Here is a 114,317-nt window from a genome sequence, read left to right as displayed (position 1 = left end):
CGCCGGCATCGGCATGACCACCCGGGCCGGGCACGAAGTATCCGTCACCGCGCACCGAGTCCTGCGGACGCTGGTGGAGCGGAAGGGCTTCCGGGCGCTGGCCCTGCTGGACGACGAGACGGTGGTCGCGGCTCTCGACGCCTACACCCGCACCGGCCAGGGCGATCCCCGGGAACTACTCGGTGACGCGTGGGTTCCCTGGCGGAATACCGAGACCCTCGCCGTACTGCGGTGGTTACGCGAGTTCAACCGCGCGCATCCGGACGATCCGGTGCGGCTGTTCGGATTGACGCCCGAAGCGGCCAAGCCTGCGCACTACGCGCAGGTCTGCGACTTCGTCGCCGCCGTGGCACCGGAGCGGCTCGACGACCTGCGCGCGCATTACGACCCGATAATCTCCGCGCACCGAGTGGGTGAGCATCTCCAGCGAGCCGGGGGCACCCATCCCGGCCGACCGTTCGTCGACCACGCCCGGGACGCGTTGGCGCTGGTCGAATCGCTACCAGAGGCCGCCGACGGACCCGCGGCGCTCGACGCGGCGCGGCTCATCGTGCGATACCACCAATTCAGCACCGCGTCCGGGCGCCGCGACTTCGCCGCCGAGGCCGCGGACGCCGCCGACCGAATCGCCGCCTGGCACGAGCGCACCGGACAGCGGATCGCGTACTGGGAGGGGATCTCGAACACCGCGGTCGCCCCGCGGCTGACGATCGCGGCGATGTCCCAGGAGTTCCCGACCACCGGATTCCTGTTGCGCAAGCGCTTCGGCGCCGGCTATCTGTCCCTGGCGATCGCGTTTCACACCGGCGAGTTGCGCGCGAATCTGACGGTTCCGGCTCCGTCGGCCGAGTTCGCCGACAGCGCGCTGGATGATCCCGACCACGCCGGTTATCTACTCGACCTGCGCACAGCGCCGCCCGGCCCGGTCCGGCGATGGCTGCACCAACCGACCCGAGTGCGCCTGATCATCGGCACCTACCGCCCGGACCGAGACGCGGAGCATCACATCGCCGGCGCCGGAGTGGGCGACTGGTTCGACATCCTGCTTCGGATCCGCACCGTCACGCCCACGCACCGCCTCGCCTAGCCGTGCCTTTACGCCGCTGAGGCATAGTTTGCTGGAGGGTTCCCAATAGGTATATCCATCTGTTACATTACCGATGCGGAGCCTATATATACGCGTGCAGCTCCTCGTCCGAACGACAACGACGTCACCGGACATCCGCCCCGACAACGACGTCGGCAGGCCGACAATGCCGTCGGCCGTGCAATGGATTCACCCGCCGGACACCGCTGCAGCCCGTCCCGCCTCGGTCGAGTCGGGCTGTGCGGCATGAAGACGGCCGGAACAGAACACGTGCGATTCGCACGCCCGATCGGACATTCAGCAAGAGGAACTCATCGACATGCCGATCAACTTCTTGAGCGGACTCGATTTGATCGCCGCGCTCGACGCGCGCAATGTCGAAGCCCATCTCGCCGGTGCCGTCGAGGGCTGCACGGCATGCGCCACCACGTCCAGGCCGGGCCCCGGCTGCCCGGCAGGCCTCGCCGCCCGGATCCGCGACGGCGCCGCGACCTCTTCCTTGACGGCGATCGAGATCATCGACGAACTGCGCAACCTGCACCGTTCACCGGAGCCCGAAAACTCCGGCACGTAATACGCCCCCCTGCTCCCCCGGTGGCCACACCATTGCTTCGGTTATGCACGGGTGATGGTCCTCGCGCCGGCGCCGCGGCATGGGCGGGCACGGCGAAGGTGATGGGTGGCGTCGTCGCCGCTTTCGAGGCGGGATCCCTCAGTTCGGCGATCGACCGCGCCGACACCGCGGCGGTCGTCGATCATGGTCGACAAGCCGATAATCGGACGCGCCCAGCGCATCCGGCGCATATCGGCAATGTCCCCGAGACCGACCACCGTGAGGAAGATTCATGACCGGCCCACTGCTACAAGACAAGACCGCCGTGATCACCGGCGCCGCACAGGGAATCGGTTACGCGATCGCCGAGCGATTCGTCGCCGAGGGCGCCCGCGTCGTCGTCGGTGACATCGACGGGACCGCCGCCGCGCAGGCGGCCGAACGTCTCGGCGGCGCGGCCGTCGCGCGCGGTGTACGTTGCGATGTCACCGTCGCCGAGGAGGTGCAGGCTCTGCTCGACGCGGCCGCGGAGTCGTTCTCCCCGGTCGACGTGATGGTCAACAATGCCGGGATCACCCGCGACGCCACCATGCGCACGATGACCGAGGACCAGTTCGACCAGGTGATCTCGGTGCACCTCAAAGGCACCTGGAACGGCACCCGGCTGGCCGGCGCGATCATGCGCGAGCGTGGCAGCGGAACCATCGTCAACATGTCGTCGCTGTCGGGCAAGATCGGGCTGGCGGGCCAGACCAACTATTCCGCCGCCAAGGCGGGCATCGTCGGCCTGTCCAAGGCCGCCGCGAAGGAACTCGCGCACCTGGGCGTGCGCGTCAACGCGATCCAGCCCGGCTTAATCCGCACCGCGATGACCGAGGCGATGCCGCAGAAGGTGTGGGATCAGAAGATGGCCGAGATTCCGCTCGGGCGGGCGGGTGAGGTGAGCGAGATCGCCTCCGTCGCACTGTTCCTGGCTTCGGATCTGTCGTCGTATATGACCGGGACCGTGCTCGAGGTCACCGGTGGGCGGTTCATGTGACCGCCCTCGGCACCGACGGTCGTCCACGCCGCGACGACGGCCCGACGACCAAAGCTACCGCCGCGGAACGCGGCGCGGCGCACACCGGCCCCGTACCGAGGCGACGCCCGGGTCGCGGCTGAGCGGCGCAGCCGCGATCGGAACGGGGCCGGGCGAGGTCAACTCGAGGTCGTCGTCTGGGTTCGGGGGAATCGGTGGCCCATGACATCCGCCCACCACGCGTTCGAAGCGCTGGACTCGGGCCAGATGATCCGGTCTCGGTCGTCGTCGTCGGTGCTGGGCATGTTCATGTCCTCGATCACGATGCAATCCTTCGCGCCGTTCATCCTCCGGAAGAGGGCATCTCGTCTCGTGCGGCGCGAAGTATTCGTGACAAACGTCGAACCGGCCGGTCGTCGAGCTGCGGGGATGCCCCGATCGCGTACCGGCACGACCGCGCTGTCGAACCGATACGTGCAGCGGATACCACCCTCGACCACAAACAAACCGTTCTTTCGGTATCACTTCGCGGATCCGTCGCGAGGTGCGCGGAAGCCGGCGGTGTCCTACGCCTCTTCCGGGGACCCGGGCTGCTCGCGTACCCACGCGTCGGTCTGGGTGAGCCAGAACAAGTAGGCCAGCGCGGGTAGCACCGTGACGGCGGCGAGGGCGACGACGGCGAGCAGTGCGAGCAGGGTGGCCCTGGCGCCCGCGGCATCCGCGATGAGCATCTGGTCGACGAGGATCCACGGCGTCTGCGCGACCGCCCATCCGATGACGATCGCGGCGACCGCGGCCGCCGCGGGCACCCGTGCCCACCCGAAGCGACGCCGGTACAGCAGCACCAGGGTGGCCACGCCCGCGGCGGCCGAGAGTGCGATCAGCGGCAGGGCGCGTCCGAGCAGCTCGGCACCGAGGGTCGGTGCGTCATGCCGGATCGGGAGGATCGCCGCGATCGCGACCGCCCCGGTCGCCCCGCCGACGATCAGCGTGCGGGAACGTAGATAGCCGGCGAGGGCGCCATCATCCGAACGTGCGGCGTCGGCGGTCAGGAAGACTCCGGCCAGGAAGGCGGACGTTCCGACGGCCAGGGTGCCGCCCAGGATCGAGGTCGGATTCAGCCACGAACGCACCGGGTCGCCGTAACCCTCGGCGGGCACCCGGCCGGAGGCGATCGCTCCGACGGCGGTGCCGAAGAAGAACGGCGTGATCAGTGACGCACCGGCGAACAAGGCGCCGAACAGGCGCGCCTGGCCCAGGGTCGCGGAGTACTTGCGGAAGGCGAAGTTCGCCCCGCGCAGCACGATTCCGAGCAGCGCCAGGCACATCGGGATGAACAAGGTGGTCATGATGGCGGCGAACGCCGCGGGGTAGGCGGTCCAGAGGAACACCAGGATGTAGATCAGCCAGACGTGGTTGGCCTCCCACACCGGTCCGATGCTGTGGTCGATGAGCACCCGCAGGCGGCTTCCGCGCCGGGGGCCGCCCGCGGTCAGGTCCCAGAATCCGGAGCCGAAGTCCGCGCCACCGAACAGTGCGTAGAGCACCACCCCGATGAACATCGCCGTCGCGACCACGTCGGAGAGATCCATCGGTCAGGACTTTCCGACGCTGCGAGTGCGCTGCGCCTGGTCGACCGGCGATGCTCCCGGCCCGTACGGAGCGGTGATGGTCGCGGTGCCGGTGCGCCAGCGGCGGGCCATGGAGCGCAGGACGATGATCGCGCCCACCGTCATCCCGATATATACCAGCAACACGCTGACGTAGCTCCACCACAGATCGGTGCTCATGCTGGCGGCGTCGGTGGTACGCAGCACTTGCCACACCGTCCACGGCTGGCGGCCCACTTCGGTGGCGATCCACCCGCATTCGAGCGCGAGAACCGCCAGAGGCCCCGCGACCACCGCCGCCCAGAGGAACCAGCGCCGGGCCAGCAGGTCGCGGCGCCGCCAGCGCAGCAACCAGAACACGATCACCATGAGCGCGAGCAGGGTGCCGATGGCGACCATGGTCTGGAAGCCGAGGTGGGTGATGTTGACCGGTGGCCGATCCTCGACGGGGACCGAGTCCAGGCCGGGGACGGGTGCGGTCAGGGAGTTGCGAGCGATGATCGAACCCAGCCGAGGGATCTCGAGCGCTCCCCTGACCTCACCGTCGACGAGCACGCCGCCCAATCGCAACGGGGCGGGGCCCTCGGTGGTGGCGGCCAGTTCGAACGCGGCCAGCTTCGCCGGTTGCGTATCGTGCACCCGCATCCCCAACACGTGCCCGATGAGAGGTTGCGCGACCGCGGCGACGGTCGCGAAGACGAACGGGACCGTGAACCCCAGCCGATGGTGCTGGTCGCGGTGGCCCCGCAGCAGACCTGCCGCGTAGACACCCGACACGAGGAATCCGACCACCATGAAGGCCCCGACCCACATGTGCGCGAACTGCAGATAGACGCCGTCGTTGAACATCGCGCGCCACGGATCGACGTCGGTCACCTCGCCGTCGACGAGCCGGAAGCCGGTCGGATTGTTCATCCACGCGTTGACGCTGACCACGCAAAATGTGCCGACCACCCCAGCGACGCCCATCGGGATGAGCATCGCGAGGTGCCTGCGCGGCGGCATGCGGCCCCATCCGTAGAGGTAGATGCCCAGGAAGATCGCTTCGATGAAGAACGAGAGCCCTTCGAAGGCGAACGGCAAGCCGAGCACGTCGCCGTAGCGACCCATCAGCCCCGGCCACAACAAGCCCATCTCGAAGCTGAGGACCGTTCCGGAGACCGCGCCGATGGCGAACAGGATCGCCGACACCGTCGCCCACCGCTTGGCCAATCCCGAGGCGACGGGGTCGGCACGGACGATTCCCCGGCGATGCACGACGTAGATCATGGCGGGAAACGCCACCCCGAAACAGGCCAGCACGATATGCCAGCCCAGCGAGAAGGCCATCTGCTGGCGCGCGGGCAGCAGACCGGGCGGCTCCGGCGCGGACGCCTGGTACAGCGCGGCGAGCGTGCTCGACACCATCCCGGCCCCTTCCTGCGGTCGCGGGGCCGCATGCCCGTGCTCGCATCCGGCCCTTTCGCGGGTTATCCCCCTTTTGCCTCGCCCCAACCAGCGAGGTCATGGCGTGTCGGTCCGGTCACCAGGTCAGAACGGGTTTGACGACCTTGCCGTCGCGCTGCTCCGCGAGCGCGGCATTGATGTCGGTATGCGGGTACGTCGTCACGAGACGGTCGATGGGGAAGCGTCCGGCAGCGTGCAGGTCCAGCAGGTGCGGAATGAAGGTCGCGGGCACCGCGTCGCCTTCGAGGCAACCGCGAATCCCTTTGCCACCCAGCACGATATCCCGCAAGTCGATCTCCGGGACGCCGGTACCCAGGCCGACCGCGACCACGGTGCCGCCCAGCGCGGCCCCGGCGGCCGCCGTGGCGAGCACACGCGACGATCCCGTGGTGTCGAGTGCGTGGGTCGCCCCGCCGTGGGTCAGCTTCCGCATCTCGGGCACGATGTCGTCGGCCGCCGGATCCAGGGCCGCGGTGGCACCGAGTTCCAGCGCCAGCGCCCGCCGCCACTGCGACGGCTCCACCACGACCAGTTCGGCGACCTCGCTCGCCAAGGCCGCCAGCACGCCCGCCATCCCGACCGCACCCGCGCCGTAGACCGCGACGCGGGCGTCCCGGCCCGGTCGCAGTACATTGAGCACCGCTCCGGCGCCGGTCAGGAACCCGCAGCCCAGTGGAGCCAGGATCGCCGGATCGACCTGTGTGTCGACGACCACCGTGTTGTCGGCGGTGGTCAACGCGTACGCGGCGAAGCTCGATTGACCGAAGAACCCGTCCAGCACCGCGGTTCCCTCGATGGTGACCCGGGAAGAGCGGTCCGCCCGGGCGCCGAACTGGTTCAGCTTCGCCGCCCGCACGCAATACGCCGGCCGTCCGGCCCGGCAGTTCCGGCACGTTCCGCAGTGCCGGAACGTCAACACGACGCGGTCACCGGGCCGCACACCGGTCACCGACGCGCCGACGGCCTCCACCACTCCGGCGCCTTCGTGCCCGAGCAGCACCGGACGGTCGGCCGCGCCCGCCGCACGGGTGATCAGGTCGGTGTGGCAGATCCCGGTGGCCTGGACCCGGACCAGGATCTCGTCGTCGCGCGGTTCATCGATCTCGACGGCTTCGACGGTGAACGGCGCGGCCGGGTCGCGCGAGAGCACCGCGGTGGTGGTCACCATCGCTCAGACCCGCTCGAGCAGGAAGTAGAAGTACTCGCCGTGGGCCAGCACCACATCGGGCCTGCCGTTCATGATGCCCATCAGCGTGTTCTCGTCGAGCCATTTGAAGTGGTCGAGGACCGGGCGGCTGTCGTAGACCATGGTGGCGGTCACCTCGCCGCGGAACTCGATATTCCACAGCGTCGCCTCCCCGCCGCCGCCGAGTTCGACGTTGGAGAACAGCGACCCGTCCTCGGCGCGGCAGATCAACGGCTTCGCGTCCAGCACGCTGTGGAATGTCTTGCCGTACCAGCGACTGACCGAGAGCGCTTTGCGCAGCGGATGCTCGGTCGGAAACGCCGCCCCCTTCCATTCGCCCAGGATGTCCTCGGCGCGCGCGGCGGGTAGATCGGCCCACAGCGCATCCAACTCGGCCGCGGTCACCCCGGTCTCCCGCGCGGCGAGATCTCGCCAGTCGGTCCTTGTAGAGCCCATAACCATCCTCGTTCCCAGGTGCGGTTTCCAGAACCTTTTGGTTCGGAAACTCTATATCCGAACCAAAGGGTTCGGCAAGATAGGATTCGCCCATGCGCGCAGCAGGTCAGGCCACCCGGGAGCGGATCCTCGTCGCGGCCAAAGCGGAGTTCGCCCAGTACGGCATCGCGGGCGCGCGCATCAATCGCATCGCCGAGGCGGCCAAGGCGAGCAAGGACCGGCTCTACGCGTACTTCGCGGGCAAGGACGAGTTGTACGCCGCGGTCACCGAGGAATGGGTCACCCAGACCACCGACGAAACCGCCCTCGACGCCGCGGACCTGCCCGGTTACGTCGGCCGGCTCTTCGACCACTACGTCACCCACCCCGACAACGCCCGCCTGCAGGCGTGGGCCGAGATCGAACAGACCCACATCCCCGCCGCCGAAGACGCCATCCGCCGGATCATCGCGGGAAAGCTCACCGAGATCCGGCGCGGGCAAGACCAAGGGCTGATCACGGCGGAATTCCAGCCCATCACCCTGATCGTCATGCTGACCGATCTGGCCCGTACCGCGGCCATGCACGCCACCCGCACCGACCATCACAACCGCACCGCACGCCGCGCCGCCACGGTCCTGGCCGCCCGGCGGCTGGTCAGCCCGGACGCGCCCCCTGCCGAAGACCCTCGTTAGTTGCCGAGGGCTTGCCGAGCCGACCCGCGAGATGGTGGGCTGGTGTGAGCGTCACATGACTCCGGCCGGACGGTAAGCGCCGAGACGACGATGGAGAAACGCATGGACGAGATCGAACGCACACCGCGGCTCACGGCGTTCCCGCGCATCGACGACTACGGGTTCATCTCCGATTGCGAGGTCACCGCCCTGATCTCCCCCAGTGGAGCCATCGAGTGGATGTGTCTGCCCCGCATGGACTCTCCGAGCGTGTTCGCGGCGATCCTCGATCGATCCGCGGGCTCGTTCCGCTTCGCTCCCGCCGATTTCGTGGTGCCCACCGACCGTCGCTACATCCCGGGCACGATGGTCATGGAGACGAGCTGGCGCAGCGGCGATGGGTGGGCGACAGTGCGCGACGTGCTGCTGGTGGGGCCGTGGCGCCACCAGACACCGGGCCGGAGTGCGCATCGGCGCACCCCCACCGATTACGACGCCGAGCACATCCTGCTGCGCACGGTGCACTGCGAGACCGGCCAGATCCAGTTCGGGCTCGATTGCCAACCGGCCTTCGACTACGGCAGGTATCGCGCCCGATGGGACTATCTCGGCAGTTATCACCTCGCCCAGGCCAGCGCCGAGGGGACCGATCTGCAACTGACGTTGAGCACCGACATGCGCTTGGGATTGGAAGGCACGCACGCGGTCGCCCGCACCCTACTGAAGACGGGCGACACCCGGTTCTGCGCTCTGGCCTGGGGTAGTCGCGACGCCCCCTGCGATGCCGAGGAGGCCGAAGAGCGGCTGCTGCGGACGATCCACCATTGGCGGCACTGGCTCGCAGGCGGGCGCTTCCCGGATCACCCGTGGACCGCGGAACTCACCCGCAGCGCGCTGACCCTCAAGGGATTGACCTTCGCCCCGACCGGCGCCGTCGCTGCCGCTGCCACCACCTCACTGCCCGAAACCCCTGGTGGAGGGCGCAACTGGGACTACCGCTATTCCTGGATCCGCGACTCCGCCTTCGCCCTGTGGGGCCTGTACACACTGGGCTTCAGCTGGGAGGCGAACGATTTCTTCTCCTACATCCTCGACCTGACCGAGGACGCCCAGGACATGCAGATCGTCTACGGCATCGGCGGCGAAACCGATCTCACCGAACAGACCCTGCCCCACCTGCGTGGCTACGACAACGCCACGCCGGTGCGCATCGGCAACGAGGCATACCGGCAACGCCAGCACGACGTGTGGGGCGCGGCGCTGGACGCGGTCTACCTCTACGCCCGTCACCAAGATCAAATCGACGCCCGGGCCTGGCCGCTGCTCGGCCGTGCGGTCAAGAGCGCCCTCACCTACTGGCGCGAGCCCGACCATGGCATCTGGGAGGTTCGCGGGCAACCCCAGCACTTCACCTCCAGCAAGGTCATGTGCTGGGTCGCCGCCGATCGCGGCGCCCGGCTGGCCCGCATCCACCAGGATTCGGACCGGGCGCAGCGCTGGCAAAAGGCCGCCGACGAGATCCATGCCGACATCTGCGCACATGCCGTCGACTCCCGCCGGGTGTTCACCCAGTATTACGGCAGCACGGCGCTGGACGCGTCGACCCTGCTCATCCCGCTGGTTCGTTTCCTGCCGCCCGATGACGAACGGGTACGCAACACCGTGCTGGCCGTCGCCGACGAACTGACCGAAGACGGCCTGGTCCTGCGATACCGCGTCGGTGAGACCGACGACGGATGCGCGGGCGAGGAGGGCGCTTTCACGATCTGCTCGTTCTGGCTGGTCTCGGCGCTGTCGGAGATCGGCGAGAAGCAACGGGCCAGACAACTGTGCGAGAAACTCCTCGGCTACGCGAGCCCGCTGGGTTTGTACGCCGAGGAGATCGACCCCCGGACCGGCCGCCACTGGGGCAATTACCCGCAGGCGTTCACCCACCTCGCCTTGATCAACGCCGTCATGCACGTCATCCAGGACGAACAGGCGATTCTGCGGCAGGCGCTCGGCGGTGAATCGATCGCCCCTCGCCTCGACGACGCCCCGCTCACCAGGGGATATATCCACCGCTGACCGGCGATCCACTCCAGCGAATCCCCTGCTACCCAGTACTGGGTGTTTGGCGTGCCACGGCCCGGGACGGGTCAGTACTATCACGTGGAACTGTTACCAGCACTAAGGATTTCATTGAACGGCTCGACGATAGCGATGCTCGGCATCGCTGCGACCGCGGCGCTCGGCATGACCGCCGCACCCGCGACCGCTGATCAAATGGCAGACAAATCTCGCGTCGTGGGGACCGAGGACGGCTGGGAGTTGCGGATCAGCAAAACCGCGGAAGACGTGCAGCGCGTACCCAATCTCGCCGCGACGCCGTTCAGCAGGGAAGGGTTCGTCACCTTGTCGGCGGCCGCCGATATCGGCGGCGACGGCCGGGAAGCGGTGAACTCCGGGACGTTGCAGCTGGGATATCAGATCGGATGCCAGGCCGACGTGTCCAACGGCCTCACCGTCGGCCTGTCCGCGGCCATCGGCCCGAACGCCATGGTGACCGTGGCCCCCTCCCCCGGTCTCGCGGTCGGCGGCAGCGCGCTTGCCCTGCCGAACATGTCGACCACGATCAAGCCCGGCACCATCAACAGCATCACGCTCGGCACCAAACCGCTTGCGGGAGCGCATGGTTCGATTTCGGTCGACCAGATCCAGATCAAGATCGATGCGTGCGCGGGCGCGGTGAGCCTGCGCTCGTTCGCGATCGTGTCGATTTCCACGGCCACAGCCGACAATTCGGTCGCCGTCTACGGTGACCCGATATGGCTGTGATCCCCATGCGCCATTGGATGGCTCCGGTCGGCGTGTCGGTCTCGTTGATCATCGCCGCGGCCGGCGCCTCCGCCGAGCCGATCGTTCCGGCCGGTTCAGGAGCCACCTGCGGCGAAGCAAACAGCGCTCCCTCGTGCGGCGACGACAAGCCCGCCCCCGGCAGCCGAGGACCCGCGGCGCAGGCACCGGCACTCCCACTGCAAATACTGGCGCCGCCACCTGGCCGGTCGGCACCGAGTACGAATACACCGGCCGGCGCGCTGGTTCCTCCTGCGCCGGGACCGGCCGGGGCCACTCCGATCGTGCCCTCCAGGTAGCCAGGGAAGGGGCTGGTCGTCGACCGGGATGATCAGCCCTATCGCAGTGCGGCAGGCAGGTCGGCCGTCGGCGTGCGCCGTCAGGCCGTGCGGCGACACACAGGTCAGCTTCGCACCTCTGTACTCGACGCTGACACGGTCGGTCGATCATTCTTGCGCGCCGCCACGATGACGAGTACCCCGGCGATCATCCCGACGAAGAACGGGGACGGCACCAGAAGGACGCCCCCTAGCGCACACCATGCCACGAGGCCCCAGCCGATCCCGGCGGGCACGGGCACCCCGCGCCCGGCGAGATGCCGGATCAGCAGACCCAACAGGATCAGAGGGACGGCGAAGCAGCCCGGACCGGCCCAGAATGTGACCTTGTTCTGTAGCGACTCCGTCGTCTGTACCGCATCTCCGTCCGCGAGCGTGAGCGGGACGGCCGCCCATATCCCCCGATCGATCCAGCCGGTGATGTCCGCCCAGGCAGTGAGCGCCAGCAAGAACATGTGCCCGGTACCCAGCACGAGCATGATCACGGCGGCCCAACGGAGCAACCGTTTGTTGGTGTTCATCGTGACCTTCCGGTGGCTGCTCGGCATCTTTTGTACGGTGCCGTATAGATGATTTGTACGGTAACGTATAAGATCAGCGCGATCAATGGAGGTGTCCGGATTCCCGCCGTGCCCCGCACCACACGAGCCCGCTGGGTCGAGGCGGGCCTCGAGGCCCTTGCCCGCGGAGGTCCCGAAGCCGTCCGCGTCGAGACGCTCGCCGCCGAACTCGGCGTCACGAAAGGCGGGTTCTACGGGTACTTCGACGGCCGTCCCGCGTTGCTCACGGCGATGCTCGACGAGTGGGAACGCCGGTGCACGACAGCGGTCATCGCCCAGACCGAGGCAGAGGGCGGCGATGCCGCCGAGCGGATCCGCCGCGCGGGACAACTGACCTTCGCGGAGGACCTGCACCGCATCGATATCGCGGTGCGGGCTTGGGCGCGCCACGACGAGTCCGTCGCGGCGCGCCTGCGGCGTATCGACAACGAGCGAATGGACTTCCTGCGCACGATGTTCGGAGCTTTCGTCACCGACCCCGACGAGATCGAAGCACGAAGCACCCTGACGTTCGCCCTCGCAATCGGCCGCCACTTCATCGTCGCCGACCACCCCGGGTACAGCAAACGCGAAGCCGTCCAGCTCGCCGGGGAATACCTTCTGCGTCCACCGCGGTGAACTGCCGAAAGGCCGCGTTCGATGAAGGCGGTTGCTGCCGGTAACCAAATCCGGTGCGCGGTCTCGGCCGTCCCCCGCGGCGGACCCCAGCGCTGACGCACGCGACCGCTTCCCGGGAGCGGATGACGCAGGCCAACTCCGATGCGGCGGCGTCGGCGCTGCGACGTGAACAGTTCCAGACGCGCCGGGGCCGGTGGCGAACGCATTCACCCGGCGGCGCGCCCGAACTCGCACAGAGTCGCGACGGCGTCCTCCAGCGTGCGGACGTAGGACACCTCGGGCGGCAGCCGGACCGCGGACCAGCCCGGTCCGGCGACCAGCACCCGTGCCGCGGTCCGGCGCACGGCACAGATCGTTTCCGGTGTGGCGGTGGCGGACACCTGTGACCAGAGCGTGAGCACGCACGGGCGGTCGTGGTGCGACAGGGCGTCGGTCAGCGCCGAGTCGGGCACCGCCGCGCCCAGCAACAACGCCACGACACCCCGCTCGGCCAGCGCGGCCCGCAGCACCTCCAGGGGCAGCACGTGGTACTCGCCCGCGGTACACGAGAGCAGAATCGGCGGTTGAGAGCGCGGGCGCCGCACCGGCGGGAACATGCGGTGCAGGCCGGCGATCACCGCCCAGGACAGCAGATGCTCGACCTCGATCAGACCTCGCCCGCCGGCCTGCCCGGTGACGATCGTCGCTAATGCCGGACGGCACAGCCGATTCCAGGTCGCGACGACACCGTCGTGGTCCAAACCGGCCATGACCTCGGTAAGCGCGAGATCGGGTTCGAGCTGTTCGGCCGCCGCCAAGAGGGCGCTGCGACCCGCCGGTCCTTCCGGAGCTTCGGCACGTGCTTGTCGTGCCGCACTGGCCGGTGTGACGCCGGCTCCGACGAGTTCGATCATGCGCCGCAGGGCCGCGATATCGGATTCGGAATAGCGACGGTGTGCGCCCGGCCGGTGGCTCGGCGGGCCGATCGCGTAGCGCTGGTTCCAGCTGCGCAGGGTGGCGATCGGAATGCCGAGCCTGGCCGCCACCGCGCCCACCGTGTAGCGAGTGGATTGTTCGTCAACCATCGCCGCACCGCGTGGGCTGGTCACGGTTCGGAGTGCCGGGTGAGCTGTCAGGCCACGCGCCCATGACGCCGCGGGCCGAGCGGCTATCCGGCGGCCTCCGCATCAGCACGTCCTCCGTTCCTTTCGAAACAATCGTCCGATGCATCGATTTTGCATCATTAGGAGCGTAGTGTGAAGCCCTGTAAGCCAATGCTCCCGAAGGAGAACACCATGAACCGACTTACCCTCACGCGCTCGATCGGGTTGACGGCCGGTGTGGGCGCGGCATCACTGGGCCTGCTGTTCGCCGCACCCGCCGCTACCGCCGCCCCGGCGGGGTGCCCCGCTCCGGGCCTCACGGCGACCCAGAACTCCGACAGTGGCGCCTCGTGCTCGGCGACCAGTGGCGCGGGCGGCGCCGCGGCCGCATACGGCTTCGATGGAAAGGCCAGCGCGGATGCCGCGCCGACCAGCCTCTCCCTGGCTATAGCACAGAACGGCGGCGTCGCCACCTCGAACTCGGCGGCGCTGTCCGGCCCCGCCGCGATCGCGCTCGGCCCCGGCGCGACGGTCACCACGACCGGCGTACGCCCGGGGTTGTCGATCGGAATCGCAGGCCCCGGCGCGACGGTCTCGGTCACCGGCGTCTCGACCCCGACATGTAGCGGCGGTTTCGGCTTCGCGGGCGACTTTCAGACCTGGCAGGGCTGCTTCTCGCCTCGATAGTGCATCATTATGAGTAGCATCGCTGAAGTACAAGTAGGCGCCCGAGGCGTACGAAGGGGATCGGGAATGAGCGTCGTGTCGTCCGAGGCTGCGACCGATTCGGTCACGGGGTTTCCGGTGTTCGGCGCCGCGCCCTCTTTCTCGCTGTGGCGGGACGCGGTGCGCCGGGAGGTACTCGACGAGATCAGTGCTTTTCTCGTGCGGGCGTGCCCTGCCGCCCTCACTCGCCTGGGCGCGCAGGACGTTCTGCGCCAATACGCCTTGGGCGGCAAGTGCGTACGGTCGACGTTCATGTACCTCGGCTGGCTGTGCGGGGCGCCGGATAACCCGGCAGCCCTGCGCGCGGCGGCCGGTCTGGAACTGCTGCACGCGTTCGCGCTGTTGCAGGACGATGTCATGGACCAGTCCGCGACGCGTCGCGGCGGCCCGTCGGCGCACGTCCGGTTCGCCGCGGCGCACCGCGGCACCGGTGCGCCCGGCTCCTCCGTCCGATACGGCGAATCCGCCGCGACACTGCTCGGGGATATGTGCCTGGTGTGGGCCGAGCAGATGCTCCGGGAAAGCGGGCTCTCCGAGTCCGCGCTCGCGCGGGTATGGCCGCGCTACGACGGCATGCGGGTGGAGCTGGCGACCGGCCAGTTCGCGGATCTGCTCAATGACGCGCGCCTGGAGCCGGCGCTGGACTCCGTCCTGGCGATCGCACGAGCCAAATCCGGCAACTACACCGTGCGACGCCCGTTGGAGATGGGCGCCGCGATGGCCGGCTGCGGCGCGACCGTAGTGGACGCCCTGGGCCGGTACGGCGCCGCGATCGGCGAGGCGTTCCAGTTGCGCGACGACGTTCTGGGCATCTTCGGGTCGCAGGCCGTGACCGGCAAACCCGCCGACAGCGACCTCGCCGAACGGACGGCGACCAGCGTTGTGGTCCTTGCGCGCGAACTGGCGACCTCGGCGGCGCGGGCCGAACTGTCGGATCTGCTGCATCGGCCCCGGCTCGGCGCCGCCGAGATCGCCCGCGCCCGAACGCTGATCGCCGAATCCGGCGCCCCGGCCAGGATCGAGACGATGATCGCCGAGCTGGTCGACAGCGCACACGGCGCGCTGGACGCCGCGGACTTTCCCACACCGATGCGGGCCGCCCTCGCGCACATGGCAGCCGCCTGCACCGAACGCGTCGCCTGACTGGAGGTTGAACCGATGCGCACCGTCGAAGGCGCCACCGACCGAATCGTGATCGTCGGGGCCGGCTTGGCAGGGTTGTCCGCAGCCCTGCACCTGGCAGGCCGAGCGCGCGAAGTGATCGTGGTGGAACGCGACTCAGTACCGGGCGGACGAGCCGGGCACGCGGAGGTCGGGGGCTACCGGTTCGACACCGGCCCGACGGTCCTCACCATGCCGGACGTCGTCGAGAGCGTCTTCGCCGCCGCCGGAGCGCGGGCCGCCGACCACGTGCGGCTGATACCCGTGGAACCGGCGTACCGGGCGCATTTCGCCGAGGGCCGGACGCTGGAGGTGCACACCGACGCCGAGCGGATGCAGGAAGAGATCCGCCGGTTCGCCGGCGCCCGCGAGGCCGACGGTTATCGCCGTCTGCGGCACTGGCTGACGCGTTTGTATCGCGCGGAGATGGACCGGTTCATCTCGGCGAATTTCGATTCGCCGCTGTCGATGGCGACTCCCGCGCTGGCCCGGCTGCTCGCCGCGGGCGGTTTCGGGCGGTGGGATGCCGCTGTCCGGCGTTACATCCGCGACCCGGAGCTGCGCCGTGTCTTCACCTTTCAATCGCTGTACGCGGGCGTCGCGCCCAGCCGGGCGTTGGCGGCCTACGCGGTGATCGCCTACATGGACACCGTCGGCGGGGTGTTCTTCCCGCGCGGCGGCATGCGTGCGCTTCCGGATGCGCTGGCGAGCGCGGCGGCAAATGCCGGTGTTCGCTTCCGCTACGACACCTCGGTCACCGCCCTGGACCGCGCGGGCTCACGGATCACCGGCGTGCGCACCCAGGACGGCGACCGAATCCCGTGCGACGCAGTGGTGTTGACGACCGAACTGCACGAGGCGTACCGCCTCGTCGCGCGGGCGCCGCGGCGCCCGGTTCCGCTGACCTCCGCGCCGTCGGCGTTGATCGCCCACCTCGCGTGCGCGCCCGCGGCCGGAATCGCGCATCACAGCCTGCTGTTCGGGGCCGCCTGGGAGGAATCGTTCGACGACATCATCGAGCGCGGACAGGTGATGCGCGATCCTTCGCTGCTGGTCACCCGCCCCACCGCTACCGATCCCGCTACGGCTCCCCCAGGACGGGACCTGCTGTCGGTCCTCGCGCCGGTGCCGAACCTCGAACGCCGCCGCATCGATTGGCAGCGAGCGGGCACCGGCTACGCGGACCAGATCCTGACGATCGCTCAGCAACGACTCGGCGCGCGACTCGGCGATATCGAGATCCTGCGCATCGACACACCCGCCGACTGGGCGCGGCGCGGCATGCGCGCGGGAAGCCCGTTCGCGCTCGCGCACACGTTCGCCCAAACCGGTCCGTTCCGGCCGGCCAACATGATCCGCGGTATCGACAACGTCGTCTTGGCCGGGGGCTCGACCGTCCCGGGAGTGGGGATTCCGCCGGTGCTGATCTCCGGGCGGCTCGCCGCGGATCGCGTCACCGGCCTCGAGCCGCAAGGGCGCCGGCGCACCCTACCCGTGCGAGCCGCGCTCAGCACCAGCCGAATTGATCGATGACAGTGATCGGAGCCGAGATGACCCGCACCGCCCCCGAAACCGGAATCAGCGGCCCGGCTTTGCACCGGTCCTACCGGTACTGTCGACAGCTCAACGCACGCCACGGAAAGACCTTTTTCCTGGCGACCCGATTGCTCGCGCCCGATCAACGGCCGGCAGTGCACGCCCTGTACGGATTCGCGCGCCGAGCCGACGACATCCTCGATGAGATCGACGTGCGTCGCGAACCCGCCGAAAGGGCCCGGCAACTGGACGCACTCGCCGTGCACTTCCGCGATCGTGACGCCGACGCCGACGCCGTGCTTCCCGCGATTCTCGACACCGCCGATCGCTATCGCATTCCAGCGGCCCTGTTCGACGCCTTCCTCGCCTCGATGCGGATGGATCTGACGGTGACCGACTATCCCGACCGCGCCGCACTCGACACCTATATCTACGGTTCGGCCGAAGTCATCGGTTTGCAGTTGCTCCCGGTCTTGGGCGCCACCTGCGCCGACGAGGCCGCACCCCATGCCGCCGCGCTCGGTAAGGCGTTCCAACTGACCAACTTCCTGCGCGACGTCGCCGAAGACCTGATGCGTGGCCGGGTCTACCTGCCCACCGACGAACTGGCCGCGTTCGGCGTCGACCGAGATCTCCTGCGCTGGTGCCTGACACGCCGGCGCACCGAGCCGCGTGTCCGCGAAGCCTTGGCAGCGCAGCACGCGATCACCCGCGATATCTACCGTTTCGCGCGCGCCGGAATCGCTCTGCTGCACCCTCGTTCCCGCCCGTGCGTCACCACGGCCACCACGCTGTACGCGGAGATCCTCGACCGCATCGAGGACAGCGATTTCGCGGTGTTCGACCGCCGCGCCACCGTGCCGAACCGGAGGCGCGCGCAGGTCGGCGCGACCGGCCTGGTCAAGGCCTGGTGGGCACGCCGCGTCGAGCGGTGATCGTTCCGGCGGCAGGTGGCCGGGTCCTGCGATAGCGTGCCGCGACCAATCCGGACAGCCGTGAGCAGCCGGGGTTTTCGTCATCGCGGGCGCGGCGGCGCCGCATCAGTATCCTGATGGCGTGATTACGCTCAGAAAAGAAGACGGTGCCGCGGACCTCGCGGGGATCACGAAGTTGAGTGTGGGGGTGAGCTGGGATCCGTCCTCCGGCACGAGCGGCGGCGCACTCGGCTGGGCGCGCCGCAAACGCGGTGTCGACCTGGATCTGGTCGCCGTTCTCATGCAGGGCAGCGAACCGGTGCGCTTCGCGGGACTCGATTCGCTCGACCCACTGGGCAACGGCTCGGTCGCGCACACCGGCGACGAGCAGACCGGCGCCGCCTCCGGCGACGACGAGACCATCCACGTCACCTTCGCCGACGTCCCCACCGCGATCGACGCCATCATCTTCGTCGCCGCCGCCTTCAAGAAGGGCAGTTCCTTCGACAAGGCCAACAACATCTCTTTCAAGGTCTACGACGCCACCGGCGGCAACAGCCAGCAGGTCGCCGACATCTGGCCCTCACTGCTCGGCACCGACAACGCCAATGCGGTGGCCCGCGCCTTCCGCAACGGCGACCAATGGCAGCTCGAAGTCCTCAACCGCCAAGGCAAGATCAAACAAGGTGACATGCAGGCACTTTTGCGCTTCGCCATGCAGTAGCGACGGCAAACCAGGGGCCGGGATCGTCCGCGTCTTCGAATCGCGCTGATACGCGGATTCCGCCACTCGGTGGACTGCCCCAGTTACTCTGGGCCAATGCGATCTCGGTTCCGTCGGTACGTCCTGGCCGCGCTCGCCGGCGCGGCATCCACGCTGCTGCTCGCCACGCAATCGCCGGCCACCCCGCCCGTACAGCCGGTGGCCGGCCTACCGGCACTGGGCGGGAATTTCCTCTGGGGCGTATCGACTTCTGGTTTCCAGTCCGAAGGCCATGCGCCCGACAGCAATTGGACGCGGTACATCGGGGCCACCCCCGGATACGACCGCCTGGGCGATTCGGTCGACTTCTACGGCCGATACGCGTCGGACGTCCAACTCGCCGCGGACCTCGGTGCGCGGGTGTTCCGGATCGGAATCGAGTGGGCCCGACTGCAACCCGCGCCGGGAGTCTGGGACGAGGCCGCATTCCGCTTCTACGACTCCGTCATCGGCGCCGTCGAGCAGGCCGGGATGCGACCCATGATCACGCTCGATCACTGGGTGTATCCCGGCTGGGCCGCCGACCGAGGTGGCTGGCGCAACCCGCGCATGGTCGACGACTGGCTGGCCAACATGCGCGCCGTCGTCGACCGCTACGCCTCCCGCAACCCGTTGTGGGTGACGGTGAACGAGCCCGTGGCCTACATCGTGCACGAGGTCCGCAGGGGCGCCGCAGACTCCGGCGAGATGCTGGAGCGGGTCGCACAGGTACACAACGCCGCCTACGACTACATCCATCAGAGGCAGCCGGGTGCGCAGGTGACCAGCAATGTGGGCTACGTCGCCGGCTCGGAGGCGCAGGTCAACGGCCCGCTGATCGATCGCATCGCCGATCGCCTCGACTACGTCGGCGTCGACTACTACTTCGCCTACGACCCGGCGCAGTCGCTGATCGAGTCCATCGCGCGGGCCAGCGGTTCGGCCATGCCCGACCTGCCCGGACCGCAGATCTGGGACCTGCCGTTGCGCACGGAGGGCATCTACTATGCGCTGCAATACTATTCGCGCCGGTTGCCGGGTAAACCGCTCTACATCGTCGAGAACGGGATGCCCACCGAGAACGGCCGCCCCCGCGCCGACGGTTACACCCGCAGCGATCACCTCCGCGACACCGTCTACTGGATCCAGCGCGCCGCGGCCGACGGCATGAACATCATGGGATACAACTACTGGAGTCTCACCGACAACTACGAATGGGGCAGCTACACACCACGATTCGGGCTCTACACCGTGGACGTGCGCACCGACCCCGGCCTCACCCGCCGCCCCACCGACGCCGTCGGCACCTACACGCAGGTGATCGCCGGGGGCGGAGTCCCCGGCGACTACCGACCCACCCGCGGCCCGGCCATCTGCGTGTTCGTCGATCCACCCGCCAGCTGCCTGTCCCCGGTAGCCGAGCGGTAGCGGTCCCGGCGCTACCGACCCGCCATCAGACGCCGGGTACCGGTGGCCGATCCGCATCCGTACACGCTCGACGACCTGCATAACTCAGCGCGCTGCCCCGCAGCGGCGAGGAATAGCCGGATCAGCGGTCATGGCGTGCGCCACTTCTCGTCGGTCAGCAGGCTGCTCGCCTGTGGGCCCATCAAAAGCATGCCGCCGTCCACGACGTAGGACGCGCCGGTGACATAGCTTGCCTCCGGTCCGGCCAGAAACGCCACGACTGCGGCGACCTCTTTGGCGTGACCGGTTCGCCCCAGTGGTACGCCGGGGCGGGACTGCTCACGCGGGTCGACGTCTTCCTGACCGGTCATCGGTGTCGAGATCTCGCCCGGCGCGACCGAATTCACGGTGATGTCGTATTCGGCGAGTTCCTGCGCCAGGACTTTCGTCAGCGCTCCCAGACCCGCTTTGGCCGCGCAGTACGGCGCGGCGCCGACGCGCGGCGCGTGCTCGTGCACGCTGGTGATGTTGATGATCCGGCCACCGCTGCCCGCGGCGATCATGTGCTCGGCGGCGCGCTGGGCGCACAGGAACGCGCCGTCGAGATCGACCGACAGGACGTGCCGCCAGGTGTCGAAGTCCATCTCCATCACCTTCTGAGCCGACCCGGTACCTGCGCAGTTCACCAGCACATCGAGGCCACCGAGTTCGTCGGCGAGTTCATCGACGACCGACGCGGCGGACGGCAGGTTCGCCAGGTCGAGGCGGCGCACGGCGGCGGTCCTCCCCTGTTCGCGCACTTGCGCCGCGGTGTCCTCCGCGCCGCGCCGGTCGCTGTGGAAGGTCAGACCGACGTCCGTCCCGCCCGCGGCGAGCGCGACCGCGATCGCCGCACCGATCCCGGAGTCTCCCCCGGTCACCACGGCTCGCCGCGGAGCGCCTGCTCGATCTTCCGGAAGTGGAGCTGTAGTAGCCATGCTCCGCGACTACCCGGCCGGGCACCGACCACACCCGCGGTCGCGGCCACCCCTGCCCGCCCGCGGAACACGCGACGTTACGGCTTTCGATTCCGGGTACCCGACCTGCAGCGAACCGAGAGGAGGGCGTGACGATGGCTGCGGATGCCCCCTGGTGGCGCGACGCCGTGATCTACGAGATCTACATCCGAAGCTTCTGCGACGGTAACGGCGACGGCGTCGGCGATATCGCCGGTATCCGGTCTCGGCTGCCCTATCTCCGCGACCTCGGGGTGGACGCGATATGGGTAACTCCCTGGTACCCGTCGCCGATGGCGGACGGAGGCTATGACGTCGCGGACTACCGCGACATCGATCCGCGCTTCGGCACGCTGGCGGACGCGCAAGCGTTGATCGAAGAAGCGCACGCGCACGGCCTGCGCGTCATCGTTGACCTGGTCCCCAATCACACCTCGGATCGGCACCCCTGGTTCGGGGAGGCGCTCGCGGCCGGGCCGGGTTCGCCGGAGCGAGCCCGCTACCTGTTCCGGGACGGCGCGCCATCCGGCGGTCCGCCCAACAACTGGCGAAGCGTGTTCGGCGGCCCGGCGTGGACTCGGGTGACGGACGGGCAGTGGTATCTGCACCTGTTCGACGTCCACCAGCCGGACCTGGATTGGGCGCATCCGGATGTCCGTGCCGAGTTCGAGTCGATCCTGCGTTTCTGGCTGGATCGAGGCGTGGACGGCTTCCGCGTCGACGTGGCCCACGGGCTGGTCAAACATGCCGATCTGCCGGATATCGAGACCGATCACGAGGACATGATGGAACCGCCGGATCGCACCGGACACCCGCACTGGGACCGGCCGGAAGTGCACGAAATCTACCGCGGCTGGCGCGAGATCGCGGATTCCTACGGGCCGGATCGCGTCTTCGTCGCCGAAGCGTGGGTGGCCAAACCCGAGCGCCTCGCCTGCTACGTGCGTCCGGACGAACTGCACACGGCGTTCAACTTCGACTTCCTGCGGTGCTCCTGGAATGCCGCTGCGCTGCGGGCGGTGGTCGATTGCACGACCGAAGCGCTGGAGGCGGTCGGGGCCCCACCGACCTGGGTGCTGTCCAATCACGACATCACCAGGCATGTGACCCGCTACGGGCGGGCGTCCACCCGCGGTGGCGGTTCGCACCACGAACCGCACGGCCCTGTCGACGTGGCGCGGGGGCGGCGGCGCGCCAGGGCGGCGTTGCTCCTGATGCTCGCGCTCCCCGGCAGCGCGTACCTCTATCAGGGGGAGGAACTCGGCTTGGAGGAGGTCGAGGATCTTCCCGTGCAGGTGCTCGAGGACCCGACCTGGGAGCGCTCGGGCCACACGGTGCGCGGCCGCGACGGGTGCCGCGTCCCGCTGCCGTGGAGCGGGTTCCGGCCCCCCTTCGGGTTCGGTCCGGACGGCACGCCACCCTGGCTGCCACAGCCCCAGCGCTGGGTGTCATCGACAGCCGAACTCCAGATGCGGGAACAGGATTCGATACTGGACCTCTACCACAGGGCGCTGCGTCTGCGCCGCGACCATCCCGCGCTCGGGGAAGGCGCCTGGTCGTGGTTGCCCAGCGCTCCAGGGGTGCTGGTCCTCCATCGCTCCCCCGGCCTGGTCTGTGTGGTGAACATTTCGAGCGCGCCGGTCGCGCTGCCCCGGCACGAGCGGGTCTTGCTGTCCAGCGAGCCTCGGACATCCGACGCCCTGCCCGCCGACAGCGCGGCCTGGCTCGAGGTCACCGACCACCAAGACGCCCCGGCGATGGTCCGGAACGGGTTCGAGCGGCGCCGCGTATGAAGGTGGTCGTCACCGGCGCCAGCGGCAACGTGGGGACGGCGTTGCTGCGAGCGTTGCGGGCCGATGGTTGCGAGATCGTCGGAATCGCTCGCCGCATCCCCGACCGGGCGCGCGAACCGTATTCGTCGGCGCGGTGGGTGTCCTGCGATATCGGGCTCGCCGCCTCGGTCGAGACCCTGCGTGCCGCCTGCGCCGGTGCCGATGTCCTGGTTCACCTGGCATGGGCGATCCATCCGCGTCGTGGTGATCCGCCGATGCGGCGGACCAACTCGATCGGCACCGACAACGTGCTGCGCGCCGTGGCGGAGGCGGCAGTGCCGCAGCTCATCGCCGCGTCCTCCTGCGCCGCCTACACCCCGGCCGAACGCTGGCGGCGGGTATCGGAAGGATGGCGGCTGTCGGGGGTGCCCGGCAGTGCCTACAGCGTGTCCAAGGCGGAGTTGGAGGCGAAGCTGGACCGCTTCGAGGCGAGCCACCCCGAAATCCGCACAGCGCGTATTCGCCCGTGTGGCATAGCTCAGGCCGAGTCCGCCGCCGAACTGGCGGACTGGATTCTGCCGCCGTGGCTGCCGCGGTGGCTGCTCGGCCGACGTCTGTTGCCCGTGCCGCTGTGGCGCGATTTCCGGCTGCAGCTGGTGCACAGCTCGGACGTGGCTTCGGCGATCCGGCGCATCGCGCACCATCGGGCGGCGGGGGCGTTCAACCTCGCCGCCGAACCGTGCCTGGGCGCGGACGCGCTCGCGGCGGCATTCGGGGGTTTCCGCCTGCCCGCGCCCCGGCGGGCACTCGACGCCGCCGCCTGGACGGGATGGCGCACCGGCCTCCTGCCCCTGCACCCGGCGTGGCTGACCCTCGCCGACCGCGCCTGCTTGATCGACTCCTCGGCGGCGCGACGGGAACTCGGCTGGGCGCCTCGCTTCGGCGCGCACGAGATCTGCGCGGAACTCGTATCCGCGATGCGTGCCGGGCGGACCGGTCACAGCGCACCGCTCGCGCCCTCCCGGCGGATGCGGATCGGACGCCCGTCTCATCAAAGTCAGCGGCCACGCGGCCGCTAGCGGCGTCACCGCCCATGACCGAAAGCGACGGAGTGTGATCCCCTTTCCGCCGCTCGTGTCGTTGCGATCGACCGGGTACCGGAGCCCGTATCGTCGCCAGCGAACACGTAACGCATCTTTGCTCGTCCTGCGCTGGGTTAGGCACTGAAGCCAATTCGAACAGCCGACCGTACTGGTAAGGAGAGCGATGTTCACACACAACAAGGATTTGCAATTCGAAGTTCGCGTGGACCGACCCGATCCGCGTTTCGCGACTCTGCTGCAAGAGCAGTTCGGCGGCGCCAACGGCGAATTGAAGGCCGCCATGCAGTATTTCAATCAGGCGTTCCTGCTGCGCGGTAAGCATCCGAAAACCTACGACCTGTTCATGGATATCGCCACCGAGGAACTCAGTCACCTCGAGATCGTCGGCGCCATGATCACCATGCTGCTCGACGGGCTCAACGACGATCTGAAGCAAGCCAACGAGCGGTGCGACTGGATGCCGATGGTGTCCACGTCCGGCGGACGTGACCAGGTGATCCATCAGGCCGCGGTCAATCCGTTGTACTTCGCGCTGAGCGGCGGCGGGCCCGTGGTCACGAACGCCGCGGGCGTGCCGTGGTCGGGTTCCTACGTCGACGCCAACGGGGAGCCCTCGGTCGACCTGCGCAGCAATCTCGCGGCGGAGTCTCGCGCCAAGATCGTCTACGAGTATCTCAAGCAATTCACCGACGATCCCGGTGTGCAGGACACGCTTTCGTTCCTGATGACCCGCGAGATCGCGCACTTCCAGCAGTTCACCGCGGCGCTGAACGAATTGCCGGTCAACTTCCCGCCGGGAGCACTGCCCGGCGACGACCGGTTCCAGAATGTCGCGTTCAACATGTCCAACGGCGCCGCGAGCGCCCGCGGCCCCTGGAACGAAGGACAAGGACCGTGGCCCGCGGGCACGGAGTGGCGCTACATCGATAATCCGGTCACCGAATGGCTCGACTCCGACGAGCGAGTCAATCACGGCGCCGAGACCAACCCGGAAGGCGAGCCCGCGGTCCAAGGCACCAAACCGTTCACCCACGAACTGCACATCCCGGACTGACCTGCGACATGCCCGACGGGCAGTCGGGCGTCCGACGACGCGGCGCGCGGCACCTCGGGGCCGCGCGCCGCGGGCATTCACGTCGGGATCAGTGCCTCGGCCTGCTGATCATGTCTTTGGCTCGGTCCATCATCGCGGCGAACGGACCGACCAGCACGTTCGCGGTGGCCGATTCCACGCCGGGATGCGGGCGGGTCGGCGCCATCGTCTCGGCGAGTTCGACCGTCTTACGCAATCGCCGCAGGGCTTCGTCGTCGAGTTCTTCGCGCAGCCGAGCGAATTCCTCACGTTCTTCGTGGTCGGCATGCGCCAGCACCGCTTCACGCAGCTTCGCCAGCCGCACCTGGAATTCCATCGAGCTGATGTCGAGCGATTCCATCTCGGCGAGCTGCTTTTTCGCCTTGTTCTCCTCTTCCAGCCGTGCGTCGACGATGTACGCGCCATCACCGATCTCCCGCCGGGCGCGCGGGTGGATGATCTCTTCTTCGGCGGTCTCGTGCACGGCGAGCAGGCGCCGCAATTCGAAGAACTTGCTCTCCCGCTCCACGGGGTCGGAGGTCTCGGCGGTCTCGATGAACAGTTGCTTGATCCGGCCGTGCTGATGGACGAGGAAATCGATAGCGTCGGTGGTGGAGTCGATCGTGGTTGCCATAGTTGATCTCCCCTCGGGCTCTCGAGTCGGGCTGACGAACTACGTCCGTCGCGGCGGTACCCGGCAGCGAGCACGCGAAACCGCGGGACCGGCCGGTCAGTTGCTGGTGGTGCCCGTGATGGGAGCGGGATAGACCGAGGTCGGCACGCTATGGCGCCACGGGCGATGGATCTCCGAACCCGGCAGCGATGCCAGTTCCGGTATCCAGCGCCGCACATAGTTACCGTGCGGGTCGTAGCGTTCGGCCGTGCCGAGGGCTCCCCGGTACAGACGCCCCGCCTGCTGCCAGGTGCAGCGGTCGCTCGCTGCGTCGGCATCGAGCAGCCACCGCCGGAAATGGTCGGCGCCGACTCGCCAGTCCACCCGCAGGGTCGTGGTGAGGAAACTGGCGGCGATTACCCGGGCGCGTTCCGGCATCCATCCCTGCGCGGCCAATTGCCGCATGCCCGCGTCGACGATCGGGTATCCGGTACGGCCGTCGCACCAGGCACGGGCCGCGACCGGATCGTGCGTCTGCCGATCACGTGGGCGGTCACCGGACCGCGCGATGCCGGCGCGGGCGGCGAGGAACTGGAGCCGGAAATCGCGCCGGGCGAGCAGACGGACGAAGGCGCGTCCGTCTGCCGTCGCCATGTCGGTGCGATACACCATCTCGGCCGCGGACAGGCAACCGAAATGCAGGTAGGGCGACAGGCGGGAACATCCCTCCCGGGTGAGGTCGCCGCTGGAGGGGTCGCGTGGTTGTTTCCGGTCGGCGGTGCAGCCCCGCCACAGTGCGCGACCCGTGATCTCGCCGCCGACGGCCAGTTGCGGTGAGACAGCGGCGTCGCCGAGTTCGTCGAACTTCGGTACGGGATCACTGTCGACACGCGGGACGATCAACTCGGTGGGCGTGTCGAGCGGACGCCGCTTGGGAACCTCCAGCCACCGGCGAAAGTAGGTGGCGAAGTCCGGAACCGGGTCGTTCGGTCCGCGCGCGGCGCAATCGAACGGATCGACGGCGGTGAGGGTGGCGGAATGGGTGTGCAGCAGGCAGCTGCGTCGCGCCAGCCGTTCGCGCAGCGCTCGTGCCCGGCACCGGCCGTACCAGGTGGCGTCGTCGGCGATGTGGACGCTGTCGGCGTGCACCTGTGCCGCCACCCGATCCACCGCGTCGACGTAGTCACCGTGCCGGATCACCAGTTGCCCTCCGGCGCAGCGCAGTTCGGCATCCAGTTCGGCCAGCGCGGCGGAGAGGAAGCGCAGCTGGTTCCCGGCCGGGTGGGCACTGCCGACGATCCGGTCGTCGACGACGAAGAGCGGAACCACCCCGGCACCCTCGCGCACCGCGGCCAGTAGGGCTGGGTTGTCGTGCACGCGCAGGTCACGCGTGAAAAGTGCGATTGTTACGGCCATTCGATGGTCATTTTCGACGACAGGCATCCGTCGCGATCGACGACGGCGGTATCGGACATTCGGCTGCGGTGCCACGCGGATGCGGGCAGGTATCGGAGTAAAATTCTTTACGCCAATGCTGAGGGACGGCGACTGCCGTGTCAAGCCGGCGACGCGATCGCCTCAGCGTTCGCGGAAGAGATCGGTGAGCCAGGGTTCCAGGTCGGCGCTGAGCGCGGGCAGATCCGGTGCGTCCGACTCGTCGAGCGCGTCGGCGGTGAGTTGGCGAACGGCGTAGACCACGCCCATATAAGCCGTGACGGACAGCAATGGTTGCCGATCGCCGGTCGCGGCCTGCACCAGACCGCGAATGAACTCGGCGAACAGCCGGATCGAGCGCCGTCTGCGTCGCCGCACCGCGGGCCCGAGCGCGTCGATCTCCACCTGGTAGGCACGAGCGACGACCAGGTCGTTCTGCAGGGAGCGAAGATACCGGCCGAGCGCGTCGGCGACGATGGACCGGCGGTCTCGGCCCCTGATGTCGGCACCGGTCAACTGGGTCAGCAGCACCTGGATGAAGCGGTCGTATCCCGCGAAGACACATTCGTCCTTGTTGGCGAACGCGTCGTAGAAGGCCGCCAGCGAGACGCCGGCCCGCTTGGCGACGTCGGTGGGCCCGAATCCGGCATAACCGCGAGCGGCGAGCAATTCGGTGACCGCGGCCAGCAGCCGTTCCCGCTGGGCCGCCATCACCTGCTCGCGCCCCAGATTGTGCCGACCGCGCGGCAATGCCGCCGGAAGCGTGAAGAACACTCCGTCTCGCACCGGAACGATCGGTGCGTCGGCGTCGGCAGGCGCGGCGGACACCTCTGCAGACTACCGAGCCGGGCGCGGCGACGCGTCCGGGCCGCTGCGGCCGATGCCCGTCGCGTCCGACTCCGGCTCCCGGCGGTGCTGCGCTCGATCGCTCGACCGCCGATGGCACGGAACGCCCCGGCCGTCACCTCGGACGTGGCCCGGAACCGATGGCTGCCCCGGGCCACGCGCAGCGGTCAGCCGAGCGGCAACTCCAGGCAGGAGGGAGCGCCATCCGGGGAACTGATGGTGATCCGTGCGCCGACACTGTTGGCGCTGGAATACAAGGGATCAAAGCCGTCGATGACCAGCATCAACCGGTGACCGTCCGGCACGTCGTAGGCGGCCGCCTGCAACTCCCACGAGACGGTCGCGGGCAGGTCCGACTCGATGGTCTTCGGCTCGTGCGTGACGATCGTCGCCGAGCCGTCCTCGTCGGCATCGAGCAGGTAGGCCACCAGGGTCGCCGATTCGTCGGTGCTGTCCACGGTCACCTGCAGCCGGGGGATCCCGCGAATCTGCCGCGCTACACCATCGCGCGCCGCGAGTAGCGGCCCCGTCGACCAGACCAGGGCGTGGGTGCGGTCGATCTCGGCGGTCCGGTAGATCTTCGGGTTGCCCGCCCACTCCTCCTGGCCGGTCACCATGAGCTTGTCCATGGCGACGACCTCGGGCTGCTCGCCCACGATGAAACTGCGTTCCCATCCGGAAGAGGCGTCGGGGCTCAGCGCGCCGTCCCCGCCCTCGCGCTCATCGGTCAGTGCCAGTGCTTCGCCGTCGGTCGTGACGTCGGCCCACGACGCCTTCTCCTCGCGGCGCGCCGGCTCGATGATCACGTTCTGATCGTTCCCGGAGGCCGGCGTGGTCACGTAGGTGAACATGACCTGATTGCTGATCTCCGGCCACTCCTCGACACCGTTCTGCTCGTCCTTGAGGTAGTGATCGAGCCAGGCGTACGCCTCGAGCATCGGCACGTTCGGCCCGGCGCCGGCCGCGGGCGGAGCGATCAAGCCGGGGCCTTCCGGCGCGGCATGGTCACCGATCCACATGTTCAACCGTTTCCGGCCCGGGATTTTCTCGAAGGTCTCCAGAACCTGGTTGACGGGGAAAAGCCCCTCGTGCCAGGTGTTCGAGAAGAAGGTCGGAACCTTGAGGGAACCGACGTAACTTTCCGGAGCGCGTTCGGTGCCCCAATCGACCACCGGGTCCATGTCGTCGCCCTCGGCGAATTTCGCCAGGATTTCCAGCGCCTCTTCGTCGAACTTGTCCTCTTTGGCTCCGCCGGTCAACCCGATCAGCGCTTCGACCGCCCTGAGGTGGCGGGTGCCGTTGTCGTACATGCTCGTGGCGAGGTTGCCCCAGGTACTCAGGGCGACGACGACGTTCACTCGTGGGTCGTGCGCGGCCACGATCTGGCTGATGCCCGAGCCGTACGACTCGCCCATGAAGGCGACGCGGCTGGGGGCCAGCTCATCGATCGCGTATGTCAGCACCGTGGAGCCGTCCACCCGGTCCCGCGGACCGGCCACGTCGACCATGCCTTCGGACGTGCCGAACCACGGTATGTTCGTCCCCGGCAGGGCCGACAAGCCGATGCCGCGTGGGGTGTACGCCAGCACGTGATAACCCTTGGACGCCAGCACGAGGTAGGCGTACTCGAACAACGGCCACCCGAACGGCGTCCATCCGGCGGGAACGACCACCAGCGGGCACGGCCGGGTGGTGGTCTGCCGCAGCATGTGCGCAGAGAGCCCGATCCCATCCGACGCCTCGATGCGTGGAAACGACGGCACGGCAACGTTCAGCGCCCGGCTCACCAGGTCCGACACGTCGTCGGGCACCAGCCCCTCGCCACTGCGGTTGCGGACCGCGGTCACCAGGTTCGATGCGAACTGCACTGCTTCCGGGCGCACCTGCCCCCGAGCGTCCCAAGCTCCCTCGGCGGCGATCCGCGAGAGCTGTTCGGACGTGGTCCCGACGATCGGATCTCCTTGCGACATAGACGTCATCGATCCTTCCGTGCCAGTTTGCTGCGAATTTGCGGACCGCAGCAGCGTGACATGGCATGTGATCGGTTGTCCCGGGAATCGCCGATGCGTTCCTCGTTCGCAACAGGCCGATGACCTGCGGAAACGTTGCAAGATTCGACTACCCGGCCGCAAGTGTGCCTGCTTCGCCCCGCCACCGTGCGCTACCGGTCGCGGCTACTCGGCGAACCCGCAGCGCCGAATCCGTCGCGGGCCGCGCCGCACACTGCTAGCTTCCGGGCCGTGGATGACTTCTCACGCTCCTGGACAGCGTTGCGCACGGCGGTCGCCGACCTTTCGGACGAGGATTTCGCGCAGCCGTCCGGCTGCACCGGCTGGCTCGTGCGAGACCTGGTGTGCCATCTGATCCTCGACGCCCAGGACATCCTGATCACCCTCGTGACCCCTGCCGAAGCCGAACCGACGCGCGACGCGGTGACCTACTGGGAGGTGGCCGATACGGCGCCGACCGGCGACGACCCGCTCGACGCGCTGATCGTGCGGCTGGCCGCGGCGTACCGGGAGCCGCGGTTGCTGAAAATTCACTTCGAGGATGTCGGCGCGGCCGCCGGGCGCGCGGCCCGCCTCGCCGACCCCGACCAGCGGGTCGGCACCCGCGATGAGGTCCTCACCGCGGGCGACTACCTGTGCGCGTATGTCTTGGAGAGCACCTTGCACCACCTCGACCTGATCGCGCAGCTCCCTGGCGCGACCGAGCCGCCCGCGGAGGGTCTCGGCCGGTCACGCGAGATGCTGGAGAAGATCGCCGGGGCCGCGTTCCCCCTCTCGTTCTCCGACACCGACGCGCTGCTGATCGGCAGCGGTCGACGGGCGCCGACCGAGACGGAGAAGACCGAACTGGACGAGCTGGCCGCGCGGCTCCCTTTCGTCCTCGGGTGAGCGCTACCGCGCTCCGCCACCCAATTTGACCGGCACCGACAGCGGACCGATGGTGAAGAAGGACGGCGAGTACGGGATGTCGGCGGGATCGATGGCGAGCTCGAGGTCCGGCAGCCTCCGGTAGAGCGAGGCGAGCGCGAGCCTGCCTTCCAGACGGGCCAGGCCCGCGCCGATGCAGTAACGCGGCCCGTGGCCGAACCCGAGATGTCCGCCCCGCTGCTCGCGGGTGATGTCGAATTCGTTCGCGGTTTCGCCGTATTCGGCGGGATCGATCCCACAGGCCTGGTAGGCGACGCCGACCGCCTTGCCCTTGGGAATGGCCACGCCGGCCACCGTGACGTCGGTCAACGTGAACCGCCAGCTGGTCATCATCACCGAATGCCGGTATCGCACCGTCTCTTCGACCACGTCGGCCCAGCGATTCTCGGCCTTGGCCAGCACGAGCTGATCTGGGTGCCGCGACAGCGCCAGGATGGCGTATCCGAGCATGTGCACGGTGGTTTCGTGGCCCGCGACCAGCATGATCCACAGGACGGCGACCAGTTCCTCCGCGGTCAGCTTGTCGCCCTCGTCGCGGGCTTGCACCAGGCCCGTGGTCAGGTCGTCGCCCGGCTGCTGCTGCTTGCGATCGGCCAATTCGTACAGGTACAGCATGAGCGCGTTCTGCGTCGCGAACGCCTCTTCGGGCGGAGTGGTGTGCGCCAGCAGAGTCGCGGTCCAGCGCCGCAGTCGATCCCGCTCGTGCTCGGGCACGCCGAACAGTTCGCAGATCACCGCCATCGGCAGCGCTTCGGTGAAGGTGGGCACCAGGTCGACGCCGTCACCGGCGGCCACCACCTCGTCCAGCAACCGGTCGATGATCTCTTGGACCCGCGGCTCCAGCGCCTGCACTCGGCCAGGGGTGAAGGCCTTGCTGATCAGACCGCGAAGCCGCCGATGGTCGTCACCGTCCTTGGTGGACAGGTGATCACCCTGCACGATGGCGCGCAGGGGCCAGTCCTCCGGAATGGAACCGTCGTACAGGGCCGGCCAGTGTTTGGGATCCCGGGCGAACGTCTTGTTGTCCCCGGCGAGGATCTCGCGCACCGCGTCGTGCGTCAGCGCCAGGTAGGCGGGCACGCCGCCGGGAAACTCCACCTCGACCACCGGCGCGATCTCCCGGAGCCGGAGGCAGGTGTCCAGCAGATCCTCGTTCGGGGCGGGGAATGCGGGCAGGCTGGTTGTCATGGGGAATTCCCTTCTGCGCGTGAACCCTTCAGCCGTCGTAGGGACGGTCGTGCACGAGTATCTCGGCGCGTTCGGCCGCGCAGCCGAGCAACGGACGGATCCTGCCTCCAACCCGAACTCGAGCGTCGGAAAACGAAATTCCGGACCTGTCGAACAGCGCGTGCCGGTCGGCAGGGGCGAGGGCACGTCGACCGAACGGCCGCCCCGCCGGCACGGCCGAGAACCGGTGTGGCGGTTAGAGTGGCGTGTTCGGATTTGTCCGCGGGACCGGCCGGGAGGAAATTGTGGAACCGAAGACGGCGCTGGGACGCACCGTGGGAGCGCTGAACGCCGGGGTGGCTTCCCTCCTCGACCTGCCGCTGCTCGGGCGGCTGCTGGGCAAGGGATTCGTGGTGATCACCTACGTGGGGCGGCGATCAGGGCGGACGTTCAGCACGCCGGTCAACTACCGGCGCAAGGGAGACGAACTCGTCATCGGGGTCGCCATGCCGGACAAGAAGTCTTGGTGGCGGAACTTCCTGGACGATGGCGGCCCGATCACCCTGCGGCTCGACGGCGCTCAGCGGCACGGGCACGCGGTAGCGCAGCGCGACGATCGCGGGCGGGTGCTCGTGAAGGTGCGGCTGAACGACGCGACCTGATCGCCGCATCTCCCCCGCCTGCATCGGAAGCGCGTGTGACGCGGCCGCGCCCCAGGGGTGTTGCCACCCGGCGGCGCTAGACGCTTGCGGACGGCTTCAGCTGGGCGATGATCGCGGCGCCCATCCAGCGTCGTAGATACCGCCGCAGCTCCTCCTCGCCCCGGGGCGGATTGCCGGGGGAGATGAAGAACGACTGCATCGTCCGCAGGACGTATTCGACGAGCTCGTGCAGCGACTCGTCGTCGTAGCCGTACCGCTCCCAATCGACGTCGAAGCGTTTGATCATCGTCATTCCGAAGGCTTGCGCCTCTTCGGAGGTCAGGCTTTCGGGGTGGACGTTCGAGTAGGTACTCGACAGCAGAATGCCGAGATGAGGTGTGCGACGCACCTCGGCCAGGGTATACACCACTCCCTCGGTCATCGCTTCCACCGCGTCCTCGATACCGCTTACGTGCCGTGCCAGCCGATCGAGGAAACCGTCGACCGACGCGATCGCCGCAGCCGTCATCAGCGCGTCGGCACTGGGAAAGTATCGGTAGACCGTCTGACGGATGACGCCCAGTGACTCCGCGACGTCGGCGATGCTGATCTCCGACCCCGTCCGGCCGATCAGGTCGACGGCGGCGGCGACTATGCGACGAGACGCCTCCTCGTCGTCTTTCGGCGGGCTCCCGCCCCACCCGCGCCTTCCTGCCACTGCCCGCTTCCTCGAGTCGACGCCTGTCGCTTGCGAACCCGCTGATCAGAAGCCTGCCGACACCCCTGACCAAGGGCTCGACGGTATCACAAGGCGGTGGCGTCGACCCGCCCGCGATTCGAGGCATCGATTCTGATCATACACAAATGCTGTTGTGTGTATGATCACGTCCAACGCGGCTCGGCGGCACCGGAAGACGCCGCCGGACCTGTTCGATCCCGAAAGACGAGGTACAGCCCAGTGACCGATCTACAAGTCCGGAAGATGCGCTTCGCGTTCGCGGACTACGACGTGCCCTTCTTGTGGAACGAGGAGAACCCGGCGTTCTCCTCGATGGCCAATGCGGTGTCCTTCCTGGCGATCGGCTTCGAGAAGATGATCGTCAACATGATTCGGGAGGCCATGCCCCTGATCACGGATCCCGAGGTCGCGGAGGAAGCCGACGCGTTCGTGCGGCAGGAAGGCCAGCACTCCACCGCGCACCGCCAGCATGCCAACGCCCTGATCCGGCGATACCCGGGCTTGCAGGAGACGCTCAACGAAGTGATCGCGGAATTCGACCGCCTCACCGTGAACACGTCGGTCGAATACCGGCTCGCCTACACCGCCGATCTGGAGGCGACCTTCACCCCGGTGTTCAAACTGATGCTCGACAACGACGCGACCCTCTTCCGGCCGGGAGACGACCGGGTCGCGTCCCTGTTCATCTGGCACTTCGTCGAAGAAGTCGAACATCGCAGTTCGGCGCTGATCATCTTCGACTCCGTCGTCGGCAGCGACGTGTATCGGATGCGCATGGCGCCGTCGATCTTCCGTCACGTGCTGAAGGTGATCAGGGTGGCCTGCGCGGGCTTCAACCGGCACGTTCCGCTGGAGGAGCGGAAGGTCGACGCGTTGTCGATGTTCGCGTCCTATCGTCGCAAGCAGAAACTACGCACGTGGTTGCCGTTCCTCCGGTCGGAGGACCACGGTCCGATGCCGCGGGCGTTCGACCATCTCCCGCTGCGTGAGCAACTCGTCGCGCTCGTGGGCGTCGTACGCAGCCAGCTGCCCAAGCACAACCCGGACCACGAGAAGCTGCCCGCGCTCGCCGACGTGTGGTTCCAGCGCTACGACGACGGTTACGACGTCTCGCACTGGTACACCGCCGGCACGGTCGCCCCCTAGGAGCCGGACCGATGGCTGATCATTGCGCACCCACCTTCGACCGGCTCGCCACGGCGCTCGGCTTCTCGTGTGAGGAGGCAGGCGGACCGGTCGAGGTGCGAAACCCCTTCGCGCTGGAGAACTGGACGCTGCCCGTTCTCGAGGTCACGATCGTCCTGGGCGCGGTACTCGCGCTGGTCTACGCGATCGTTCGATTGCGCCGCCACGGAGATCCCACCAATCTGGTGCTCTGGTTCGGCGCGACCGCGTACCTGTTCATCATCGAACCCCCGCTGTACTTCCCGGCGGCCTTCGGCATCGACGAACACGTCGACACGATGTTCGCGCACAACTTGTTCACCGTGGAATTCCTGTGGGGCCGATTACCCCTCTACATCGTCGCGATCTACCCGTTCATGGCCACCCTGGCCTTCGAGATCGTCCGGATACTCGGAGTCTTCCGGCAGCACGGGGTGCTCATCGGGTCCGCTTGCGTGGGCTTCGTCCACCATGCCTTCTATGAGATCTTCGACCATCTCGGCCCGCAGCTGCGCTGGTGGGAATGGTCGATCGACAATCCGATCAATCAGCCGATGTTCGATTCGGTGCCGCTGCCGAGTGTGGTCGTCTTCGCCGCCCTGTGGCCGATGTCGCTGGCGTTCTGTGTCCAATGGTTCGTCGGCCGCCACATCGATCATGGGCAGACGTTCTCCGGGGTGCAATTGGTCTGGCGTACGGTCGTCATCGGCGTGCTGGCATCGTTGGGCACAGGCGTGTTGCCGATACCCGCAACGGTATTCGGCACGGGGAGTACCACCGTGCGCGGAGTGCTCTACGCCGCCGAACTGGTCGTCGTCACCGTCGTCGCCGTCCTGATTCTCACCCGCCGATGGCTCCGGCTGCGGCGCGACGGCGCGGACAGCGCGCCCTACTCGAACGACTTCGTTCGTATCTACAGCGTGGTGTACCTGTGCGTGATGGCGGTGCTCTGGGTGACCGTGCTGCCCGATTTCTTCGGCGCCGTCGACGGCAGGACGAGCGAGGGAGACCCGATCGGAAATCTCTGGTACACACTCGCCTGCTTCGTGGTCGCGATTCTCTGCGTGATCGCCGTGTTCACGGTGCCGCGGCGGAAGACCGCGGAAACCGCCGTCGCCACCGCTCCGGAAACAGCCGCGAGTCCCGCGGCGTAGCAGGCGGCGAGGAACCGGAGCCGCCGGTAGCGCCGAGGTGGGGCAGCCCTGCCATGCGGTCGGCCCTGCCGTGGTGTGACGCCCGGCTCGCCCGGGATTTTCCGGGCCTGCGCCCGGGTTGTACGTGGGGCCGATATGAGGAGGTCATGTGGCACGGGAGTACAACCGGAATCCCGCGGCGGTCGCCGCCCTGTCCCCTGAGCAGTACCACGTCACTCAGGAGAACGGGACCGAGCGGGCGTTCACGGGCGAGTACTGGGACAACCACGAGCCGGGCATCTATGTGGATGTGGTCTCCGGTGAGCCGTTGTTCGCCTCGGTCGACAAGTTCGACAGCGGATCGGGATGGCCGAGTTTCACCAAGCCGATCGACGCCGGGAACGTGGTGCGGAAGCGGGACCTCAGTCATCTGATGGTCCGCACCGAGGTGCGTTCGGCGCACGGAGACAGCCATCTCGGGCATGTGTTCACCGACGGCCCCCGCGAGGCGGGCGGCTTGCGGTACTGCATCAACTCGAAAGCGCTGCGGTTCATCCACCTCGACGACCTCGAGGCGGAGGGCTACGGGCAGTACAGGACTCTCTTCGCGAAGGAGGAGGCGTGAGCGACACGCGGAAGGCTACCCTGGCCGGTGGATGCTTCTGGGGCATGGAGGACTTGATCCGCAAGCAGCCCGGGGTGGTGTCGACACGCGTCGGCTACACCGGTGGGCGCAACGACCATCCGACGTACCGGAACCACCCGGGCCATGCGGAGGCCGTGGAGATCGTCTACGACCCGGCCAGGACGGACTACCGGGAACTGCTGGAGTTCTTCTTCCAGATCCACGATCCCTCGACGAAGGACCGCCAGGGTAACGACATCGGGACCAGCTATCGGTCGGCGATCTTCTACCTCGATGAGGACCAGAAGCGCGTCGCCCTGGACACCATCGCCGACGTGGATGCCTCCGGGCTGTGGCCCGGCAAGGTGGTCACCGAGGTCACCCCGGCGAGCGAGTTCTGGGAGGCCGAGCCGGAGCATCAGGACTATCTGTTGCGCTACCCGGACGGGTACACCTGCCACTTCCCCCGCCCGGGCTGGAAGCTGCCGAAGCGGCAAACCACCGCGCAGTAGGACGCGCGGGCTCGGCGGCGCCGCGCCCCGGTGACCGCCGAGACGTCCGAGCCGAAAGTATGCGACTGCGCCACCCTCCCGGGTGGCGCAGTCGCCGCGTTCCGGCCGTGCCGCAAAACCACCGCGGCGGCGTGCACGCGAGATCGACTTTTCGCCCGACGGACGGAAAGACTTGCGGTAGAGGGTTTTCGACCGGCACCGGCTCCCCCGCCATGGGGAGAAGACGCATGCGGACGCCGATATGATCGTCGGCGCCTGGATGTCCGGACCTTCATGCCAGTCGACCCGAGGTAGGCAGATGACGCGCAGCGGCGCAAGGTTTCTCGATGTGGTGGGTAGTCGCCGGATGGCGGTGGCGACACTGGCCACGATCACCGGCTTCTACTATCTGTTCGTCGCGTTCACCAACTGCGTGGACACCGACACCAATCGCAACGGGGTCGCCGCCGTGCTGTCGATGAAGGCGACGATCCACAATCCGGGAACCGACTGGCGCGCGATCACCAACGGCAACGTCGCGCTCGTCGCCTATATTCTGGTCGTGATTTGGGAGTTCCTGATCGCCTTCGTGCTGCTGGCCGCGGGAGCCGCGTGGGTCCGGGTGCTGGCCGGACGGCCGCGCCGGCTTCGAGCCGGTCTCGATGCGGCCGTGCGGCTGTCCAGCCTGGGCTGGACCATGGCGGTGCTGCTGTTCCTCGGCGGGTTCCTGACCGTCGGCGGCGAATGGTTCCGCATGTGGGCCAACGATGATGTGAACGCCTCCTCGGCCGCGCTGCAGAACTTCCTCATCGCGGGCATCGGCCTGATCCTCGTTCACCTACCCGACGCTCAGCCCGGCCCCGAACCCGAAAGCGTCTCGACGGCAACGCAATCGGACCAGGTTCTGCCGCGATAAGCGGTCACCTACGCCCGCGTCAGCGACCGTTGCGGTCGAGTTCGTTCAGCTGCTTCTGCAGTTGTTCGAGGGCAGCGCGGATCTCATCGATCTGCCTGTTCAGGTCGGCGATCTTCGCTTGATCCACCGGCGGCGGCCCTTGCGCCTGCGGTTGCCCCGGCGGCGCCGCCGGCTGCTGGCCCGGTGGCAGTGGAGCGCCGGGGCCGCCTCCGGGTGGTGTGGCGAGCCGGCCGGTGCCGGGCCCGAACACCTGGTCGAGCGCCTCGGCGAGAGTCGGCGCGTACCCCACGAGGACGCCGCCGGTGCCGGGTTCGCGATAACTGACCAGAACCCGCGCCAGCTGCGGGAAGGTCGAGGCGTTCGGCGCCGTCGAGATCCGTTCGGTGAACAGTGGCTCGGCGTAGAGCACGCCGCCGTCGGCGATCGGCAAGGTGAGCAGATTGCCGTATTGGATCCGGTTCGAGCGCTCGAGCAGGGTGCGCTCGGATGCCACTCTGGTGTCGGAGATCATCGAGTTCTGGATCTGCTGTGGCCCCTGGGTGAGGGTGTCGGTGGGCAGCTGCAGGACGGTGATCTTGCCGTAGTTCTCGGGATCGGAGCGGGCGGAGACATAGGCGGAGAGGAATTCCCGGTTGTAGCCGACCATCGCGCCGGCCAGCCGGAACGACGGCTCCGCGCTGCCTTGGCCACCGAGTAGGACGTAGAACGGCGGTTGGTGCGGGTTGGTCTCCACGGTGGGATCACTGGGCACCGACCAGAAAGCGTTGGTGGTGAAGAACTCCCGCGGTTCGTCGACGTGATATTTGGCGAGCATCTCGCGCTGGATCGCGAACAAGTCCTCCGGATACCGGAAGTGGGCGCGCAGTTGCGGGGTGATCGATTCCTCGGGTTCGACCGTGCCGGGGAAGACCTTCATCCAGGCCGCCAGGACCGGGTCTTGCCGGTCGATCTGGTAGAGCCGCACTGTGCCGTCGTAGGCGTCGACGGTGGCCTTGATGGAGTTGCGCACGTAGGAGACCTGCCGAGGCGATTCCCGGTCGGTATCGTCACCCGGTTCGAGCGCTTCGAGCGAGCTGCGTTTGGCGTAGGGGTAGCCGTCGATCGAGGTGTAAGCGTCGACGATCCAGACGATACGGCCGTCCACCACCGCAGGATAGGGATTGTTGTCGGTGGTCAGCCACGGTGCGACGAGTTCGACGCGGTGGCGCGGATCGCGATTGAAGATGATCTTCGACCCGGGACCGATCGCTTTGGAGAAGACGATGTTGCGCTCGGTGTAGGTCGCGGCGAAGGCGAGGCGATCGAGCCAGTTCCCGATCGGGACGCCACCGGCTCCGGTGTAGGTATACGTGGTGGTGTCGGTGTCGTACTCGCGTGGCTCCGTGCCGCCGCCCACGATGGCATAGTCCGGGCTCGCATGGGCGATCACTTCGCCGAAGTAGACACGGGGCTGATCCACTCGGATCACCTGATGCCCGGCGGCTTGGGAGGCGATGTCGCCCACCGCGTAGATCGGGTATCCGCTGTTGCTGCTGGCGGCATCGCCCGCGGCCTCGCGGACCGCCGCGTTGACCCGGTTGGCCGGTGCGGCGACGAACCCGTTGCCGTGCGTGTAGACGGTGTGCCGGTTGACCCAATGGCGCTGGTTACCGCTCAGCGCGCTCGGCGTCAGCTCCCGCGCCGCGACCACGTAGTCGCGCAGTTGTCCACCGATGCGGTAACGGTCCAGGTCCAGATGCGGTGGGAAGCTGTAGAAGTTCTTCAGTTGTTGCTGCTGGGTGAACGTCCGGGACAGCACGTTCGGGTCTAGGAGACGCACGTCGGCGAGCGTCGTGACATCCGAGGGAACCTCCGACGGCGGCTTGGTTCCGACGCCGGAATACGGCTGGTACTCGACTCGGTCGCCGCCGATCCCGTAGGCCTGCCGGGTAGCGGCGATATTGCGTTCGATGTAGACGCGCTCCATGTCGGCGGCGTTCGGGCGGACGGAGAACTGCTCGACGGCCAACGGCCAGACGGCTCCGACCAAGATCGACGACAACAGCAGCAGCGCGGCGGCCATCGCCGGGATCCGTAGATCCCGCACCACGATCGCGGCGAAGACCGCCGCCGCGCAGATGAGCGCGATCGCGAAGAGAATCAGGCGAGCGGGGAGCACCGCGTTGATGTCGGTGTAGCCCGCGCCCGCGAAGGTGGGTTCCTTGCTGCTACTGGAGAGCAGCGAATACCGGTCGAGCCAATAGGCGACCGCCTTCAACACGATGAAGCTGCCTGCGAGTACCGCGAGCTGGACTCGGGCCGCGTGGGTGAGGCCGCCCGCCTTTCCGGACAGCCGCAGCCCCCCGAGCAGGTAGTGCGTCGCGAGCCCGGCGACGAAGGCCAGCAGGACGGCGACGAACAACCAGTTGACGACGAATCGGTAGAAAGGCAGGTCGAAGACGAAGAACCCGACATCATGCCCGAATTGCGGGTCCGACAGACCGAACGACCCGCCGTGGACGAACAGCTGGACGGTCATCCAGCTCGACTGCGCGGCGAGGCCGCAGATGAGTCCCACCGTGACAGCGACACCCAGACCGAACCGCCGCGGACGCCGGATCACCATCGCTCGAAACGGCCGGAGGCTGTCCTCTTCCCCGGACTGCGGCAGGAAGAGCGGGCGGAACCGGAACGCGAGCCACATCGCCACGAACAGGACGCCGCCGATGATGAGCGCGATGACGAAGAACAGCGACAACCGCGTTAGCAGCACGGTGAGCCAGACGCCGCGGAAGCCGACTTCACCGAACCACAGCCAGCTGACATAGCCCCTGATCAACCGGGGCACGATCAACAACGACACGACGAACACCGTGGCGGCGATCACCAGCACCCGGGTGCTGCGATGCCACCGCCGCAGGCTGGGGCCGTCGCGTGCGCTCATTTCCCACTCCCGTGGCTGTCGCCCGGCCGATGCGGTACGGCCGACGCGAAACCGCTGAGTCCGATACTACCGGGGTGGGGAAAACCGTTCGGGCCGGTCGGCCGGGCGCTCGATCAGCTCCCACAGGTACGCCACGTGGTCGGCCATGTCCACGTCCGGGTCGTACAACCATTGCGTTTGCAGGCCGTCGAGGAGGGCCATGGCGATGACGGCGAAGCGCCCGGGGTCGAGATCGGCGGGAAGGCGGCCGGATTCACGAAGGTCGGCGACGGCGCGGGTGAGGGCGTCCCGCGCGGTGCGGTAGCGGTCGCGGAAGTACGCGTGGGCGGGATGGCCCGTCCGGGTGGCCTCTGCGGAGAAGCGAGTGTAGAGCTCGACCCATACTGTTTTCGGTAACGGTCTCGACCCGAGGAGCCTCGATGACGAGCAAGCCCGACCTCGCCGATCTGGCGCCGGAGCAGCGCGCCGCGCTCGGCAGCGGCGCGGACTTCTGGACCACCAAGGCGATCGGTCCCGTCGCCTCGGTGACCATGACCGACGGCCCGCACGGTGTGCGCAGGCAGGCGGGGGCGACCGATCACCTCGGGCTGGCCGAGAGTCTGCCCGCCACCTGCTTCCCGCCCGCGGTGGGGCTAGCGCAGAGCTGGGACACCGAACTGGTGCGCCGGGTGGGCGCGGCGCTGGGCCGGGAGGCCCGCGCCCTGGACGTGGACGTGCTGCTCGGGCCGGGCGTCAATATCAAGCGGGATCCGCGCGGCGGCCGCAATTTCGAGTACTACTCGGAGGATCCGGTGCTCACCGGCCTGCTCGGCGCGGCGTGGGTCACGGGGCTGCAGAGCACGGGAGTGGGCGCCTCCCTCAAGCATTTCGCCGCCAACAACGCCGAGCACGACCGGATGCGGTCGAGTTCCGACGTCGACCCGCGCCCGCTGCGCGAGATCTACCTGCGCGGGTTCGCCCACATCGTGCGCACGGCCCGGCCGTGGACGGTGATGTGCTCCTACAACCGGATCAACGGTGTACCCGCCGCGCAGAATCGCTGGCTGCTCACCGACGTCCTGCGCGGTGAATGGGGATTCGACGGTGCGGTGGTCTCCGACTGGGGCGCGGTGGCCGACCGGCCCGCCGCCGTGACGGCCGGACTGGATCTGGATATGCCGGGCGGCAGCGGCGTCTCCGACGCCCAGGTGATGGCGGCGATGGCCGCGGGCACCCTCGACCCGGCGGACGTCGATCGTGCCGCGCGGAACGTGGCGACGCTGGCCGCGCGAGTGATTGCCGGTCGCGCGACCGCCCACACCGTCGACACCACCGATGACCACCATCGCCTGGCCCGAGAGGTCGCCGCACGCTGCGTCGTCCTGTTGCGGAACGACCGTGGCCTGCTGCCACTGACACCGGGGCGCTCGCTGGCCATGATCGGCGAATTCGCGACGGAACCTCGATATCAGGGGGGCGGCAGCTCACACGTCAACCCGACCCGGCTCGATGTGCCGCTAAACGAGATCCGCGCGCTCGCGGGCTCCGCAACGGTCTCCTACTGCCGGGGTTTCGCCACGGACGCCACGGACGCGGACAACGAGGCATTGCGCGCGGAAGCCGTCGCCGCCGCGGCGAACGCGGACGTCGCAGTGCTGTTCCTGGGCCTGGCGGCCACGCAGGAATCCGAGGGCTTCGACCGTGAGCATCTGGAGCTGCCCGCCGAGCAGCTGGATCTGCTGGACGCGGTGGTGCGGGTACGACCGGACACGGTGGTGGTGCTCGCGCACGGCGGCGTGGTGCGGCTGGGCCCGGTGGCCGCCTCGGCGCCCGCCGTCCTGGACGGCGGGCTGCTCGGCCAGGCCGGGGGCGGCGCACTCGCCGACGTGCTGTTCGGTGTGGTGAATCCGTCGGGGCGACTCGCCGAGACGGTGCCGGTCCGCTTGCAGGACACCCCGGCCTATCTGAATTTCCCGGGCGAGAATTCGCACGTGCGCTACGGCGAGGGCCTGTTTGTGGGCTACCGCTGGTACGACAGCCGGGAGATGGACGTGTGCTACCCGTTCGGGCACGGCCTGTCCTACACCACGTTCGATTACTCCGATCTGACACTCACCGCGAACGAAGCGGGCATCACGGTGCGCGTCGGCGTCACCAACACCGGTTCCCGCAGAGGCCGCGAGGTGGTGCAGGTGTACACCGCGCTGCCCGGCTCCTCCGTCACGCGTCCGGCCCGCGAGCTGAAGGGTGTCGCGGTGACCGCCGAACTGGAACCGGGTGCGCGCGAGGAGATCTCGATGCTGCTACGCCGCGATGATCTGGCCTATTGGGAGACTCGCGTCGACCGCTGGATCGTGGAGGGCGGCGCCTACCGGGTCTGGGCAGGCGCTTCCAGCCGAGACCTGCGCGTCAGCGGGCTGGTCGACGTCGCCGGAGACGAACTGCGGATCCCGATCACGGCGGAGTCGACCCTCGGGGAGGCCTTGGCCGATCCGAGGGCGGCGGCCGCGCTGGCCGACGTGTTCGGCGGCATGTCCGAGAGTATGAGCGACGCCTCGGCACTCGGGGTGGACATGATGCGGATGATCGCCTCCATTCCGCTGAATCGCCTCACCGGCTTCGGCGTCGACCCGCAGAAGCTCGACGCGCTCCTGGCCGCCACCGGCGACTGATCGCCCGGACCCGTTCATCCGGCGACGGCGGGCGCGCCCACGGCAGGGGCACTGCCGAGCGGCGCTCTCGCGCGGTGCAGTCCACGGCGGTCGTAGGCGTACGTGGCCGTGACACCGAGGACAAGTCCTATTCCGAGGCCGAGCAGCGTCATCCACAGCCCGTGGCCCAAACCGGCTCCGGCGTGGGCGTCGAAGAACATGATGGCGCGCACGGCCAGGTAGATCTGGTGCATCGGCTCGAAGGCGGCCAGCTTCGCGATATAGGCCGGCGTCGCCTCCAGCGGGACCGTGGCGGCCGACGACGGCAGGCCCAGGACGACGAACAAGATCAGGTTGACCAGTAGTCCGGCGGTGCCGAAGGTGGCCAGGACGGCCAGCGCGGTCACGCCGACGGCGACGATGGCGAGTATTCCGTAGAGCCACAACAGCAGGGGGCTGCCCAGCGGAACACCCAACGCGGCGGCCACGGCGAGGAATATCCCGGACAGGATCGGCGCCGCGGTGAGGACGACCGCCCATTTCAGCAGCAGTGTCCGGAATCGGGAGATCCCGGTGGCCGGCTGGTGGACGAACCACGGACCGTACTCGGTTGGCGTGAAACCGAGTACCGAGTCGACGAGCGTGTGGATGATCATGGCGCCGGTGAAGCCCGCCAGCAGCAGGATCAAGGTGTAGAAGAAGGCGACGAGGCCTTGGCCCGCACCGTCGTCCATGGGGCGGAACGGCGCGGTGACGATCTGCACCGGGTCGGCGAGCATCAACCTGGCGGCGCCGGTGAGCTCGACCGGCGCTCCCGGACCCGCCGCCAGGGCGGCGTTCACTTGGCCGGTCAGGTTCTTGCCGACGGCCTCGTCCACCTGGTTCAACGCGCGATCGGCGACGCGCTGCATGATGCCGGTGGTATACGGACCGATGCGCGGGTTGGTATGGACCGTGATCACCGGCCGCTCGATCTCCCCGGGGACCACGGCGGCCGCGCCGAGAATGGCCAGACGCTTGGTGAAGTCGGACGGGATGACGATGGCGCCGTACACCTCGCCGTCCTGCAACTGTTCGCGCGCCTGGGCGATGCCGAGGACGCGCAGGTCGATCTTCTCCGCCGGGATCCCGGCGACCAGCGCGTCGGTGACCTGGGCGCCGATGTTGGTGGGTTTGCCGTCCAGCGTGTCACCCACGTCCTGATCGACCAGGGCGATCGGGAAGTCGTGCAAGTTCTTCTCGGTATTGCCCGCGTAACCGAGGTACATGGTGGCGAGCAGCGCCGCGAACACCGTCAGCACCGCGATCGGGGCGGTGAAGGTCCGAACCGTCATGCGAATAAATGTAGTCACCGCCAACAAAGTAGGCAATGCCTACATTTTGTTATCCTGCAAACACCATGCCGATCACTCGAAGCCGGTCCTACCACCACGGCGACCTGCGCGCCGAACTGCTGCAACGGGCCGAGGCGACGCTGCGCGAGTCCGGCGTCGACGGCCTTTCGCTGCGCGGGCTGGCCCGTGACGTCGGAGTCAGTCATGCCGCTCCGACCCGGCATTTCAAGGACAAGCAGGCATTGCTCGACGCCATCGCGGTGTCGGGGTTCCAGCGTCTGGCCGCCGCCTTGGAACAGACCGCGGCCGGGAGCGCGATCGAGGGGCGCTTCCGCGCCCTGACCCGGACCTATCTCCGGTTCGCCACCGAGAATTCCGCGCTCGTGGCGCTCATGTTCGCCCGCAGGCACAGCCCAGCCGCGGGCGATGTGATGTCCCGAGCCGTGGACGCGGCGTTCGCGACGCCGGTCGCGCTCATCGCCGAAGCGCAGCAGCGGGGTGAGGTGATCGCCGGCGACCCGCGGCGCATCGCGCTGTCCGCGGTCGCCGCACTGCAGGGCCTGGCCACCTTCGTCGGCTCGGGCGTGATCGCCGTGGAAGCCGCCGACGAACTGCTGGACGAGACCACGACGCACATGATCGAGGGTCTACGTCCGAGGCCGTGATGCTCCGGGCACGCCCGGAGCTCTCGGTCAGTACGCGATGAACAGGATCTCGTCGCGTGAGTAGTCGTGTCCGGGGTGCTTCTCCGCCAGGTGCGCTTGCGTCTTCGCCACGAGATCGTCCTCGTCGGTTCCGACGATCGATTCTCCGCAGGGGCAGTTCAGATTTCGCTTCATCAACGTTCCTTCCTCCTCGAATCGCCAGTCTAAGTCCTCGCCGCGTGACCGCCCCGCCGGGTCAGCCACGAGACCATTCGTGGCCCCAGTAACTGTCCGCGGTGATCTCCTCGGCGCTGTAGGTGGATTCGTCGACCAGCACGCCCTCGGTGCCGTATTCGAGATCCCAGCCACCGGGTGTGCGGACGTAGAAGGAGATCATCTTGTCATTGGTGTGGCGGCCCAGGGTCGACGACAACGGATAGCCGGCCCGCATGACCCGGTCCAGCGCACGGCCGACGGCGTCGAGCTCGTCGACCTCGACCATGACGTGCACCAGGCCCGGACCGTCGGAGCGGGTGCCGGGGATCAGGGCGAGGCTGTGGTGACGCCGGTTGACGCCGAGGAATCGCACGCGAATCGGGCCTACCTCGGGCGGGGCGGGCACCCGGAACGAGCCGCGGGGCAGGAATCCGAGCACCTCACAGTAGAAGCGGTTCGCCTCCTCGAGGTCGGGCACCGGCAGCACGACATGGCCGAGCCCCGATCCGGCCGTCACGAAACGGTTGCCGTGCGCGGTCACGACCGGGCTGTGGTCGAGCACCGGGCCGTGGAAGACCTCGACGGTGAACCCGGCGGGATCGGTGAAGGTGAACGCCTCTTCCACCCGCAGAGCGTCGACCTGATCCCGGGCGAGCGGTGCGACAGCCACGCCCGCCCGCTCCAGCGTGTGCCGCACCCGGGCCAGGGCGCGGTAGTCGCGCACCTCCCAGCCGACGGCGAGCACGCGGTCCTGTTGCGCGGGAACGAGTTCGAAGCGGTAGGCGTGCTCGTCCATCCGCAGGTACAGACTGTCCGGATTCGGGCCGGTGCCCTGCGCGAAGCCCAGAACGTCGAACGCGAAGGCCCGCCAGGCCGCCACATCGGCGACGGCGATCCGGACATAGCCGAGCGAGGCGATATCAGCCATTGATTCGTCGTACTCCTCAGGAATAGGTGACTTGCACCGTGTCGGTGATCGGGACCGCCTGGCAGGCCAGCACGTACCCCTCGGCCAGATCGGCCTCGTCGAGAACTTCGTTGTGCCGCATCTCCACCCGCCCCGAAACGATCCGGCAGGTGCACGCGCTGCAAGCGCCCTCGCGGCAGGAGTAGGGCGCTTCCAGCCCGTTGGCCAGCAGGACGTCGAGTAGCACCTGCCGACGCGGCCACGGAAGTTCGCGTGTCTCGCCGTCGAGATCGACCGCCACGGTGGCGCAATCGCCGTCGTCGACGACTTCAGGTGTGCCGCTGTCGAACGGATTGCCGTTGAGCGACACGAACTTCTCGACATGCACGCGCTCGCGGCGCGCCCCCAGCCCGATCAGTGCGGCGGAGACGGCGTCCATGAACGGACCGGGACCGCAGACGAACGCCTCGCGATCCGACCACGGTCCGGCCAGCGCCGCGAGCTGCGCGCGGCTCGGTAGCCCTTGCACGCTCTCCAGCCAGTGCACCACGACCAGGCGGCCGGGATGCCGGGCGGAGAGGTCGGCGAGCTCGGCGGCGAAGATCACCGAGCGCTCGTCGCGGTTGGCGTAGATCAGCGCGCAGTGCCCGGACCCGGCCGCCAGCACCGATTTCAGAATCGACAGCACCGGGGTGATGCCACTGCCCGCCGCGAACAACAGCAGGTCGTCGTCGAGCGACGCGGGGGTGAAGACGCCCGCGGGCGGCAGCGCGTCGAGAACCATGCCCGCTGTCACGTTGTCGCACAACCAGTTCGATGCGTATCCGCTGGGAGTTCGCTTGACGGTGACCTTCAGCGGACCCTGCTCGTGCGGCGCGCTCGACAAGGAGTAGCAGCGGCTCACCGAGCCGGTCAGCTCGCTCGGTATCCGCAGCGTCAGGAACTGACCCGGGCGGTATGTGATCGACGGCCGCTCCATGACGACATCCAGCTCCAGCGATACCGCATCGTCGGTTTCCCTGATCACCTGCGCCACGCGCAGGGGCAGAACCGCTCCGGGGCGGCTCGCGCTGTCGCCGGGGATTCCGGTCGGCGCCGGCGCCACCGCGGTCGCCCGAGCCCTGTCCACTGTCATTTCCCCTCTTCGGTCGTCCACGGCGTTCGCCGCGCTCACGGCACGTCCGCGTCACGGGTGCCGACTTCGATGCGACCGCCCGCGACCGCGGTATCAATGCTGTCGCGCAGCGCGGCGCAGGTCCGCATTCGCGCGCTGTCGGCCCCGGTGAACTCGGCGCACGCCGCCACCGCGCTCGCGGTCCACTGCACGCTGGTGTGCTGCGGGCTGAATTTCTCGACCAGCACGCACGTCGCGCAGGTACGGCAGGTAACCGGTTGCATCGCAGTCCGCTCAGGCCTCGGCGCCGGCGCGCTGCTCGGCGAGATTCTCGGCGACCTCCGCCTCCCACGCGGTGACCGCACGGGTGGTGTCGACCTCGAACTCGAAGCGGGCGGTCATCTTCGGGTCGATCTCGGCCACGTCGGTGTAGAACTGCTCGTACCAGCGGCGCAACTGGTAGACGGGTCCGTCCTCCTCGCACAGCAGCGGATTGTCGATGCGGGTCTTGCGCTGCCAGATCGCGGCGTCCTGTTCGAAGCCGCGGCCGAGACCACCGGCGAACTTCGCCGCGATGTCCTCGGCCTGTTCCGGCGACACGCCGTGCGGCTTCTTCACGATGGCGCCGTATTGCAGCACGAACTCGGTGGGAGACACCGGGTAGTGACAGTTGATCAGGATGCCCTCGACCGTCAGGCCCGCGCTTTCGCTGCGCAGGTGATCGATCATGTAGGAAGGGCCGTAGTAGGAGGCGTCGGAGTGCAGGACGTTCTTGCCGCCCAATGCCTTCGCGGTCTCCCCCAGCATGTCCTCGCGTGACACCGAGGTCATGTACTGACTGGCGATGTGACCTTCGAAGACGTTCTTGAAGTAGGTCGGGAACCCGAAGTGCACGTAGAAGAAGTGCGCCATGTCCACCACGTTGTCGATGACCTCGCGGCAGTTCGCGCCGTCGATCGTCATGGTGTTCCAGGTCCAGTCGGTCCACTCGTCGCTGAACGCGCCCTCGATGCGGGGGATGGCGACGTGTTCCGGCGGCGGATTGCCCTCCGGGTCGTTCCAGACGAACAGTTGCTTGTTCTGCTCCAGCGTCGGCCACGACCGGGTCCGCGCGCGGGGTGGCACCCGGCGGCCGTAGGGGATGCCGGTGCAACGGCCGTTGCCGCCCCAGCGCCAGTCGTGGAACGGGCAGGCGATCGAGTCCCCCTTGATCCGGCCGTCACCCAGGTTCCCGCCCATGTGCCTGCAGTAGGCGTCCAGGACGTTGAGCTCGCCGCCCGCTCCGGCGAAGACCACCAGTTCGGTGCCGAAGATCTCGACGGTATGCGGTTTCCCGTCCCGGAAGTCCCGCGCCAGCCCCAGGCAGTGCCAGCCGCGCGCGTACCGGGCGGGCGGAGCGCCCGCGTCGATCACTCGAACCTCGGTGTCGGTAGTCATCGGTTCCTCCACAATTCACGCACGTTTGTCACCTCGATATTTCGGTTCGGCACGCGGGGCGGAAATGCGCAGTCCCACTGGCCGGGAGGCGCTCAGGCCGGGTCGAACCGTCCGAACGCGGAGCGGTAGAACAGCAGCGGCGGCGCCTCGCGATGCTCCGACAGCGCCGTGACGCGCGCGATGACGATCGTGTGGTCACCGCCGTCGACCTCCCGCTCGAGCTCGCAATCGAGCCAGGCCACGGCGCCGGCCAGCCGCGGCGAGCCGTTCGGCGACGGCTCCCAGTCGACTCCCGCGAACTTGTCCGTGCCGCTGCGCGCGAGCTGCCTGCAGATCTCCCGCTGGTCGTGGGCCAGGATGTTCACGCAGAACCGGCCGACCTCGCGGATGCGCGGCCACGACCTAGACGTGCGCGCCGGGCAGAAGCAGACCGCGGGCGGCTCCAGCGACAGTGCCGAGAACGACTGGCAGGTGAATCCGGCAGGCCCGGCCGCCGACCGCGCGGTGATCACCGTGACGCCGGTGCAGAAGCGCCCCAGCACGGCTTTGAAGTCGCGCACGTCCAGTGGCGATCCGTCCATCTCGAGCACCGGTTCCATCGGGCCTCCTATTTCGATCAGGCATATACCTGATAGCTATGACAGCAGCCGCCGCCGGAGGGAGGTCAAGATCGGAGTCCGGTCACCGAGACGGAGATCCGTGGAAGCTACGTAGTTCTCCCGATTCCTCTCGGTCGCGAACCCGTCAGTGTGATGGGAGACACAAACGATCGGGCACGTCGTGCCTGGTCGACGTAGACCGAATGCGACCGACGGAGGTTCGAATGACCGTCACCCTGCTACCCGATGCCGAGCCGCACACCGCCCGGCTCCCGCACCGCGGCCGGCCCGACGGGGCCGACCCCGGCTCCGCCGACGTGCCGGTATCGATGATCGAGCGGATGACCCTCATCCTGGACGCGTTCGACGCCGCGACCCCGACGCTGACGCTGCTGGGCCTGGTGGAGCGCACCGGCCTGCCGCGCTCGACAGTCCATCGGATCCTCGATCAGATGATCCGGCTGCGCTGGCTGGCCCACACCTCCGGCGGGTACCGGCTCGGCATGCGCACCCTGGAACTGGGCGGCCTCACCGCCGATCACAACGAGATCCGCGACGCCGTCAGCCCGCTGCTGCACGAGCTGTGTCAGCGCACCGGCATGGTCGGCCATCTGGCGGTGCTCGACGGACGCGAGGTCGTCTACCTGGACAAGGCCGGTGGCCGCTTGGCCGCGCTGCTGCCCACCCGCCTCGGCGGCCGCATGCCCGCGCACTGCACCGCGCTCGGCAAGGCGATGCTGGCGGCGCTGGAACCGAGCATCGCCGAAGCGGCGTTCCATACCCGGCTGCCGCGCCTGACCGCGCACACCATCACCGAGCCCGGCGCGCTGCATCGCGGCTTGGCCCAGATCCGGCTGCGCCAGGGCGTCGCGCTGGACCGGGAGGAATCGATGGACGGAATCGCTTGCGTCGCGGCGCCGTTGCGTTGCCGCGGCACGGCGCCCGCGGCGCTGTCGCTGTCCGGGCGGGCCGAGGCGATGAGTTTCGACAAGCTGGCACGGGTGCTGCTCGAGATCTCCCACGAGGCGGGCCGGACGTTGTTCCCCCGCCGGGCGCGCTGGCGATAGCCCGAGTCGGAATATGCCTGAGCGGTACAGTCCGACCATGACCGATGGCGGCACACCCGCGGTGCCCGACCTGCCTACCACCGCGTGGGCCGTGCTCGGAATGCTCTCGCACGCCGACGAACTCTCCGGCTACGACTTGAAGAAATGGGCCGACTGGAGTCTTCAGTTCTTCTACTGGAGCCCGTCGTTCAGCCAGATCTACGCCGAACTCAAGCGTCTGGAGAAGCACGGCTACGCCAGTTCCCGCACGGTGGTGCACGAGGACGGCGTGCGCGGCAAGCGGATGTACGCCATCACACCGGAAGGCCGTGCCGCCGCCGCGAACTGGGTCAATCACGCGCCGGTCGAGGCGCCGGTACTCAAACACAGCGTGATGCTGCGGGCGTGGCTGGGCAACCTCGCCGAGCCGGAACGGATGCGCGAAATCCTCAGCGAGCACATCACATACGCCGAGAAGATGCGTAAACGCGCCGAGGCCGACGCGAAGGGCGCCGAGGCGAATCCGGACTGGGCCTATCCGGAACTGGTGCTGCGCTGGTGCGTGCGCCACTACGAGGCCGAGCGCGATTTCGCGCGAGAGTTGCTGGCGGATATCGATCGCCTCACTGAGTGAGACGCCGCCTGGCTGTTCCGGCCCCGTCATATTTCTATCAGGCATATGGAGGTGGCGGATGATGACCGGTGAACTGGACTCGGTGCCTGCCGCGGTGGCGGCGATCGCGAGCGGCGGCATGGCGCTGGTGGTGGACGACGAGGACCGCGAGAACGAAGGCGATCTGGTGCTGGCCGCCGAGCAGGCGACCGCGGAGAATATCGGTTTCCTGGTGCGGCACACCAGCGGCGTGCTGTGCGTGCCCATGACAGGCAGCGATCTGGACCGGCTGGAGCTGCCGCCGATGACGGCGGTCAACCAGGATCCGAAGGGCACCGCCTACGCGGTCTCGGTGGACGCGGCGACGGGGATCGACACCGGCATCTCGGCCGCCGACCGCGCCCACACCATGCGCCTGCTCGCCGATCCCGCCGCCACACCCCGGGATCTCACCCGTCCCGGGCACGTATTCCCCTTGCGGGCGCACCCGCGCGGCGTCCTCGGTCGGCGAGGGCATACCGAGGCCGCCGTCGATCTGGTACGGATGGCGGGACTACGCCCCGCCGGAGTCATCGCCGAGGTGGTGCGCGACGACGGGTCGATGGCCCGGCTCCCCGAGCTGCTGACCATGGCCCGGGTGCACCGAATCCCGATCATCTCCATCGCCGACCTGGTCGACCACCGCCGCGGGCTCGAGCCGGGCGTGCAGCGCGTCGTCGAGACCCGGCTGCCGACCCGTTTCGGCGCGTTCCGGCTGGTCGGCTATCGCGATGAGACGAACCACGCCGAACATCTCGCGCTGGTGCTCGGCACACCGGGCGAGCGCGACGTGCTGACCCGGGTGCACTCGGAATGCCTCACCGGCGACGCGTTCGGCTCGCTGCGCTGCGACTGCGGCGAGCAGCTCGACGCCGCCATGCAGGCCGTGGCCGCCGAAGGCCGCGGCGTCGTGGTGTACCTGCGCGGGCACGAGGGACGCGGCGTCGGACTGCTCAACAAACTGCGCGCCTACCAGCTCCAAGACGCCGGCGCCGACACGGTCGACGCGAACCTGCGGCTCGGGCTGCCCGTCGACGCCCGCCACTACGGCGCCGCGGCGCAGATCCTCGCCGACCTGGGCGTACGGTCGGTCCGGCTGCTCAGCAACAATCCGGCCAAACAGGCGGGTCTGACCGCCTACGGCATCGCCGTCGAACGGCGAATTCCGTTGCAGGCCGATACGACCGAGCACAACGTGCACTATCTGCGCGCCAAGCGTGACCGGATGCGCCACCAGTTGACCGAGGTCGACGACGCCGCTGTCGCCGTCCGATGAGCCGGAGCGGTTCGGTTCCACCGCCCCGGTGCCCGCGGGCCACGCCTGCACGTCCACCGGAGTCGATTTTGTCCAGAATGCTCCTGCGCGCCACGCGCGGTACCTAGGGTTGACACCCATGGCGCGGCGTCCCATCGGCAACCTCCCTGCCGAGGTCACCAGCTTCGTCGGGCGCCGGGAGGAACTCGCCGCCGCGAAGCGGCTGCTGCCCACGACGCGGGTGCTGACGCTGCTCGGCCCGGGCGGTGTCGGCAAGACCCGGTTGTCCCGCCAGGTCGGCGCGGTGGTCGCGCGTGCGTTCCCGGACGGAGTGTGGTCGGTCGAGCTGGCCGATGTACACGACCCCGACCTGGTGACGGTGACCGTCGCGGAGGCCCTGGCGCTGCGCGACGACACGGCGGCGCCCTTGCGGCGGCTGACCGAGTTCCTCGCGGACAAACGGTTGCTGCTGATTCTCGACAACTGCGAGCACCTGATCGACGCGTGCGCGCGGCTGGTCGGCAGGATCGTGGCCACCACCCCGGAGGTACGGGTGCTGGCGACCAGCCGGGAGGTGCTGGGGGTTCAGGGCGAACAGGTCATGCCCGTGGCACCCCTGCCGCTCGCAGAGGGCGAGAGCGCGGACAGCGATGCGATGCGGCTACTCGCCGAACGGGCGGGCGCCGCCAATCCCGGCTTCGTGGCCACCTCGGCGAACCGGGGTGCGCTGGCCGCGATCTGCCGCAGGCTGGACGGCATTCCGCTCGCGCTGGAACTGGCCGCGTTGCGGTTTCGGATGTTCACTCCGGAGCAGATCCTCGCCCGGCTCGACGACACCATGGGCCTGCTCAGCGCGGGACCGCGACTCGCGCCGGAGCGACAGCAGACCATCGAGGGTGCGATCCGCTGGAGTTATGACCTGTGTACGCCCGCCGAACAGCGGTTGTGGGAGCAGCTGTCGGTTTTCGCGGGCGGCTTCGACATCGACGCCGCCGAGGCCGTGTGCCTGCCCGCCACCGGGGCGCGGACACTGTTCGACGCGCTGACCGGCCTGGTCGACAAATCGGTGCTGAGCCTGCGCTACGACGGCGAAATCGGCCGGTACTCGATGCTGGAGCCGATCCGGCAGTTCGCCCACGACCGGCTGGCCGAACGGGGCGACGAGCCCGCGGTGCGCGCGCGTCACCGCGACCACTACCGGCGGCTGGCGTTGCGCGGCCGGACCGCGTATTGGAGTTCCGACGACGTCACGTGGTTCCGCGCACTGAACCGCGAGCACGCGAATCTGCGCGCGGCTCTGCAATCCGGCCTCGTCGACACACCGGAGTCGGCCCTGGAGATGGCCGCGGTGCTGCGGCCGTTCTGGGAGCACAACCGCTTCCTGACCGAAGGGTATCGCTGGCTGACCGATGCGCTGGCGAAGTCCAGCGAACCGACCGAGCTTCGCGCACGCGGGCTGTCCGCGGCCGCCTCGCTGGCGGCGCTGCTGTCCGACCGCGGGTCCGCTCGCCAATTGGTGGACGAATGCGTAACCCTGGCACGCAAACTCAATGCCCCCGATATTCTCGCCGAGGCGATGCTCGATTCGGCACTGCTGGCCTTCAACGACGGGGATACCGCCCGCGCGCTCGAATTGGCCGAAACCGCGACGCATCTGGCGGCCGAATGCGGCCATCACGCCATGGAGATGGACAGTCTCGCTTTCGCGTTCGTGTGCGCGCTGGTGCTCGCCGACGCGCGCTCGACCGTTTTCGCCGAGCGGCTGCTCGCGGTCGCCACCGAGCGGGGGCCGTCTCTGCTCGGCGGGCTGGCACAGTGGTCGATGGGCCTGGACCATTGGCGACGCGGCGATCAGGCCGCCGCGACCGACTATCTCGCCCGGTCCGTCGAAATGTTCAGCCTGTTCGAGCGATGCGTCTGGCTCGCCTCCGGGTTCGAGGGGCTGGCGTGGACGGCGGTGGACCGAGCGGACTTCGAGCGAGCCGCGCGCCTGCTCGGCGCCGCGGAGATCCTCGCGCGCAGCACGGTGCGCCTCGCACACGCCATCACCGGCGTGCTGGGTGACAAGATGCGTGGTCGCGTCCGAGAAGCGCTGGGGGAACGCAGGTTCCAGGAGGTCTTCGACAGCGGTGCGGCGCTGTCGCTGGGCGAGGCGATCGACTACGCGCTGGGTCGCACGCCCGCCGCGGCGCGTCCGCCCCGGCCCGCTTCGGTCGGCTCCGAGGCGGCCGACGTCCTCACCCGGCGGGAGAAGGACGTCGCCCGGCTGGTCGCGGCCGGGCACAGCAACAAACGCATCGCCGCGGACCTGGTGATCTCGGTGCGCACCGCCGAGACCCACGTCGAGCACATCCTCACCAAGCTCGGCTTCACCTCGCGCACCCAGGTCGCGGGATGGGTCCGCGATCACGGGCTCTGACCGACGTGGGCGGCGGCGATCAGAGCCCGGCGGTGAGGAAATCGACGACGGCGCGTTCGAACGCCGACTTGCGCTCGATCTGCACCCAATGACCACAGCGGGCGAAAACGCGCAGATCGGCGTCGGGGATCTGCCGTGCGGGCAGCAGCGACGCCTCCACCGGTGTCACTCGATCGTCGCGCCCCCACAGGATCAGTGTCTGCGAGCGTAGTCCGCGCAGCCGGGCCCACAGCGGAACCGGTTCGGCGAGAACGGGATCGGTGAATGTCGCGTAGGCGTCGCGCAGCGCGGCGACGGCGGCCGGATCCGAGGCTGCGGCCAGCCTGGCTTCGATCAGGTCCTCGGTCAGGGTCCCCGGATTCGACACCATGGCGCGCAGCCAGGGCATTAGGCGCTCGCGGGTGGGGTCGGCGCTGAACTCCAGCAACCGCGTGATGCCTTCGGACGGTTCCGGTCCCAGGACGTTCACCCCGACGCCGCCGGGCGCCATCAGCACCAGCCGATCGATCCGGTCGGGATGTTCCAGCGCCAGCAACGTCGCGACGGCGCCGCCCATCGAATTACCCAGCAGGTGGACGCGGTCCAGGCGGAGGTCGTCGAGCAGCCCGAGCACCGCGTCGGCGGAGATGCGCAGGTAGTTGCGCTCGTACGCCGCCGGGCGGCCGCTGGCGCCGAAGCCGGGCTGGTCGACGATCAGACAGCGGAAACGCTCCGCCAGCTCCGGCAGGTTCGCGCCGAAGTTGGCCCAGCCCGAGACTCCCGGCCCGGAACCGTGCAGCAGCACCAGGGGCGCACCAGTCCCCGCCTCGTGGTAGCGCAGTTCGTACCCGCCCGTCGTGCTCCAGCGCGTGGTGTTCTCGGCGGTGAACGTCATCAGATCATCCGATCCGTGACCGGCAGCCCGAACGCGTTGCGGCCGTAGAGGACCAGCGCGCGCTCGACATCGTTGATGACGTGCACGCTTCCGGCGTGCGCGTCGCGCCAGTGCCGCTCGATCGGATTGGGTTTGCGGATGGCGTGGCCGCCGGAATTGTCGAACAGCAGGTCGATGGCCTCGATGGCGCGTTCGGTGCCGCGCACCTGATCGCGGCGGCTGCGCACCCGCAGTTCGAAGGGGATCTCCTCCCCCGCTTCGGCATAGCGCAGTTGCTCGCCGATGTTGCGCTCCATCTGCAGGACGGCCGCGTCGATCTCCGAGGCCGCCCGCGCGACCCGGACGTGCGCGAACGGGTCCTCGGCGGCCTTCTGCCCGCCGTAGGAGATCCGCACCCGCTCGCGCATCCGCTCGATGTGCGCTTCGTAGGCGCCTTGGGCGGCGCCGATGATGGGTGCGGTGATGGTGTTGGAGAACACCGCGCCGAACGAGATCCGGTAGAGCGGGGCGGTATTCACCTCTTGACCGGGTCCGCGGAGCTCCGCCTGCTCACTCGCGCGGTAGGTCCGGTGGGCGGGCACGAACGCGTTCTCGATGACGATGTCGTTGCTGCCGGTGCCGGACAGCCCGGACACATGCCATACGTCCTCGATGCGGTAGTCGGTGCGCGGCACCAGGACGGTCAGGTACTCCGCTCCCCCTTCGTCGTTCGGCACGACCGCCCCGAGGAAAGCCCAGCGGGCGTGATCGCATCCGGAGGAGAAGCTCCAGCGACCGCTGATCTCGAAGCCGCCCTCGGCGGGCGTCAGCTTGCCGGTGGGCGCGTACGACGAGGAGACCAGCGTGTCCGGATCGGCGCCCCACACGTCCTCCTGCGCCCGCAGCGGGAACAAGGCGAGCTGCCACGGGTGCGCGCCCAGCACCGACGACACCCACGCCGTGGACGGGCATGCGGTGGCGATGGCCCGGATCACCTCGTAGAACGCGACCGGGGACGATTCGTCGCCACCGAAGCGAGACGGCTGCAGCATGCGGAACACCCCCGCGTCGGTCAGCTCTCGAATGCTCTGCTCGGGCACTCTGCGCTGCCGGTCGGCGTCGGCGGCTCGCTCTCGGATCGCGGGCAGCAGATCCCGTACCCGATCGAGCACCTTGTTGGTCATATGCGGTAGTCCTCCTCGTAGTGCCGTCTTTCGACGCTAGGCCGGTGCGGCGCCGTCGGCCCCGATCCATCCCGATGACCGGAACCCACCGGCGGGATCAGTCGGTGCGAGCCGCGGCGGCGCCCGCGCGGCGGCCGAAGAAGGTGCCGTCGCCGAGCGAAGTGCCGCTGATGTAACCCTCCCCGTGCAGGTTGCTGGCGGCCCGGCCCGCGGCGAACAGCCCGGGGATCGGGGCGCCGTCGATGTCGAGCACGGCGCCGTCGAGCGAGGTGTGCAGACCGCCGAGGGTGAAGACGGATGCGCCGGTCCCGCGGCGATCACCGGACTCCGACGGTGGCCGCACCCCCGCCCGCACGTCGATCGCGGCGAGCGGTGGCGCGAGGGGCCGAAGCCAGCGCGGCGCTTTCCCGAATTCGGGATCCACGCCGCGGGAGGCGAAGCTGTTGTATCGGCGGACGGTGTCGGCCAACGCGGCCGCCGGTAGGTCCATCAGATCGGCGAGTTCCTCGGCGGTCTCCGCCACGTGGGTCGGCCGCACACCCCACCGCTGGGGTTCCGGTACTTCGTCGAAGGCCCGTTCGTCGAGCACGACCCAGGTCCGCATGTCCTGCCGGAACAGCGCCGCCTGGCCGATCCGGCCGGGATAGGTGTCCTCGTTGATGAACCGCTGCCCGTTCCCGTTCACCACCATGCCGCGCGCGGCGAGGCCGGGAACGAGTGAGATGCCGACCTGGCCGGTGGCCATGTGCCGCACGGCCGCGCCGAGCGCCTGTGCCATCCGGATCCCGCTTCCGTCGTCGGTGCCCGCGCTGACCTTGGTGTGTCCCAGCAGTTTCGGCGCGTGCGCGGCCAGCATGGCGTCGTTGTCGACGAATCCGCCGGTGGTCAGCACGACGCCGCGGCGGGCACGGACGGTCAGCTCCGTGCCGTACCGCCGTGCCACCACGCCGACGACCGTGCCGTCGGCCGCGACGATCAGGCAGGTCGCCCTGGTGTCGGAGAGCATCGTGGCACCGGCGGATCGAGCGGCCCCGGCAAGGCGGTCCATGAGCAGCTTGCCGCCGAAGTCCGCGGCGGCCGGGCGATGGCCACGGGGCGCGGGCGCGGCGAGTTCGGCGAACGGCCCGCTGTTCTCCCCCAGCCACATGAGCCCGTCATCCGTGGGCGGTACCCAGGCCGGCGCGTCCCACAGCGTGGGGTTGAACGGCACACCGCGGTCGGCGAGCCAGTGGAAATGCGCGACGCTGTCCTCGCAGTAGCGAGTGATCTTGTCCGGGTCGGCGCCCGGCCCGAGCGCGGCCGACAGGAACGCGGCCATCGCCGCCGGGTCGTCGTCGAACCCGCAGGCCCGCTGGATCGGTGTGCCGCCGCCGAGATAGATCTCGCCGCCGGAGAGGGCGGATGCGCCGCCGGGACCGCTCATCCGATCAAGCACCAGTACCTGCGCGCCGCCCGCCGCCGCCTCGAATGCCGCAGCGGACCCGGCACATCCGTAGCCGACCACCAGCACATCGGTCTCGATGTCGTAGGCGCGCACGTCGGCGGCCGCGCGGGGCGCGACCGAATTCCGATCACTCATGGAGTCGACCTTCCCGCTCCGCGCTCGGTGGCCGCAGGACCGTCTTGGTGAGCGACCCTCCGGTCCCGGTCATCGGGACTGTGCACCAGCACGGCGGCGCCGGGTGGCGATGGTGTGTGAACGGCGTCACGTCTGCGTGGGCGCCAGCGAGGAGGAAGAATTCATGCGGGTCCTGGTCACCGGAGTTTCCGATCCGACCGGTCGCGCGGTGGCGCGCATGCTGCTGGCCGCGGGCCACGACGTGGTCGGGCTGGATCGCGAGCGCCACCGGTACGTCGATCCTCGGGTCGAGGTGATCACCGGTGACCCGGAGGGGCCGGCGATCTGCGCGCAGGCCGTCGCCGACTGTGCGGCGGTGGTACACCTGGGCGGTTCGCTCACCGCGATCGCCCGAGCGGCCCGAGCGGCGGGTGCGCGAATCGTGGTCCCCGTAGAGGCGGGATCGGATGCGGTCACCGAGGATGCGGTGCGGTCCAGCGGGGCGCGAGCGCTGATCGTGCGCACCGCGCCGGTCGCGGGCAGGCGCGTCGAAGGCGCGAGCGGGCGAAACCTGCTGCGGCTGCTGGGTTCCCGTCCGGCGGGCGGATTCCAGGTGCTGCACACCGACGACTTCGAACGCTTCCTGGTACTGGCCGTGGGATCGGGACGTACCGGCGTCGTGGAGCTGGCCGCGCCCAGCGTGGTTTCCGCCGAGGACGCGCGCCGCATCCGTGCGGCGACGGGAACACGGCGGTTGCGGCGGAAGTCGCGCACTCGGCCAGTACCGCAGGTGGATTCGACGGCGGCGCGCGACGAGTGGGGATTCCGTTGCGGGTGGACCGCGTCGGAAGTGGCGGCGGATATCGTTCGCGGACTGGGCGGCCGCAAGGTCGACGGCGGCGAACTCGTCGCTCGCACCGGCGCGATCCCGCTGCCCGGTTATCTGGTGCCTACCCGCGCGGCCACGTCGGACGGCCACACCCTGGTGTCGGTCGCGCCGGAAGGTCTCGAAGGCGAATTCGACGATCGCGTCGACCCGGCCTATCCGGTGCACACCGCGACGAATACCTCCGAGGCGCTGCCCGGCCCGCTCACGCCGCTGACCGTTGATCTGCAGGCGGGCGCGATCCGGCTGGCCAACGCGGCGATGGGCCGGATGATCGCGCTGGAGGGCATCGCGCTGGAGCACTGGACCAGCCGGGTCACCACCGTGCTCGGGCACCACATCTACATCAACGCCTCCATCGGGGTGCTGGCCGCGGAGAACATGCCGGGCTGGGACGAGCAGAGCATCCGCCGCGACGTCTACGGCAACATCCCGGCCGAGATCTCGCTGACCCCGCACGGCAAACCACCCACCCCGACCGGTTTCGCCAGTACCCGCGCCACCTGGCGCGCCGCGGGCCGGGTGCTGCGCACGGCGCTGCGGTATCGGGAGACCACCGACGGTATCAACGCCGCCGCGCACCAGGAGACGTTGAGCGCCGCAGCGATCGGCGAGCTCACCGACGAGGAACTGCACGCTCGGGCCCTGCTGTGGCGGGACCGGCTGAACCACTCGTGGGCGGCGGCGTCCATCGGCGTGATGATGACCGGCGCTGCGACGGCCATCCACTCCCGTGGCAAGGAATCGGCGGATGTGCCCATCGACCTCGAGCGGTTGGAGTCGGCCAGGACCATGCTCGCCGTGGAACGGCTCGCCGTGCTGTGCAGGGCCGACACCGCGTTGCAGGACGCCGCGCACTCGGGCGATGTCGCCGCGGCGCGGGCGATCTCCCCGGCGTTCTCCGCCGCGCTGGACGAAGAACTGCACCGGATCGGGCATCGCGGACCGGGCGAGTGCGAGCTGATCAACCCGACTTTCGGTGACCGTCCCGAACTGCTGGTCACCGCCGCGGCCCGAGCGGCCGCGATGCCCGCACCCGAGCGGGAACCGGTCGACTCGTCCCCGAGCCGCACCGCGCGGATGGCGGCGGGAGCGACGATGGCGCGCGAACGCGTCCGCGACGCCGTCGTCCGGTACACCCACTGCTTGCGCCTCGCCGTGCGCGAGCGGGCGGGCCGGCTGATCCGGGAAGGGCGGCTACAGCAGGCCGAGGACGCCTGCTTCCTCACCCTCGACGAAATCCTCTGGGCGCCCGCCGATCTGACCGAGCGCGTAGCACGTCGGCGGGCGGAACTCACCCGGCTACATGGCATCCGGATGCCGGACGTGATCGCGGGCGATTGGGAACCGCTCTCGGATGCGGACGCTTTGGCGCCCGGGGAAAGCCTGACCGGCATCGGAGTGTCCTCCGGCGTCGTGGAGGGCACCGTGAAACGCGTGCTGTCCCTCGACGACGACATCGAACCGGGCGACATCCTGGTCGCGTCGGTCACCGACACCGGGCACACCGCGATGTTCGCCTACGCGGCCGCGGTGGTCACCGACATCGGCGGATCCGCTTCGCACGCCGCCATCGTGGCCCGGGAATTCGGCATCCCCTGCGTCGTCGACACCAAGACCGCCAGCGCGGCCCTCGCCGACGGGCAGCGGGTGCGCGTGGACGGGTCGGCCGGCACGGTCACCCTGCTCCCCGACGCATGAGCCGGGGCCGGGGGCGCGCACCCCGGCCCCTTGCCGGTTCGGCGCCGCCGGGCCGCGACCCTATGGAAGGAATGATCCAGTGACGATTTCGCGTGCTGTTCGCGGGGCGATGACCGGTGTCGCCGCCGCACTGATCGCCGTATTCCCGTCCACCACCACCGCGTTCGCGGGCCCCGCGCTCGTGCACACCGTGCACGACCGTTCCATGCAGCTATCGGCGGCGCCGAATGCCAGGGACATCGGCGACTATCCCACCCAGGGCAACGGCAAACTGCGGACGGGCGTCGTCTTCCGCACCGATGCCCTGGACAAGCCCACCGCCGCCGATCAGCAGAAGCTGGTGGCCGCGGGCATCACCGCGGTGATCGATTTCCGCAGCCCGGCCGAGTCGGGGGCCGATCCCGACAAGCTTCCCGCGTCGATTCCCGCCCTCGCGCGTCCGGTGTACGACCCGGGCAACGACTTCTACCTGATGGTGGGCAAGGCGGTACAGGGCGGCCCGGTCGTGCAGCAACAGATGTTCGGCGACGGCAAGGCCGCGGGCATCATGCGCGACTACTACCGCTGGCTGGTCAGCGACGCCACGGCGCGCGGTCAGTTCGGCGCCGCAATCCGGGATGTCGCGAACGCCACCGGGCCGGTGCTGTTCCACTGCACCGCGGGCAAGGACCGTACCGGCTGGATGACCGCGATCCTGATGACGGCGCTCGGCGTCCCGAAGGGGCAGGTGTACAAGGATTATCTGGAGTCGAACGACAACCTGGCCACGGGTAACAAGGCGCTGATGGACGGGCTGGTCGCCAAGGGGCTGGTCACCGATCCCGCGCTGTTCGATCCGATCCTCGGCGTGCAGCGCGACTTCCTCGATGCCGCGTTCGACCAGGCCGGCGCGTCCTTCGGTTCGTTCGACCGGTTCGTCTCCGAGGGGCTCGGCGTGGACGGTCCGACGCTGGAGGCGCTGAAATCCAAGCTGCTGTCGCGGTAGTCACGGTCGTCGGCGGGTCGGGTGGACCGTGGGTCCCCCGGCCCGCTCGGTGGTTCCGGGACACGGCCGCGGTCACCGGCCGCACCGATGCTCGCGACTCGAACCGCCGACGGCACGCGAGTGCCGTTGCTTCCGCCGAAGCGCGAGAGATGCGGTCGTCGTGTGGGCCGCCGCCGCCCGACACACCGAACGAGTCGCGTCCCTCACCGCGGTGTGCTCGTCCACCCAACGGCCTTCGACCGGGTGCTCGCCGAAGACCAGGGGCAGCGCCAGAAGTCCGGCTGCGTTGATTTCCTTCGCAAGTGCGGCGCCGAAGATGCGTCGACCGCCGAGGGCGGGGCGAGTTCGCGGCTCGGTTTCGGCGACGCTGTCGCCACCGAGCCGGTGGACCGCCATATCACCCGGCTGCTCCAGCCGGGCGCGATGACGGCCGCTCTCCGACCCCACGCCCCTATTCCGGCGCGATCAGCACCTCACGCAGTCGCGCCAACTCCACGGCGGTCAACCCGCTGGTCAGCAACCATTCGGCGGCGCCGCCGTGGTCGGCGGACAGGTTGGCAAGGAACCGTCGCATCACCTCGCCCTCGACGCCGAGAATGCCGGTGCTGACCGGTGGCAGTCCCGCGTAGGACGGGAGCGCGTCGAGCCGGTCGCGGACCCGGTGCATGCGTTCACCGGTCAGCGCGTAGTCCGCCGCGATCGCCTCCGGCGGCACGCCGACCGCGTCCAGGAGCACCGCCGCGAGCAGGCCGGTGCGGTCCTTGCCCGCGGCGCAATGGAACAGCACCGAGTGACGGCCCGCGTCGACGACCAGCCGCACGGCCGCGACGATGGAGCCGGCGCTGCCCGCCAGCAGCTTGCCGTACAGGTCCACCAGATCGACCCGGCCGGAGTCCGGCACCAGATCCCGTGCCGCCAGCGAGGATTGCGGCGACTTGCGCACCGGCAGGCAGACCCTTCGCAGGTCGGCGGTGGCCAGCAGTCCGTAGCCCTCGCGCTCGACTTCGTCGGGCAGCCGCAGATCGATCAGCGTGCGCAGACCGATCGGGCCGAGCAGTTTCGCCATATCGGCTTCGGTGAGGTTCTGCGGCGTGCTGGAACGGTAGACCACCCCGAAACGGGTGGTTCCGCCGCCTTGCACGGGTAGCCCGCCCAGGTCGCGCACGTTGTCGATCTGGGCGAACTCCACCCACCGGTCAGCGGGCACAGTGGATTCGCCCGCGCGGTCAGTGGGCACGGCCGGCCGCCGCCTCGTCGGCGCGGCTCAGGCCGCACAGCCCGATCAGGTCCTCGTGCAGCTCGAACCACACGGTGTGGTAGCTGTCCAGCACGGGCCGGGCGACCCAGGAGTGATCGCCGGCCGCGATCCGCTCGATCGCGTGCGCGAACCGGCCGGAATACCGTGCCAGCCGCGGTGCGACATCGCCGATCCGCCGCAGTAGCGGTTGCACGCCGCGGTGCAGTTCGGTCAGCCGGGTCAGGACAGCGCCGTCGTACTCGGCGTCGGCGTGGTCGTTGACGGTGGCCGGATCCTTCATCTGCCAGGCGGTCACGATCTCTTTCAGAGTGCCGTTGAAAGCACAGAATTCGGCGTAGACCGAGGCGATCGCGGCGCGGTCCACCGCCCGTCGTTCCGTCGCCAGCAAACCGTCGAGGTGCTGTCTGCCCTCGGAAGTGAGACGCACACCGATCGGCGTCGCGGCGCACCAACCCGCGGCCACCAGCTCCTCGCATCGGGCGGCGACGGCCTCGGCCGACGCGCCTGTGCCTGCGGCGAGCGCGTCGTGGGCCGCCCGGCCTTTGATCCCGATCAGCCGCAGCAGATCGAGGTCGGCGACCTGCGTCACCGTCGGCGGGAGCGCCACGGTCACCTCTGCCGAGGCGTCGGCCGCGCGCGCGTCCAACCACGCCGCGAACCCGTCGATGTCGGTGCCCGCCCAGCCTGCCAACCGGCCGACGTCCGCGAGGGTTCTCCCGTCGACGGGTTTGCCTTCGACTCGACCCGGCCACACCGTGCCCGCGCCGCCGTCCACGGTCACCACCCGGCCGGTCAGCGCCGCGACGACGCCGGGACCGCAGCCGACCACACACGGCCTGCCGATCTCGCGGCCGACCAGCGCGGCGTGCGAGGTGACACCGCCCAGTTCGGTGACGATCGCCCGGGCGGCGATCATGCCGTGCAGGTCGTCGGGGCTGGTGGTCGGGCGCACCAGAATCACGTCCTCGCCTGCCTCCGCGCGGCGCTCCGCCTCGTGCGGATCGCTGACGACGACACCCGCCGCCAATCCGGGACAGGCCGATTCGCCGCGCGCCAGCGGCGTCCCCGTGTACTCGCCGCTCGCCGGGCGCAGCACGGCACGCACCTGATCGGCGGTGACCCTGGCCAGCGCCTCCTGCGCGCCGATCAGGCCCTCGTCTGTCATGGCCACCGCGGCCCGCACGGCCGCGCGCGCCGAGCGCTTGGCGGGGCGGGACTGCAACAGCCACAGGGCGCCGGATTCGACGGTGAATTCGATGTCCTGGATATCGCGGCCATCGCGTTCCAGCAGGTCGGCCGCCGCGACGAGCCGGCTGTGCACCTGCGGCAACAGGGTGGCCAGCTCGTCGAGCGGTCGCGGTGTGGTCCGGCCGGACACCACGTCCTCGCCTTGCCCGCCGACGAGCCATTCGCCGAACATCGCGCGCTCACCCGTGTTCGGGTTGCGGCTGAACAACACACCGGTGCCGGATTTCTCGTCGAGATTGCCGAAGACCATGGCCTGCACCGTCACCGCGGTGCCCAGGGTTCCGGATACGCCGCGGTTGCGCCGATACGTCTGCGCGCGAGGCGAATCCCAGGACCGGAACACCGCGCTGATGGCCGCTCGCAGCTGCTCCCAGGGATCCTCGGGCACCGCACCGGCCGGGTCGCCCAGCACGGTTTCGCGATACTGGGCGCGAAATCTTTCCCGGGTGTCGACCGCGTAGTCCGGGTTCCCGGTCTCCGCCGCCAGCGCTGCCGCGACCGCCTCGTTCATGCCGAGGTTCAGCACCGTGTCCATCATGCCCGGCATGCTCACCGCGGCGCCCGAACGGACCGACACCAGCAGCGGCCGGGTGCCGGACCCGAAGACCCGTCCGGTGCCGCGCTCCAAGGTGGCGATTCCGGCCCGAACCGCCCGCCAGATGTCCTCGCCGATCACCCCGCGCGCCGAGAAGTCGGCCCAGCCCTCGATGGTGATCACGAAGGCGGGCGGCACCGGAAGACCCAGCGCCCGCATGCGGTTGACGCTCCACGCTTTCCCGCCGATGCTTTCCCGCGACAGCGCGCAGGCGCCGTCGAGTTCGACGACCGGCGCCGCGCCCGCTGCCTCGTCGTTTCGCTCCGCTAGCTCTGCTCCGGCGGTCATATCACTCCTTTGCGATCACTGCGCATTCCGCGCCTCGGTGCGATTCGGACCTCGTGCACCCGACCGGGCGCGAACCGCGGCGCGCACACCTGTAGCTCTGTTCGAGCTTGCCGTGCCGCCCGTCGTCGGCCGTACCCGTGGTCCCGCTGAGCAGGATCGAGACGTCGGAAACCGGCGTCCGTGGCGGGTGCGGGCGCTGCGCGGAAGGACGTTCCCGGTCAGCGGGATACGTGGCGGCGATCGGACCGGATGAAGCGGCCGGTGCGGCACCATCGCGGCATGGATCGACGGCGTGCGGCGACCGGTGAACTCGCGACGGTTCCCGCGGTGCTGGCCGACCGGGCACGACGCGACGGCGCGCGGGTAGCGGTGGTGGGGACGGAGGGCCCGCTCACTTACGCCGAACTCGCCACGGCCGCACGGCGCGTCACGCGGGCGGCGATGTCGCGATCGCTGGCACCCGGGGATCGAGTGGCGATATGGGCACCCAATACCGCGCGATGGGTCATCGCGGCGCTCGGCGTGCTCGGTGCGGGCGCGACCCTCGTTCCGATCAGCACGCGGCTACGCGGGCCCGAAGCGGCCGACATCCTCGCGCGCAGCCGGTGCCGCATGCTGCTCACCGTTGGCGATTTCCTCGGCAACGACTACGCGGGGATGCTGCGGGAAGCGGGGCGTACGCTCCCGGAGCTGCGGACCACCGTGAAGCTCGACGACACCGCTGAGGCCGATGATCTCTCGTGGGCTCGGTTCCTCGCCCTCGGCGGCGAAGTGCCCGTCGCCGCGGCCGATGCGCGGAGTTCGTCCGTGGACCCGGAATCGGTCTCCGACATCCTGTTCACGTCCGGCACCACGGGCGTGCCGAAAGGTGTGCCGGTCACCCATCGGCAGACGATCGACACGTTCACCCGCTGGACCGATACCGTCACTCTCTCCGGCGACGACAGATATTTACTGGTCAACCCGTTCTCCCACACCTTCGGCTTCAAGGCGGGGATCATCGCGTGCCTCTTGCGGGGCGCCACCATGGTGCCGGTGGATCGATTCGATCCGGAACAGGTGCTCAGCGTCATCGAGCGCGAGCGGATCACCGTGCTGACGGGACCTCCGACCCTCTTCCACGACCTGCTCGCCCACAACCGGCGCGGGGTCCATGAGCTGAGCTCACTGCGTCTGGCGGGGACCGGTGGTTCGAGTGTGCCGACCGGATTGGTGGAGCGCATCCGCCGTGACCTGAGTGCCGACAAGGTCTTCACCGGATACGGACTGACCGAATCGACCGGCGTCGCCACGATCTGCTCACCCGACGCACCCATGCATGTCATCGCCGCCACCGTAGGAAAAGAACTGCCGGGTACGTGGATTCGTGTCGTGGACAGTTCCGGGCGGAACGTGCTGGTCGGCGAGCCCGGCGAAATCGTGGTTCGCGGGCCCCAACGTGATGCACGGTTACCTCGACAACCCGCAAGCCACAGCGGCCGCGATCGATTCCGCAGGCTGGCTGCACACCGGCGACATCGGCACCATGGACGCCGACGGCTACCTGCGCGTCACCGACCGCCACGCGGACATGTTCATCGTGGGCGGATTCAACGTCTATCCCGCCGAAATCGAGCAGATCCTCCGCACGCATCCCCGCATACAAGACGCCGCCGTAGTCGGCGTTCCCGACTCCAGGCTCGGTGAGGTCGGCTTGGCCTTCGTCGTCCCGGCCGCACCCGCCGACATCGAGACCACGGAGATCATCACGTGGACCCGGACCCGAATGGCCGGGTACAAGGTCCCATGTCACTTCGAGTTCGTAGCGGAACTACCCCGAAACGCCGACGGCAAGGTGCTCAAGCGCGTTCTGCGCTCACATCGGGCACAACCCTGAGCGGTGCTCGAGATGCGCCACATGAGGATCGACCCGCATACCAGCCGGATGCGGCAACTGATCGAGGCGTCGCCCGAGAAATACCGAGACCAGCCGAACTCCCCGGCGCCGCAGGCGAAACACGCAGTGGGGCCGTTTCGCGCCGCCTGACACCAGCGTAGAGGCGCTCGGCCGGGAGGTGGCCGGAGGCGTAGCACGGGCCTACCGCCCGAACGAACTCTCCGGCCACCCGCCGGACGTACTGTCAGGCGACTTCGTTCTTCATCTGAGCGGTGAGGATCTTCTGGTAGCCCGCGCCGAAAATCCGGGGCAGCCAGTCGATCACGTGGGCGTCCGTGCCGATCAAGACCTTCGCCTTGTTCTTGCGGATGCCGTTGACGATGACGCGGGCGGCGTGCTCGGGGGTCGTCTTCGCCAGGCGGTCGAAGTTGGCGGCCAGGGCATCGCGGTCGCGATCGCCGCCCGCGCGGGCTTTCCAGGCGATCTCGGTCTTGATCATGCCGGGGTGCACGCTGCTGACGCCCACCGCGTGACCGGCGATGTTCATCTCCTGCCGCAGCGCGTCGGTGAAGGCGCGTATGGCGAATTTCGTTGCGCTGTAAGCGCCCTGGCTGGGGCACGCGGCCAGGCCGAACATGCTCGACACGTTCGCGATGTGCCCGTCACCGGAGGCGATGACGTGGGGCAGGAACGCCTTGGTGCCGTAGGCGACGCCCCAGAAGTTGATGCCGACGATCCATTCGAAGTCCGCCCAGCAGAGTTCTTCCACGTTGGCGGTGAGCGAGACTCCGGCGTTGTTGACGACCAGATTGATCCGGCCGAAGTCCTCGGCCACCTCGTCGGCGTGGCGATAGACCGCATCCCGGTCGGTCACATCCAGCTTGTAGGCGCGGGCTTGCGCACCCTCCTTGCCGCACAGCGCAGCGGTCTCGGCGACGTTCTCCACGTTGCGGCCCGACAGTGCCAGATGGGCGCCGCGGCGGGCGAGTTCGATCGCCAGTGCCCGGCCGATGCCGGCGCCCGCGCCGGTGATCACGGCGGTCCTGCCCTCGAAGTTCTTCACGGTTGATTTCCTTGTCTCGCTGGGCGGCGGTCGGTCCGCCGGGTTGCCCTGCCGGACGTCGTCACAGGGACGTGTAGCCGCCGTCGGCGACGAATTCCGAGCCGGTGCTGAAGCTCGACTCGTCACTGATCAGGAACAGCACCAGGTTCGCCAGTTCCTCCGGGCGCCCGGCCCTGCGCATCGGCTGATTGCCCGACATGCCCTGCGAGCGTGCGGAATCGGCGGTCATCTCCGTAGCCACCACACCGGGATGCACCGAGTTGACCCGGATGTCGTCGGCGGCGAACTCCTGCGCGGCGGTCTTGGTCATGCCGCGCACGGCCCATTTGGACGCGGTGTAACCGAGGATGTCGGAGAAGGCGATGATGCCGCCGATCGAGGAGATGTTCACGATGGAGCCGCCGCCTGCCCGGCGCATCGACCCCAGCACCGCCTTCATGCCGAGGAACACCCCGACCTGGTTGACGTCGATCACCTTGCGGAAGTCGGCTTCCGACAACTTCTCGATCGGATCGACGTGCACGATGCCCGCGTTGTTGACCAGACCGGAGACCGGCCCGAAAACCCGCTCGGTGTAGGCGATCACATCGTTCCACGCCGACTCGTCGGTGACATCCAGCGGCAGGAAGGTCGCGGCGTCACCCAGCTCGGCGGCCAGCGTCACGCCTTCGTCCACCAGGACATCGGTGATCACCACCGTCGCGCCCTCGGCGACCAGCCGCCGCGCGAAGGCCGCGCCCATCCCCCGTGCGCCGCCGGTGACGATGACGTTCTTACCGTCGATCCGTCCCATCAACGCTCTCCTTCCATTGCGTCCCGCGCGGTCGCGCCGGGCTGGTTGTCGGCGAGGTGACCGGCCGCGATGTAGCCGAACACCATGGCGGGACCGATGGTCGCGCCCGCACCCGCGTAGTCGTTGCCCATCACCGAGGCGGAGTTGTTCCCCGCCGCGTACAGGCCCGGGATCGGCCGGTCGCCGGAATCGAGGACGCGAGCGTGCTCGTCGGTGACCAGACCGCCCTTGGTGCCGAGATCGCCCGGCACCATCTCCACCGCGTAGAAGGGGCCCTGCTCGATCGGGGCCAGACACGGATTCGGCCGCACGGTCGGGTCGCCGTAGTAGCGGTCGTACGCCGAATCGCCGCGCCGGAAGTCCTCGTCGCGACCGGCGCGGGCGAAGCGGTTGAAACGCTCCACCGTCGCGGTCAGCGCCGCGGGCGGCACACCGATCTTCGCCGCCAGTTCGGCCAAGGTCTCGGCCTGGTCGATGATCCCGGCATCCGCGTACTTCTGCGGGAGCGGACGTTTGGGGAAGTTCCCCAGGAACAGGTACCGGTCGCGGAAGCGCTGATCCATGATGAAGTACGCCGGAATGTGCCCGACGCCCGCCGCTTCCTGCTCGTACATCTTGTGCACCACGTTCACATACGGGGCCGATTCGTTGACGAACCGTTCGCCCGCGTGGTTGATCATGATGCCGCCGGGCTGGGAGCGCTCGGCCAGGCAGAAGAACGGCGGCCCATCGGGATTGCGCACGGACGGGCCCCACCAGGCGTCGCCCATGAGATCCACCGCGCCACCGGCCTTCTGACCAGCGACGATGCCTTCACCCACGTTCTCGGTGGCGCCCACCGTCCACTCGGTGGACTGTGGCCCACTCATGTACTGCTCGCGCATCCGCAGGTTGTGCTCGAAACCGCCCGCCGCCAGCACCACACCGCGGCGGGCCTTGATCACCACCGGCGTGCCGTCGTGCTCGGCGCGCACACCGACCACCGCTTCCGCCTCCGTGATCAGGTCGGTCAGCGGCGTGTTCAGCCACACCGGCACCCCGGCGTCACGCAGCGACAGCCACAGCCGGGCCGCGAGCGCCTTGCCCAGGCTCAGCGGCAGCCGGCCGCGTAGCTTGTTGCCCACCGCCTGCATACCGACCCTGATCGCGGTGCGCTTCCCGGCCCAGGTGCGGGCGATCATGTTCAGATCGTGGAAGTCGCTGACGGTGAACGCGATTCCCTTGGGGCCCGACATGGTCGGCTGATTGATCTTGTGCAGATCGCCGCCGAGCAAGCGTCCGTCCAGCGGCGCGGGTTCGATGCTGCGCCCCTGGGCCAGACCACCGGGGAACTCCGGGTGATAGTCGGAATAGCCGCGGTCGTAGACGAACTCCCAGTATTCGCTGCGAGCGCCGAGGTAACGCATCATCTCGGGGCCGCGTTCGAGGAAGGCCCGCTGTTTGGCCTCCGGAACCCGATCGCCCACCACCGCTTTCAGATAGGTGCGGGCCAGTTCCGGGCTGTCGGGTACGCCTTCGCGCTGCAACACCGGGTTGTTGGGGATCCAGATACCACCGCCCGACCGTGCCGTGGACCCGCCGAAGGATCTGCTCTTCTCGATCAGCGTCACCGACAGTCCGCGGTAGGCGGCCGTCAGAGCGGCCGTCATGCCCGCGGCGCCGGAGCCGACGACCACCACATCGAATTCGAATTCCTGAGTCATCGCGTCGCTTCCGTCAGTAACCGCAACCGGTCAGCATGCCGCCGTCGACGACGAATTCGCCTCCGGTGCAGTAACTGGCCGCGTCCGAGGCCAGGAACACCGCCACGTGGGAGACCTCGACGGGCTGCCCCCAGCGCGGGATCGGCAGGCTCGCGAAGAAACCGTCGCCGTCGACGCCGGAGGCTCCGGACACCGCCGCGGTCATGGGGGTGGCGATGCCACCGGGGTGCAGCGAGTTGACCCGGATACCCAGGTGCCCCAGCTCGCGAGCGGCCGACTTGGTGATGCCGCGGATGGCGAACTTGCTCGCGCTGTAGGCGGACAGACCGGCCGCGCCGACGAACCCTTCCACCGAGGAGACGTTCACGACCGATCCGCCTCCGGTTTCGGCGAGCGCGGGCGCGGCGGTCTTGATACCGAGCCAGGCGCCGGTCACGTTGACGTTCATGATCGTGGTGAAGTCCGCCAAGGCCATCTCGGCGATCGGGACGAACCGCAGGATGCCCGCGTTGTTGACCACCGCGTCGAGCCGCCCGTAGTGGGTGACCGCCTCGGACACCGCCGCGGACCAATCCGCTTCACTGGTCACGTCGTGGTGCACGTATCGCACCGCGGAACCCAGTTCCGCGGCCAGCGCCGTTCCCTCGTGGTCGAGCAGGTCACCGAACACCACGCGCGCGCCCTCGGCCACGAACCGCCGCACGTGCTCGGCGCCCATCCCCCGCGCTCCGCCGGTGACCAGCGCCACCTTGCCGTCGAGTTGTCCCACCGAATTCCGTCCTCTCACCGTCGCTTGCCCACCGACGCTAGGTCGCCCATCGAGGCGCGGCACCGGACCGTCCCGGCTACCGGGACTAGGGCCTGACCTGAGAAGTTCCGGCGGACATATTTCGATTAGGCATACCGCTGCCGGCTGTCCCGCACCGGGACCAGACACCCCGACGAAACCCGAAAACGCCCGATCGGGCGCTCGATAAGGAGACCGGATGAAGTTCTCGATGATCTTCGAAGCCCAGATGGCCGACCCGTCGCGCGAGCACGAGCACCAGGTGCTGCGCGACTGTGTCGAGCAGGCGGTGCTCGCCGACGAGATGGGGTTCGACACCGTGTGGGCGGTCGAACACCACGGGCTGAAGTGGTACGCGCACATGAGCGCCCCGGAGGTCTTCCTGACCTGGGTGGCCGCCAAGACCGAGCGGATCCGGATCGGGCACGGCGTGGTGTGCATGCCATTCAACTTCAACCACCCGGTGCGCGCGGCCGAACGTGCCGCGATGCTCGACGTGCTGTCCGGTGGACGGCTCGACCTCGGCGCGGGCCGCGGCGCGACGCCGGTGGAGACCTCCATGTGCGGTGTCGACCCCGAGCGCACCTACCAGGAGGTCGAGGAGTCGCTGCGGATGATCGGCAAGGCGTGGCAGGATCCGGAAGCCGAATTCGAGTACAACGGCGAGCTGTTGCAGGTCTCGCCGCATTCACTGCTGCCGCGGCCGGAGCAGTTGCCCCATCCGCCGCTGTTCATGGCCTGCACCAAGAAGGACACGCTGAAGATGGCCGCCGACTATGGAATCGGCGCGCTGGTGCTGGGTTTCGCGGGCGTGGAGGAAATCGCGGAACTGCGGCGCACCTACGACGAGGCGATCGCCGCGCGCACGGGTGAGCGTTTCGTGTCGACCGTGGTGAACGATCATTTCGCGGCGCTGTGCCCGACCATCGTTCTCGACGACCGGGAGAAGGCCCAGCGAATCGGCGCCCGCGGGCAGCGCTTCTTCGCGCAATCCATCAAGCACTACTACGGCGCGGGCCCGGCGCCCGACGAGGCCGTCGACCCGAACGCCGACGAGTTCGCCGCGCTCGAGCAGGCCGCCGACGACCACGTCGCCTACCTGCACGAGGCCAAGATTCCGGTGCAGACCGGCGCCACCTCGGTCTTCAACGCCGACCACGCCTACGGCAGCCCCGAGGACGCCATCGCCTACGTCGAGCGTCTGCAGGCCGCGGGCGCGGACGAGATCCTCTGCCTGATCCAGATGGGCACGGTGCCGCAGGATGCCTGCCTGGAGACCATCCGGCACTGGGGCGAGAAGGTCATCCCCCACTTCCGCAACAGCTGATCTCGGCGATCGCCGACGACAACGAGGAGTTCGACATGGTTGACCTGAGTGGGAAGGTCGCCCTGATCACGGGCGCGGCCCGGGGACAGGGCGCCGCCGAGGCGCGGCTGTTCGTGCGGCGCGGCGCCCGCGTGGTGATCACCGACGTTCTGGAGGAAGAAGGCATCCGGCTGGCCGAATCGCTCGGCGCCGCGGCATGTTTCGTGCGGCACGACGTCGGCAGCGACGAGGACTGGGAAGTCGCCGTGGCCGAGGCGGTTTCGGCGTTCGGCAAGCTGGATGTCCTGGTGAACAACGCCGCCATCTACACCGCGAAGTCGCTGGCCGAGACCACGCCGGAGGAGTTCGACCGCATTCTGCGCGTGAACCTGATCGGGGCGTTCCGCGGCATCCGGGCAGCGGTCGGTCCGATGACTCGGGCGGGTGGCGGCTCGATCGTCAACATCTCCTCGCAAGCGGGCCTGGAAGGGCTGATGGGTCACGCCGCCTACGGCTCCTCGAAATGGGGACTGCGCGGCCTGACCAAGACCGCCGCGCTCGAGCTGGGCCCGGCCGCGATCCGGGTCAACTCGGTGCACCCCGGTCCGATCGCGACGCCGATGGTCCCGTACCTGACCACCGGGCCGGGCAGCTTCCCGTCCTTGCCGCTGCAACGCACCGGCGTACCGGAAGAGGTCGCCGAACTGGTCGCGTTCCTGGCCTCCGACGCCTCGGCCTACATCACCGGCGCCGAGGTGACGATCGACGGCGGCTTGGCGGCGGGCAAGTTCCTGCCACCGGACGCCCAGCACTAGCGAAGGAGCGAGCCGGATGCCACTGACACCCGAAGCGCAGGTGGTCGTCGATGCCGCAAGCGCCGCGTTTCCCGCGTTGGGCACCGAAGTGCTCGACGCCACCGAGGCACGGCGGCTGCTCGCCGCGCGTGCCGCACCGGCCGCGGAGCCGATTCCGGTCGCCCAGGTGTGGGAGCGGCGGATCCCCGGTCCACCGGGCGCACCCGAGGTCCGGGTCCGGATCTATCGGCCCGCCGGCGCCGCGGCGCCGGCTCCGACGGTGGTCTTCTGCCACGGTGGTGGGTTCGTGATCTGCGGCCTCGACAGCCATGACCGGTTCTGCCGGGCCATGGCCGTCGGAGCGGACGCGGTCGTGGTGTCGGTGGACTACCGGCAGGCGCCCGAACACCGGTTTCCCGCGGCGGCCGAGGACGCGTACGCGGCGCTGTGCTGGGTCGCCGACCACATCGGCTCGCTGGGCGGCGATCCCGACCGCCTCGTGGTGGCGGGGGACAGCGCCGGCGGCAACCTCGCCGCCGTGACGGCGTTGATGGCACGCGATCGCGGCGGCCCCGAAATCGCCCGGCAGCTGCTGCTGTATCCCATGCTCGACCCGGCCTGCGACAGCGCGTCCTATCGGGAGAACGCCGACGGCTATTTCACCACCGCCGCGCACCTGCGTTGGTACTGGCGCCAATACCTGGGCTCGTACGACGGCGCCGACCCGTACGCCGACCCGCTCGACGCCGACCTGTCCGGACTCCCGCCCGCGCACATCGTCACCGCCGAATTCGATCCACTGCGCGATGAGGGCGAAGACTACGGGCAGCGGCTGAGTCGAGCCGGTGTCGCGGCCGAGATCCGCCGATACGACGGGATGTTCCACGGCTTCATGAGCATGGCCGACACCCTGCCCGAAGCGGCACTGGCGAACACCGCCGCATACTCGGCCGTTCGTGCCGCCTACGCCCAGCGGCATCCGTGACCGAGCCCGCACACACTGTTACGGAGCACAGATGACGATCCAGCGAATCGGCCCCGCCTATCCCACCGACGACCTGCCCACCACCGTGGCACTGCTGACCGCCGTTTTCGGCGCTGAGCCCACCGTGGTGGACGGCGACCGCTGGGCCCAGTTCGACAGCAATGGTGTCCGAATCATGCTCGCGGGCACCGACCGTGACGACGACACCCCGTTCCTCGCGATCAAGGTGGACGATCTGGATCTCGCGCTGCACCGGTTGCGCACCGGGGGTTTCGAGGTTGCGCAACCGGTCACCGGACCGCACGAGCGCCGCGCCGTCATACGCCCGACGCCCGACTCCGTCTGGCACATCGCGCTCTACGAACCGATCACTGCCCAGCCGTGACGCGGCCGAGCCGACGCGGACACCGACGTAGCGAGCGCGGCTCGGCCGAGACGGTTCATTCGGCGGGAATCACCGTCGGTTCTTCGGATTGCACCGACGGCGCGGACTTCCTCGTCCACTTCACTCGTTTCGGGTGCTTCCGATCCGGCGTGGCCGGATCGGACGGAACGGTGCCGAACGATTCGGACGGCGGCCGCCGCATAGCGCGGTCGAAAGTGCGAGCCGAGGCAGGCCACGGATTGGTGACGCGCCCACTGTCGTGCTTGTACCAGCTCGGTCCCGTGGCGGGCCAGACCGTCTTCGCGACAGCTCGCTCGATCCACTCCTGGTGTGTCCGCATCGCGGACGCGCGGACTTCGATCGTGGCGGCGCCGATCCGGTCGCGCCAGCGCAGGCAACGAATGATGTAGTCGATCTGGCATTCTTTCATCCCCGGATTACTTCCCGCGGGATTGAAGCTGTTCGGTCCGGCGATCAGGAAGGCGTTCGGAAACCCGGGGACCGCCACCCCCAGCAGCGCTGTCGCGCCCGAGCGCCATTGGTCGTGCAGGAGGACTCCCCCGCGTCCGCGCACGGTGATCGGAACCAGGAATTCCGGGGCGCGGAAGCCGGTGGCGTAGATGATGACGTCGGCCCGATGGTGCGCGCCGTCGGTGGTGAGCAGTCCGTCGCGGGTGATCCGGGCGATCGGGGCGGTGACCAGCTCGACGTTGTCCCGGGTCAGCGTCGAGTAGTAGTCGCTGTCGAAGATGATGCGCTTGCCCCCGAGCGGATAGTCGGGTGTGAGTTTCGCGCGCAGCCGTGGGTCCTCGATCCGGCTGCGCAGATACCATCGCGCAGCCCATTCGGCGGGACGCGCCGACCAACCCCGGCGCATGATCGGCGCGAGCACGACGTCGGCACCGTAGTACAGGGCTCGGCGGTAGAGACGGTGAGCGCCGGGCAGCCGCAGCGCCATTCGGGCGAGCGGTCCGAAATCGGCCGGCGGTTTGGGCAGTACCCAGTGCGGTGTGCGCTGGAAGACGCGGACGTGGCGGGCGGTCTCGGCCAAGGTCGGCAGCATCTGTGCCGCACTCGAGCCCGTACCGATCACGGCCACGTCCACCCCACATAGGTTTTGGCCGTGGTCCCACCGCGCGGAATGGAAGGATGGTCCGGCGAAATCCGCCCGTCCGGCGATGTCGGGAACGTTCGGCCGGTGCAGCTGTCCGACGGCGAAGATCACCACGCGGGCGAACACGCGCTGTCCATCGGAGGTGGTCAGTTCCCAGCCGCCCTGGTCTTCCAGGTAGGTCGCCTCGTCGATCGCGGTGCCCAGTCTCAGGTGCGGCGCCAAGCCGTGGTCGGCGGCGACCTGGCGCAGGTACTCCAGGATCTCCGACTGGCGCGGAAACCGGGTGCGCCGGCTGCGGTAAGGGGCGAACGAGAACGAGTACAAGTGGGACGGCACATCACAGGAGCACCCCGGATAGGTGTTGTCCCGCCAGACCCCGCCCACGTCGCCGCCCCGATCGAAGATCACGAAATCGGTGATCCCGGCCCGTCGCAACCCGACTCCCATCCCGATGCCGCCGAACCCCGCGCCGACGACAGCCACCTCGCAGGTCATCGCGTTTGCCACCCCTCCTCCTTCACAGCGCATAGTCAACATTGAGCTACCTGAACTCTTCGTTGGCTGAAGCGCTGCGGATGGCAAGATCGTCGAGCTGGGTATTCGACCTCCCATGAGCCAGAAGTGCGCGGCCCCACCGCAAAAGGCTTCGTGACACGATCAGCGGGACGATGACCGGCGACCCGTCCACGGCCGCCCGACAACCTGCGGCGCACAGTTCGTTCCCCGATTTCCGAACCGAACAGCACACCTTTCGCTATTCAGGGGAAACGGTGTAGACCCGCATCGTTCCAGGCCGGAGGACCTGTCGGCTTCCCGCCGAACCGCGCACGAGGTCCCGCGTCCGGCCATCCACGCCTAACCGGCGCGCTCCGTCGCCGAGCGCGCGACCGCGCGTACAGGTTCGTCGGGGCGCTCGGCAACGGCACATCACAATTCGCGATCCGAGCGATCGATTCCGTCGGCCGAGACCGAAAATGGCTGAAGCACACCGAGAAGAGGATCCGCGCGTCCGGCCGCCGACTCCGGCTCACAGCGGGGACGCCACAGGCGCGCAGGAGAAACCGACTCCGCCCTTCAGCGGCCCGAGCATCGCTCGGGTGAGTTCCTGGGTATCCGTCGCCCGGATCGGGGTAGATGCAACGGGATTCACCGGCTCACGATCGACCGCTGGAACGGCCGATCGAAGGTGCGCTACCGGGAATAGGTCAGACCGCGAGTACTCGGGCCGCCCTCCCCTCTTCTCACGCCATAGTGGTAGCGGTCAGGTCGTCGAGCAGAATCATGACCTCCCCGTCCCGCTTCACCACCTCGCCGAGCCGGACCGTCAAAGCGACGAGGTCGCTGTCGTCCACGGGGTCGGCCGGTTCGTGCTCGAGACGCTGCCATTCACCGGCCGCGGATGTGGTTGCCGCGCCGGAACGGAGGATTCACCCGCGGCACATCCGCGTGCCGGTTTCACCGACCGGATGCGCCCGAGTCAGCCGGACACGGCGTCGGGTCCGGCCACTACCGGCACGAGGTACGTTCGTGCGAATTCGCCGAGTTGCTCGTCGGTTCGGAGTTCGGTGAGGCCGTGCGGCGCGAGGATCAGCGAGTGGACGATCCGGCACACGATCTCGGCGCGAGTGGTCAGATCCGGTGCGGGCGGGAGGATCCCCCGCTCGACGGCACGCTGGAGCGCGACATCGGTCGTGTGCACGGACATCGCGAACGGACCTGCGCCGTCGACGGTGAGTTTGAGGACCACGCGCGCCGGTTCCAGCGCCAGCATGCGTTCGACCAGCGGGTTCGTGCGCCAGCGGGTGATGACGGTGACGAAGATGTCGGCGACCAGATCGCCGAGGTCGTCGTGGCGGTCGGCGATCTCGGTGATCTCGGCGAGCACCGCGGCCACCTCCCGACTGATAACGGCTTGCACCAGGTCGTCGCGGCCTCCGACGTGGCGATAGACCGTCACCCGGTCCACACCCGCCTTCCGGGCCACTTCCTCGATCGTCGTCTTCTTGACGCCCACCTGCTCGAACTGCACCAGGGCCGCGTCCAAGATCCGGGTGACCAGGGTTCCGGCGACGTTTTCGCTGCTCGCGGCGGCCTTCGAGGCGGTGGGCATAGGCCAACGCTAGCAAAACCGCCCCCTCCTGCAACATTCGAACCGAGTTGTTGCTGCAACATTGCAATACGATTTGTAGCTATGTAGGGTCGGGGCATGGCTGAGCAGGCAGGCGCGTCGGAGCGCCGGTATCGTGACGAAGCGCATGCCATCCATGCGCGCGACGTCCATTTCGATTTCGATTCGGTGCCCATGCACTACGTGCCGGGCGAGGCCCTGGCCACCCACATCGTCAATGTCATGCACCTGGTGCTGCCCGAAGGGGAACGAGCCATGGCGCAGGCGCTGGCCGAGGCCCTCCCGCACATCGACGACGAGCGGTTACGGGAGGAGGTGACGGGGTTCATCGGGCAGGAGACCATGCACGCGAGCAGCCACGAGGCCGCGCGCAGGCATCTGCAATCCATCGGCCTGGACGTGGAGTCGTATGTCACCAAGGTCGCCTGGCTGGTCGATCGCATCCTGGGCGACCACGGCCTGACCGGGCGCGCCCGGGAGGAGTGGCTCAAGGAACGGCTCGGCCTGTTCGCGGGCATGGAGCACTACACCGCGGTCCTCGGGGAATGGCTGCTCAACGCCGACATCCTCGAAGCCAAGGGCATGCACCCGGCGATGCTGGACCTGGTCCGATGGCACGGCGCCGAAGAGGTGGAGCATCGCAGCGTCGTCTACGACGCGTTCATGCATCTCGACGGCAGCTACGCGCGTAAGGCCCGCACGGCGCTTCTGGCCGGCGCGACGTTGCTGCCGCTGTTCATCGTCTCGACCGCCTATCTGTACCGCAAGGACCCGTCGCCGCGGAAAGGCCGGTTCTGGGGTCTGCAGTTCTGGAGCGCGACCCGGCGCGGCGTCATCCCGAAATGGACGGTCTTCTTCACCGAGATGCCCCGGTACCTGCGGCCGGGCTTCCATCCGTCCCAGTTGGGGCCGATGGACAACGCCCTGCGCTATCTGGCGCACTCGCCTGCCGCGCGGGCGGCGAACCGATGAGCGGGTCGCCTACCGTGACCGACCGCCCGGCGCCGGCGGGACTGCGGCTGATCGGCGATGTCATGGACATCTACCGGAAGGTGTTCGTAACCGGACGCGCCGCGCCGCTCCTGTCGCGTCCGAACATGGTGCGCGGCACGGGATTCGACATCGACACCACCATCGCCGCGATGGATCGGCCTGCCGTCGACGTGGTCGGCCTGACGTTGCGCGCCGCCGGTGGCGGTCCGCTGCCCGCGTGGCGGCCGGGCGCTCACGTGGACGTCTTCTTGCCCTCGGGACGCCGGCGTCAGTACTCCCTGTGCGGTGACCCGAGCGACCGGTTCCGGTATCGCATCGCGGTGCGGCTCATCCCGGAGGGCGGCGGCGGATCCCGCGAAATACACCGGTCGCTGCGAGTCGGCGACAGTCTGCGGATTCGCGGGCCGCGCAACGCCTTCACCTTCGTCGAGGCGCCGTCGTATCTGTTCCTGGCCGGTGGCATCGGCATCACGCCGATCAAACCCATGGTCCAGGCCGCGGGTGCCCGTGGGCACCTGGTGTACGTCGGCCGCTCGCGCGCCACCATGCCGTTCCTCGACGACCTCCCCGATGCCGAGGTCAGGCCGGACGACGAATTCGGCCCACCTGATGTCGCCGCCCTGTTGTCGCGCGCCGAACCCGGCGCGGCGGTGTACGTGTGCGGACCGCCGCCGATGCTGGAGGCGGCACAGCGGTGCATGTTCGAACTCAACCCGACCGGCTCGCTGCACACCGAACGGTTCTCCGCGCTCCCGGTCGCCGACGGCGTGGAATTCGACCTCACCTTGGCCCGCACCGGCGCCACCGTCCGGGTCGCGGCCGACGAAACGGCGCTCACCGCGATCCACCGCGCACTGCCCGATACCCCCTACTCCTGCCGCCAGGGTTTCTGCGGCACCTGCAAGGTCGCGGTCCTCTCCGGCGCCGTCGACCACCGTGACCGCGTGCTCACCGCCGCCGAACGCGAGAACCAGATGCTGGTCTGCGTCTCCCGCGCCGCGGGCGAACGCCTCGTAGTCGACCTCTGAGACCGCCACACGAAAGGGACAGCGATGAGCGTCTCGACCGGCCACCCCGCACCGTCCACGGTGTCGACCTTCGATGTGCACGACCCGGCCACCGGCGCGGTGGTCGGCACCTACCCCGTCCACGACCGCCATGCCGTGGATGCCGCCGTGGCCACGGCTCACCGGGCCGCCGCCTGGTGGCGCGACCTCGGCTTCGCCGGGCGCGCGCGGCACCTGGACGCCTGGCGCGGCGAGATCGCCTCGGGCCGTGCGGAATTGGCCGAGGTGATCCACCGCGAGATGGGCAAGCCGATCTCCGACGCCAAGCTCGAGATCGCCATGGCACTCGAACACCTGCGGTGGGCGGCGCGCAACGCCGAGAAGGTACTCGGGCGCCGTAGCGTGCCGTCGAGCCTGCTGACGTTCAACCACGCGGCCACGGTCGAATACCGTCCCCTCGGCGTGGTCGGCGTCATCGGCCCGTGGAACTACCCGGTCTTCACTCCGCTCGGTTCCATCTCGTTCGCGCTGGCCGCCGGAAACGCCGTGGTATTCAAACCCAGCGAGTACACCCCCGGCGTCGGGCTGTGGCTCGCGCAGGCCTTCGCCCGCACCGCGCCCGCCGAGCCGGTGCTCCAGGTGATCACCGGGCTCGGCGATACCGGGAACGCGTTGTGCCGCAGCGAAGTCGGCAAGATCGGGTTCACCGGTTCCACCGCCACCGGCAAGCTGGTCATGGCCGCCTGCGCGGAGAATCTCACCCCGGTGCTGATGGAGTGCGGCGGCAAGGACGCGCTCATCGTGGACGCCGACGCCGATCTCGAGGCCGCCGCCGACGCGGCGGTGTGGGGCGGGTTGTCCAACGCGGGGCAGACCTGTCTGGCCGTCGAGCGCGTGTACGTCCATGCCGATGTCTACGACGAGTTCCTCGCGAAGCTGGTGGCGGCGGCGGCCGAGATCGAGGCGGGTGGGGAGGGCTCGCGAATCGGACCCATCACCATGCCGAAACAGCTTTCGATCATCCGCCGCCACATCGAGGACGCCGTCGCGCGTGGCGCGCGGGCCGTGCTCGGCGGCCCGGACACGATCGATCGCCAGTTCGTCCAGCCGACCATCCTGGTCGATGTCCCCGAGGACGCGGCCGCGGTGACGGAGGAGACCTTCGGTCCCACCCTGACGGTGACCAAGGTCCGGGACATGGACGAGGCCGTCGAGCTGGTCAACCGCGGCGCGTACGGGCTGGGCGGCACCGTCTTCGCCCGCCGCCACGGGCGCGAGATCGCCGACCGCATCCGCGCTGGCGGCACCTCGATCAACGCCTTCGTCGCGCACGCCACCATCCCCGCTCTGCCGCTCGGCGGTGTGGGCGCCTCGGGCTTCGGCCGTGTGCACGGCCCGGACGGCCTCCGGGAATTCACCTACGCCAAAGCCACCACGCGCCAGCGCTTCCCGTCCCCGCTGCCGCTCACCTCGTTCCGGCGCGACCATCGCGCGGACGCGATCGCCGACCTGCTCGTCGCGATTCTGCACGGAAGGAAGCACCAGTGACATCCGACCCGATCGAGCACACACCCGTAGCGATCGTCGGCGCGGGACTGGGCGGCATCGGCCTGGCGATCAAGCTGCGCGAGGCCGGATTCGACGACCTTCTCATCCTCGAACGAGCCGACGACCTAGGTGGCACCTGGAGCGCCAACACCTACCCCGGTTGCGCATGTGATGTGCCCTCGCACCTCTACAGCTACTCCTTCGCGCCCAATCCCGACTGGTCGCGCACCTACGGCAGGCAGCGCGAAATCCTCGACTACCTGCGCACGGTGGCCGTCGAACACGATGTCGTGCGGCACATCAGATTCGGCGCCGAACTGCTCGACGCACGGTGGGACGAGCAGCGTTCGCTCTGGCGCATCGAGACCTCGCGAGGAACGCTCACCGCGGACTTCCTGCTCTCCGCCACCGGGCTCTTCGCCGAGGCGAAGTATCCGCAGCTACCCGGGATGGACTCGTTCGCGGGCACGTCATTCCATTCCCTGCACTGGGATCACGACCACGATCTCACCGGCGAGCGGGTCGCGGTGATCGGCACCGGCGCCTCGGCGGTGCAGTTCGTCCCGGAGATCCAACCGAAGGTGGCCCAGCTGCTGCTGTTCCAGCGATCGGCCCCGTGGATCGTCCCCCGCATGGATCGCCGCACACGCGACCTGGAGCGGCGGCTGCTCCGGCGTATACCGCTGGCCCAGCGCGCGATCCGCGGTGGGTTCTACGCGGCGATCGAGACGTTCGGGCTCATCTCGCTGGTCGACCAGCGCTTCCGGCACCCCTACGAAGCACTGGGCCGCTGGCAGCTGCTGCGCCAGGTGCGCGATCGGGATCTGCGCAAGAAGCTCACACCCGACTATGTCATCGGGTGCAAACGCGCCATCTTCTCCGACACCTACCTCCCGGCGCTCGACCAGCCCAACGTCGACGTGATCACCCAACCCATCGCGGAGATCCGGCCGCACTCGATCCTGCTGCGCGACGGCAGCGAGCACCCGGTGGACACCATCATCTTCGGCACCGGCTTCACCTCGATCCCGACCGCCTACGAACGCTACGCCGGACGCGACGGGCAAACACTCGCCCAGCTCTACCGTCGACGACCGCAGAGCTACCTCGGTGTGGCGGTGGCCGGGTTCCCGAACTTCTTCTGCACACTCGGTCCCTTCGGCGCCGCCGGTAACCAGTCCGCGATCTACATGATCGAATCCCAGATCGCGTACATCGTCGACGCCCTGCGCCACGCACGGTCCTCCGGCGCGCGCCGCGTCGAGGTACGCCCGGAGGCGCAGGCGGCTTTCGTCGCGGAGATGGCGCGCCGGAGTTCGTCGACGGTATGGCTGACCGGCGGCTGCCGCAGCTACTACCAGACGCCCGACGGGCTCAACGCAGGTCTGTATCCGAACTGGAGTTTCGAATACCGGCAGCGCACCAGCCGATTCGACACCGAAGCCTATGAGGTGAGCCGATGATCGACGACATCTTCTCGATCGGCCGCAGGCGCCGGAGCTATTCGGTCGAGGGCCGGGTCGCGCTCATCACGGGTGCGGGCAACGGCATCGGGCGCGAACTGGCGGAGGTACTGCACGACCGGCGGGCCTCGGTCGTCCTGGTCGACGTCGACCAGGACGCGGTCGGCGCGGCCGCCGAGACGCTGGGCGAGCGCGCCCTCGCCGTCGCCGTCGACGTCACCGACCGCGCGGCGATGCGCGCGGCGATCGACCAGGCCACCGGGCATTTCGGCCGCTTGGACGTGGTGGTGGCGAATGCGGGCGTGGTGCCCCGCCCGGCGACGGTGCGCACGCTCGACGGGCGGGACTTCGATCGGGTCATGGACATCAACCTCACCGGTGTGTTCAACACGGTGCGGCCCGCGCTCGACCACATCGTCACCGCGGGCGGTCACGTGGTAGTGGTGTCGTCGTGCGCCGCCTTCGCGCCCGGCATGGCGGGAGCCCCGTACATGATCAGCAAAGCGGCGGTCGAACAGCTCGGCCGGGCGCTGCGCGTGGAACTGGCCCCCTTCGGCGCTTCGGCGGGCATCGCCTATTTCGGCATCGTGGACACCCGGATGACACACGACACCCTCGATCACGACGAACTCGGCCGAGAACTGGACGACCTGCTGCCCTGGCCGTTGAACGTGCGGATCTCGGCCGCGCAGGCGGCCGGAACCATCGCCGACGGTATCGAGCGGCGCGCGGCGCGCACCATCGCACCGGCGGGCTGGGAGCCCTACGCACTGCTGCGCGGGGCGATCAACGTCGTGCTCGACAGCGCACTCGCTCGCGACACCCGCGTGCACGACCTGCTGCGCCGGGTCGAAGCCCGCGCGACCCCGTCGTAACCTCCGAGCCCGTCTCATTCCGCATGTGATCGCCGTACTCCGGTCACGGCGGCTCGCGGCTCCGCGCAGCATGGTCCGGCCGCAGCCCGCGTCACCCGATCCGAAGGAATTCCTCCTGTGAGCACCCCGACCTTCGACACACTCCCCGCCGCCTTCCAGTACAACGCCACCGTCGATCCGGACGCGATCGCCCTCCGATCCCCCGGGGACGCCGCCACCCTCACTTGGCGCGAGTACGCGGCGCAGGTCCGGCGAATCGCCGCCGGACTGTCGGCGCTCGGGGTGCGGCGCGGCGACACCGTCGCCTCGATGATGTCCAACCGCATCGATTTCTATCCCCTGGAAGTCGGGGCTCAGCACCTGGGCGCCACCAGTTTCTCGGTGTACAACACCGCGGCGCCGGAACAGATCGCGTACGTCCTCGGCAATGCCGGTGTGCGACTGGTGATGTGCGAGCCTCGGTATGTCGAGCCGATCCGTGCGAGCGGAGTCGTACTCGACCACATCGTCTGCGTCGACGACGCACCCGAGGGCACTTTGTCGGTCGCCGACGTGATCGCCGCGGGCGAGGAGAACTTCGACTTCGACGCCGCGTGGCGTGCGGTCGGGCCGGATGACGTCGCCACGCTGATCTATACGTCGGGAACCACCGGCAACCCCAAGGGCGTGGAGACGACGCACGCGAACCTGATGTTCGAGTGCTATGCCGTCGATCGAGTGCTCGGAGTTCGCTTCGGCGACACGATCACGTCCTATATGCCGACCGCGCACATCGCGGACCGGCTCACCGCGCTCTACTTCCAGGAGGTCTTCGGCACCCAGGTGACCTGCGTCGCCGACCCCACCGGGATCGGCGCCGCGCTGGCCGACCTGCATCCCACGATCTGGGGCGCCGTGCCTCGCGTATGGGAGAAGCTGAAAGCGGCAATCGAATTCGCCGTCGCCAGCGAACCGGACGAGGACCGCCGGACCGCACTGCACTGGGCGTTGGCGGTCGCCGCCCGGCGCAGCGCGCACCAATTGAACGGGGAACCGGTCCCGGAAGCGGTCGCCGTCGAATGGGCGCGCGCCGACCGGCTCGTGCTGTCGGGGCTGCGTGCGAAACTCGGTCTCGACCGGGTCCGCTGGGCGATCTCCGGCGCGGCGCCCATCCCGGCCGAAACGCTCGGCTTCTTCGCCGGCCTCGGGATCCCGATCGCCGAGATCTGGGGCATGTCCGAACTCACCTGCATCTGCAGCGTCGGTCATCCTGGCGAAGCCGGACTCGGCACCGTGGGCAAGCTGCTGCCCGGCATGCAGGCCAGGATCGCCGAGGACGGCGAACTACAGGTGCGTGGACCGCTCGTGATGAAGGGCTATCGCGGAGAACCCGGCAAGACCGCCGAGGCCGTCGATTCCGAGGGCTGGCTGAGCACAGGCGATGTGATCACCATCGACGACGACGGATACCTCCGGGTCGTGGACCGCAAGAAGGAGTTGATCATCAACTCTGCCGGGAAGAACATGTCCCCCACCAACATCGAGAACGCGATCAAGGCGGCGACCCCGCTGATCGGGGCCATCGCCGTGATCGGCGACGGCCGCCCCTACAACACCGCGCTGGTCGTCCTCGACGCCGAATCCGCCGGACCGTACGCCGCGCGCCACCATCTGCCGGACTCGTCGGCGGCGGCCTTGTCGGCCGATGCCGGTGTCATCGAGCGGATCGCCGCAGGCATCGCCGCGGGCAACGCTCGACTCTCCCGGGTGGAGCAAGTCAAACGGTTCCGCCTCTTGCCCGCCTTCTGGGAGGCGGGCGGCGACGAAGTCACCCTCACCATGAAACTCAAGCGACGAGTGATCGCCGAGAAGTACGCCACCGAGATCGCCGAACTCTACGACGCCGACCCCGGCCCCGCTGTCCACGAACCCAGCGCGCCTGTCGCCACGGCGGCGGATTCCGCGCTGACAACGGGTTGAGACCGGGCGGGTGATCACCGCTGCATGACCCAGTACATTCCGCGACCGGACTCCGCGGGCGCAGTCCTCTCCCGTGGCTCGATCCGATCCAGCCGGTAACCGAGCCGCCGGGCGACCGCGGCACTGCGGATATTGGCCTCGTCGCAATGGATCTCGACACGGTCGACACCGGGTAATGCCAACGCGATACGGGTCGAGGCGGCCGCACTACGAGTGCGGCTGATTCGTCTACCGAGATCCGCGCTGGTCAGGTGCGCGCTGAGGTTGCCGCAGATGCCCGACCTTCACGACCATGCCCCAGGTTTCAGGCGCCGCGGAGGCGGACCTCGGCGTCCAACTCGGCGGCAGCCGTGGTCAGTGCCTCGGCGTCCGGATCGGGTCCGAGCCGGTCGGCCAATTCGGCTCGGGTCAGGATGAGCATTCCGCGCGGTTCGGGTCCGGCACCGGGTTCGATCCTGAGCTGTCCCTCTTCCAGGACCAACCGCGCGTCCGGCTCGCCTGCTGCCAGTAGGCGGCGCAGGTCATCTTGCGTGACTCGACCGGAATGAGGTGCGTTGCTCGGCGTCGTGTCGTCAGCGTCCATGGTGATCGATTGCCCTGGCGATCCCATGGGAAACCGGACGGCCACGGAGTGACCGGCCGGCGGTACCGCCCGCTTCCCCTCGTCCGATCAGGCGATAGAGATCGCGGCGCTCAGCGCGGTCAGGGCGGTGAACTGCAGGCCGTCCGCGTCCCCTGCCGGGAATGAGCGCGCCTCGCGGCCGGTGTCGAGGAGGCCGGGGCCGCCCGGATGACAGCGGCGTGCGCGACGCTAGGACGGCGCCGCGATGCCCGCTTGCCGGAGAGCCCGCTGCGCGGCGTTCGCCCCGCACATGCCGTGCGCACCGGGGCCCGGCGGTGTGGCCGCGGAGCAGAGATAGTGACCCGGCACACCGATGTCGTAGGGTTGCAGAGTCTTTCGAGGTCCGAACAGCAACTGCGGAATGTCCTTCGCCCCCGTCATGATGTTGCCGCCCACGTAGTTGGGGTTGTACTCCGCGAATCCCGCGGCGCTGCGCACGCTGGTCCCGGCTATGCGGTCGCGGAAACCGGGAGCGAAGCGTTCGATCTGGGCGGTGAGGGCCGCTGTCGCGTCGCCGGGATAGCCGTGCGGCACGTGGGCATATGCCCAGATCGGATGGATGTCGCCGGCCGACCGTTGCGGATCGGCGAGGTACTGCTGGCCCACCAGGACGAAGGGGCGTTCGGGCATGCGTCCCGCGTGGATCTCGCGTTCGGTGGCGGCGATCTCGGCGAACGTGCCGCCGAGATGCACCGTTCCCGCCCGTCGAGCCGCCTCCGCCGTCCACGGCACGCCGCCGTGCACGGCGAAGTCGACCTTGAACGCGCCCGGTCCGTATCGGAACGCGCGGTAGGACCTCCTGACCCGAGGGGGCAGGCGCTCACCGAGGATGTCCGCGACCGCGGTAGGCGCGAGGTCCCACATCGTCAGTTCCGCCTGCGGCAGATCGGACACCGATCGCACGTGGACACCCGTTTCGATCTTCCCGCCGAGGTCACTCAGCACCGCGGCCATGGCTTCGGTGATCCGTTGCGATCCACCGGCGGCGACCGCCCAGCCGTAGGTGTGGCCCGCGGTGAGGATGCCCAGGCCGACGCTGGCGCTCAGCGGCCGATGCAGCGGGTGGAAGGCATGCGCGGCGACGCCGCCGAACAGTCCCCTGGCCTGCTCGGTACGGAACAGGCCTGCCAGCAGCGTGGCCGGGGCCAGGGCAGGAATCCCGAAACGGGCCAGCCGGATCGGATGGCGCGGCAGGCGCAGCAGGGGCCGCATGATGTCGGCGCTCATCCGGTCGTAGCCTGCCGCCGTCCGTTCGAACAGCAGCCGCCATGCCCGGCCGTCGCCGCCGAGACCGGCGGCGGTCCCGGCGACCGAGCGCAGCAGCACGCCCGCGCTGCCGTCGTCGAGCGGATGGACGCAGTCGATCTCCGGCCACGCCCAGGACAATCCGTAGCGTTCCAGGTCCAGGCCGCGCAGGAAGGGAGAGCCGACCGCCATCGGGTGGATGGCCGAGCAGTGGTCGTGCAGCAGACCGGGCACGATCGCCTCGCTGGTGCGGGTGCCGCCTCCGATCTCGTCGGCGCCCTCCAGCACGGTGACGTCCAGTCCGGCCCTGGCCAACGTGATGGCCGCGGCCAAGCCGTTGGGGCCGCCGCCGACCACGACTGCGGTACTCATATCGCTCTCCTGTCCGTGCGAGGGTCTCAGCCGACCGGCTGCGGCGCGAGGACACGAGCCGGGTCGTCCGGCGGCATCGGCACCGTGTAATCCGCGCGCCGCCAGGTCACCTCGTGCGGGATCGGGCCGTCGGGCAGCCACGGCTGCGTCTCCGCCGCGTCGCGCACTCGCCAGGTGCCGCGTTCGACGACGCCGAGCGCCGCGTCGATGACCTGATACCGCTGGATACCCCGGTGGATGGGCTGCGACTCCACCCACACCACGATCCACTCGCCCGGCGCGAATCCGACCCGGGATTGCACGGCCTTGATCAGATCCAGGTTGTGCAGGTGGCCGTCGCCGAAGTTGAAGCCGATCAGCGAATTGCAGCCGAACTCCGCTTCCCGGACGGTCCACCGGTCGATCTCGGGAATGTGCTTGTACAGCAGCGAGAACAGTCCGCGCCCTTGACTGTGCATCGAGCGCCACGCGATGGTCTGCTGCATGGTGATCTCCGCGACCTCGGGCGGGTAGCCCATGGCCTTCAACTGGTCGATCTGATTCAGCGTGGGCCGGTGCCCGATGCTGTTGAGCTTCTCCTCCGCGCCGGGCGCGAAGGCCCACAATGCGGACGCCCAGTTGCCGGCGTACTGGCGCATCGACGGCAGGAACGACACCAGGTCCGGGCGCAGATTCCCGAGGACCGGGAAGAACATCAGCGCCGCGACGATCACCAGGGCCAGCCACGGGGAGGAGATGTCACCGAGGCCGTACCCGCCCCCGTTGGGGAAGCCGAGGAACAGGAACACGGTCAGGTAGGCGAACAAGACGTTCCACTCCAACGGCACCGCCAGCGGGAACGTCGAGGTGATGAACGCGTGGAAGACCACCATCAGCACCACACCGGCCAGCGTCAGCCGGTGGTCGGTGGAGAACAGCAGCACCAGCGGTGTGACGATCTCGACGGTCGTGCCGCCGACGTGGGCCAGGAACGAGGCGACTTTGGAGGGGCGGATGTCCCGGGGGAAGTCACGGTAGTGCAGCCGCTTGATCCACTTGGCGGGCACGCCGGGGCTGTTGGAGACCATCGGCGGTACCACGTTGCTGAAGTGCCGCCCGAACTTCGACACACCCGCGCCGATCCAGACCGCGCAGATCAGCAGCTTGGCGGCGATGATCATGTCGACGAACGGCAACGCCGCGAAGAAAACCAGGGCGGGCAGGTACTGCTCGCCGCGGGCGGCGAGGAAGATGGTCTTGTCCCGCAGGCCGCACAGCACGTACAGCGCGATCGGAGCGATCAGCAGCGCGGGATTCACCAAGCCGGAGGTGTTCTCGGGCAGCACCGCGCTGAGCGAAGCGCTCGGTACGCCGGGCAGCACGATCGCTGCCAGCAATGTCGCCAGGAACGCCAGATACAGCAGCACGTCGATCGCCGTGCGGGTATCACCGCTGGTGAACGGCACTTGCCGCCACGGCCGCAGGCGGATCGTGCCGCGGCGCGCGTAGAACAGGATGCCTCCGGTCATGGGCTTGAACTTGCCCGCGAGCGGCCCCCACGAACCGGCGATGCCGATCGCTTCGATCAGAACGGTCCACAACACGAGCTTCTGGTAGACCACCGGCTCGTTCCACCATGCCGAGACATCCCAGAACGGCCCGACGCCGGAACTCCAGGTGGCCACGGCGACCCCGCCCAGCACCGAGACCAGCAGCACCTTGAGCAGATAGACCGTATGAATCATCTTCGGCGTGCCGAAGCCGTATTCGGCCCAGTGCAGGGCGAGCGTTCGCATCCGCTCCCGCAACGGTTGGTCGAGGAATGTCGTCACATCGACGGGCGGGAAATCCGCTGTTTTGAATCCCATTGTTCGGCCTTTCTCATCCGATGATTCGAGCGCATACGAGGACCCGGACGATTTCGTTTCGGATCATGGATTTCCGCTCGGCACCGAGCGGAGAATGTCTACGGGGTGGCGATCGTGCCGGCGACTTGCGCGCGGAGTTTGCGTTTGTCGATTTTTCCGACCGGATTCCGTGGTAGTTCCTCGGTGAGTTCGATCGACACCGGTACCTTCGCCCGGGCGAGGGACATGCGGCAGTGCTCGAGAAGATCTTCGGCACCGGCCCGCTCACCGGGCATCGTCACCACATGGGCGACCGGGACTTCGCCGAGTACCGGATCGGGAGCGCCGACCACGGCGGCCTCCAAGACCGCGGGGTGGGTGTGCAGTACGTTTTCGATCTCTTTGGGGTAGATGTTCTCGCCGCCTCGGATGATCATGTCCTTGATCCGGTCGACCAGGACCAGGTATCCGTCCTCGTCGAAGTAGCCGACATCCCCGGTGTGCAGCCAGCCGTCGACCACCGTCCGGGCGGTCGCCTCCGGCCTGCCGAGATAGCCGCGCATCACGTTGGCGCCCCGGATCACCACTTCCCCGCTCGTCCCGGCGGCCACGATCGCTCCTTCGGCGTCCATGATCGCGACGGTCTGCCCCGGCAGCGGCAGCCCCACCGTTCCCGGTTTGCGCGGCCCGCCCGGCGGATTCAGCGTCGAGGCACAGGTGCCTTCCGACAGTCCGTAGCCTTCGACGATCGGTACACCGAAACGGGTTTCGAATCGCGCGATCAGTTCCGCGGGCATGGGCGCGGCCCCGCAGATCACGCGGCGCAACGACGAGGTGTCCGGTGTCGAACTCGCCTGCTGCGCGACCAGCATCGCGTAGATGGCGGGTACGGCCGAGAAGTAGGTGGGCCGAACGCGTTCCACGATGCCGAAGAACGCCGAGGCGGAGAAGCGGCCCGCGATCGTGGCGCGCCCGCCCGCGAGCAATGGCGACAGGATGCCGACCACGATTCCGTTGACGTGGAACAGTGGCAAGGTGAGCAGGCTGTGGTCGGTGTCGTCCAACGCCAGTGCCTCGACGAGCATCTCGCACATCGCGGCGATGTTGGCGTGGTCGAGAACCACCCCCTTCGGCTGCCCGGTGGTGCCGCTGGTGTAGATGATCAGCGCGGGAGCGCCGGGGTCGACGGGCGCAGGTTCGGTCACGGCGACCTCGCCGCCCGCGCCCGCCACTTCGGTCATATCGAGCGTTCCCGCTCCGCGCCCGCCTTCGGTGACGACCACCTTCGCCCGGCAGTCCTCGATCTGATAGCGCGCCTCCTCGAAAGCGGAATCCGGCTTCACCGGGGTGACCGCGGCGCCGAGCCGCCACGCCGCGAACAGAATGACGACGAATTCGAGTCGATTCGGCAAGACGAGGGCGACCACATCGCCTTCGCCTACTCCGTTCGCGGACAACACAGCGGCTGCCGCGCATACCCGTTTCGCGAAAGTCTGATTGTCGAGTTGTTCGCGGTCGTCCGCGATGCAGGGACCGGACGGATTCCATGTCGCCCGGACCTCCGGAATTTCTACGACGTGCTGCACGATTTCCTCAGATGATCGGATGTGACTGGAATTACATTTCCAAGGTAGGTGTGGTGCCAGAACCCGGCTACGGGCCCGCATCCCAGTGTTTTCGTGCGGCTTTGTACCGACGGCACAAAAGGATGCGGAATGCGCCGGAGCCGCCGCACGGGTTCGGGTACGGTCCCGGCATGAGCGTTGACGTGGACAGAACCATCCGCGATGTCGCCGGACGCGTCAAAGCCGAGATCGACCGCCTGACCGCCGAGATGACCGCGATGTTCAGCGAGGTGATCCCGGAGTTCCGCCACGACGACGAGGTGCGGCGCCTGATGATCGCCAGCACCGCGTCCAACCTCACCGCGATCCTCGACATGCTCACGCTGAGCATCTCCCGCGACGACATCACCGTGCCGCCCGCCGCCGCCGAGTACGCCCGGCGCTTCGCCCAGCACGGGATGTCCCTGGAGGCCCTGCTGCGGGCGTACCGCCTCGGCGAACACATGTTCATGCAGCGGACCATCGCCGCACTCCGGCGCTCCGAGGCCTCGGCCGATCTTGCCCTGGAGACAACCAGCCGGATCGGCATGCTGGTCAACAGTTATATCGACCACGTCATCGAAGGTGTCATCGACATCTACGAGAGCGAACGCCGGCGCTGGGACGCCCGCACGGACAACACACGCGCGGCGCAGATCCGCGCCGTGCTCGACACCGAGGACCTCGACTTGGCCTCCGCCGAGCAGATGCTCGCCGCGTCGTTGCGGGGATGGCATATGGCCGCCATCGTCTGGGTGCGCGAACCCGTCGGGTCATCGATCGACCTGCTGCGCGCGGGAGCCGAGATGCTCACCGCCGCTACCGGGAAGCATCCGCTCACGGTCCTGGTCGACGAGCAGAACTGCTGGGCCTGGATATCCTCCGTCGGCAAACCGTCGCTCGACGCCGAACGGCTGGAGCGAGACCTGCGCCGGAGGCCGGGTCTTCGCGTCGCGATCGGCGACTCCGGCGCCGGACTGACCGGCTTCCGGCAGACTTTCCGCGATGCCCAGCGTGCGCGCAACCTCGCGTTGATCGCCGATCCCGCTCGCCCGCTGACCTTGCATTCCCGAGTGGCGCTGGCGAGTCTGCTGATCGACCGGCTGCCCGATACCCGAGCGTGGGTGCACCGGGTGCTCGGTGACCTCATGGGCGACGACGAGACCACAGCGCGTCTTCGGGAGACGGTGCAGACCTATCTGGAAGCCCGCGGCAGCCTCACCGACGCCGCCGCGCGCATGCACGTGCACAAGAACACCGTGCACTACCGGATACGCAGGGCCGAAGAAGTACTCGGCCACCCCTTGACGGTGAACCGGCTGGAGACCGAAGTCGCCCTGATGGTCTCCGAGCAACTCGGCCTCGGCCGAAGGAGGTGAGCCTGATGCGGCCCGCTTCCCCGGCGCATCATCCACGTGAGCGCCGAGGCAATACTCGGCGACATTATGCGTGCCACGGCGATTCGCCATGGCGCGCGGACACCCGCAGCCCGATACTGAGTGCAGGTTGGACCGATTCCGAGGTGGAAGATGAATGTAAACGGGGTGGACTCGGACGGGCTCGTCGCGGCCGGTGATACCTGGGGGATCTCCGGGCCGCAGTTCCTGGCCATCTACTTGCCGGTGGTGCTGGTCGCGGTGATCGCCGGGATCTGGCTGCGGTCTCGGGTCACGGGCGCGGATCCGGACGCCGACGCGGTCACCGTGCCGGGCGCGGAGTTGACCTCACCCGAGGTGGGGCTGCTGTTCGGCGATCAGAATGCCGCACTGGCGGCGATGGCGCGGCTGCGCGCTCTCGACGCTATCGATTCGGGGGCGGCGACGGTTCGCGCCCTCACGGCGCAGGAGCGGGCGCAGCTGGATCCGTTCACCGTGTCGGTGTACGACCGGCTGGCGACGGGTGAGCGCAAGAACGTGCGGGCGATAGTGGGCGGATCACCCGCCGCCCTCGACGCGCTGCGCGCCAGGATGGTGGACCTCGGGTACTTCCCCGGGCCCGCCGTACGTCACGGGCTGCGCGACGCGGGGATGCCGATCCTGGTCACCGGCGCGCTCGGCGTGGTGCGGATCATCGCGGGCGCTTCACACGGAAATCCGGTCGGCGTGCTGGTGGTGCTGGTGATCGCGCAGGCATTCGGTTACTGGCTGGTGGTTCGAAAGCCCCGGCTGACCGCGCTCGGTGTCCGTGCCAGGGACGCCGCGGCCGAGCGCCACCGGCATCTGGGGCCGAGTTATTCACCGTCCTACGCGACCTATGGCGCCGAGAGCGCGGCGCTCGCGGCCGCGGTTTTCGGTATCGGCGCGCTCATCGCGCTGGATCCCGGCCTTGCCCAGGCAGTCGTGCCGCCGAGTGCGTCGGGCGGCGGCGACGGGGGCGGCGACAGCGGCGGCGGAGACGGGGGCGGCTGCGGAAGTGGGTGTGGCGGGGGCTGCGGCAGTTGCGGTGGATGAGCCCGGACCGCTGCCGCCGGGGGCGCTCGGTATCGGCTGGCGGCCGGAGATCTGCGGGGTCATAGCCACCCTGACCGGGCTCGGGTTCTGCGAGGTCGTCGCCGAATCATTGCCCCGGGACCGCCACCGCGCCGGGCAGCCGGCCGTGCCCGAGGAGCTGGCCGCTCTGCGCGCGCGAGGCGTCGCCGTGGTGCCGCACGGCATTTCGCTGTCGCTCGGCGGCGCCGAACCCGTGGCAGGCCATCGCATCGAGCACTTGGCGGCCTGCGCGGCGGCCGTCGCGGCTCCGCTGGTGAGCGAGCACGTCGCGTTCGTCCGGGCGGGCGGACTGGAAGCAGGCCATCTCCTGCCGGTACCGCGTACCAGGGAAGCGCTCGACGCACTCACCGGCAATATCGCCCGCACCCGGGCGGCGCTGGAGGTCCCCCTCGCCCTGGAGAACATCGCCACACTGTTCGACTGGCCCGACGACGAGTACTCCGAAGCGGAATTCCTGGCCGAACTCGTCGACCGTACCGGCGTGTTGCTGCTGCTGGATCTCGCCAATGTCTACGCGAACGCCCGCAACCGGGGTCGCGACCCCCTCACCGAACTCCTGCGCCTGCCCGCCGAACACGTGGCGTACTGCCACGTCGCGGGCGGTCACGAATCCGGCGGCCGCTACCACGACACGCACAACGATCCGCTGCCCGCCGAAGTTCTCGCGCTGGTCGCGGAATTCACCGCCCGGCATCCGGCGCCGATGATGTTGGAGCGCGACGGCAACTATCCACCGGCCGCCGAGTTGCTCGACGAACTGGACGCCATCGCCGCAGCCGCCGCCCGGTCGCCGATCACAGCCGGTGCCAGAGCGGAACCGGCGTGACTTCCTTGCCGGAGCACCCGGCTCTCGCCGAGCGGCAAGCGGCGCTGGTGCGGGCACTGGTGGCGGGGACGGCGGTACCCGCGGGATTCGATGTGGACGCCGTCGGCGCGGCGGCGGACGCCTTGCTCTACAAGCGCGCCGGTGAGGTGGCGCGTCGTTTCCCGCTGCTGGCGCACGCGTGTGAGGGCGACTTCACCGCACGCTTCACCGCGTGGGCTCGCACGCACCCGAAGACGACGACCTCCGCCGATGCGGCGGCCTTCGCGGCTGCCGCGGGCATCGACTGGAACGCCGCGCCCCGACGCCGGGAGAAGACGCGCTGGTGGCACCGGCTCCGCGGCTGAGCGCTCTGCGCTTACGGCTGGCGCGCTTCGAGACGCACCGCGGAGTCGGCGGCGTCGCGACGCTCCTCGAGCCACACGCTGACCGCCACCGTCGCATACGCGGCGACGGTCGCCATCCCCGGCAGCATCAGCATCAGCATGAGAAATGAAAGCATCGAAGACACAAGCCCTCCCGGACAACGCGATGGAAACTGTCGCACCGGTGCGCCGCGCTGCGTCACCGTCACGCCCGGACATACCCACGCTCGGTGGTCCAATCTCGTCGAGACCGCCGAGTAGATGTGATAGATCTCACCCGACAAATGCACCACGCGGCTTCCGAGTCGACCGGGATAATCCGGCGCCGCCGAAACCGCTCATCCGCGAGTCGGCCGGCCCACATCCCGGCGTGGTACACCGGTCACCATGCGGTTGCTCATCATGTCCGATACGCACGTGCCCAAGCGCGCGCGTGATCTGCCGGAGCCGCTCTGGCGCGAGGTCGAGGCGGCCGATGTGATCGTGCACGCGGGCGACTGGGTGGAGGTGGCGCTGCTGGACCGGCTCGAAGCGCGCAGCGCACGTCTCATCGGCGTCTACGGCAACAACGACGGGCCGGACTTGCGCGCACGGCTGCCCGAGATAGCGCATGCCGAAGTCGGGGGCCTCAGGCTGGCGGTGGTGCACGAGACCGGACCCGCGAAAGGCCGGGAGGAACGCTGCGCCCGGAATTTCCCGGACACCGATGTGCTCGTCTTCGGGCACAGCCACATTCCCTGGGACAGCGTCACCGACACCGGGTTGCGCTTGCTCAATCCCGGTTCGCCGACGGATCGGCGCCGCCAACCGGAGCACACCTATCTCACGGCGCGGATACAGTCCGGCCGACTGAGCGGGGTGACCCTCCATACCCTGCCGACACACTGATCCAGCGGCACGCGGCCCGAGCCCATCGCTTCAGCCTTACCGGTGCGGCCCGGACCACCGGAGACCGCTAGCGCTTGGTAGCGGTCAGCACTTCCAGGGTCACCGGCTCTGCGAAACATCCGTCCGAGTCGATCGCGAGGAGCGTCTCGGTGATCGCTTGTTCGAAGGCGGACCGCCGGTCACCGAGAAGCCGCCGCAACGGCAACGAGGTCGAGTAGAGGTAACCGATCGCCTGCTCGATCGTCCATGACCGGGCGAACTCGTGCACCAGCCGGTGTACGCGGGAGAAGGACGATCGAGCCAAGATCTCTTCGTGCGACTCGTGGCCCTCGGCGGCGGTCGACCGACCGGACCGCTGTTCAGGCGGCAGGAAGCGACGTTGCACGTCCTCGATGGCTTGCTGCCACTGCGTAGCGGGGCGCACGAGGCAGCTGTCGTTGGCGATCACGATCGCGCCGTCGTCGTCGACCATGCCGGAGAGAGCCGCCAGAACTCGCGCGCGGTCCATCCAGTGGAACGAGCGGCCCATGGTCACCAGCCGGAACCGGCCGAACTCCCCCGGCAGGTCGGCCGAACTGCCTTGCGTCCACGTCACGTTGGCAACGCCCGCCGCCCGGGCGTGGCGGGCGGCTTCGGCCAGCATCGTGGGCTCGGGATCGACGCCGACCGCTTCGGCCACGTGCCGTGCGAACGGGACGGTGAGTTGACCCGTGCCGCAGCCCAGATCGAGAAGGCGTCCGGTGCCGTCCAGACGCAGCCGCGGCACGAGGTCGTCGAAGAACCGCTGCGGATAGTCCGGCCGGTAGCGCGCGTAGTGCCGAGCGGTGCCTGCGAACAGATCTGCGGGCGCATCGCCCATGGTCGGCCCTCCCCCACTTGCGAACTCGCACCTCGTCCGGCGAGTCACACGAAGACTCGATGGTAGCCGTCCGGGTCAGTCACCGAAACCGTCGCCGCGGTCACCGGCCGGCGCCAGATGGCGGTCGTCGGTGGAGGAGTCGGTGATGGCGGTGGAGATCTTCGGCAGCGCGTGGGGATGGTTGCGGCGGAGCCAGTCGAGCATTTCCTCGCGCACCGCGCAGCGCAGGTTCCACACGTCGTCGGCATTGGCCGCCGACATCGTCGCGCGCACCACGATATTCGTCGGCGTGCTGTCGGTGACCTGCAAACCCCAGTCGCGACCGTCCCAGTCCGCGCGCGTGCGCAGATACTCCTGCAGATGCTCACGCAGCAGCGGCACCGGTGTGCTGTGATCGAGATACAAGTAGACGGTGCCGGTGATCTGCGGGCCGCCACGCGACCAGTTCTCGTACGGCTTGTTGTTGAAGTAGGAGACCGGCATGGTCAGCCTCCGGTCGTCCCAGATCCGCACGGTGAGGAACGCGAGGGTGATCTCCTCGACGATGCCCCACTCCCCCTCCACGACGACGGTGTCGCCGATCTTGACCGAGTCGCCGAAGGCGATCTGCAGACCGGCGATCAGGTTGCTCAAGGTCGACTGCGCCGCGACCCCGGCGATGATGCCGATCACCCCCGCCGAGGCCAGCAGCGAGGTGCCCAGGGTCCGCAGACTCGGCACCAGCAGCAGGATCGCCACGGCGGCAGTCGTGACCACCAGGACCGAGGTGACGATCCGGCGCACCAAGCCGAGCTGGGTGCGCAATTGCCGTACCCGCGTGATGTCCTGGGTACGCCGGGCATAAGAACGCAGCATGTTCTCCGCGACCGCGTCGGCGGCACGGATGACCACCCAGGCCGCCGCCATGATCGCCGCGGAGGCCAGGACGGTCCGGATCATCGTGTCCTGGCGCAGATCGAGGTGCGCCAGCGGATAGGTGGCGTGCAACGCCAGCGCGCCGAGCAACACCTGCACGGGCAGTTGCACCCGGCGCAACAGTGTGGGGAGTTGGGTGTCCGGACGCTTCCCGGCGATGTAACGCAATAATCGGTCGATCAGCAGCCCGGCCGTCGCAGTGATCGCCACCGTGCCGAACACGACGATGAGCGGCCGTAGTACTTCCTCCAACAGACGAACTCCTTCTCCTCGTTCCACTCGGCACCGTTGCTCCGCAGGGTCTTCGCGGTAGGGGCAAGGGATGCGAGGAACGTCGAGCACCTGGTGCTGCTCAGCTCCCGTACACGTGAGTGGAATGCTCTCGTTCCGGCTCTGGCGCAACGGCGTTCGAACCGTTGTCGTTTCTCGCCAGGCCTTCGTCGGCCAAGGGCGGTGTTCTCAGAGCAGCGCCAGCGCGATACTCAGCACTGTCAATACCAGAACCCATGCCGCGACGGTCCATTCGATGGGGCCCTCGGAGCCGGGATAACCGCCGTCGCTGCGTCGGGCGGCGCGATACTGCGAGCGCGAGGCCGAAATGGACATGACATCCTCCTTCGGTCGATTGCGTCATTCAGGCGCATACCCGCTTTCGCCACCGATCGTCGCCGACGCACTGTGGCGAATACCACCCGATCCTCCGACCTCCGGCGCAAGCCGTTGCCGGCCACAGGTTCTCGAGTTCAGTGACGGCCGGGGTGGCTGTGGTAGTGCAGGTCGTCCAAGGCAAGAGGCGGAACGTAGCGGCTGACCAGGGTGCGGTGCCACCACGCTCGGGTGCGAGCCAATTCGCGCGGTGTTGTGAAGCGATACAGATACAGTTGCGCCCGCACGAAACGCGGCGCGGCATCCGGGAATGGATTGTGCCGCAGCAGGCGCAGCGTGGCCGGGTCGTTCTCCAGCAGCCGCGCCAGGAAGGCGGCCAGCCACGACTGCGCGTACCGTGGCGAGGTCGCGGCGAACCACATGAGCCAATCCAGGCGCAGATGGTAAGGGGCCCATTGGCGTGGCAGCCGCCGCGGATCGCCGGGTTTGCCCCTGAACTCGTATTCCTTCCACTGCGTCCGATCGGTGACGGTCGACTCCTCGGTGCCTTCGACGACCACCTCGTAGCGGGTGCGACCGATGCTGCCGAACGCTCCGTAGGTGTTGACCAAGTGATAGGGGTCGAACGATCGGTTCATGGCCTGGTGACTGGAGATCAGGTTGCGCGCCGGGCGGTAGCTCAGGAAGACCACCAGCGCGGTGAACGCGATGACCAGGCCCACGAACCACGGCGGAGGCCCGGGCAAGGGCGGCGCGGCGGGCACCGGTAGCACTGCCGCCACCGCGGACCCGCTGACGGCGCCGCATGCGAGGACGATCGTCAGCCAGTTCAGCCAGGCGAAATTGCCCGACACCACCAACCACAACTGGGTGATCACGATGACGGCCGCGGCTACGCTCGCCACCGGCTGTGGTGCGAACAGGCCGAAGGGCACCACGAGCTGCGCCACGTGATTGCCCACCACCTCGGCCCGGTGCAGCGGCTTGGGCAGGTGGTGGAAGAACCAGCTCAGCGGTCCGGGCATCGGCTGGGTCTCGTGGTGGTAGTACAGGCAGGTCAGATCGCGCCAGCACCGGTCACCGCGCAGTTTGATCAGTCCGGCGCCGAACTCCACCCGGAACAGCAGCCAGCGGGCGAGCAGGAGCACCGGCACCGGCGGCGCGGTGCGGTCGTTGCCGAGGAAGATCACCAGGAACCCGCATTCCAGCAGCAGTGACTCCCAGCCGAACGCATACCATTCCTGCCCCACGTTGACGATCGACAGGTAGAGCACCCACAACGTCGCCCACAGCAGCATCGCCGCCCACAGCGGCACCAGGTCGGCCGCACCGGCGACCAGCGCCGCGGACAGCGCCGCACCGAACCAGGAGACGGCGGCGAAGAAACGATCGGAATAGTGGACGTGGAAGATGCTCGGCGCCCGCCGGAAGGACCGCCGGGCCAGCAAGCGCGGCACCGGAAGCATGCCGTGCTCACCGATCAGCGCCCGGAACTGCCGTGCGGCGACCAGGAAGGCGATCAGATAGACGGCCGCGACGCCGCGCGTCAGCATCTGCCTGCTCAACCAGTATTCGGATGCGGTGAACCAGTCCATGCCCGCTCCTCCGACCGCGGACCTTCACCCCCACACCGCCGCATACCCAGCCCGGCAGCGGGAAAACCCGGCACCACATCGGCCGTCGCGTTGGCACCACGCCCTATTGATCCGACCGGCCCCGCACCGGCGATCTCGTCGGGGGGCGGACCACGCACGGGGAGTTCCATTCCGGCCTGGAAGGATTCGGTGCATGAGTTTCACCGGGGACGATGTCCGGTCCTTCGCGCTGTCGCTACCGGAGACAGCCGAACAGTTCGCCTGGGGGATGCCGACCTTCCGGGTCGCGGGCAAGTTGTTTCTCACCCTTCCGGAGGCGGAGACCTCGATGGCGGTCCGCTGCCCCATCGCCGACCGTGACGAACTCGTCGTCGCCGAACCGGGCAAATTCTGGATCGCCGCGCACGAAGCGAACAACGCCTGGGTCCGCGCGCGTCTGACCGCCCTCGACGACCTGGCCGAACTGGAAGCCATCGTGCTCGACTCGTGGCGGCAGGCCGCACCCCGGCATCTCCTCGACGCCGGGTGACCTGCTCGCGCCACCCTCCTCAGCGTGCGCGGCGGCGGCGCGGCCGGGGCGCGAGTTTCAGGCCGAACAGCAGATCGGTATTGCGGACCGGCGCCGGTTGTTCGGACATCCGGAGGAGTCCGGCTTGGCGGATCCAGCTGTGGTGCCAGTGGTACAGGTCCGGAAGGCTCACCTCGCATGCCGCGGCGAGCCTGCGAAGGCGGAAGCCCGCTCCGCCGATGGCCCCGGTGAACAGTTTGCTGTTCGGGGTGGGTCGCGATTCCTGGTAGACGCGGGCGTCGTAGAGCAAGGTGCGCGCAGGCGGCGGTATCACCCACACGTACAGGTCCGGTGCGTGGGTGTAGCCGATCGGGCCGTTGAAGATCAGCGCGTCGGCGGTCAGCGCGACACAGGGAATGGCGTTGAGTTCCATCGCGGTGGCGCCGGTGAAGAGTGCGGTGACGAGCGCCGCTGCGTCCACCGGATCGGCGGTTCGGGCGCGGACACGGGCGATGACATCCTGGTCGATCGGGACCGTGGTCAGCCCGGGCCCGACCGAGTAGGCCAGATCCGGCGGCAGATCCAGCCGCAAACCGTGCAGCAGGAACGCGGCCTGGGCGCCTCGCAGGCGCGTGATGGTGTGCCCGCGACTGGGACTGTCGGCCACCAGGCTGCCGAGGAACCGGTACAGGCTGAGGATGTCGTTCCACTCGTCCACCACACCGGCGCCGGGACCCGGCTGGAAGCGATTCGGCGAGCTGAGTCGAGGTTGCAGCACCGAGAGCATGTATTCGGCCAGACCGGCCCCGCGGGGACCCAGCCAGCTCCCGACGCCGTTCTGGTTCAGGTCGTGACGGCACTGCCTGCCGGTGTGTTCGGCGAGCCACCGACAGGTCGTCTGGATCCCATCGGTGTAGACGGCGTCGATGCGCGCGAACTCCTGCGGCGGCAGGCTTCGGTAGGCATCGGCCAGGAAGGTGGTGACATCGCCGTCGGAGATCTGCGGCAGCAGTCCGCCTCCGGCCGCTTCCGACAGCGTGATGATGCGCGACGGCCGGTGGCTGACCTGCCCATACCCCACCTGCCGGGTCGGCGGCTCGAAGCCATCGATGCGCGTGGTGGGCGGGTCGGGGACACCGATGCGCGTCGTCGCCGCTTCTGGGGCATCGGTCTGCGTGGCCGCTTCCCCAGGGACATCGGTCTGCGTGGCCGCTGCCTCGACGGCATCGATCTGCGTGGTCGCTGCCTCGGGGGGATCGATCCGCGTAGTCGGTGCGTCGGGAACATCGACGCGCGGGGACGCGGTCTCGGGGACATCGATGCGCCTGGTGGGCGCGCTGGCGGCGCGGCGGTCCGCCAGCCACCGCCGCAGGTCCTCCTCCGGCACACCCAGCCGCTGCGAGGTCGATCGCATCCGTTCGGCAGAAAGTTCGTTGTGTTCGTCGAGCTGGGCCAATCTTTCCAGCTCGGACGGACGCAGCGTGGGCACGCTTGCGTCGACCACAGCCACAACCTCCTGGATTTATGGACCCACGGCGCAACACGGCGGGTTCGAGACGTCAGTTGCAGAGCATTCGATCACGTACCCGCCGGTAGGGCGGGGAATTCAACGGAGTTTCGTCTGTTGTCTACGTCACCGACAAGTCCACGATCTACCGAAATCTCGCGCACCGAATGCGTTTTGCCTAGTCAAGATGTCTGTCGCCGCGAGCGACGGAAAGACGTGGCCGATGCCGACACCGGAAATTTCGGCGCCCGTGTCTACGGTGCTGGACACCGCCGATTCGGCACACCGAACATTGCCGACGAGCCGGGCTCACCGTGCGGAGCGCGCGCCGCCCCGGCGCATGCCAGGACCGCCGAGCCGACACCCGACCACCGCGCCGCCCATCTCTCCTCGCCGAGCAGGAGCGGTCCGCTGCCCGGACACGATCCGTGCGCACGCGACCGCGACAGGCGAGGCGAGCGCTGCCTCAGCGCCGGGCGGTGGCGGACATGTCCTGTCCCGGAAGCCACGCTGGGCCGTAGCGAGTCGACGGCTCCGAGTTTGCGGCCGTCGCGGTATCGGGCGCACTGTTCGCTCTCGGCCTGCCGAAACGGACGAAAGGAATCGGCCTCGGTTCGTTACACGCTGCGTAGGTCCCTACCGCACTGACGAGAAGGTGAATACACCGAGCAGCCGACAGTAAGCCGATTGATTGCCGGAATACGGAAGCAATGTTGCGAAATGGAGAGTTCGGCACGGAAACAATGATCGATAATGCGCCGCTGGATCCACCCACGGTCGGCATCGGTGGAATACGAGACGCAAAGCACACCGATGCTTGCCGGACTCGGACGCCGGCCGTGACCGGATCGAGAGCGAATTCTCAGTGTCCCCACAACGAACTCTCGACAAGCCCAAATACGGGTGCGGTCTCCTAGAAGGGTGCTGGTCGGCAGCACTCGAGCCCAGCCAGGAGGAGACCAGTTCATGTACACCGGCACTACTGCAAGCCTGCCGCGGATCGAGATGCCCTGGCTGGGCGCGGCGATGGGCGCCTCGGCCAGTCGGCGTGCGTCACGGTCGATCAACGCCGACGCGGTCGCGATCGAGACCGATGCGATGAGCGGAGCGACAGCGTTCGTGGTCGCCGACGGTGTGGGAGACCATCTCCTCGGCGCCCGGGCGGCACGCACGGTTGCCGCGGCGGCGGCACATGCGGGCGCACGGGACGGGGCGCGAGCGGGAATCCTCGCGGCGCAAGAAGAATTGCTGCGGGAAGTCCCGGAACCCTCCGCCGACAGCGTGCTCGTGGTGGCGGTATTGCCGACCGCCGGGCGACCCGACGGACCCTGCGAGGTGGCATGGGTCGGCGACTGCCGGGCGTATCGCTGGAACGGGCGGGTGCTGCACCAGATCACCACCGACCACACCGTGGCCGAGTCCTACCGAGCCCGCGGGCTGGCGGTCACCCCGCGGATGAGCCATCTGGTCACCACCTCGGCCCGCACCGTCCGACCGGACGAGATCGGATATGCCGCCACCGGATCGAGCACGGGCAGACTGCTGCTGAGCACCGACGGAGTGCACAAGCCACTCGGCATCGCCGCCGTCAAGGCCATTCTCGCGGACGGCGACGCGGCCCACACGATCGCGAACTCCCTGGTCGATGCCGCCCTCTTGGCCGGAGGAAGGGACAACGCCACCGCGTTGGTGGTGGACCTCCCTGCCCGCACCGCCGACGGCTAGCTCCTGCGACCGGCTCGGGAGTTACCGCGGGCTATCCGCGACGCGTACGACAGAAATGTCGAAATGCTATGAATCGACATCGGTGGGGCGCAGTATGTCGCTGTGGAGTTGACAGCCGTACGCATCGACAAACCGGACGAACTCAACGTCATCATCGGACAGTCCCACTTCATCAAAACCGTGGAAGACCTGCACGAAGCGCTGGTCGGGGTAAGTCAGCACCTGCGCTTCGGGCTTGCGTTCTGCGAGGCCTCCGGCCCGCGCCTGGTCCGCCGCTCCGGCAACGACGACTCGCTCGTCGAACTCGCCACCAAGAACGCGGTCGACATCGGGGCCGGGCACTCGTTCATCGTCTTTCTGCGCGAGGGTTATCCCGTCAACGTGCTCAATGCCGTGCGGCAGGTCCCTGAGGTCTGCGGAATCTTCTGCGCCACAGCCAATCCCGTCGAGGTTCTGATCGCCGAGACGGAACTCGGCAGAGGAATCGTCGGCGTGATCGATGGCTCGGCGCCGCTCGGCGTGGAGAATGCCGACGACCAGGCAGCCCGTAGGCAGCTGTTGCGCCAGATCGGCTACAAACTGTAGCCCACGGTCGGCGACCTTCCAGGCCGCCGACCGTGACACGTTCATCCCCGGGTCCGCGATCCCCCACCGCGACACCTCATTCGCAGCGCCTTGGCGTTCCGCCGCCGCGCCTCAGCCGAGTTCAGCCAGTTGCGCCACGGCGGGCGCCATGCCGTCGATCCAAGCCGCCGGCGAGCCGGTGGTCGGAGTGACGATGGCGGTCTCGATGCCGAGTTTCGCGTAGTCGGCCATCTGCCGGACGAAATCGTCGCGGTTCTCCGGGTTCGGCCGCGGATTGTTGGCGATGATCGTCTTGCGGATCTCGTCATAGTCGCGGCCGACGTCGTCGCAATGCCGTCGCAGCACATCGAGTTTGTGCTCGACGTCCGCGGGCGAGGAGCCGAACAGGTTGCAGGCGTCACCGTATTGCGCGACCAAGCGCAGCGTCTTGCGCTCACCCCCGCCGCCGATGAGCACCTTCGGCCGGTTGATGGGCTGCGGCGAGCACAGCGTCTCGGCCAGCTGGTAGTACTTCCCGTCGAACGCCCCATTGTCCTGCGGGTCCCACATCTGGCGGCAGATGCGCAACGTCTCTTCCAGCCGCTCGAAGCGTTCGGCGGTCGAGGGAAACGCCACGCCGAGTCCACGGTGTTCGCGCTCGAACCAGGCGGCGCCGATGCCGAGGACCGCCCGGCCACCCGACAGGACGTCGAGCGTGGTGACGATCTTGGCGAGCAGCCCGGGGTGGCGATAGGTCACGCCGGTGACGAGGAGGCCGAGGTCGACGCGCGACGTGTGCGCGGCCAGATAGCCGAGGGTGGTGTAGCCCTCCAGCATGTTCGCCTCCGCGGGCAGGCCCGTCGGCTCGATCTGGAAGTAGTGGTCCATGAACGACAACCAGGTCGCCCCGGATGCCTCCGCGGCCGCGCCGACCCGCGCCAGCTCACCGGCGATAGCGGTCGTACCACCGTCGATATCGAAGACGGGTACGTGAAAACCGAGCTCCATGAAGCGTCCCTTCTGCTGGTCAACCGTGTACGAGCGCACACTAGATGCTGGAGTGCGCTCCAGGTCAAGCAAGCGGATCGGGGCAGAGCGGTCAGCCGGCGGTTTCGGGGCGGTCGGACAATCCGAGGCGCAGATGTTCGCTGTGGTAGATCGCCTCGTCCAGCAGCTGGGCGACGTGGTTGTCGTAGAGGCTGTAGACAATGCTGCGGCCGGTGCGCGCACCCGTGACCAGCCCCAGATTGCGCAGCAGGCGAAGCTGGTGGGAAACGGCGGACTGTTCCATGCCGATTGCGTCGGCCAGCGCGCTCACCGACAGTGGCCCCTGGCGCAGCTGCGTGAGGATCATCAGGCGGCTCGGGGTGGCCAGCGCCTGCAATGTGGTCGCCACATGGTTGGCCGATTCCGGATCCAGGCGCGCGGCAGGGCGATCCCTGCCTTCGACACCGTGTCCCATGAGTGAACAGCATACTCTAGGAACAAATGAAGACATGTTCATATTTTCCGATATGGTCGGGCGGTCTGTTCGTTGCCGTCCTGGAGGTGACCCGTGGCCGCGCCGACCCTCGCGCCGACCCGTCCGACTTCGCCGACCGGTCGTGTGCCCACGCACCGGACCCGCCTGTTCGCCCTGCCGGAAGTGCGGTGGGCCGCAGTGGCTGTCGCGTTCTTCCTCGCCGGTCTGGCGACGCAGCTGGCCGATGGACCGCGAGGGGTGTGGTGGGGTTTGTACCTGGCCTGTTACGCCGCGGGCGGATGGGAACCGGGATGGGCCGGGCTGCGGGCATTACGCGACAAGACGCTCGACGTCGATTTGCTCATGGTCGCCGCGGCGATCGGCGCGGCGGCCATCGGCCAGATCACCGACGGCGCGTTGCTGATCGTCATCTTCGCCACCTCGGGCGCCCTGGAAGCGCTGGCCACCGCCCGGACCGAGGACTCGGTGCGCGGACTACTCGACCTCACACCGCAGACCGCGACCCGGCTCGCCGATGGCGGAGAGGAGCAGACAGTGCACGCCGCCGACCTGCGCGTCGGTGATCTTCTCGTGGTGCGTCCCGGTGAGCGGATCGCCGCCGACGCGACGGTGCTCTCCGGCGGCAGCGAGGTCGATCAGGCCACCATCACCGGCGAACCGCTGCCGGTAAACAAAGCCGCGGGCGACGAGGTGTTCGCCGGCACTCTCAACGGCACCGGAGTGCTGCGGATCCGGGTGGATCGCCGCGCGGAGGACTCCGTGGTGGCGCGGATCGCGGCCTTGGTCGAGCAAGCGGCCCGAACCAAGGCGCGCGCACAGCTTTTCATCGAGAAGGTGGAGCAGCGCTACTCGATCGGCATGGTTCTGGTCACCCTCGCCGTGTTCGTCATTCCGCTGCTGTTCGGCGACACCCTGCGGCGGGCGCTGCTGCGGGCGATGACGTTCATGATCGTCGCCTCCCCCTGCGCGGTGGTGCTGGCCACCATGCCGCCCCTGCTGGCGGCCATCGCCAACGCCGGGCGCCATGGCGTCCTGGTCAAATCCGCGGTGGTCATGGAAAGGCTCGGCGCCACCACGCACGTCGCCTTCGACAAGACCGGCACGCTGACCCGCGGCATTCCCGAGCTAGCCGAAATCCGCTGCCTGGACGAACGATTCACCGACGACGAGTTGCTCCGACTGGCCGCCGCGGCCGAGCACCCGAGCGAGCACCCCTTGGCGGCGGCGATCGTGCGCGCGGCTCGTGCCCGGGGTCTGCGACTGCCCGAGGTCACCGCGTTCACCGCGAACCCCGGTCGCGGCGTCACCGCTCGTGTCGGCGACCACCTCATCGGCGTCGGCTCCCCCACCGCGTCGGAACTCGCCCCCGGCCTGCGAACGACCGTCGAAGCGCTCCAGGCGAGCGGCTGCACCGCCGTGGTCGTGACCTGCGAGCGCCGGGCGATCGGGGTATTCGCCCTGACCGACCGGCCGCGGCCGGAAGCGGCGGCGGCGGTCCGGGCGACCACCGAGATCACCGGCACCGCACCGGTATTGCTGACCGGCGACAACGCCGCCACCGCCGACCGGCTCGCCGCCCGGGTCGGCATCACCGACGTACGAGCCGAACTCCTGCCCGACGACAAGGTGACCGCGGTGCGCCGGCTCCAAGCCGACGGGCGGAAGGTGACGGTGGTCGGCGACGGCATCAACGATGCCCCGGCCCTCGCCGCGGCCGCGGTCGGCATCGCCATGGGCGGGGCCGGATCCGATCTGACCTTGCAGACCGCGGACGCCGTCGTCGTGCGCGACGATCTGACGACGATCCCGGCGGTGATCGCGTTGTCCCGGCAGGCGCGGCGGGTGGTGGTCGCCAACCTGGCCATCGCCGCCACCTTCATCGGCGTGCTGGTCGTCTGGGACCTCGCCGCAACCCTGCCGCTCCCGCTCGGCGTCGCCGGGCACGAGGGCTCCACCGTCATCGTCGGGCTCAACGGATTACGCCTGCTGCGCCGGACGGCGTGGGAACGAGCTGCCGGGACACCGGATCGACACCGGCCCCGGCATGCGACGCCGACCGGCTAGTCGGCCCGAACCTCGCTGCGGTCCTCGCTCCAGAGCGTGTGGAATTTGCCTTCGGCGTCGACACGTTCGTAGGTGTGCGCGCCGAAGAAGTCCCGCTGTCCCTGCGTGAGCGCGGCCGGGAGGCGCTCGGCACGCAGGGCGTCGTAGTAGGACAGCGACGACGCGAACGCGGGCACCGGAATGCCGAGCAGGGTGGCGGTGGCCACGACGCGGCGCCAGCTGTCGATGGCGGTCTCGATCGCCGCGCGGAAGTACGGCGCGAGGATCAAGCTCGGCAGCGCCGGGTTCTCGTCGTAGGCTTCCTTGATCCGGTTCAGGAAACGGGCGCGGATGATGCAGCCGCCGCGCCAGATCGTCGCGAGGTCGCCGGGGCGCAGACCCCAGTCGTATTCCGCACTGCCCGCGGCGATCTGGTCGAAGCCCTGGGCGTAGGCGACCACCTTCGAGGCGTAGAGCGCCTGCCGGATGTCCTCGGTGAATTGCTCGACGTCGGTGGGCTTTTCGGACAACCGGCCGGAGGCGAGACCCTGCGCGGCCTTGCGCTGCGCACGGGAGCCCGACAGTGCCCGGGCGAATACCGCTTCGGCGATCCCGGTCACCGGCACACCGAGGTCGAGCGCGGACTTCACCGTCCAGCGTCCGGTGCCCTTCTGCTCCGCCGCGTCGACGATCACGTCGACCAGCGGCTTGCCGGTCTTCGCGTCGACCTGATTCAGGACCTCGGCGGTGATCTCGACGAGATAGCTCTCCAGATCACCCGAGTTCCATTGGGTGAACACATCGGCGATCTGCTTCGCGTCGAAGCCGAGCGCGTCGCGGAACAGGTGGTAGGCCTCGCCGATCAGCTGCATGTCGGCGTACTCGATGCCGTTGTGCACCATCTTGACGAAATGCCCTGAGCCGTCGGGACCGATATGGGTGCAGCAGGGCGTACCGTCGACCTTCGCCGCGATGGATTCCAACAGCGGCCCCAGCGAGTCGTAGGACTCCTTGGGCCCGCCCGGCATGATCGCGGGGCCGTTGAGCGCGCCCTCCTCGCCACCGGAGATACCGGCGCCGACGAAGTTCAGCCCGCGCTCGCGCATCGCGGCTTCCCGCCGAATGGTGTCGGTGTAGAGGGCGTTTCCGCCATCGATGATGATGTCGCCCGGCTCCATCGCGGCCGCCAGTTCCTCGATGACGGCGTCGGTCGGGGCGCCTGCCTTGACCATGATCAGCACCCGGCGCGGCTTCTCCAGCGCGGCGACGAACTCCTCGATCGTCTCGGTCCGCACGAAGTCGCCGTCGTCGCCGTGCGCCTCCAGCAGTGCGTCGGTCTTGGCGACGGTGCGGTTGTGCAGCGCGACGGTGTAGCCGTTCCTGGCGAAGTTCCGTGCGATGTTGCTACCCATGACCGCCAGACCGGTGACCCCGATCTGTGCACGCGCTGTGGAGGTCGGCATCAATCAGCTCTCTTCGTTCGACAGGCGGCGCGTCCGCGCGAAACTGTTCGGCGGCTGCATCGTGGCGTCCGTTCCACGACGCTTCAGACCTTACTTACCCGCCCCGCCGCAGCGGGCACGGAGGGCAGCGTGAGCCGCTCGTCGCGGTCACCTGCCCGGCCTGCGGCGTGACTTCACCCACCGGCCGATCAGGGGCCACAGGTGAGCTCGTCGCGGATCTCGGCGAACGCGTCCGCCAACTGGTGGATGCCCGGCGTCTCGACGGGGTAATGCCCCGCCGCGTCCAGCACGACCAGGCGCTTGGGTGCGGCGATCCGATCGAAGAACGCCTGGCTCAGGGAAAGCGGTGTCCATCGATCGGCGCCGGGATGAACCAGCCACACCGGGCAGGCGGTGAATTCCTCCGGTTCGAGAACGGGAACGGATCGCAGATATGTCCGCAGGAAGCCCAGCGGTATCCAGGTGCCACCGCCGCGGGGATCGGTCGAGACCATCCGGGTCAGCTCGGGGTCGTTCGCTATCGCGGACATGTTCGCGAGCAACCGCATCGGGACTCGCAAGTTGTCGGCCACGGGAACCAGCAACCGTGTCCCGTGCCGGCCCAGCCACCGGTGCCGGGCGATCGCCGCGCGAACCCGCGGCAGCCGTGGGTCGAGCAGACAGGTGGCCGCGAGCGCGTCGACCATGCCGGTGCGCGCCGCCGCCGCGTACGCCAGCATGCCGCCCATGCTCGCTCCGGCCAGCACCAGCGGCCGCGGGTCCTCCGCCCGGACCGCCCGGACCAGATCCACGACGCAGTCCACCCAGTCCTGATAACGGATTCCGCGCGACGACGGGACTCGGGTCCGGCCGTAGCCGGGCAGGTCGGGTACCCGCACGTCGAACCCCCGCGCCGCCGCGAGCGCCGCGAACGGCCACATCGCCGCGGCGTGACCACCGGCGCCGTGCAGCACGATCATCCGCACCTTCGCCTCCGGCCGGGGGATGCGCTCGATGTGCACCAGGTGGTCGCGCCACGACCAGAGACCGGATTCCGGTCGGAGATCGGCGTCCCGACGTAGGTCGGCGGGAAGAAATGCGAGGTAGGAGGCGTGCATGCGCTAATAATTCGAGCAATCCTCGGTTTTGCCAACTCGATTTCAGGACACCATGTCGATACCCCGGAAAACCCCGCGCCAGCAGCGGTCGGAGTTCACCTTCGACGCGATCCTGGACGCCGCTGCTCGACTTTTCCAACAGCACGGCTACGCCGCGACGACGACCAACAAGATCGCCGAACTCGCCGGCGTCTCGATCGGCACCCTCTATCACTACATTCCCGACAAGGACGCACTTCTCTACGCGCTCGCCGAGCGCCACCCTGCGCCAGGCGTCGGTGGCCTTGCTCGAGGCAGCCGCGCGACTGCGGGCCGAGCAACCACCGCTGGAGGAAACCATCCGACAGCTGGTCGTCGCCGTGACCCGGTTGCACACCGGTCAACCGGAGATGCACCGGCTGCTCTTCGATCAGGCGCCGCGCACACCCGAAGGCGCCGCACGCCTCTGGCAACTCGAAGAGGCCCTCGCAGGCGAAGTGGAATTCCACCTGCGCCGTCTCGACGTCGGCGGTACCGACCCGGCGTTGACCGCCATGTTGCTCGTTCAGGCGGTGGAGGCGCAGATCCACGGCGCGGTCCTCGATCCACCGGCCGGCCGAACCGCGGACGAGTGCGGCCGAGTCATCGTCGACCTGTGGATCCGAGCGCTCAGTCCGCCGGCCGCCTCCGCGCGCCCGGCGGCCGGGTCATAGGGGGTAGTCCGCGCGAGACGACTCGTCGTCGAGGCCGGGACCGCCGCCGATCAACGCCTCCGGGCCGCGATCACCGTAGGCGATGCGCTCGAGCAGATCCAGGATCTCGCCGACCTTGTGCAGCTCGCCGGTCCGCAGGCTCTCGGACAACGCCTGTGCCAGAGCGTCGTTGGCGGACGCCTGGTGTCCGCACACCCACGCCCGGCCCTCGTCGGTGAGGGTCAGATTCACCCGGCGCCCGTCGTCCGGATCGCGCACACCGACGATCAGGCCCTGATCGCGCAGCCCGTCGACCACATTGCGCATCGTCTGCGGCCTCAGCATCTCCAGCCGCGCCAGGTCGACCGCGGCCAAGGCGCCGTATCGGTGCAGACGTCCCAGCACCGCCCACTGCGTCGCCGACAGCCGCCGTTCATCGGGATCCCTCCGGGCGCGCCGCAGAATCACGGTCGACGCGATGCGCAGGCGGGCCGCCATGCTCGACAGTGCTGTGGCGTCCGCGGTGTCAGCGCTCACGGGCGGGCTCCCTCTGCTTACCTGATCGATAACGATCCACGGGCTGGTGATAGCTGCGGGAAGCCTACTCGACAGTAGAACCTCTACGTCGCCTATGACGAAATCGTCATACACGCGGGTGGCCGCGCCGGATCTCCCGCGGCGTACCGGCGAACGGATCGCGCCCGGAGGCGGCCCGGCACCGCCGCGGACCCTTCGATACGCGACACTGACCGCGATGGGCACACAGGCGAGCGGCGCACAGCCACGGCGGAGACCACCTCATCGGCGCGAGATGATCCTGCACGCCGCGGTCGACGCCTTCACGCACGGCGGCTATTACGGCACCACGATGGCCGACATCGCCGCGGCGGTCGGCATCTCGGCGACGGCGTTGTATCGGCACTTCCGCAACAAGCAGCAGCTTTTGGGCCAGTGCCTGCTGGTCGGGCTCGACGACACCTCGAGCCGGCTGGACGCCGCGTATCGCACCGACGATTCCGGTGACGCCGTGCTCGCCGAACTGGTCCGGGTGGCCCTGGAACTGCGCGGCCTGCCGCGGTTGTGGCAATTGGAGTTCCGCAACCTGACCGCCGCCGACAAGACCGCCGTGCTGGTCCGCGCCTCGCGGATCACCCGCCATCTGCGGCACACCATCGGCATGCGCCGACCGGAGCTCAGCGGCGCGGATATCGAACTGCTGAGCTGGTGCGTGCTCTCGATCGCGGTCAGTCCCTCCTATCACCGCGCCGAGCTACCCGCCCCGGTTGCCGCACAGGTGCTCGACGCCGCCGTCGCGGCGGTGATCGCCACCGAGATGCCCGAGCGCCCGGCCGGCCTCGCCCCGAACCGGCCACCACGCGCCGAGACCGGCAACACCGCGCTGGATCGAGCGCTGCGGTCGGAGCGGATGCTTGCCGAGGCGGCGCGATTGTTCAGCACCCGCGGGTATGCCGCGGTGGGCATCGAAGACATCGGCGCGGCCGTCGGGGTCACCGGCCCCGCTTTGTATCACCACTTTTCGAGCAAGGCGGAGTTGCTGGACCAAATCGTCCGGCGCCAGGACGAGTGGCTTCGGCTGCTGCTCGCCCGGGCGATCGCCGAGGGCCGCAGCGCCGAGGAATCCATGCGCTCACTCATGCGAAGCTTCGCGCAACTGGGCGTGGACGAGCCCGACCTGCTGGCGATCACCGTCAGCGAGACCCGGCATCTTCCGGGAGAGGCGGTGCAGCGCTACCGGAGGGTGCGCTTGGACGGCATCGCCCAGTGGGCCCGCATGCTGCAGGCCGTGCGGCCGGACCTGCCCGCTCCGGCCGCGCGGGTGCTGAGCCGAGCCGTCACCACCGTCGTCATCGATGCCGTCCGCAACCCGCGCTTCCGGCGCAGGGCCGATCTCGTCGATGTTCTCGTCGCCATCGGAGAGCGGATCGAAACGGCCGGAATCCCCGGCCGCGTTTCCGCACCGTGATTTATGCCACTTAGTCGTCATTAACTTAGCTTCACCAATTGCGCGCTAGCAGCGGATAGAACACTGTCGGACATACGACCATCTACTTAGTAGTCATTAACATGAGATTGCTTTCGGGTCATCGGTACCGCACAGTGTGCCGTGGGTGATCGCCGCTGTGCGCGCCCGCCGAATCCCTTGCCGGTACACCGGCCGTTTCGCGAAAGGCACTGGCCCGTGAGCCATTACAAGAGCAACGTGCGCGACCTCGAGTTCAATCTGTTCGAGGTGTACGGACTCGACGACATCCTCCGGACCGGAGCATTCGGCGACCTGCATGGCGACACCGTGCGGTCGATGCTGGCGGAGGCCGCGCGCTTGGCCGAAGGACCGGTCGCCGAGCCGTATGCCGACACCGACCGCAACCCGCCGGTATTCGATCCGGCCACCCACTCGGTCAGCCTGCCGGAGTCGCTCAAGAAGGCGGTGCGCGCCTGGTACGACGCGGAATGGTGGCGCGTCGGCAAGGCCGAGGGCGTCGGGGGCGTGCCCGCCCCTTCGATGGTCAGCTGGGCGATCACCGAATTCGTCCTCGGGGCGCAGCCCGCCGCTTACATGTACCTGACCGGACCGACGATGGCCCACATCACTTATGGCATCGGCACCGAGCAGCAGCGGCGCTGGGCCCGGTTCATGACCGAACACAACTGGGGCGCCACGATGGTGCTCACCGAGCCCGACGCCGGTTCCGACGTCGGCGCGGGCCGGACCAAGGCGATCGAGCAAGAGGACGGCTCCTGGCACATCGAGGGCGTCAAGCGGTTCATCACCTCCGCCGACTCCGACGACCTGTTCGGAAACATCATGCACCTGGTGCTGGCCCGCCCCGAGGGCGGCGGACCTGGCACCAAGGGCCTGTCGCTGTTCTTCGTGCCGAAGTTCCACTTCGACCACGAGACCGGCGAGCTGGGCGAGCGCAACGGCGTCTTCGTCACCAA

General features: G+C 68.7%; 104 protein-coding genes and 2 pseudogenes (1 of these 106 running past the window's edge). 57 read left to right on the top strand and 49 right to left on the bottom strand.

The genetic code is table 11. The features are described 5' to 3' along the window. The 4 genes from ABZ420_RS23930 to fabG form a co-directional block, all read left to right on the top strand. Positions 1-1,087: the 3' portion of an erythromycin esterase family protein gene (locus ABZ420_RS23930; RefSeq protein WP_357126615.1), read on the top strand. Its footprint begins 137 nt before the window's first position; the window shows 1,087 of its 1,224 coding nt (coding positions 138-1,224); the start codon falls outside the window, past its left edge; it ends in the stop codon at positions 1,085-1,087. A gap of 319 nt (positions 1,088-1,406) precedes the next feature. Further along, positions 1,407-1,661: a hypothetical protein gene (locus ABZ420_RS23925; RefSeq protein WP_357126612.1), complete on the top strand. Its 255-nt coding sequence runs from the start codon at positions 1,407-1,409 to the stop codon at positions 1,659-1,661. A 101-nt stretch (positions 1,662-1,762) separates the two neighbouring features. Beyond that, entirely contained in the window at positions 1,763-1,936 is a 174-nt protein-coding gene (locus ABZ420_RS23920; RefSeq protein ID WP_357126610.1) for a hypothetical protein, read from the top strand. After that, positions 1,933-2,679, top strand: a complete 747-nt coding sequence (gene fabG / locus ABZ420_RS23915; RefSeq protein WP_357126608.1) for a 3-oxoacyl-ACP reductase FabG — start codon at positions 1,933-1,935, stop codon at positions 2,677-2,679. Before ABZ420_RS23920 ends, fabG begins: the two co-directional genes overlap by 4 nt. 158 nt (positions 2,680-2,837) lie before the next feature. Here the strand turns inward: fabG and ABZ420_RS23910 are convergent, their stop codons facing one another. From ABZ420_RS23910 to ABZ420_RS23890, 5 genes are all read right to left on the bottom strand, one after another. Beyond that, the gene (locus ABZ420_RS23910) at positions 2,838-2,981 is read right to left on the bottom strand and encodes a hypothetical protein (protein ID WP_357126606.1); all 144 of its coding nucleotides are present in this window, start codon (positions 2,979-2,981) and stop codon (positions 2,838-2,840) included. Positions 2,982-3,224: 243 nt separating this feature from the next. Then, a complete protein-coding gene (locus ABZ420_RS23905) occupies positions 3,225-4,250 on the bottom strand; it encodes a cytochrome d ubiquinol oxidase subunit II (protein ID WP_357126603.1) in 1,026 nt (341 codons plus the stop codon). Positions 4,251-4,253: 3 nt separating this feature from the next. Then, the gene (locus ABZ420_RS23900; protein ID WP_357126600.1) at positions 4,254-5,675 is read right to left on the bottom strand and encodes a cytochrome ubiquinol oxidase subunit I; all 1,422 of its coding nucleotides are present in this window, start codon (positions 5,673-5,675) and stop codon (positions 4,254-4,256) included. Between the two features lie 115 nt (positions 5,676-5,790). Further along, on the bottom strand, positions 5,791-6,879 hold the full coding sequence (locus ABZ420_RS23895) for an NAD(P)-dependent alcohol dehydrogenase (protein ID WP_357126642.1): 1,089 nt from the start codon (positions 6,877-6,879) through the stop codon (positions 5,791-5,793). 6 nt (positions 6,880-6,885) lie between these two features. Beyond that, on the bottom strand, positions 6,886-7,362 hold the full coding sequence (locus ABZ420_RS23890) for a DUF4334 domain-containing protein (protein ID WP_357126597.1): 477 nt from the start codon (positions 7,360-7,362) through the stop codon (positions 6,886-6,888). An 86-nt stretch (positions 7,363-7,448) separates the two neighbouring features. On the opposite strand from ABZ420_RS23890, the gene ABZ420_RS23885 reads away from it, so the two are divergent. From ABZ420_RS23885 to ABZ420_RS23875, 3 genes are all read left to right on the top strand, one after another. Beyond that, entirely contained in the window at positions 7,449-8,030 is a 582-nt protein-coding gene (locus tag ABZ420_RS23885) for a TetR family transcriptional regulator (RefSeq protein ID WP_357126594.1), read from the top strand. Between the two features lie 102 nt (positions 8,031-8,132). Continuing rightward, on the top strand, positions 8,133-10,076 hold the full coding sequence (locus ABZ420_RS23880) for a glycoside hydrolase family 15 protein (protein ID WP_357126591.1): 1,944 nt from the start codon (positions 8,133-8,135) through the stop codon (positions 10,074-10,076). A gap of 84 nt (positions 10,077-10,160) precedes the next feature. Continuing rightward, positions 10,161-10,826, top strand: coding sequence for an MspA family porin (locus ABZ420_RS23875; protein ID WP_357126588.1), 666 nt, complete (start codon positions 10,161-10,163; stop codon positions 10,824-10,826). Between the two features lie 421 nt (positions 10,827-11,247). Here the strand turns inward: ABZ420_RS23875 and ABZ420_RS23870 are convergent, their stop codons facing one another. After that, a complete protein-coding gene (locus tag ABZ420_RS23870) occupies positions 11,248-11,730 on the bottom strand; it encodes a DUF6463 family protein (protein ID WP_357126585.1) in 483 nt (160 codons plus the stop codon). 21 nt (positions 11,731-11,751) lie between these two features. On the opposite strand from ABZ420_RS23870, the gene ABZ420_RS23865 reads away from it, so the two are divergent. Beyond that, on the top strand, positions 11,752-12,360 hold the full coding sequence (locus ABZ420_RS23865) for a TetR/AcrR family transcriptional regulator (protein WP_357126582.1): 609 nt from the start codon (positions 11,752-11,754) through the stop codon (positions 12,358-12,360). Between the two features lie 206 nt (positions 12,361-12,566). On the opposite strand, the gene ABZ420_RS23860 is transcribed toward ABZ420_RS23865, so the two are convergent. Then, positions 12,567-13,424, bottom strand: coding sequence for a MerR family transcriptional regulator (locus tag ABZ420_RS23860; RefSeq protein ID WP_357126579.1), 858 nt, complete (start codon positions 13,422-13,424; stop codon positions 12,567-12,569). Positions 13,425-13,634: 210 nt separating this feature from the next. Between ABZ420_RS23860 and ABZ420_RS23855 the strand changes: the two genes are divergently transcribed. The 6 genes from ABZ420_RS23855 to ABZ420_RS23830 all read left to right on the top strand — a co-directional run bounded on the left by ABZ420_RS23855 (position 13,635) and on the right by ABZ420_RS23830 (position 19,949). Next, complete coding sequence (locus ABZ420_RS23855; RefSeq protein ID WP_357126576.1) at positions 13,635-14,129, top strand: DUF6764 family protein; 495 nt, start codon at positions 13,635-13,637, stop codon at positions 14,127-14,129. A 66-nt stretch (positions 14,130-14,195) separates the two neighbouring features. After that, positions 14,196-15,311 carry a polyprenyl synthetase family protein gene (locus ABZ420_RS23850; protein WP_357126573.1) on the top strand — a complete coding sequence of 372 codons (1,116 nt, stop codon included), beginning with the start codon at positions 14,196-14,198 and terminating at the stop codon, positions 15,309-15,311. Positions 15,312-15,326: 15 nt separating this feature from the next. Beyond that, positions 15,327-16,862 carry a phytoene desaturase family protein gene (crtI, locus tag ABZ420_RS23845; protein WP_357126570.1) on the top strand — a complete coding sequence of 512 codons (1,536 nt, stop codon included), beginning with the start codon at positions 15,327-15,329 and terminating at the stop codon, positions 16,860-16,862. 17 nt (positions 16,863-16,879) lie between these two features. Then, positions 16,880-17,800: a phytoene/squalene synthase family protein gene (locus ABZ420_RS23840; protein ID WP_357126639.1), complete on the top strand. Its 921-nt coding sequence runs from the start codon at positions 16,880-16,882 to the stop codon at positions 17,798-17,800. A 121-nt stretch (positions 17,801-17,921) separates the two neighbouring features. Continuing rightward, positions 17,922-18,503 (top strand): TerD family protein, encoded by a 582-nt coding sequence (locus ABZ420_RS23835; protein ID WP_040871596.1) that lies wholly within the window; start codon positions 17,922-17,924, stop codon positions 18,501-18,503. 96 nt (positions 18,504-18,599) lie between these two features. Beyond that, positions 18,600-19,949: a family 1 glycosylhydrolase gene (locus ABZ420_RS23830; RefSeq protein WP_357126567.1), complete on the top strand. Its 1,350-nt coding sequence runs from the start codon at positions 18,600-18,602 to the stop codon at positions 19,947-19,949. A 128-nt stretch (positions 19,950-20,077) separates the two neighbouring features. Here ABZ420_RS23830 and ABZ420_RS23825 read toward each other — a convergent pair whose 3' ends face one another. Beyond that, positions 20,078-20,905: an SDR family oxidoreductase gene (locus tag ABZ420_RS23825; RefSeq protein WP_357126564.1), complete on the bottom strand. Its 828-nt coding sequence runs from the start codon at positions 20,903-20,905 to the stop codon at positions 20,078-20,080. Positions 20,906-21,039: 134 nt separating this feature from the next. Between ABZ420_RS23825 and ABZ420_RS23820 the strand changes: the two genes are divergently transcribed. The 3 genes from ABZ420_RS23820 to ABZ420_RS23810 all read left to right on the top strand — a co-directional run bounded on the left by ABZ420_RS23820 (position 21,040) and on the right by ABZ420_RS23810 (position 24,852). Continuing rightward, on the top strand, positions 21,040-22,716 hold the full coding sequence (locus tag ABZ420_RS23820) for a glycoside hydrolase family 13 protein (protein ID WP_357126561.1): 1,677 nt from the start codon (positions 21,040-21,042) through the stop codon (positions 22,714-22,716). Continuing rightward, positions 22,713-23,774, top strand: a complete 1,062-nt coding sequence (locus ABZ420_RS23815) for an NAD-dependent epimerase/dehydratase family protein (RefSeq protein WP_357126558.1) — start codon at positions 22,713-22,715, stop codon at positions 23,772-23,774. Before ABZ420_RS23820 ends, ABZ420_RS23815 begins: the two co-directional genes overlap by 4 nt. A gap of 187 nt (positions 23,775-23,961) precedes the next feature. Then, positions 23,962-24,852 carry a manganese catalase family protein gene (locus ABZ420_RS23810; protein WP_357126555.1) on the top strand — a complete coding sequence of 297 codons (891 nt, stop codon included), beginning with the start codon at positions 23,962-23,964 and terminating at the stop codon, positions 24,850-24,852. 88 nt (positions 24,853-24,940) lie between these two features. On the opposite strand, the gene ABZ420_RS23805 is transcribed toward ABZ420_RS23810, so the two are convergent. From ABZ420_RS23805 to ABZ420_RS23790, 4 genes are all read right to left on the bottom strand, one after another. Further along, entirely contained in the window at positions 24,941-25,504 is a 564-nt protein-coding gene (locus ABZ420_RS23805) for a hemerythrin domain-containing protein (protein ID WP_357126552.1), read from the bottom strand. A 96-nt stretch (positions 25,505-25,600) separates the two neighbouring features. Then, positions 25,601-26,899, bottom strand: a complete 1,299-nt coding sequence (locus tag ABZ420_RS23800) for an FAD-binding domain-containing protein (protein ID WP_357126548.1) — start codon at positions 26,897-26,899, stop codon at positions 25,601-25,603. A gap of 162 nt (positions 26,900-27,061) precedes the next feature. Next, positions 27,062-27,745, bottom strand: a complete 684-nt coding sequence (locus tag ABZ420_RS23795) for a TetR/AcrR family transcriptional regulator (protein ID WP_357126545.1) — start codon at positions 27,743-27,745, stop codon at positions 27,062-27,064. 185 nt (positions 27,746-27,930) lie between these two features. Next, positions 27,931-29,733, bottom strand: a complete 1,803-nt coding sequence (locus tag ABZ420_RS23790) for a CocE/NonD family hydrolase (RefSeq protein ID WP_357126542.1) — start codon at positions 29,731-29,733, stop codon at positions 27,931-27,933. A 270-nt stretch (positions 29,734-30,003) separates the two neighbouring features. Here ABZ420_RS23790 and ABZ420_RS23785 point away from each other — a divergent pair, with 270 nt between their 5' ends. Next, positions 30,004-30,660, top strand: a complete 657-nt coding sequence (locus ABZ420_RS23785) for a maleylpyruvate isomerase N-terminal domain-containing protein (protein ID WP_357126539.1) — start codon at positions 30,004-30,006, stop codon at positions 30,658-30,660. Between the two features lie 3 nt (positions 30,661-30,663). Here the strand turns inward: ABZ420_RS23785 and ABZ420_RS23780 are convergent, their stop codons facing one another. After that, positions 30,664-31,887, bottom strand: coding sequence for a cytochrome P450 (locus ABZ420_RS23780; protein ID WP_357126536.1), 1,224 nt, complete (start codon positions 31,885-31,887; stop codon positions 30,664-30,666). A gap of 284 nt (positions 31,888-32,171) precedes the next feature. On the opposite strand from ABZ420_RS23780, the gene ABZ420_RS23775 reads away from it, so the two are divergent. After that, positions 32,172-32,528, top strand: a complete 357-nt coding sequence (locus ABZ420_RS23775) for a nitroreductase/quinone reductase family protein (RefSeq protein WP_357126533.1) — start codon at positions 32,172-32,174, stop codon at positions 32,526-32,528. Positions 32,529-32,604: 76 nt separating this feature from the next. Here ABZ420_RS23775 and ABZ420_RS23770 read toward each other — a convergent pair whose 3' ends face one another. After that, positions 32,605-33,225, bottom strand: a complete 621-nt coding sequence (locus ABZ420_RS23770) for a TetR/AcrR family transcriptional regulator (RefSeq protein WP_062969291.1) — start codon at positions 33,223-33,225, stop codon at positions 32,605-32,607. A 240-nt stretch (positions 33,226-33,465) separates the two neighbouring features. Between ABZ420_RS23770 and ABZ420_RS23765 the strand changes: the two genes are divergently transcribed. The 5 genes from ABZ420_RS23765 (at position 33,466) to ABZ420_RS23745 (ending at position 37,575) form a co-directional block, all read left to right on the top strand. After that, positions 33,466-34,392, top strand: coding sequence for a metal-dependent hydrolase (locus ABZ420_RS23765; RefSeq protein WP_357126530.1), 927 nt, complete (start codon positions 33,466-33,468; stop codon positions 34,390-34,392). An 11-nt stretch (positions 34,393-34,403) separates the two neighbouring features. Further along, a complete protein-coding gene (locus ABZ420_RS23760; protein WP_357126528.1) occupies positions 34,404-35,564 on the top strand; it encodes a hypothetical protein in 1,161 nt (386 codons plus the stop codon). Between the two features lie 148 nt (positions 35,565-35,712). Continuing rightward, positions 35,713-36,168, top strand: coding sequence for a peptide-methionine (R)-S-oxide reductase MsrB (gene msrB, locus ABZ420_RS23755; RefSeq protein ID WP_357126525.1), 456 nt, complete (start codon positions 35,713-35,715; stop codon positions 36,166-36,168). Then, positions 36,165-36,680, top strand: coding sequence for a peptide-methionine (S)-S-oxide reductase MsrA (gene msrA, locus ABZ420_RS23750; RefSeq protein WP_357126522.1), 516 nt, complete (start codon positions 36,165-36,167; stop codon positions 36,678-36,680). Before msrB ends, msrA begins: the two co-directional genes overlap by 4 nt. Positions 36,681-36,978: 298 nt before the next feature. After that, complete coding sequence (locus ABZ420_RS23745; RefSeq protein ID WP_357126519.1) at positions 36,979-37,575, top strand: DUF2165 domain-containing protein; 597 nt, start codon at positions 36,979-36,981, stop codon at positions 37,573-37,575. Between the two features lie 19 nt (positions 37,576-37,594). Here ABZ420_RS23745 and ABZ420_RS23740 read toward each other — a convergent pair whose 3' ends face one another. Together ABZ420_RS23740 and ABZ420_RS23735 are read right to left on the bottom strand one after the other, a co-directional pair. Further along, positions 37,595-40,498: a UPF0182 family protein gene (locus ABZ420_RS23740; protein ID WP_357126517.1), complete on the bottom strand. Its 2,904-nt coding sequence runs from the start codon at positions 40,496-40,498 to the stop codon at positions 37,595-37,597. A 66-nt stretch (positions 40,499-40,564) separates the two neighbouring features. Next, positions 40,565-40,870 (bottom strand): annotated as a pseudogene (locus ABZ420_RS23735) (TetR family transcriptional regulator C-terminal domain-containing protein); the annotation flags it as partial. Positions 40,871-40,917: 47 nt separating this feature from the next. On the opposite strand from ABZ420_RS23735, the gene ABZ420_RS23730 reads away from it, so the two are divergent. After that, positions 40,918-43,149 (top strand): glycoside hydrolase family 3 C-terminal domain-containing protein, encoded by a 2,232-nt coding sequence (locus tag ABZ420_RS23730; protein WP_357126514.1) that lies wholly within the window; start codon positions 40,918-40,920, stop codon positions 43,147-43,149. Between the two features lie 14 nt (positions 43,150-43,163). Here ABZ420_RS23730 and ABZ420_RS23725 read toward each other — a convergent pair whose 3' ends face one another. Next, on the bottom strand, positions 43,164-44,462 hold the full coding sequence (locus tag ABZ420_RS23725) for a DUF3533 domain-containing protein (protein ID WP_357126512.1): 1,299 nt from the start codon (positions 44,460-44,462) through the stop codon (positions 43,164-43,166). Positions 44,463-44,527: 65 nt separating this feature from the next. On the opposite strand from ABZ420_RS23725, the gene ABZ420_RS23720 reads away from it, so the two are divergent. Next, complete coding sequence (locus ABZ420_RS23720; protein ID WP_357126509.1) at positions 44,528-45,127, top strand: TetR/AcrR family transcriptional regulator; 600 nt, start codon at positions 44,528-44,530, stop codon at positions 45,125-45,127. 27 nt (positions 45,128-45,154) lie between these two features. On the opposite strand, the gene ABZ420_RS23715 is transcribed toward ABZ420_RS23720, so the two are convergent. The 6 genes from ABZ420_RS23715 to ABZ420_RS23690 all read right to left on the bottom strand — a co-directional run bounded on the left by ABZ420_RS23715 (position 45,155) and on the right by ABZ420_RS23690 (position 49,379). After that, positions 45,155-45,301: a hypothetical protein gene (locus ABZ420_RS23715; RefSeq protein ID WP_063917340.1), complete on the bottom strand. Its 147-nt coding sequence runs from the start codon at positions 45,299-45,301 to the stop codon at positions 45,155-45,157. Between the two features lie 61 nt (positions 45,302-45,362). Then, positions 45,363-46,250 (bottom strand): VOC family protein, encoded by an 888-nt coding sequence (locus ABZ420_RS23710; RefSeq protein ID WP_357126506.1) that lies wholly within the window; start codon positions 46,248-46,250, stop codon positions 45,363-45,365. A gap of 16 nt (positions 46,251-46,266) precedes the next feature. Then, positions 46,267-47,364 (bottom strand): ferredoxin--NADP reductase, encoded by a 1,098-nt coding sequence (locus ABZ420_RS23705; RefSeq protein WP_357126504.1) that lies wholly within the window; start codon positions 47,362-47,364, stop codon positions 46,267-46,269. A 35-nt stretch (positions 47,365-47,399) separates the two neighbouring features. Further along, on the bottom strand, positions 47,400-47,627 hold the full coding sequence (locus ABZ420_RS23700) for a hypothetical protein (protein WP_357126501.1): 228 nt from the start codon (positions 47,625-47,627) through the stop codon (positions 47,400-47,402). 10 nt (positions 47,628-47,637) lie between these two features. After that, entirely contained in the window at positions 47,638-48,780 is a 1,143-nt protein-coding gene (locus ABZ420_RS23695) for a Rieske 2Fe-2S domain-containing protein (protein WP_357126498.1), read from the bottom strand. Between the two features lie 92 nt (positions 48,781-48,872). Next, positions 48,873-49,379, bottom strand: a complete 507-nt coding sequence (locus ABZ420_RS23690; protein ID WP_357126495.1) for a flavin reductase family protein — start codon at positions 49,377-49,379, stop codon at positions 48,873-48,875. A 224-nt stretch (positions 49,380-49,603) separates the two neighbouring features. Between ABZ420_RS23690 and ABZ420_RS23685 the strand changes: the two genes are divergently transcribed. The 4 genes from ABZ420_RS23685 (at position 49,604) to ABZ420_RS23670 (ending at position 54,751) form a co-directional block, all read left to right on the top strand. After that, entirely contained in the window at positions 49,604-50,446 is an 843-nt protein-coding gene (locus ABZ420_RS23685; protein WP_357126492.1) for an IclR family transcriptional regulator, read from the top strand. A 37-nt stretch (positions 50,447-50,483) separates the two neighbouring features. Next, positions 50,484-51,059: a PadR family transcriptional regulator gene (locus ABZ420_RS23680; protein WP_357126489.1), complete on the top strand. Its 576-nt coding sequence runs from the start codon at positions 50,484-50,486 to the stop codon at positions 51,057-51,059. Positions 51,060-51,120: 61 nt separating this feature from the next. Then, positions 51,121-52,353 (top strand): bifunctional 3,4-dihydroxy-2-butanone-4-phosphate synthase/GTP cyclohydrolase II, encoded by a 1,233-nt coding sequence (locus ABZ420_RS23675; protein WP_357126636.1) that lies wholly within the window; start codon positions 51,121-51,123, stop codon positions 52,351-52,353. Positions 52,354-52,471: 118 nt separating this feature from the next. Further along, positions 52,472-54,751, top strand: a complete 2,280-nt coding sequence (locus ABZ420_RS23670) for a LuxR C-terminal-related transcriptional regulator (protein ID WP_357126486.1) — start codon at positions 52,472-52,474, stop codon at positions 54,749-54,751. Positions 54,752-54,770: 19 nt separating this feature from the next. Here ABZ420_RS23670 and ABZ420_RS23665 read toward each other — a convergent pair whose 3' ends face one another. The 3 genes from ABZ420_RS23665 to ABZ420_RS23655 all read right to left on the bottom strand — a co-directional run bounded on the left by ABZ420_RS23665 (position 54,771) and on the right by ABZ420_RS23655 (position 58,367). Further along, on the bottom strand, positions 54,771-55,625 hold the full coding sequence (locus ABZ420_RS23665; protein ID WP_357126483.1) for an alpha/beta fold hydrolase: 855 nt from the start codon (positions 55,623-55,625) through the stop codon (positions 54,771-54,773). After that, the gene (hsaA, locus tag ABZ420_RS23660) at positions 55,625-56,788 is read right to left on the bottom strand and encodes a 3-hydroxy-9,10-secoandrosta-1,3,5(10)-triene-9,17-dione monooxygenase oxygenase subunit (RefSeq protein WP_357126480.1); all 1,164 of its coding nucleotides are present in this window, start codon (positions 56,786-56,788) and stop codon (positions 55,625-55,627) included. Before hsaA ends, ABZ420_RS23665 begins: the two co-directional genes overlap by 1 nt. 97 nt (positions 56,789-56,885) lie before the next feature. After that, positions 56,886-58,367, bottom strand: a complete 1,482-nt coding sequence (locus ABZ420_RS23655; RefSeq protein ID WP_357126477.1) for an FAD-dependent oxidoreductase — start codon at positions 58,365-58,367, stop codon at positions 56,886-56,888. A 163-nt stretch (positions 58,368-58,530) separates the two neighbouring features. On the opposite strand from ABZ420_RS23655, the gene ABZ420_RS23650 reads away from it, so the two are divergent. Together ABZ420_RS23650 and ABZ420_RS23645 are read left to right on the top strand one after the other, a co-directional pair. After that, entirely contained in the window at positions 58,531-60,933 is a 2,403-nt protein-coding gene (locus ABZ420_RS23650) for a PEP-utilizing enzyme (protein WP_357126474.1), read from the top strand. Between the two features lie 79 nt (positions 60,934-61,012). Further along, the gene (locus tag ABZ420_RS23645; protein WP_357126471.1) at positions 61,013-61,918 is read left to right on the top strand and encodes a tyrosine-protein phosphatase; all 906 of its coding nucleotides are present in this window, start codon (positions 61,013-61,015) and stop codon (positions 61,916-61,918) included. A gap of 451 nt (positions 61,919-62,369) precedes the next feature. Here ABZ420_RS23645 and ABZ420_RS23640 read toward each other — a convergent pair whose 3' ends face one another. Continuing rightward, positions 62,370-63,155: a tyrosine-protein phosphatase gene (locus ABZ420_RS23640; RefSeq protein ID WP_357126468.1), complete on the bottom strand. Its 786-nt coding sequence runs from the start codon at positions 63,153-63,155 to the stop codon at positions 62,370-62,372. After that, positions 63,145-65,307, bottom strand: a complete 2,163-nt coding sequence (locus tag ABZ420_RS23635) for a pyruvate, phosphate dikinase (protein ID WP_357126465.1) — start codon at positions 65,305-65,307, stop codon at positions 63,145-63,147. Before ABZ420_RS23635 ends, ABZ420_RS23640 begins: the two co-directional genes overlap by 11 nt. 279 nt (positions 65,308-65,586) lie before the next feature. On the opposite strand from ABZ420_RS23635, the gene ABZ420_RS23630 reads away from it, so the two are divergent. Together ABZ420_RS23630 and ABZ420_RS23625 are read left to right on the top strand one after the other, a co-directional pair. Continuing rightward, positions 65,587-66,993 carry an AMP-binding protein gene (locus ABZ420_RS23630; protein WP_357126462.1) on the top strand — a complete coding sequence of 469 codons (1,407 nt, stop codon included), beginning with the start codon at positions 65,587-65,589 and terminating at the stop codon, positions 66,991-66,993. Further along, on the top strand, positions 66,878-67,183 hold the full coding sequence (locus ABZ420_RS23625) for a hypothetical protein (RefSeq protein WP_357126459.1): 306 nt from the start codon (positions 66,878-66,880) through the stop codon (positions 67,181-67,183). The genes ABZ420_RS23630 and ABZ420_RS23625 overlap by 116 nt, the downstream gene beginning before the upstream one ends. Positions 67,184-67,427: 244 nt before the next feature. On the opposite strand, the gene ABZ420_RS23620 is transcribed toward ABZ420_RS23625, so the two are convergent. The 4 genes from ABZ420_RS23620 to ABZ420_RS23605 form a co-directional block, all read right to left on the bottom strand. Further along, positions 67,428-68,246, bottom strand: coding sequence for an SDR family oxidoreductase (locus ABZ420_RS23620; protein WP_357126456.1), 819 nt, complete (start codon positions 68,244-68,246; stop codon positions 67,428-67,430). 61 nt (positions 68,247-68,307) lie between these two features. After that, positions 68,308-69,039: a glucose 1-dehydrogenase gene (locus tag ABZ420_RS23615; RefSeq protein WP_357126453.1), complete on the bottom strand. Its 732-nt coding sequence runs from the start codon at positions 69,037-69,039 to the stop codon at positions 68,308-68,310. Beyond that, positions 69,039-70,742 carry a 3-oxosteroid 1-dehydrogenase gene (gene kstD / locus ABZ420_RS23610; RefSeq protein WP_357126450.1) on the bottom strand — a complete coding sequence of 568 codons (1,704 nt, stop codon included), beginning with the start codon at positions 70,740-70,742 and terminating at the stop codon, positions 69,039-69,041. The genes ABZ420_RS23615 and kstD overlap by 1 nt, the downstream gene beginning before the upstream one ends. Positions 70,743-70,755: 13 nt before the next feature. Beyond that, the gene (locus ABZ420_RS23605; protein WP_357126448.1) at positions 70,756-71,511 is read right to left on the bottom strand and encodes a glucose 1-dehydrogenase; all 756 of its coding nucleotides are present in this window, start codon (positions 71,509-71,511) and stop codon (positions 70,756-70,758) included. A gap of 217 nt (positions 71,512-71,728) precedes the next feature. On the opposite strand from ABZ420_RS23605, the gene ABZ420_RS23600 reads away from it, so the two are divergent. The 4 genes from ABZ420_RS23600 to ABZ420_RS23585 are packed head-to-tail and all read left to right on the top strand — an operon-like array spanning position 71,729 to position 74,999. Further along, positions 71,729-72,856, top strand: coding sequence for an LLM class flavin-dependent oxidoreductase (locus ABZ420_RS23600; RefSeq protein ID WP_357126445.1), 1,128 nt, complete (start codon positions 71,729-71,731; stop codon positions 72,854-72,856). A gap of 35 nt (positions 72,857-72,891) precedes the next feature. After that, positions 72,892-73,650 (top strand): glucose 1-dehydrogenase, encoded by a 759-nt coding sequence (locus ABZ420_RS23595; RefSeq protein WP_357126442.1) that lies wholly within the window; start codon positions 72,892-72,894, stop codon positions 73,648-73,650. 16 nt (positions 73,651-73,666) lie between these two features. Next, positions 73,667-74,614, top strand: a complete 948-nt coding sequence (locus ABZ420_RS23590; RefSeq protein WP_357126439.1) for an alpha/beta hydrolase — start codon at positions 73,667-73,669, stop codon at positions 74,612-74,614. Positions 74,615-74,645: 31 nt separating this feature from the next. Further along, complete coding sequence (locus ABZ420_RS23585; RefSeq protein ID WP_357126436.1) at positions 74,646-74,999, top strand: VOC family protein; 354 nt, start codon at positions 74,646-74,648, stop codon at positions 74,997-74,999. 55 nt (positions 75,000-75,054) lie between these two features. Here ABZ420_RS23585 and ABZ420_RS23580 read toward each other — a convergent pair whose 3' ends face one another. Both ABZ420_RS23580 and ABZ420_RS23575 read right to left on the bottom strand, forming a co-directional pair. Further along, positions 75,055-76,620 carry an NAD(P)/FAD-dependent oxidoreductase gene (locus ABZ420_RS23580; protein ID WP_357126433.1) on the bottom strand — a complete coding sequence of 522 codons (1,566 nt, stop codon included), beginning with the start codon at positions 76,618-76,620 and terminating at the stop codon, positions 75,055-75,057. Between the two features lie 970 nt (positions 76,621-77,590). Beyond that, on the bottom strand, positions 77,591-78,223 hold the full coding sequence (locus tag ABZ420_RS23575; protein WP_357126430.1) for a helix-turn-helix domain-containing protein: 633 nt from the start codon (positions 78,221-78,223) through the stop codon (positions 77,591-77,593). A 96-nt stretch (positions 78,224-78,319) separates the two neighbouring features. On the opposite strand from ABZ420_RS23575, the gene ABZ420_RS23570 reads away from it, so the two are divergent. From ABZ420_RS23570 to fadD11, 6 genes are all read left to right on the top strand, one after another. Next, positions 78,320-79,213 carry a metal-dependent hydrolase gene (locus ABZ420_RS23570; protein WP_357126427.1) on the top strand — a complete coding sequence of 298 codons (894 nt, stop codon included), beginning with the start codon at positions 78,320-78,322 and terminating at the stop codon, positions 79,211-79,213. Between the two features lie 62 nt (positions 79,214-79,275). After that, on the top strand, positions 79,276-80,262 hold the full coding sequence (locus ABZ420_RS23565; protein ID WP_357126633.1) for a PDR/VanB family oxidoreductase: 987 nt from the start codon (positions 79,276-79,278) through the stop codon (positions 80,260-80,262). A gap of 24 nt (positions 80,263-80,286) precedes the next feature. Continuing rightward, positions 80,287-81,789, top strand: a complete 1,503-nt coding sequence (locus ABZ420_RS23560) for an aldehyde dehydrogenase family protein (RefSeq protein WP_357126424.1) — start codon at positions 80,287-80,289, stop codon at positions 81,787-81,789. Next, positions 81,786-83,252 carry an NAD(P)/FAD-dependent oxidoreductase gene (locus ABZ420_RS23555; RefSeq protein WP_357126421.1) on the top strand — a complete coding sequence of 489 codons (1,467 nt, stop codon included), beginning with the start codon at positions 81,786-81,788 and terminating at the stop codon, positions 83,250-83,252. Before ABZ420_RS23560 ends, ABZ420_RS23555 begins: the two co-directional genes overlap by 4 nt. After that, the gene (locus ABZ420_RS23550) at positions 83,249-84,127 is read left to right on the top strand and encodes an SDR family oxidoreductase (protein ID WP_357126419.1); all 879 of its coding nucleotides are present in this window, start codon (positions 83,249-83,251) and stop codon (positions 84,125-84,127) included. Before ABZ420_RS23555 ends, ABZ420_RS23550 begins: the two co-directional genes overlap by 4 nt. A gap of 117 nt (positions 84,128-84,244) precedes the next feature. Further along, on the top strand, positions 84,245-86,086 hold the full coding sequence (gene fadD11 / locus ABZ420_RS23545; protein ID WP_357126416.1) for a fatty acid--CoA ligase FadD11: 1,842 nt from the start codon (positions 84,245-84,247) through the stop codon (positions 86,084-86,086). Between the two features lie 304 nt (positions 86,087-86,390). Here the strand turns inward: fadD11 and ABZ420_RS23540 are convergent, their stop codons facing one another. From ABZ420_RS23540 to ABZ420_RS23525, 4 genes are all read right to left on the bottom strand, one after another. Next, positions 86,391-86,669, bottom strand: a complete 279-nt coding sequence (locus tag ABZ420_RS23540) for a hypothetical protein (protein ID WP_357126413.1) — start codon at positions 86,667-86,669, stop codon at positions 86,391-86,393. A 228-nt stretch (positions 86,670-86,897) separates the two neighbouring features. Further along, entirely contained in the window at positions 86,898-88,325 is a 1,428-nt protein-coding gene (locus tag ABZ420_RS23535) for an NAD(P)/FAD-dependent oxidoreductase (RefSeq protein ID WP_357126410.1), read from the bottom strand. A 26-nt stretch (positions 88,326-88,351) separates the two neighbouring features. Further along, positions 88,352-90,172, bottom strand: coding sequence for a DUF3556 domain-containing protein (locus ABZ420_RS23530; RefSeq protein ID WP_357126407.1), 1,821 nt, complete (start codon positions 90,170-90,172; stop codon positions 88,352-88,354). Between the two features lie 98 nt (positions 90,173-90,270). Beyond that, entirely contained in the window at positions 90,271-91,737 is a 1,467-nt protein-coding gene (locus ABZ420_RS23525; protein ID WP_357126403.1) for an AMP-binding protein, read from the bottom strand. A gap of 170 nt (positions 91,738-91,907) precedes the next feature. Here ABZ420_RS23525 and ABZ420_RS23520 point away from each other — a divergent pair, with 170 nt between their 5' ends. The 4 genes from ABZ420_RS23520 to ABZ420_RS23505 all read left to right on the top strand — a co-directional run bounded on the left by ABZ420_RS23520 (position 91,908) and on the right by ABZ420_RS23505 (position 95,414). Continuing rightward, positions 91,908-93,134 (top strand): helix-turn-helix domain-containing protein, encoded by a 1,227-nt coding sequence (locus ABZ420_RS23520; RefSeq protein ID WP_357126400.1) that lies wholly within the window; start codon positions 91,908-91,910, stop codon positions 93,132-93,134. Positions 93,135-93,284: 150 nt separating this feature from the next. Further along, on the top strand, positions 93,285-94,205 hold the full coding sequence (locus ABZ420_RS23515; RefSeq protein WP_357126397.1) for a TIGR04222 domain-containing membrane protein: 921 nt from the start codon (positions 93,285-93,287) through the stop codon (positions 94,203-94,205). Continuing rightward, complete coding sequence (locus ABZ420_RS23510; protein ID WP_357126394.1) at positions 94,198-95,070, top strand: DUF692 domain-containing protein; 873 nt, start codon at positions 94,198-94,200, stop codon at positions 95,068-95,070. Before ABZ420_RS23515 ends, ABZ420_RS23510 begins: the two co-directional genes overlap by 8 nt. Then, positions 95,067-95,414: a hypothetical protein gene (locus tag ABZ420_RS23505; RefSeq protein ID WP_357126391.1), complete on the top strand. Its 348-nt coding sequence runs from the start codon at positions 95,067-95,069 to the stop codon at positions 95,412-95,414. The genes ABZ420_RS23510 and ABZ420_RS23505 overlap by 4 nt, the downstream gene beginning before the upstream one ends. 11 nt (positions 95,415-95,425) lie before the next feature. On the opposite strand, the gene ABZ420_RS23500 is transcribed toward ABZ420_RS23505, so the two are convergent. Further along, positions 95,426-95,554: a hypothetical protein gene (locus ABZ420_RS23500; protein WP_357126388.1), complete on the bottom strand. Its 129-nt coding sequence runs from the start codon at positions 95,552-95,554 to the stop codon at positions 95,426-95,428. 265 nt (positions 95,555-95,819) lie between these two features. Here ABZ420_RS23500 and ABZ420_RS23495 point away from each other — a divergent pair, with 265 nt between their 5' ends. Then, on the top strand, positions 95,820-96,320 hold the full coding sequence (locus ABZ420_RS23495) for a metallophosphoesterase (RefSeq protein WP_357126385.1): 501 nt from the start codon (positions 95,820-95,822) through the stop codon (positions 96,318-96,320). Between the two features lie 67 nt (positions 96,321-96,387). On the opposite strand, the gene ABZ420_RS23490 is transcribed toward ABZ420_RS23495, so the two are convergent. The 4 genes from ABZ420_RS23490 to ABZ420_RS23475 all read right to left on the bottom strand — a co-directional run bounded on the left by ABZ420_RS23490 (position 96,388) and on the right by ABZ420_RS23475 (position 100,295). After that, positions 96,388-97,179, bottom strand: coding sequence for a class I SAM-dependent methyltransferase (locus ABZ420_RS23490; RefSeq protein WP_357126382.1), 792 nt, complete (start codon positions 97,177-97,179; stop codon positions 96,388-96,390). 75 nt (positions 97,180-97,254) lie between these two features. Then, a complete protein-coding gene (locus ABZ420_RS23485) occupies positions 97,255-98,346 on the bottom strand; it encodes a mechanosensitive ion channel domain-containing protein (RefSeq protein WP_357126379.1) in 1,092 nt (363 codons plus the stop codon). 207 nt (positions 98,347-98,553) lie between these two features. Continuing rightward, the gene (locus tag ABZ420_RS23480; RefSeq protein ID WP_157113891.1) at positions 98,554-98,700 is read right to left on the bottom strand and encodes a hypothetical protein; all 147 of its coding nucleotides are present in this window, start codon (positions 98,698-98,700) and stop codon (positions 98,554-98,556) included. A 137-nt stretch (positions 98,701-98,837) separates the two neighbouring features. Further along, positions 98,838-100,295 (bottom strand): lipase maturation factor family protein, encoded by a 1,458-nt coding sequence (locus tag ABZ420_RS23475; RefSeq protein WP_357126374.1) that lies wholly within the window; start codon positions 100,293-100,295, stop codon positions 98,838-98,840. A 193-nt stretch (positions 100,296-100,488) separates the two neighbouring features. Here ABZ420_RS23475 and ABZ420_RS23470 point away from each other — a divergent pair, with 193 nt between their 5' ends. After that, complete coding sequence (locus ABZ420_RS23470) at positions 100,489-100,824, top strand: MmcQ/YjbR family DNA-binding protein (RefSeq protein ID WP_357126371.1); 336 nt, start codon at positions 100,489-100,491, stop codon at positions 100,822-100,824. A 19-nt stretch (positions 100,825-100,843) separates the two neighbouring features. Here the strand turns inward: ABZ420_RS23470 and ABZ420_RS23465 are convergent, their stop codons facing one another. Continuing rightward, positions 100,844-102,307: a hypothetical protein gene (locus tag ABZ420_RS23465; RefSeq protein ID WP_357126368.1), complete on the bottom strand. Its 1,464-nt coding sequence runs from the start codon at positions 102,305-102,307 to the stop codon at positions 100,844-100,846. A gap of 969 nt (positions 102,308-103,276) precedes the next feature. On the opposite strand from ABZ420_RS23465, the gene ABZ420_RS23460 reads away from it, so the two are divergent. Together ABZ420_RS23460 and ABZ420_RS23455 are read left to right on the top strand one after the other, a co-directional pair. Further along, entirely contained in the window at positions 103,277-104,035 is a 759-nt protein-coding gene (locus tag ABZ420_RS23460; protein WP_357126365.1) for a serine/threonine protein phosphatase, read from the top strand. Between the two features lie 102 nt (positions 104,036-104,137). Further along, positions 104,138-104,620, top strand: a complete 483-nt coding sequence (locus ABZ420_RS23455) for an adenosine-specific kinase (protein ID WP_357126362.1) — start codon at positions 104,138-104,140, stop codon at positions 104,618-104,620. Positions 104,621-104,731: 111 nt separating this feature from the next. Here the strand turns inward: ABZ420_RS23455 and ABZ420_RS23450 are convergent, their stop codons facing one another. Next, positions 104,732-105,607 (bottom strand): LLM class F420-dependent oxidoreductase, encoded by an 876-nt coding sequence (locus ABZ420_RS23450; protein WP_357126359.1) that lies wholly within the window; start codon positions 105,605-105,607, stop codon positions 104,732-104,734. Between the two features lie 91 nt (positions 105,608-105,698). Further along, positions 105,699-106,061: a metalloregulator ArsR/SmtB family transcription factor gene (locus ABZ420_RS23445; RefSeq protein WP_040866835.1), complete on the bottom strand. Its 363-nt coding sequence runs from the start codon at positions 106,059-106,061 to the stop codon at positions 105,699-105,701. Between the two features lie 93 nt (positions 106,062-106,154). Between ABZ420_RS23445 and ABZ420_RS23440 the strand changes: the two genes are divergently transcribed. Continuing rightward, positions 106,155-108,146, top strand: a complete 1,992-nt coding sequence (locus ABZ420_RS23440) for a heavy metal translocating P-type ATPase (RefSeq protein ID WP_357126355.1) — start codon at positions 106,155-106,157, stop codon at positions 108,144-108,146. On the opposite strand, the gene gndA is transcribed toward ABZ420_RS23440, so the two are convergent. Continuing rightward, entirely contained in the window at positions 108,143-109,588 is a 1,446-nt protein-coding gene (gene gndA / locus ABZ420_RS23435) for an NADP-dependent phosphogluconate dehydrogenase (RefSeq protein WP_357126352.1), read from the bottom strand. The genes ABZ420_RS23440 and gndA overlap by 4 nt on opposite strands. A gap of 188 nt (positions 109,589-109,776) precedes the next feature. Continuing rightward, positions 109,777-110,685 carry an alpha/beta hydrolase gene (locus ABZ420_RS23430; protein WP_357126349.1) on the bottom strand — a complete coding sequence of 303 codons (909 nt, stop codon included), beginning with the start codon at positions 110,683-110,685 and terminating at the stop codon, positions 109,777-109,779. Positions 110,686-110,737: 52 nt separating this feature from the next. Here ABZ420_RS23430 and ABZ420_RS23425 point away from each other — a divergent pair. Continuing rightward, positions 110,738-110,920, top strand: a pseudogene (locus ABZ420_RS23425) (helix-turn-helix domain-containing protein); the annotation flags it as partial. 43 nt (positions 110,921-110,963) lie between these two features. Then, positions 110,964-111,377: a hypothetical protein gene (locus tag ABZ420_RS23420; RefSeq protein WP_357126346.1), complete on the top strand. Its 414-nt coding sequence runs from the start codon at positions 110,964-110,966 to the stop codon at positions 111,375-111,377. Here the strand turns inward: ABZ420_RS23420 and ABZ420_RS23415 are convergent. Next, positions 111,372-111,893 (bottom strand): MarR family transcriptional regulator, encoded by a 522-nt coding sequence (locus tag ABZ420_RS23415; protein WP_357126343.1) that lies wholly within the window; start codon positions 111,891-111,893, stop codon positions 111,372-111,374. The two genes, ABZ420_RS23420 and ABZ420_RS23415, sit on opposite strands and share 6 nt — an antisense overlap. A 217-nt stretch (positions 111,894-112,110) precedes the next feature. Between ABZ420_RS23415 and ABZ420_RS23410 the strand changes: the two genes are divergently transcribed. Together ABZ420_RS23410 and ABZ420_RS23405 are read left to right on the top strand one after the other, a co-directional pair. Continuing rightward, positions 112,111-113,340 (top strand): TetR/AcrR family transcriptional regulator, encoded by a 1,230-nt coding sequence (locus tag ABZ420_RS23410; RefSeq protein ID WP_357126340.1) that lies wholly within the window; start codon positions 112,111-112,113, stop codon positions 113,338-113,340. 216 nt (positions 113,341-113,556) lie between these two features. Further along, the coding region (locus ABZ420_RS23405; protein WP_357126337.1) for an acyl-CoA dehydrogenase family protein at positions 113,557-114,317 on the top strand (761 nt) is incomplete at its 3' end.

It is taken from the genome of Nocardia sp. NPDC005745 (assembly GCF_040630775.1).
Lineage (GTDB): Bacteria > Actinomycetota > Actinomycetes > Mycobacteriales > Mycobacteriaceae > Nocardia.
This window is presented reverse-complemented; position numbering and strand designations above follow the sequence as displayed.

What these genes read in the sequence shown, in the direction of transcription:
- ABZ420_RS23635 (WP_357126465.1), bottom strand. Translation starts at nt 65,307, where the DNA reads ATGACCGCCGGAGCAGAGCTAGCGGAGCGAAACGACGAGGCAGCGGGC.
- ABZ420_RS23450 (WP_357126359.1), bottom strand. Translation starts at nt 105,607, where the DNA reads ATGGAGCTCGGTTTTCACGTACCCGTCTTCGATATCGACGGTGGTACG.
- ABZ420_RS23695 (WP_357126498.1), bottom strand. Translation starts at nt 48,780, where the DNA reads ATGACTACCGACACCGAGGTTCGAGTGATCGACGCGGGCGCTCCGCCC.
- ABZ420_RS23740 (WP_357126517.1), bottom strand. Translation starts at nt 40,498, where the DNA reads ATGAGCGCACGCGACGGCCCCAGCCTGCGGCGGTGGCATCGCAGCACC.
- ABZ420_RS23780 (WP_357126536.1), bottom strand. Translation starts at nt 31,887, where the DNA reads ATGACAACCAGCCTGCCCGCATTCCCCGCCCCGAACGAGGATCTGCTG.
- ABZ420_RS23825 (WP_357126564.1), bottom strand. Translation starts at nt 20,905, where the DNA reads ATGGCTACTACAGCTCCACTTCCGGAAGATCGAGCAGGCGCTCCGCGG.
- ABZ420_RS23745 (WP_357126519.1), top strand. Translation starts at nt 36,979, where the DNA reads ATGACGCGCAGCGGCGCAAGGTTTCTCGATGTGGTGGGTAGTCGCCGG.
- ABZ420_RS23670 (WP_357126486.1), top strand. Translation starts at nt 52,472, where the DNA reads ATGGCGCGGCGTCCCATCGGCAACCTCCCTGCCGAGGTCACCAGCTTC.
- ABZ420_RS23820 (WP_357126561.1), top strand. Translation starts at nt 21,040, where the DNA reads ATGGCTGCGGATGCCCCCTGGTGGCGCGACGCCGTGATCTACGAGATC.
- ABZ420_RS23815 (WP_357126558.1), top strand. Translation starts at nt 22,713, where the DNA reads ATGAAGGTGGTCGTCACCGGCGCCAGCGGCAACGTGGGGACGGCGTTG.
- ABZ420_RS23805 (WP_357126552.1), bottom strand. Translation starts at nt 25,504, where the DNA reads ATGGCAACCACGATCGACTCCACCACCGACGCTATCGATTTCCTCGTC.
- ABZ420_RS23685 (WP_357126492.1), top strand. Translation starts at nt 49,604, where the DNA reads ATGACCGTCACCCTGCTACCCGATGCCGAGCCGCACACCGCCCGGCTC.
- ABZ420_RS23575 (WP_357126430.1), bottom strand. Translation starts at nt 78,223, where the DNA reads ATGCCCACCGCCTCGAAGGCCGCCGCGAGCAGCGAAAACGTCGCCGGA.
- ABZ420_RS23625 (WP_357126459.1), top strand. Translation starts at nt 66,878, where the DNA reads ATGTTCATCGTGGGCGGATTCAACGTCTATCCCGCCGAAATCGAGCAG.
- ABZ420_RS23725 (WP_357126512.1), bottom strand. Translation starts at nt 44,462, where the DNA reads ATGACGGTTCGGACCTTCACCGCCCCGATCGCGGTGCTGACGGTGTTC.
- ABZ420_RS23650 (WP_357126474.1), top strand. Translation starts at nt 58,531, where the DNA reads ATGCGGGTCCTGGTCACCGGAGTTTCCGATCCGACCGGTCGCGCGGTG.
- ABZ420_RS23470 (WP_357126371.1), top strand. Translation starts at nt 100,489, where the DNA reads ATGAGTTTCACCGGGGACGATGTCCGGTCCTTCGCGCTGTCGCTACCG.
- ABZ420_RS23655 (WP_357126477.1), bottom strand. Translation starts at nt 58,367, where the DNA reads ATGAGTGATCGGAATTCGGTCGCGCCCCGCGCGGCCGCCGACGTGCGC.
- ABZ420_RS23865 (WP_357126582.1), top strand. Translation starts at nt 11,752, where the DNA reads ATGATTTGTACGGTAACGTATAAGATCAGCGCGATCAATGGAGGTGTC.
- ABZ420_RS23585 (WP_357126436.1), top strand. Translation starts at nt 74,646, where the DNA reads ATGACGATCCAGCGAATCGGCCCCGCCTATCCCACCGACGACCTGCCC.
- ABZ420_RS23700 (WP_357126501.1), bottom strand. Translation starts at nt 47,627, where the DNA reads ATGCAACCGGTTACCTGCCGTACCTGCGCGACGTGCGTGCTGGTCGAG.
- ABZ420_RS23705 (WP_357126504.1), bottom strand. Translation starts at nt 47,364, where the DNA reads ATGACAGTGGACAGGGCTCGGGCGACCGCGGTGGCGCCGGCGCCGACC.
- fabG (WP_357126608.1), top strand. Translation starts at nt 1,933, where the DNA reads ATGACCGGCCCACTGCTACAAGACAAGACCGCCGTGATCACCGGCGCC.
- ABZ420_RS23900 (WP_357126600.1), bottom strand. Translation starts at nt 5,675, where the DNA reads ATGGTGTCGAGCACGCTCGCCGCGCTGTACCAGGCGTCCGCGCCGGAG.
- ABZ420_RS23520 (WP_357126400.1), top strand. Translation starts at nt 91,908, where the DNA reads ATGAGCGTTGACGTGGACAGAACCATCCGCGATGTCGCCGGACGCGTC.
- ABZ420_RS23675 (WP_357126636.1), top strand. Translation starts at nt 51,121, where the DNA reads ATGACCGGTGAACTGGACTCGGTGCCTGCCGCGGTGGCGGCGATCGCG.
- ABZ420_RS23855 (WP_357126576.1), top strand. Translation starts at nt 13,635, where the DNA reads ATGAACCGACTTACCCTCACGCGCTCGATCGGGTTGACGGCCGGTGTG.
- ABZ420_RS23550 (WP_357126419.1), top strand. Translation starts at nt 83,249, where the DNA reads ATGATCGACGACATCTTCTCGATCGGCCGCAGGCGCCGGAGCTATTCG.
- ABZ420_RS23600 (WP_357126445.1), top strand. Translation starts at nt 71,729, where the DNA reads ATGAAGTTCTCGATGATCTTCGAAGCCCAGATGGCCGACCCGTCGCGC.
- ABZ420_RS23850 (WP_357126573.1), top strand. Translation starts at nt 14,196, where the DNA reads ATGAGCGTCGTGTCGTCCGAGGCTGCGACCGATTCGGTCACGGGGTTT.
- ABZ420_RS23760 (WP_357126528.1), top strand. Translation starts at nt 34,404, where the DNA reads ATGGCTGATCATTGCGCACCCACCTTCGACCGGCTCGCCACGGCGCTC.
- ABZ420_RS23445 (WP_040866835.1), bottom strand. Translation starts at nt 106,061, where the DNA reads ATGGGACACGGTGTCGAAGGCAGGGATCGCCCTGCCGCGCGCCTGGAT.
- ABZ420_RS23475 (WP_357126374.1), bottom strand. Translation starts at nt 100,295, where the DNA reads ATGGACTGGTTCACCGCATCCGAATACTGGTTGAGCAGGCAGATGCTG.
- ABZ420_RS23665 (WP_357126483.1), bottom strand. Translation starts at nt 55,625, where the DNA reads ATGACGTTCACCGCCGAGAACACCACGCGCTGGAGCACGACGGGCGGG.
- ABZ420_RS23885 (WP_357126594.1), top strand. Translation starts at nt 7,449, where the DNA reads ATGCGCGCAGCAGGTCAGGCCACCCGGGAGCGGATCCTCGTCGCGGCC.
- ABZ420_RS23730 (WP_357126514.1), top strand. Translation starts at nt 40,918, where the DNA reads ATGACGAGCAAGCCCGACCTCGCCGATCTGGCGCCGGAGCAGCGCGCC.
- ABZ420_RS23925 (WP_357126612.1), top strand. Translation starts at nt 1,407, where the DNA reads ATGCCGATCAACTTCTTGAGCGGACTCGATTTGATCGCCGCGCTCGAC.
- ABZ420_RS23615 (WP_357126453.1), bottom strand. Translation starts at nt 69,039, where the DNA reads ATGGGACGGATCGACGGTAAGAACGTCATCGTCACCGGCGGCGCACGG.
- kstD (WP_357126450.1), bottom strand. Translation starts at nt 70,742, where the DNA reads ATGACTCAGGAATTCGAATTCGATGTGGTGGTCGTCGGCTCCGGCGCC.
- ABZ420_RS23535 (WP_357126410.1), bottom strand. Translation starts at nt 88,325, where the DNA reads ATGAGTACCGCAGTCGTGGTCGGCGGCGGCCCCAACGGCTTGGCCGCG.
- ABZ420_RS23560 (WP_357126424.1), top strand. Translation starts at nt 80,287, where the DNA reads ATGAGCGTCTCGACCGGCCACCCCGCACCGTCCACGGTGTCGACCTTC.
- ABZ420_RS23710 (WP_357126506.1), bottom strand. Translation starts at nt 46,250, where the DNA reads ATGGCTGATATCGCCTCGCTCGGCTATGTCCGGATCGCCGTCGCCGAT.
- ABZ420_RS23905 (WP_357126603.1), bottom strand. Translation starts at nt 4,250, where the DNA reads ATGGATCTCTCCGACGTGGTCGCGACGGCGATGTTCATCGGGGTGGTG.
- ABZ420_RS23890 (WP_357126597.1), bottom strand. Translation starts at nt 7,362, where the DNA reads ATGGTTATGGGCTCTACAAGGACCGACTGGCGAGATCTCGCCGCGCGG.
- ABZ420_RS23720 (WP_357126509.1), top strand. Translation starts at nt 44,528, where the DNA reads ATGCCGATCACTCGAAGCCGGTCCTACCACCACGGCGACCTGCGCGCC.
- ABZ420_RS23715 (WP_063917340.1), bottom strand. Translation starts at nt 45,301, where the DNA reads ATGAAGCGAAATCTGAACTGCCCCTGCGGAGAATCGATCGTCGGAACC.
- ABZ420_RS23530 (WP_357126407.1), bottom strand. Translation starts at nt 90,172, where the DNA reads ATGGGATTCAAAACAGCGGATTTCCCGCCCGTCGATGTGACGACATTC.
- ABZ420_RS23800 (WP_357126548.1), bottom strand. Translation starts at nt 26,899, where the DNA reads ATGGCCGTAACAATCGCACTTTTCACGCGTGACCTGCGCGTGCACGAC.
- ABZ420_RS23860 (WP_357126579.1), bottom strand. Translation starts at nt 13,424, where the DNA reads ATGGTTGACGAACAATCCACTCGCTACACGGTGGGCGCGGTGGCGGCC.
- ABZ420_RS23410 (WP_357126340.1), top strand. Translation starts at nt 112,111, where the DNA reads ATGGGCACACAGGCGAGCGGCGCACAGCCACGGCGGAGACCACCTCAT.
- ABZ420_RS23495 (WP_357126385.1), top strand. Translation starts at nt 95,820, where the DNA reads ATGCGGTTGCTCATCATGTCCGATACGCACGTGCCCAAGCGCGCGCGT.
- ABZ420_RS23630 (WP_357126462.1), top strand. Translation starts at nt 65,587, where the DNA reads ATGGATCGACGGCGTGCGGCGACCGGTGAACTCGCGACGGTTCCCGCG.
- ABZ420_RS23570 (WP_357126427.1), top strand. Translation starts at nt 78,320, where the DNA reads ATGGCTGAGCAGGCAGGCGCGTCGGAGCGCCGGTATCGTGACGAAGCG.
- ABZ420_RS23460 (WP_357126365.1), top strand. Translation starts at nt 103,277, where the DNA reads ATGTACACCGGCACTACTGCAAGCCTGCCGCGGATCGAGATGCCCTGG.
- ABZ420_RS23790 (WP_357126542.1), bottom strand. Translation starts at nt 29,733, where the DNA reads ATGTCGCAAGGAGATCCGATCGTCGGGACCACGTCCGAACAGCTCTCG.
- ABZ420_RS23920 (WP_357126610.1), top strand. Translation starts at nt 1,763, where the DNA reads ATGGGTGGCGTCGTCGCCGCTTTCGAGGCGGGATCCCTCAGTTCGGCG.
- ABZ420_RS23595 (WP_357126442.1), top strand. Translation starts at nt 72,892, where the DNA reads ATGGTTGACCTGAGTGGGAAGGTCGCCCTGATCACGGGCGCGGCCCGG.
- ABZ420_RS23690 (WP_357126495.1), bottom strand. Translation starts at nt 49,379, where the DNA reads ATGGAACCGGTGCTCGAGATGGACGGATCGCCACTGGACGTGCGCGAC.
- ABZ420_RS23590 (WP_357126439.1), top strand. Translation starts at nt 73,667, where the DNA reads ATGCCACTGACACCCGAAGCGCAGGTGGTCGTCGATGCCGCAAGCGCC.
- ABZ420_RS23500 (WP_357126388.1), bottom strand. Translation starts at nt 95,554, where the DNA reads ATGCTGATGCTGATGCTGCCGGGGATGGCGACCGTCGCCGCGTATGCG.
- ABZ420_RS23680 (WP_357126489.1), top strand. Translation starts at nt 50,484, where the DNA reads ATGACCGATGGCGGCACACCCGCGGTGCCCGACCTGCCTACCACCGCG.
- crtI (WP_357126570.1), top strand. Translation starts at nt 15,327, where the DNA reads ATGCGCACCGTCGAAGGCGCCACCGACCGAATCGTGATCGTCGGGGCC.
- ABZ420_RS23430 (WP_357126349.1), bottom strand. Translation starts at nt 110,685, where the DNA reads ATGCACGCCTCCTACCTCGCATTTCTTCCCGCCGACCTACGTCGGGAC.
- ABZ420_RS23870 (WP_357126585.1), bottom strand. Translation starts at nt 11,730, where the DNA reads ATGCCGAGCAGCCACCGGAAGGTCACGATGAACACCAACAAACGGTTG.
- ABZ420_RS23565 (WP_357126633.1), top strand. Translation starts at nt 79,276, where the DNA reads ATGGACATCTACCGGAAGGTGTTCGTAACCGGACGCGCCGCGCCGCTC.
- ABZ420_RS23880 (WP_357126591.1), top strand. Translation starts at nt 8,133, where the DNA reads ATGGACGAGATCGAACGCACACCGCGGCTCACGGCGTTCCCGCGCATC.
- hsaA (WP_357126480.1), bottom strand. Translation starts at nt 56,788, where the DNA reads ATGACCAACAAGGTGCTCGATCGGGTACGGGATCTGCTGCCCGCGATC.
- ABZ420_RS23480 (WP_157113891.1), bottom strand. Translation starts at nt 98,700, where the DNA reads ATGTCCATTTCGGCCTCGCGCTCGCAGTATCGCGCCGCCCGACGCAGC.
- ABZ420_RS23830 (WP_357126567.1), top strand. Translation starts at nt 18,600, where the DNA reads ATGCGATCTCGGTTCCGTCGGTACGTCCTGGCCGCGCTCGCCGGCGCG.
- ABZ420_RS23540 (WP_357126413.1), bottom strand. Translation starts at nt 86,669, where the DNA reads ATGGACGCTGACGACACGACGCCGAGCAACGCACCTCATTCCGGTCGA.
- gndA (WP_357126352.1), bottom strand. Translation starts at nt 109,588, where the DNA reads ATGCCGACCTCCACAGCGCGTGCACAGATCGGGGTCACCGGTCTGGCG.
- ABZ420_RS23840 (WP_357126639.1), top strand. Translation starts at nt 16,880, where the DNA reads ATGACCCGCACCGCCCCCGAAACCGGAATCAGCGGCCCGGCTTTGCAC.
- ABZ420_RS23515 (WP_357126397.1), top strand. Translation starts at nt 93,285, where the DNA reads ATGAATGTAAACGGGGTGGACTCGGACGGGCTCGTCGCGGCCGGTGAT.
- ABZ420_RS23490 (WP_357126382.1), bottom strand. Translation starts at nt 97,179, where the DNA reads ATGGGCGATGCGCCCGCAGATCTGTTCGCAGGCACCGCTCGGCACTAC.
- ABZ420_RS23810 (WP_357126555.1), top strand. Translation starts at nt 23,962, where the DNA reads ATGTTCACACACAACAAGGATTTGCAATTCGAAGTTCGCGTGGACCGA.